The 113,373-nt window shown below is 64.9% G+C and carries 108 protein-coding genes, 1 tRNA gene and 1 pseudogene (2 of these 110 only partly in view); 53 read left to right on the forward strand and 57 right to left on the reverse strand.

The features are described from left to right. A protein-coding gene (locus J3E64_RS08565; RefSeq protein WP_253342069.1) for a TonB-dependent receptor crosses the window boundary here: on the reverse strand, positions 1–1,821 show its 5' portion. Its footprint begins 1,203 nt before the window's first position; the window shows 1,821 of its 3,024 coding nt (coding positions 1–1,821); its start codon is at positions 1,819–1,821; its stop codon lies off the left edge, out of view. Between the two features lie 393 nt (positions 1,822–2,214). Between J3E64_RS08565 and J3E64_RS08570 the strand changes: the two genes are divergently transcribed. Next, the gene (locus J3E64_RS08570; RefSeq protein WP_253342071.1) at positions 2,215–2,763 is read left to right on the forward strand and encodes a hypothetical protein; all 549 of its coding nucleotides are present in this window, start codon (positions 2,215–2,217) and stop codon (positions 2,761–2,763) included. Between the two features lie 7 nt (positions 2,764–2,770). On the opposite strand, the gene J3E64_RS08575 is transcribed toward J3E64_RS08570, so the two are convergent. The 3 genes from J3E64_RS08575 to xseA are packed head-to-tail and all read right to left on the reverse strand — an operon-like array spanning position 2,771 to position 5,356. Continuing rightward, the gene (locus J3E64_RS08575) at positions 2,771–3,622 is read right to left on the reverse strand and encodes a M23 family metallopeptidase (protein ID WP_253342073.1); all 852 of its coding nucleotides are present in this window, start codon (positions 3,620–3,622) and stop codon (positions 2,771–2,773) included. Continuing rightward, positions 3,619–3,831, reverse strand: coding sequence for a DUF2093 domain-containing protein (locus J3E64_RS08580; RefSeq protein ID WP_253342075.1), 213 nt, complete (start codon positions 3,829–3,831; stop codon positions 3,619–3,621). The genes J3E64_RS08575 and J3E64_RS08580 overlap by 4 nt, the downstream gene beginning before the upstream one ends. 25 nt (positions 3,832–3,856) lie before the next feature. After that, complete coding sequence (gene xseA / locus J3E64_RS08585) at positions 3,857–5,356, reverse strand: exodeoxyribonuclease VII large subunit (protein ID WP_253342077.1); 1,500 nt, start codon at positions 5,354–5,356, stop codon at positions 3,857–3,859. Between the two features lie 7 nt (positions 5,357–5,363). Between xseA and purD the strand changes: the two genes are divergently transcribed. Together purD and J3E64_RS08595 are read left to right on the forward strand one after the other, a co-directional pair. Continuing rightward, positions 5,364–6,641 carry a phosphoribosylamine--glycine ligase gene (gene purD, locus J3E64_RS08590; protein WP_253342079.1) on the forward strand — a complete coding sequence of 426 codons (1,278 nt, stop codon included), beginning with the start codon at positions 5,364–5,366 and terminating at the stop codon, positions 6,639–6,641. A 68-nt stretch (positions 6,642–6,709) separates the two neighbouring features. Beyond that, complete coding sequence (locus J3E64_RS08595; RefSeq protein ID WP_253342081.1) at positions 6,710–7,234, forward strand: hypothetical protein; 525 nt, start codon at positions 6,710–6,712, stop codon at positions 7,232–7,234. A gap of 15 nt (positions 7,235–7,249) precedes the next feature. Here the strand turns inward: J3E64_RS08595 and J3E64_RS08600 are convergent, their stop codons facing one another. From J3E64_RS08600 to J3E64_RS08615, 4 genes are read right to left on the reverse strand one after another with little or no spacing between them, the layout of a single operon-like run. Then, positions 7,250–8,026: an inositol monophosphatase family protein gene (locus J3E64_RS08600; RefSeq protein ID WP_253342084.1), complete on the reverse strand. Its 777-nt coding sequence runs from the start codon at positions 8,024–8,026 to the stop codon at positions 7,250–7,252. A 1-nt stretch (position 8,027) separates the two neighbouring features. After that, complete coding sequence (locus tag J3E64_RS08605) at positions 8,028–9,374, reverse strand: TldD/PmbA family protein (protein WP_253342086.1); 1,347 nt, start codon at positions 9,372–9,374, stop codon at positions 8,028–8,030. Between the two features lie 42 nt (positions 9,375–9,416). Further along, complete coding sequence (gene nudC / locus J3E64_RS08610) at positions 9,417–10,334, reverse strand: NAD(+) diphosphatase (protein ID WP_253342088.1); 918 nt, start codon at positions 10,332–10,334, stop codon at positions 9,417–9,419. After that, a complete protein-coding gene (locus J3E64_RS08615; protein WP_253342090.1) occupies positions 10,321–11,382 on the reverse strand; it encodes an A/G-specific adenine glycosylase in 1,062 nt (353 codons plus the stop codon). Before J3E64_RS08615 ends, nudC begins: the two co-directional genes overlap by 14 nt. 26 nt (positions 11,383–11,408) lie before the next feature. Between J3E64_RS08615 and J3E64_RS08620 the strand changes: the two genes are divergently transcribed. The 4 genes from J3E64_RS08620 to smc all read left to right on the forward strand — a co-directional run bounded on the left by J3E64_RS08620 (position 11,409) and on the right by smc (position 16,961). After that, positions 11,409–11,951, forward strand: a complete 543-nt coding sequence (locus J3E64_RS08620; RefSeq protein WP_253342092.1) for a DUF721 domain-containing protein — start codon at positions 11,409–11,411, stop codon at positions 11,949–11,951. 43 nt (positions 11,952–11,994) lie between these two features. Then, the gene (locus tag J3E64_RS08625; protein ID WP_253342094.1) at positions 11,995–12,663 is read left to right on the forward strand and encodes a thioredoxin domain-containing protein; all 669 of its coding nucleotides are present in this window, start codon (positions 11,995–11,997) and stop codon (positions 12,661–12,663) included. Positions 12,664–12,708: 45 nt separating this feature from the next. Further along, complete coding sequence (locus J3E64_RS08630; RefSeq protein ID WP_253342095.1) at positions 12,709–13,443, forward strand: thioredoxin domain-containing protein; 735 nt, start codon at positions 12,709–12,711, stop codon at positions 13,441–13,443. A gap of 74 nt (positions 13,444–13,517) precedes the next feature. Beyond that, entirely contained in the window at positions 13,518–16,961 is a 3,444-nt protein-coding gene (gene smc, locus J3E64_RS08635; RefSeq protein WP_253342097.1) for a chromosome segregation protein SMC, read from the forward strand. Between the two features lie 6 nt (positions 16,962–16,967). Here the strand turns inward: smc and J3E64_RS08640 are convergent, their stop codons facing one another. From J3E64_RS08640 to ubiA, 3 genes are all read right to left on the reverse strand, one after another. Continuing rightward, positions 16,968–18,428 (reverse strand): patatin-like phospholipase family protein, encoded by a 1,461-nt coding sequence (locus J3E64_RS08640; RefSeq protein ID WP_253342099.1) that lies wholly within the window; start codon positions 18,426–18,428, stop codon positions 16,968–16,970. A gap of 138 nt (positions 18,429–18,566) precedes the next feature. Continuing rightward, positions 18,567–20,030: a phospholipase D-like domain-containing protein gene (locus tag J3E64_RS08645; RefSeq protein WP_253342101.1), complete on the reverse strand. Its 1,464-nt coding sequence runs from the start codon at positions 20,028–20,030 to the stop codon at positions 18,567–18,569. Continuing rightward, on the reverse strand, positions 20,027–20,929 hold the full coding sequence (gene ubiA, locus J3E64_RS08650; protein ID WP_253342103.1) for a 4-hydroxybenzoate octaprenyltransferase: 903 nt from the start codon (positions 20,927–20,929) through the stop codon (positions 20,027–20,029). Before ubiA ends, J3E64_RS08645 begins: the two co-directional genes overlap by 4 nt. Before the next feature lie 83 nt (positions 20,930–21,012). Between ubiA and J3E64_RS08655 the strand changes: the two genes are divergently transcribed. Further along, the gene (locus J3E64_RS08655) at positions 21,013–21,759 is read left to right on the forward strand and encodes a 16S rRNA (uracil(1498)-N(3))-methyltransferase (protein WP_253342337.1); all 747 of its coding nucleotides are present in this window, start codon (positions 21,013–21,015) and stop codon (positions 21,757–21,759) included. A 102-nt stretch (positions 21,760–21,861) separates the two neighbouring features. Then, positions 21,862–23,235 (forward strand): glutamate--cysteine ligase, encoded by a 1,374-nt coding sequence (locus tag J3E64_RS08660; protein WP_253342105.1) that lies wholly within the window; start codon positions 21,862–21,864, stop codon positions 23,233–23,235. 3 nt (positions 23,236–23,238) lie between these two features. On the opposite strand, the gene J3E64_RS08665 is transcribed toward J3E64_RS08660, so the two are convergent. Next, complete coding sequence (locus J3E64_RS08665) at positions 23,239–24,546, reverse strand: isoprenylcysteine carboxylmethyltransferase family protein (protein WP_253342107.1); 1,308 nt, start codon at positions 24,544–24,546, stop codon at positions 23,239–23,241. Between the two features lie 48 nt (positions 24,547–24,594). Further along, positions 24,595–25,992: a short-chain fatty acyl-CoA regulator family protein gene (locus tag J3E64_RS08670; protein ID WP_253342109.1), complete on the reverse strand. Its 1,398-nt coding sequence runs from the start codon at positions 25,990–25,992 to the stop codon at positions 24,595–24,597. A 140-nt stretch (positions 25,993–26,132) separates the two neighbouring features. Here J3E64_RS08670 and J3E64_RS08675 point away from each other — a divergent pair, with 140 nt between their 5' ends. Then, on the forward strand, positions 26,133–27,725 hold the full coding sequence (locus J3E64_RS08675) for an isocitrate lyase (RefSeq protein ID WP_253342111.1): 1,593 nt from the start codon (positions 26,133–26,135) through the stop codon (positions 27,723–27,725). Positions 27,726–27,978: 253 nt separating this feature from the next. Here J3E64_RS08675 and J3E64_RS08680 read toward each other — a convergent pair whose 3' ends face one another. After that, on the reverse strand, positions 27,979–29,787 hold the full coding sequence (locus tag J3E64_RS08680) for a DUF885 family protein (protein ID WP_253342113.1): 1,809 nt from the start codon (positions 29,785–29,787) through the stop codon (positions 27,979–27,981). Positions 29,788–29,999: 212 nt separating this feature from the next. On the opposite strand from J3E64_RS08680, the gene J3E64_RS08685 reads away from it, so the two are divergent. From J3E64_RS08685 to grxD, 6 genes are all read left to right on the forward strand, one after another. Beyond that, complete coding sequence (locus J3E64_RS08685; protein ID WP_253342115.1) at positions 30,000–30,686, forward strand: glutathione S-transferase family protein; 687 nt, start codon at positions 30,000–30,002, stop codon at positions 30,684–30,686. A gap of 101 nt (positions 30,687–30,787) precedes the next feature. Then, positions 30,788–32,239, forward strand: a complete 1,452-nt coding sequence (gene leuC / locus J3E64_RS08690; RefSeq protein ID WP_253342117.1) for a 3-isopropylmalate dehydratase large subunit — start codon at positions 30,788–30,790, stop codon at positions 32,237–32,239. Between the two features lie 106 nt (positions 32,240–32,345). Next, a complete protein-coding gene (leuD, locus tag J3E64_RS08695) occupies positions 32,346–32,939 on the forward strand; it encodes a 3-isopropylmalate dehydratase small subunit (RefSeq protein ID WP_253342119.1) in 594 nt (197 codons plus the stop codon). 59 nt (positions 32,940–32,998) lie between these two features. Beyond that, positions 32,999–33,322 carry a DUF1476 domain-containing protein gene (locus tag J3E64_RS08700; protein ID WP_253342121.1) on the forward strand — a complete coding sequence of 108 codons (324 nt, stop codon included), beginning with the start codon at positions 32,999–33,001 and terminating at the stop codon, positions 33,320–33,322. A 10-nt stretch (positions 33,323–33,332) separates the two neighbouring features. Next, positions 33,333–33,566, forward strand: coding sequence for a BolA/IbaG family iron-sulfur metabolism protein (locus J3E64_RS08705; protein WP_253342123.1), 234 nt, complete (start codon positions 33,333–33,335; stop codon positions 33,564–33,566). Positions 33,567–33,622: 56 nt separating this feature from the next. Next, on the forward strand, positions 33,623–33,955 hold the full coding sequence (gene grxD / locus J3E64_RS08710; protein WP_253342125.1) for a Grx4 family monothiol glutaredoxin: 333 nt from the start codon (positions 33,623–33,625) through the stop codon (positions 33,953–33,955). A gap of 100 nt (positions 33,956–34,055) precedes the next feature. Here the strand turns inward: grxD and J3E64_RS20655 are convergent, their stop codons facing one another. From J3E64_RS20655 to J3E64_RS08730, 5 genes and pseudogenes are all read right to left on the reverse strand, one after another. Then, positions 34,056–34,190 (reverse strand): hypothetical protein, encoded by a 135-nt coding sequence (locus J3E64_RS20655; protein WP_301287187.1) that lies wholly within the window; start codon positions 34,188–34,190, stop codon positions 34,056–34,058. A 9-nt stretch (positions 34,191–34,199) separates the two neighbouring features. Next, a pseudogene (locus J3E64_RS08715) lies at positions 34,200–34,523 on the reverse strand (TonB-dependent receptor); the annotation flags it as partial. Positions 34,524–34,547: 24 nt separating this feature from the next. Then, positions 34,548–34,709 (reverse strand): hypothetical protein, encoded by a 162-nt coding sequence (locus tag J3E64_RS08720; protein ID WP_253342127.1) that lies wholly within the window; start codon positions 34,707–34,709, stop codon positions 34,548–34,550. A 38-nt stretch (positions 34,710–34,747) separates the two neighbouring features. Beyond that, positions 34,748–35,416 (reverse strand): hypothetical protein, encoded by a 669-nt coding sequence (locus tag J3E64_RS08725; RefSeq protein ID WP_253342129.1) that lies wholly within the window; start codon positions 35,414–35,416, stop codon positions 34,748–34,750. Between the two features lie 207 nt (positions 35,417–35,623). Continuing rightward, positions 35,624–35,715 (reverse strand) — tRNA-Ser (locus J3E64_RS08730). A 229-nt stretch (positions 35,716–35,944) separates the two neighbouring features. On the opposite strand from J3E64_RS08730, the gene J3E64_RS08735 reads away from it, so the two are divergent. Beyond that, positions 35,945–36,751 carry a DUF1134 domain-containing protein gene (locus J3E64_RS08735; protein WP_253342131.1) on the forward strand — a complete coding sequence of 269 codons (807 nt, stop codon included), beginning with the start codon at positions 35,945–35,947 and terminating at the stop codon, positions 36,749–36,751. 6 nt (positions 36,752–36,757) lie between these two features. Here J3E64_RS08735 and dinB read toward each other — a convergent pair whose 3' ends face one another. The 4 genes from dinB to J3E64_RS08755 are packed head-to-tail and all read right to left on the reverse strand — an operon-like array spanning position 36,758 to position 39,634. After that, positions 36,758–37,846 carry a DNA polymerase IV gene (dinB, locus tag J3E64_RS08740; protein ID WP_253342133.1) on the reverse strand — a complete coding sequence of 363 codons (1,089 nt, stop codon included), beginning with the start codon at positions 37,844–37,846 and terminating at the stop codon, positions 36,758–36,760. Between the two features lie 42 nt (positions 37,847–37,888). Next, a complete protein-coding gene (locus tag J3E64_RS08745; protein ID WP_253342136.1) occupies positions 37,889–38,542 on the reverse strand; it encodes a hypothetical protein in 654 nt (217 codons plus the stop codon). A gap of 37 nt (positions 38,543–38,579) precedes the next feature. Continuing rightward, a complete protein-coding gene (locus tag J3E64_RS08750) occupies positions 38,580–39,104 on the reverse strand; it encodes a DUF177 domain-containing protein (protein WP_253342138.1) in 525 nt (174 codons plus the stop codon). Continuing rightward, positions 39,101–39,634 (reverse strand): ubiquinol-cytochrome C chaperone family protein, encoded by a 534-nt coding sequence (locus J3E64_RS08755; protein ID WP_253342140.1) that lies wholly within the window; start codon positions 39,632–39,634, stop codon positions 39,101–39,103. Before J3E64_RS08755 ends, J3E64_RS08750 begins: the two co-directional genes overlap by 4 nt. 152 nt (positions 39,635–39,786) lie before the next feature. Here J3E64_RS08755 and J3E64_RS08760 point away from each other — a divergent pair, with 152 nt between their 5' ends. Together J3E64_RS08760 and J3E64_RS08765 are read left to right on the forward strand one after the other, a co-directional pair. Continuing rightward, positions 39,787–40,296: an outer membrane protein assembly factor BamE gene (locus J3E64_RS08760; protein ID WP_253342142.1), complete on the forward strand. Its 510-nt coding sequence runs from the start codon at positions 39,787–39,789 to the stop codon at positions 40,294–40,296. Positions 40,297–40,335: 39 nt separating this feature from the next. After that, on the forward strand, positions 40,336–40,887 hold the full coding sequence (locus J3E64_RS08765) for a phosphotyrosine protein phosphatase (protein ID WP_253342144.1): 552 nt from the start codon (positions 40,336–40,338) through the stop codon (positions 40,885–40,887). Here J3E64_RS08765 and J3E64_RS08770 read toward each other — a convergent pair. From J3E64_RS08770 to J3E64_RS08780, 3 genes are all read right to left on the reverse strand, one after another. After that, a complete protein-coding gene (locus J3E64_RS08770) occupies positions 40,856–42,070 on the reverse strand; it encodes a carboxylate--amine ligase (RefSeq protein ID WP_253342147.1) in 1,215 nt (404 codons plus the stop codon). The genes J3E64_RS08765 and J3E64_RS08770 overlap by 32 nt on opposite strands. Beyond that, a complete protein-coding gene (locus J3E64_RS08775) occupies positions 42,067–43,047 on the reverse strand; it encodes a hypothetical protein (RefSeq protein WP_253342149.1) in 981 nt (326 codons plus the stop codon). The genes J3E64_RS08770 and J3E64_RS08775 overlap by 4 nt, the downstream gene beginning before the upstream one ends. A 219-nt stretch (positions 43,048–43,266) precedes the next feature. Next, positions 43,267–45,528, reverse strand: a complete 2,262-nt coding sequence (locus tag J3E64_RS08780; RefSeq protein ID WP_253342151.1) for an NADP-dependent malic enzyme — start codon at positions 45,526–45,528, stop codon at positions 43,267–43,269. Positions 45,529–45,651: 123 nt separating this feature from the next. On the opposite strand from J3E64_RS08780, the gene mutS reads away from it, so the two are divergent. Further along, entirely contained in the window at positions 45,652–48,303 is a 2,652-nt protein-coding gene (gene mutS / locus J3E64_RS08785) for a DNA mismatch repair protein MutS (protein WP_253342153.1), read from the forward strand. 9 nt (positions 48,304–48,312) lie between these two features. Next, positions 48,313–51,075 (forward strand): [protein-PII] uridylyltransferase, encoded by a 2,763-nt coding sequence (locus tag J3E64_RS08790; RefSeq protein WP_253342155.1) that lies wholly within the window; start codon positions 48,313–48,315, stop codon positions 51,073–51,075. Positions 51,076–51,079: 4 nt separating this feature from the next. Here the strand turns inward: J3E64_RS08790 and J3E64_RS08795 are convergent, their stop codons facing one another. The 12 genes from J3E64_RS08795 to J3E64_RS08850 form a co-directional block, all read right to left on the reverse strand. Beyond that, entirely contained in the window at positions 51,080–51,589 is a 510-nt protein-coding gene (locus J3E64_RS08795; protein WP_253342157.1) for a L,D-transpeptidase family protein, read from the reverse strand. Next, positions 51,586–52,662: a GTP cyclohydrolase II gene (gene ribA, locus J3E64_RS08800; RefSeq protein ID WP_253342159.1), complete on the reverse strand. Its 1,077-nt coding sequence runs from the start codon at positions 52,660–52,662 to the stop codon at positions 51,586–51,588. Before ribA ends, J3E64_RS08795 begins: the two co-directional genes overlap by 4 nt. Beyond that, on the reverse strand, positions 52,662–53,459 hold the full coding sequence (locus J3E64_RS08805; protein WP_253342161.1) for an exodeoxyribonuclease III: 798 nt from the start codon (positions 53,457–53,459) through the stop codon (positions 52,662–52,664). The genes ribA and J3E64_RS08805 overlap by 1 nt, the downstream gene beginning before the upstream one ends. A gap of 255 nt (positions 53,460–53,714) precedes the next feature. Then, positions 53,715–54,353, reverse strand: a complete 639-nt coding sequence (locus J3E64_RS08810; RefSeq protein ID WP_253342163.1) for an outer membrane lipoprotein carrier protein LolA — start codon at positions 54,351–54,353, stop codon at positions 53,715–53,717. A gap of 91 nt (positions 54,354–54,444) precedes the next feature. Continuing rightward, positions 54,445–56,760 (reverse strand): DNA translocase FtsK, encoded by a 2,316-nt coding sequence (locus J3E64_RS08815; RefSeq protein ID WP_253342341.1) that lies wholly within the window; start codon positions 56,758–56,760, stop codon positions 54,445–54,447. Between the two features lie 255 nt (positions 56,761–57,015). Then, positions 57,016–57,498 (reverse strand): GNAT family N-acetyltransferase, encoded by a 483-nt coding sequence (locus J3E64_RS08820; protein ID WP_253342165.1) that lies wholly within the window; start codon positions 57,496–57,498, stop codon positions 57,016–57,018. Further along, positions 57,495–58,397 carry a DMT family transporter gene (locus J3E64_RS08825; RefSeq protein WP_253342167.1) on the reverse strand — a complete coding sequence of 301 codons (903 nt, stop codon included), beginning with the start codon at positions 58,395–58,397 and terminating at the stop codon, positions 57,495–57,497. Before J3E64_RS08825 ends, J3E64_RS08820 begins: the two co-directional genes overlap by 4 nt. 9 nt (positions 58,398–58,406) lie before the next feature. Then, a complete protein-coding gene (ispG, locus tag J3E64_RS08830) occupies positions 58,407–59,567 on the reverse strand; it encodes a flavodoxin-dependent (E)-4-hydroxy-3-methylbut-2-enyl-diphosphate synthase (RefSeq protein WP_253342169.1) in 1,161 nt (386 codons plus the stop codon). 50 nt (positions 59,568–59,617) lie between these two features. Continuing rightward, on the reverse strand, positions 59,618–60,916 hold the full coding sequence (locus tag J3E64_RS08835; RefSeq protein ID WP_253342172.1) for an OmpP1/FadL family transporter: 1,299 nt from the start codon (positions 60,914–60,916) through the stop codon (positions 59,618–59,620). 395 nt (positions 60,917–61,311) lie between these two features. After that, positions 61,312–62,688: a phosphoglucomutase/phosphomannomutase PgmG gene (gene pgmG, locus J3E64_RS08840; RefSeq protein ID WP_253342174.1), complete on the reverse strand. Its 1,377-nt coding sequence runs from the start codon at positions 62,686–62,688 to the stop codon at positions 61,312–61,314. A 9-nt stretch (positions 62,689–62,697) separates the two neighbouring features. Then, the gene (locus J3E64_RS08845) at positions 62,698–63,132 is read right to left on the reverse strand and encodes a DnaJ domain-containing protein (protein ID WP_253342176.1); all 435 of its coding nucleotides are present in this window, start codon (positions 63,130–63,132) and stop codon (positions 62,698–62,700) included. After that, positions 63,132–63,938, reverse strand: coding sequence for a division plane positioning ATPase MipZ (locus J3E64_RS08850; protein ID WP_253342178.1), 807 nt, complete (start codon positions 63,936–63,938; stop codon positions 63,132–63,134). The genes J3E64_RS08845 and J3E64_RS08850 overlap by 1 nt, the downstream gene beginning before the upstream one ends. Before the next feature lie 109 nt (positions 63,939–64,047). Here J3E64_RS08850 and panC point away from each other — a divergent pair, with 109 nt between their 5' ends. Beyond that, positions 64,048–64,893 carry a pantoate--beta-alanine ligase gene (gene panC / locus J3E64_RS08855; RefSeq protein ID WP_253342180.1) on the forward strand — a complete coding sequence of 282 codons (846 nt, stop codon included), beginning with the start codon at positions 64,048–64,050 and terminating at the stop codon, positions 64,891–64,893. Between the two features lie 45 nt (positions 64,894–64,938). On the opposite strand, the gene J3E64_RS08860 is transcribed toward panC, so the two are convergent. Then, positions 64,939–65,379, reverse strand: coding sequence for a CopD family protein (locus J3E64_RS08860; RefSeq protein WP_253342182.1), 441 nt, complete (start codon positions 65,377–65,379; stop codon positions 64,939–64,941). Next, on the reverse strand, positions 65,379–66,437 hold the full coding sequence (hemE, locus tag J3E64_RS08865; protein WP_253342184.1) for a uroporphyrinogen decarboxylase: 1,059 nt from the start codon (positions 66,435–66,437) through the stop codon (positions 65,379–65,381). Before hemE ends, J3E64_RS08860 begins: the two co-directional genes overlap by 1 nt. Positions 66,438–66,728: 291 nt before the next feature. Between hemE and J3E64_RS08870 the strand changes: the two genes are divergently transcribed. The 11 genes from J3E64_RS08870 to J3E64_RS08920 all read left to right on the forward strand — a co-directional run bounded on the left by J3E64_RS08870 (position 66,729) and on the right by J3E64_RS08920 (position 73,754). Next, positions 66,729–67,556 (forward strand): pyruvate, water dikinase regulatory protein, encoded by an 828-nt coding sequence (locus J3E64_RS08870; RefSeq protein WP_253342186.1) that lies wholly within the window; start codon positions 66,729–66,731, stop codon positions 67,554–67,556. Continuing rightward, complete coding sequence (locus J3E64_RS08875) at positions 67,553–68,146, forward strand: Maf family protein (RefSeq protein ID WP_253342188.1); 594 nt, start codon at positions 67,553–67,555, stop codon at positions 68,144–68,146. Before J3E64_RS08870 ends, J3E64_RS08875 begins: the two co-directional genes overlap by 4 nt. Continuing rightward, positions 68,143–68,967 (forward strand): shikimate dehydrogenase, encoded by an 825-nt coding sequence (locus J3E64_RS08880; RefSeq protein ID WP_253342189.1) that lies wholly within the window; start codon positions 68,143–68,145, stop codon positions 68,965–68,967. Before J3E64_RS08875 ends, J3E64_RS08880 begins: the two co-directional genes overlap by 4 nt. Beyond that, entirely contained in the window at positions 68,967–69,560 is a 594-nt protein-coding gene (gene coaE / locus J3E64_RS08885; RefSeq protein ID WP_253342191.1) for a dephospho-CoA kinase, read from the forward strand. Before J3E64_RS08880 ends, coaE begins: the two co-directional genes overlap by 1 nt. A 32-nt stretch (positions 69,561–69,592) precedes the next feature. After that, positions 69,593–70,294, forward strand: a complete 702-nt coding sequence (gene dnaQ, locus J3E64_RS08890) for a DNA polymerase III subunit epsilon (RefSeq protein WP_253342193.1) — start codon at positions 69,593–69,595, stop codon at positions 70,292–70,294. 68 nt (positions 70,295–70,362) lie between these two features. Beyond that, a complete protein-coding gene (raiA, locus tag J3E64_RS08895; protein ID WP_253342195.1) occupies positions 70,363–70,959 on the forward strand; it encodes a ribosome-associated translation inhibitor RaiA in 597 nt (198 codons plus the stop codon). A gap of 127 nt (positions 70,960–71,086) precedes the next feature. Further along, positions 71,087–71,554 (forward strand): PTS sugar transporter subunit IIA, encoded by a 468-nt coding sequence (locus tag J3E64_RS08900; RefSeq protein ID WP_253342197.1) that lies wholly within the window; start codon positions 71,087–71,089, stop codon positions 71,552–71,554. Further along, on the forward strand, positions 71,514–72,005 hold the full coding sequence (locus J3E64_RS08905) for a PaaI family thioesterase (RefSeq protein WP_253342199.1): 492 nt from the start codon (positions 71,514–71,516) through the stop codon (positions 72,003–72,005). The genes J3E64_RS08900 and J3E64_RS08905 overlap by 41 nt, the downstream gene beginning before the upstream one ends. Then, complete coding sequence (locus J3E64_RS08910; RefSeq protein ID WP_253342200.1) at positions 71,995–72,336, forward strand: DUF1491 family protein; 342 nt, start codon at positions 71,995–71,997, stop codon at positions 72,334–72,336. Before J3E64_RS08905 ends, J3E64_RS08910 begins: the two co-directional genes overlap by 11 nt. Positions 72,337–72,512: 176 nt before the next feature. Further along, positions 72,513–73,172 carry a cell wall hydrolase gene (locus J3E64_RS08915; protein ID WP_253342203.1) on the forward strand — a complete coding sequence of 220 codons (660 nt, stop codon included), beginning with the start codon at positions 72,513–72,515 and terminating at the stop codon, positions 73,170–73,172. Between the two features lie 87 nt (positions 73,173–73,259). Further along, positions 73,260–73,754 carry an MmcB family DNA repair protein gene (locus J3E64_RS08920; RefSeq protein ID WP_253342205.1) on the forward strand — a complete coding sequence of 165 codons (495 nt, stop codon included), beginning with the start codon at positions 73,260–73,262 and terminating at the stop codon, positions 73,752–73,754. 26 nt (positions 73,755–73,780) lie between these two features. Here J3E64_RS08920 and J3E64_RS08925 read toward each other — a convergent pair whose 3' ends face one another. Next, positions 73,781–74,341: a thiamine phosphate synthase gene (locus J3E64_RS08925; RefSeq protein WP_253342207.1), complete on the reverse strand. Its 561-nt coding sequence runs from the start codon at positions 74,339–74,341 to the stop codon at positions 73,781–73,783. Positions 74,342–74,364: 23 nt separating this feature from the next. On the opposite strand from J3E64_RS08925, the gene J3E64_RS08930 reads away from it, so the two are divergent. After that, a complete protein-coding gene (locus J3E64_RS08930) occupies positions 74,365–75,111 on the forward strand; it encodes a YggS family pyridoxal phosphate-dependent enzyme (protein WP_253342209.1) in 747 nt (248 codons plus the stop codon). Here J3E64_RS08930 and J3E64_RS08935 read toward each other — a convergent pair. Further along, a complete protein-coding gene (locus tag J3E64_RS08935; RefSeq protein WP_253342211.1) occupies positions 75,089–77,905 on the reverse strand; it encodes a TonB-dependent receptor in 2,817 nt (938 codons plus the stop codon). The two genes, J3E64_RS08930 and J3E64_RS08935, sit on opposite strands and share 23 nt — an antisense overlap. Before the next feature lie 190 nt (positions 77,906–78,095). After that, positions 78,096–78,755 (reverse strand): ligase-associated DNA damage response endonuclease PdeM, encoded by a 660-nt coding sequence (gene pdeM / locus J3E64_RS08940; protein WP_253342213.1) that lies wholly within the window; start codon positions 78,753–78,755, stop codon positions 78,096–78,098. A gap of 64 nt (positions 78,756–78,819) precedes the next feature. Between pdeM and J3E64_RS08945 the strand changes: the two genes are divergently transcribed. Then, positions 78,820–79,617 (forward strand): rhodanese-related sulfurtransferase, encoded by a 798-nt coding sequence (locus J3E64_RS08945; RefSeq protein WP_253342215.1) that lies wholly within the window; start codon positions 78,820–78,822, stop codon positions 79,615–79,617. A gap of 6 nt (positions 79,618–79,623) precedes the next feature. Here the strand turns inward: J3E64_RS08945 and J3E64_RS08950 are convergent, their stop codons facing one another. Genes J3E64_RS08950 through J3E64_RS08960 form a run of 3 tightly spaced genes read right to left on the reverse strand, consistent with a single transcriptional unit; the run spans position 79,624 to position 81,408 of the window. Next, positions 79,624–80,334 (reverse strand): M48 family metallopeptidase, encoded by a 711-nt coding sequence (locus tag J3E64_RS08950; RefSeq protein ID WP_253342217.1) that lies wholly within the window; start codon positions 80,332–80,334, stop codon positions 79,624–79,626. Continuing rightward, positions 80,315–80,752, reverse strand: a complete 438-nt coding sequence (locus tag J3E64_RS08955; RefSeq protein WP_253342219.1) for a YcgN family cysteine cluster protein — start codon at positions 80,750–80,752, stop codon at positions 80,315–80,317. The genes J3E64_RS08950 and J3E64_RS08955 overlap by 20 nt, the downstream gene beginning before the upstream one ends. After that, complete coding sequence (locus J3E64_RS08960; protein WP_253342221.1) at positions 80,740–81,408, reverse strand: SCO family protein; 669 nt, start codon at positions 81,406–81,408, stop codon at positions 80,740–80,742. The genes J3E64_RS08955 and J3E64_RS08960 overlap by 13 nt, the downstream gene beginning before the upstream one ends. 41 nt (positions 81,409–81,449) lie before the next feature. On the opposite strand from J3E64_RS08960, the gene J3E64_RS08965 reads away from it, so the two are divergent. Next, positions 81,450–82,064: an ankyrin repeat domain-containing protein gene (locus J3E64_RS08965; RefSeq protein ID WP_253342223.1), complete on the forward strand. Its 615-nt coding sequence runs from the start codon at positions 81,450–81,452 to the stop codon at positions 82,062–82,064. Positions 82,065–82,177: 113 nt separating this feature from the next. On the opposite strand, the gene J3E64_RS08970 is transcribed toward J3E64_RS08965, so the two are convergent. Continuing rightward, the gene (locus J3E64_RS08970; protein ID WP_253342225.1) at positions 82,178–82,900 is read right to left on the reverse strand and encodes a hypothetical protein; all 723 of its coding nucleotides are present in this window, start codon (positions 82,898–82,900) and stop codon (positions 82,178–82,180) included. A gap of 242 nt (positions 82,901–83,142) precedes the next feature. Between J3E64_RS08970 and J3E64_RS08975 the strand changes: the two genes are divergently transcribed. From J3E64_RS08975 to J3E64_RS09000, 6 genes are all read left to right on the forward strand, one after another. Then, positions 83,143–83,592, forward strand: a complete 450-nt coding sequence (locus J3E64_RS08975; protein ID WP_253342227.1) for a DUF3576 domain-containing protein — start codon at positions 83,143–83,145, stop codon at positions 83,590–83,592. A gap of 98 nt (positions 83,593–83,690) precedes the next feature. Further along, positions 83,691–86,204, forward strand: coding sequence for a leucine--tRNA ligase (gene leuS / locus J3E64_RS08980; RefSeq protein ID WP_253342229.1), 2,514 nt, complete (start codon positions 83,691–83,693; stop codon positions 86,202–86,204). A 49-nt stretch (positions 86,205–86,253) separates the two neighbouring features. Further along, positions 86,254–86,751, forward strand: a complete 498-nt coding sequence (gene lptE / locus J3E64_RS08985; protein ID WP_253342231.1) for an LPS assembly lipoprotein LptE — start codon at positions 86,254–86,256, stop codon at positions 86,749–86,751. Next, complete coding sequence (holA, locus tag J3E64_RS08990) at positions 86,748–87,776, forward strand: DNA polymerase III subunit delta (protein ID WP_253342233.1); 1,029 nt, start codon at positions 86,748–86,750, stop codon at positions 87,774–87,776. The genes lptE and holA overlap by 4 nt, the downstream gene beginning before the upstream one ends. Before the next feature lie 31 nt (positions 87,777–87,807). Next, on the forward strand, positions 87,808–88,212 hold the full coding sequence (gene msrB / locus J3E64_RS08995; RefSeq protein WP_253342235.1) for a peptide-methionine (R)-S-oxide reductase MsrB: 405 nt from the start codon (positions 87,808–87,810) through the stop codon (positions 88,210–88,212). A 118-nt stretch (positions 88,213–88,330) separates the two neighbouring features. Next, entirely contained in the window at positions 88,331–90,421 is a 2,091-nt protein-coding gene (locus J3E64_RS09000; RefSeq protein WP_253342237.1) for a transglycosylase domain-containing protein, read from the forward strand. Positions 90,422–90,451: 30 nt separating this feature from the next. Here J3E64_RS09000 and J3E64_RS09005 read toward each other — a convergent pair whose 3' ends face one another. Further along, positions 90,452–91,417 carry a retroviral-like aspartic protease family protein gene (locus J3E64_RS09005; protein WP_253342239.1) on the reverse strand — a complete coding sequence of 322 codons (966 nt, stop codon included), beginning with the start codon at positions 91,415–91,417 and terminating at the stop codon, positions 90,452–90,454. A gap of 262 nt (positions 91,418–91,679) precedes the next feature. Between J3E64_RS09005 and rho the strand changes: the two genes are divergently transcribed. Continuing rightward, positions 91,680–92,936, forward strand: coding sequence for a transcription termination factor Rho (gene rho / locus J3E64_RS09010; protein ID WP_253342241.1), 1,257 nt, complete (start codon positions 91,680–91,682; stop codon positions 92,934–92,936). A gap of 108 nt (positions 92,937–93,044) precedes the next feature. Continuing rightward, a complete protein-coding gene (locus tag J3E64_RS09015) occupies positions 93,045–93,764 on the forward strand; it encodes a YjbE family putative metal transport protein (RefSeq protein WP_253342243.1) in 720 nt (239 codons plus the stop codon). 80 nt (positions 93,765–93,844) lie between these two features. On the opposite strand, the gene J3E64_RS09020 is transcribed toward J3E64_RS09015, so the two are convergent. Both J3E64_RS09020 and J3E64_RS09025 read right to left on the reverse strand, forming a co-directional pair. Next, positions 93,845–94,795 (reverse strand): quinone oxidoreductase, encoded by a 951-nt coding sequence (locus J3E64_RS09020; RefSeq protein WP_253342245.1) that lies wholly within the window; start codon positions 94,793–94,795, stop codon positions 93,845–93,847. 17 nt (positions 94,796–94,812) lie between these two features. After that, positions 94,813–95,514, reverse strand: coding sequence for a dienelactone hydrolase family protein (locus J3E64_RS09025; protein ID WP_253342247.1), 702 nt, complete (start codon positions 95,512–95,514; stop codon positions 94,813–94,815). A gap of 155 nt (positions 95,515–95,669) precedes the next feature. Here J3E64_RS09025 and J3E64_RS09030 point away from each other — a divergent pair, with 155 nt between their 5' ends. The 7 genes from J3E64_RS09030 (at position 95,670) to pepN (ending at position 104,166) form a co-directional block, all read left to right on the forward strand. Beyond that, the gene (locus J3E64_RS09030) at positions 95,670–95,927 is read left to right on the forward strand and encodes a DUF6489 family protein (RefSeq protein ID WP_253342343.1); all 258 of its coding nucleotides are present in this window, start codon (positions 95,670–95,672) and stop codon (positions 95,925–95,927) included. A gap of 19 nt (positions 95,928–95,946) precedes the next feature. Then, entirely contained in the window at positions 95,947–97,230 is a 1,284-nt protein-coding gene (gene mnmE / locus J3E64_RS09035; protein WP_253342249.1) for a tRNA uridine-5-carboxymethylaminomethyl(34) synthesis GTPase MnmE, read from the forward strand. A 59-nt stretch (positions 97,231–97,289) separates the two neighbouring features. After that, positions 97,290–99,143, forward strand: coding sequence for a tRNA uridine-5-carboxymethylaminomethyl(34) synthesis enzyme MnmG (gene mnmG, locus J3E64_RS09040; RefSeq protein WP_253342251.1), 1,854 nt, complete (start codon positions 97,290–97,292; stop codon positions 99,141–99,143). Continuing rightward, positions 99,140–99,784 carry a 16S rRNA (guanine(527)-N(7))-methyltransferase RsmG gene (rsmG, locus tag J3E64_RS09045; protein WP_253342253.1) on the forward strand — a complete coding sequence of 215 codons (645 nt, stop codon included), beginning with the start codon at positions 99,140–99,142 and terminating at the stop codon, positions 99,782–99,784. The genes mnmG and rsmG overlap by 4 nt, the downstream gene beginning before the upstream one ends. Continuing rightward, entirely contained in the window at positions 99,781–100,563 is a 783-nt protein-coding gene (locus tag J3E64_RS09050; protein WP_301287188.1) for a ParA family protein, read from the forward strand. The genes rsmG and J3E64_RS09050 overlap by 4 nt, the downstream gene beginning before the upstream one ends. Next, positions 100,560–101,486 (forward strand): ParB/RepB/Spo0J family partition protein, encoded by a 927-nt coding sequence (locus J3E64_RS09055; RefSeq protein WP_253342257.1) that lies wholly within the window; start codon positions 100,560–100,562, stop codon positions 101,484–101,486. The genes J3E64_RS09050 and J3E64_RS09055 overlap by 4 nt, the downstream gene beginning before the upstream one ends. A gap of 79 nt (positions 101,487–101,565) precedes the next feature. After that, positions 101,566–104,166, forward strand: a complete 2,601-nt coding sequence (gene pepN / locus J3E64_RS09060) for an aminopeptidase N (protein ID WP_253342259.1) — start codon at positions 101,566–101,568, stop codon at positions 104,164–104,166. 9 nt (positions 104,167–104,175) lie between these two features. Here pepN and J3E64_RS09065 read toward each other — a convergent pair whose 3' ends face one another. From J3E64_RS09065 to J3E64_RS09080, 4 genes are read right to left on the reverse strand one after another with little or no spacing between them, the layout of a single operon-like run. Continuing rightward, positions 104,176–104,790 carry an ABC-type transport auxiliary lipoprotein family protein gene (locus tag J3E64_RS09065; protein ID WP_253342261.1) on the reverse strand — a complete coding sequence of 205 codons (615 nt, stop codon included), beginning with the start codon at positions 104,788–104,790 and terminating at the stop codon, positions 104,176–104,178. A gap of 20 nt (positions 104,791–104,810) precedes the next feature. Beyond that, on the reverse strand, positions 104,811–105,773 hold the full coding sequence (locus J3E64_RS09070) for an MlaD family protein (RefSeq protein WP_253342263.1): 963 nt from the start codon (positions 105,771–105,773) through the stop codon (positions 104,811–104,813). Positions 105,774–105,776: 3 nt separating this feature from the next. Further along, positions 105,777–106,655 (reverse strand): ABC transporter ATP-binding protein, encoded by an 879-nt coding sequence (locus tag J3E64_RS09075; protein ID WP_253342345.1) that lies wholly within the window; start codon positions 106,653–106,655, stop codon positions 105,777–105,779. Then, a complete protein-coding gene (locus J3E64_RS09080; RefSeq protein WP_253342265.1) occupies positions 106,652–107,761 on the reverse strand; it encodes an ABC transporter permease in 1,110 nt (369 codons plus the stop codon). Before J3E64_RS09080 ends, J3E64_RS09075 begins: the two co-directional genes overlap by 4 nt. Positions 107,762–107,859: 98 nt before the next feature. On the opposite strand from J3E64_RS09080, the gene J3E64_RS09085 reads away from it, so the two are divergent. Then, positions 107,860–108,534 (forward strand): HAD family phosphatase, encoded by a 675-nt coding sequence (locus J3E64_RS09085; protein ID WP_253342267.1) that lies wholly within the window; start codon positions 107,860–107,862, stop codon positions 108,532–108,534. Positions 108,535–108,537: 3 nt separating this feature from the next. Here J3E64_RS09085 and J3E64_RS09090 read toward each other — a convergent pair whose 3' ends face one another. From J3E64_RS09090 to J3E64_RS09100, 3 genes are all read right to left on the reverse strand, one after another. Then, positions 108,538–109,464 carry an NAD(P)-dependent oxidoreductase gene (locus J3E64_RS09090; RefSeq protein WP_253342269.1) on the reverse strand — a complete coding sequence of 309 codons (927 nt, stop codon included), beginning with the start codon at positions 109,462–109,464 and terminating at the stop codon, positions 108,538–108,540. Positions 109,465–109,467: 3 nt separating this feature from the next. Further along, positions 109,468–110,793, reverse strand: coding sequence for a cystathionine gamma-synthase family protein (locus J3E64_RS09095; protein WP_253342271.1), 1,326 nt, complete (start codon positions 110,791–110,793; stop codon positions 109,468–109,470). A gap of 139 nt (positions 110,794–110,932) precedes the next feature. Continuing rightward, positions 110,933–111,142 carry a hypothetical protein gene (locus tag J3E64_RS09100; protein WP_253342273.1) on the reverse strand — a complete coding sequence of 70 codons (210 nt, stop codon included), beginning with the start codon at positions 111,140–111,142 and terminating at the stop codon, positions 110,933–110,935. Between the two features lie 218 nt (positions 111,143–111,360). Between J3E64_RS09100 and J3E64_RS09105 the strand changes: the two genes are divergently transcribed. Further along, a protein-coding gene (locus J3E64_RS09105; protein WP_253342275.1) for a ligase-associated DNA damage response DEXH box helicase crosses the window boundary here: on the forward strand, positions 111,361–113,373 show its 5' portion. It continues 399 nt past the right edge of the window; only the first 2,013 of its 2,412 coding nucleotides appear in the window; its start codon is at positions 111,361–111,363; its stop codon lies beyond the right edge, outside the window.

The following is a 113,373-nucleotide window of genomic DNA, read 5'->3' on the forward strand; positions in this document are numbered from 1 at the left end:
ATAGCGAATGCCGGTTTCGAGTGTCAGATCCTGGAAGAAGGGCTTGTCCTGAACCAGCGGCAGAACGAGTTCGCCGAAGGCTTCATAGACATCGTAGCCACCATCGATGTTCGGTGCGGCACCACCGGCGCCACCCAAATCACCCGACTGCGACAGCAGGTCCGATTCTTGCGACGCGGTATATTTGCGATATTCGCCACCGATCGCGAAAGCCACCGCTTCGCTGGCCCACGGGACGGTCCAACCGAAGTCACCGTTGATCTGTCCGCGCGCCTGAGCCAGCGAGGTCTTGGTCACGACCTGGCTGTCCGCCGTCAGGAACGCGTTCATCGGGTCCGTGATCGAACCGTTCGCGCCAAAGGCGTTGAGCGGAACGCAGCCATTGGTATCGCTGAGGCAGGTAGCCGTGTTGGTCGCCAGCAGAGCCTGGCGAACGCGGCTGTTGAGCCAGTAACCCGACTGCGTCTGCGTCTGATCGCTCTCGCCATAGGCGCCCGACACGTCCCAGCTGATCGTGTCGGTGATGCCGCCACGGAAGCCGAGCTTGTAATCGAAGAAGGTGGTCGTGAATTCCGAGATGCGCGGCCCGAGTTCGACAGCACGACGCGAGAACGCGGTCGTGACTTCGCGGTAGTTCGGGTCGGTCGGGTCGGTCGCAAGCGCGGCCGCGTCGCATTCCGCCTGGGAATAGAGCGGCTGGTAGACGCCAGCGGCCGAGTTCATGTCGCGAGCGCAGAAGGCGTTACGCTGAGCGGTCGACAGATAGGGATTGCTCAGCGGGACCTGCACGGCGATGCCGAACGAACCCGACGGCGCGATGATGGTCTTGACCGTGTTCTTCGAGAAGATGCCACGGGTGTAGACTTCGACCGCGTCGCTCACTTCGTAACGCGCCGCACCGAACATGTTGAAGCGTTCGAACGGGGTCTGGAAGATGTTATAGGGGTTGAAGTTGAACGGATCGAACGCGCTGGTGGTGCGGAACGCCGTACCGTCAGGCGTGATCTGGCGCGTGCCGTTGCCGTTGTCGACGCCAAGGGCGTTGACGTTGGAGAAACGCGACGGAGTCGAGGTGCCCGATCCGCCGACCGAACCGCTGTAGGAGTCGACCTGGTCGATCGAGAAGCTCCGCTGGCCCTGATAAACGGGATCCGACTGCTGGTAGCCGATGGCGAAGACGGCGTTGCCGCGGCCGTCGTCGAAATTCGCACCGACGGTGACGTCAGCGCGGAAATAATTGCCGTCGCCTTCATCCGTGATCTGGTTGGAGATATTCGCTTCCAGGCCAGCAAAGTCGCTCTTCGTGACGAAGTTCACAACGCCCGAGATAGCATCTGCACCATAGGTCGTCGAAGCACCGCCGGTCAGCACGTCGACGCGCTCAACAAGCGCGACAGGCACGTTGTTAAGGTCGAAACGACCGTTCAGTTCGGCCGGAACCAGGCGATCGCCGTTCAGGAGCACAATGTTGCGGTTCGAACCCAGGCCACGCAGGTTGACGAAGGAAGCGCCGCCGTTGCCGTTATTGACCGCGGAACCGATGCTCGGAACGATGCCGGGAATTTCACGCAGAATATCTTCGGCGGTATTGTTCTGCTTCAGCTCGATCTGATCGGCCGTGGTGGCCAGAACCGGCGTGGCGCGTTCCAGGTTCGGATTGCGGATAAGCGACCCGGTAACGATGATGGTGTCGCCTTCAGCGGGCGCATCCGCCGCCTGCGGCGCGTTCTGCGCGAACGCCGCCGTCGCGATCAGCGACGCGCCGAGGATCGCCGGTGCGGCGCTGGCACGCAAAAGTGCCCTTTTCGAAAATGTTTTCACGGTCCAGTCCCTTGCTCTGGAGTATGGCAGAATGATTTGCCTCTGAATGGCCCGTATGGAAGGAGATAGGTGCCCGACAGCGATCCCCCCATATGGATCGTCCGAAATTGCGCGGGGTTCACTCCGCTGTAAAGCAGGTGAAGGTGACATGAACCGCTTTTGAGCGCAGTTGTATCATAATTGCAACACGCGGCGGCCGCGGATGTTTAACGTTCGTTTTGCAAGAAAATTATGTGCTGGACCAATCGTTTGAAGGAATGCTGCCAGACGGACGGTCACGAGACGTTCAATGTGACACGCGATGGCGCTCATCGTATCACCGGGATGATATTGACCTGCCCGCGGTGCAGTGCGAGCAGAAGCCATTATGACGGAATGAAAGAGGAACGCTCCATGAAACGCACGCATGGCTGGACGCTGGCCGTTTCCCTGGCGCTCGCAGCGAGTGTCGTTCAGGCAGCGCCGAAGACGCAGCAGCCGCGACCTGAAATCTTCACGAATCTGCTCCAGTGCCGTGGCGTCTCCGATGATGCTCAGCGGCTCGCCTGTTTCGACAGGCAGGTCGCGGAAATGGATGCAGCGGCGCAGCGCGATGAAGTGGTCGTGCTCGACAAGAGCGAGCTGAAAAAGACACGCAAGACGCTTTTCGGTTTTTCCTTCCCGAAACTGCCCTTCCTTGGCGGGGGCGACGATGCGGACGAGCGGGAAAAGGACGAAGAAGGCTTCAGCCATATTGAGGCAAAGATCGCCTCGCTTCGTAGCCTCGGCTACGGCAAGTGGCAGATCGGGCTGGACGACGGCGCGCTGTGGATGACCACGGAGGCGATCACCGGGCGCGACCCCAAGGTGGGACAATCGATCACGATCGAGCGCGCGGCGATGGGCAGCTTCATGGGGAAGGTCGTTGGCGGACGCGCGGTGCGGATGAAGCGGGTAAGCTGACCCCCCGTCATCCCGGCGGCATCGGCCCGGCGATCAGAAGCGGGTCGATGCGGGCGTCGTTCCATTTCATGCCCCAGTGCAGGTGCGGACCGGTTGCGCGACCGGTAGCGCCGACCGCGCCGATTCGCTGCCCCTGGCGGACATGATCGCCCATCCTCACGTCGATGCGCGACAGATGGAGGAAGGCGCTGTTGAGGCCATGGCCATGGTCGATCATCAGGAGATGGCCCTCCAGCGTGAAAGGCGCGTCACTTGCGGCCAGGATGACGACACCGTCGGCGGGCGCCACAACCGGTTCTCCGGTTGCGCCGGCAATGTCGACGCCGCCATGATAGGACCCGGGCTGCCCCTGATAGATGCGCTGCGCGCCGAACAGGCCGGAAATGCGGCCAGTGCGCGGCCAGATGAATTTTTGCCGCCATCCCTGCGCGTCGGTCACCATGGCCCGGGCCGCCGCGATCCGTTCCAGTTCGGGGCGGCGCAGCGCCAGAAACGCCTCGCTGTTCCTGGTGGGGCGCAACGGCGCGTTGACCCGTTCCAGTCGCCAGGCGCGCGGTGCCACGGTCAGCGCCTTGCGCACGACGGTACCGTCGGCCAGCCGGGCGGTGAGTTCGGCCGTCGGCGCGGCGTCGCGATCGAACGCGATCAGGAAACGGCCGTCGGCATCGACCGGCACGGGCTGATCGCCCAGCTTCACCGCCACGGCACCGGCCGGCGCGGTCCCGATCTGGGCACCGCCCTGCACCGGGTCGCCGGACAGGGAAAAGCCGCGCGTCCCGGCCGGCGATGGTGCCTGCGCCGCGACCGCGCCGGCAATCGCCAGGGCCAGGGCAGCGGCAACGACGATCCTGACCGTCACGCCGCTCCGCCCGGCTTCAACTCTGCCTGCGCCGAAGCCCGCGCATCGGCATAGGCCTCCTGCCGCGCGACACTCCAGTAGCGCAATTCGTCGAGCGCGATCTTCCGGCGGGTGACCGCGCACAGCACATGGTCACCCGCCTGCAGGACGCGGAAACTGTAAGGCAGATAATGCAACCGGGCGATCCGGTCGCGGTTGGACATCAACATGGGGCGCCCTTTCCAAATGGCGGCTTCATTGCGAAAACAGGTCCTGCTGGCGTGTCGCGTCCGGCGCGGCGGACTTGCGCGGCGAGCGCGGTGACGCGGACGGCACCGGATCCGCGCCGCCGTCCGCCTGATCAGCGGTCTGCCCGACCGTCGCGTCGACCGTTCCGTCGCGAAAGTGCATCACGACCTGCCCCGCCGCGCGCGCCGCGCCGACCGACTCTATCAGCCGTCCCTGCGCCATGATCCGCGCATAGCCGCGTTGCAGCGGCAGGTCCGGGTCAAGCGAAGCGAAATGGCGCGACACCCGGTCGAAGCCAGTCACCCTGTCGGACAGGGCGCGCGTCAAATAGTCCGGCCGCATCGCCAGCCTGTCGAGCCGCTCACGCGCCCGCACGACGTGCTGGCGCAGCAGGGCCGGCCGCAGCGCACCTCCCGCCTGCCCCAGATGCGCGCGAGCATCCGCGATGCGATGGCGCAGGCCGCCGACGAGCCCGTCCGCAAGCTGATCGAGCCGTTGCCGCTGTGGACTGAGCAGCATGTCCGGGGTCGGCATCAGCCGCGCCTGCATGTCGAGCCGCTCGCGCGCCTGGCCGACGCCGCGCCGCGCCGCCCGCCCCATGCGCAGCCCCATTTCGGAGAGGCCCGCCAGAAGTTCCGCGCGCACCGGAACGGCCATTTCCGCCGCGGCGGTGGGCGTGGGCGCGCGTCTGTCGGCGGCATAATCACAAAGCGTCGTGTCGGTTTCATGCCCGACCGCCGAGATGATCGGGATCGTGCAATCGGCCACGGCGCGCACGACGACCTCTTCGTTGAAGCTCCACAGATCCTCGATCGATCCGCCGCCCCGCGCCACGATCACCAGATCCGGACGGGGCAAGGGACCGCTGCCGTCCATCGCGGAAAAGCCGCGCACCGCACGCGCGACCTGTTCGGCCGCGCCCTGCCCCTGCACCAGCACCGGCCACAGCAGGACCTGCGTCGGGCAGCGGTCGGCAAGCCGGTGCAATATGTCGCGGATCACCGCGCCGGTGGGCGATGTCACCACACCGATCGTGCGCGGCAGAAAGGGCAGCGGCTTCTTGCGTTCGGGCGCGAACAGACCTTCGCCCGCCAGCTTCGCCTTCAGCTTTTCCAGCAACGCCATCAACGCGCCTTCGCCGGCCAGTTCCATCCGGTCGATCACGATCTGATATTTGGACCGTCCGGGATAGGTGGTAAGCTTGCCCGTGGCGATCACCTCCACGCCGTCCTGCGGCGCGAAGGCCAGGCGCTGCGCCCCGCCTTTCCACATCACACCGTCCAGCACGGCATTGTCGTCCTTGAGCGCGAGATAGAGATGCCCCGACGCCGCCCGCTTGAAGCCGGAAATCTCGCCGCGCAGCCGGACATGGCCGAAACGGTCCTCCACCGTGCGCTTGAGCATCCCCGACAATTCGCTGACGCTGAGCGGCGGCGCGTTGTCGCCCGCCCTTTCCTCCGCTAACAGGCGGCCCGAACTGTCATGGGCATCATATTCCGGGGACATGGGCGAGATGAACATCCTTCTGCTTGGCGGCGGCGGCCGCGAACATGCGCTGGCATGGAAGCTGGCGCAATCGCCGAGCCTCGAGACGCTGTATGCGGCGCCGGGCAATCCGGGCATAGCGCAGCATGCCACGCTGGTCGACCTCGATGCGGCGGATCACCGCGCGGTGCTGGATTTCTGCATCCGCCATTCGATCGGCCTGGTAGTGATAGGACCGGAAGCCCCACTGGTCGACGGGCTGGCCGACAATCTGCGCACAATGGGCGTGTCCGTGTTCGGTCCCAACAAGAAGCCTGCGCAGCTCGAAGGATCCAAGGGCTTCACCAAGGATCTTTGCCGACGCGCCAACATCCCCACCGCCGCCTATGTGCGCGTCACCAGCAAGGATGGCGCCGTCGCCGCACTCGATGACTTCGCGCTGCCGGTCGTCATCAAGGCGGATGGCCTGGCCGCCGGCAAGGGCGTGATCATCGCCGAAACCCGCGATGATGCGCTGGAGGCGCTCGACACCATGTTTTCGGGGGCGTTCGGGGCGGCCGGCGAGGAAGTGGTGCTGGAGGAATTCATGACGGGCGAGGAAGCGAGCTTCTTCGCACTGACCGACGGCAGCGCCATCCTGCCCTTCGGATCGGCGCAGGATCACAAGCGGGTGGGCGACGGCGATACCGGCCCCAACACCGGCGGCATGGGCGCATACAGCCCGGCCCGCGTGCTGACCCCCGACCTGGAGGCGCAGGTGATCGAGCGGATCGTCAAGCCGACGGTCGACACACTCGCTGCGGAGGGCATCCCCTATTCCGGGATACTCTATGCGGGGTTGATGCTGACGTCCGAAGGGCCGAAGCTGATCGAGTATAATGCGCGCTTCGGCGATCCCGAATGCCAGGTGCTGATGACCCGCTTCGACGGCGATCTGGTGGAACTGCTGCTGGCCGTGGCGCAGGGCAGGCTGGCGGAGCAGGGTCCGGTCACGCTGGCGGAACGCACCGCGCTTACCGTCGTGATGGCGGCCAACGGCTATCCCGGCACGCCCGAAAAGGGCGGCGCGATCACCGGCCTCGCCGCCGCCGAAGCGCAGGGTGCCAAGGTCTTCCACGCCGGCACGGCCGACAAGGACGGAACCCTGGTCGCCCATGGCGGACGCGTGCTCAATGTCACGGCCACGGGCGATAGCGTGCAGGCGGCGCAGGCCGCCGCCTATGCCGCCGTGGACGCGATCGACTTTCCCACCGGCTTCTGCCGCCGCGACATCGGCTGGCGCGAGATCGCGCGCGAAACCGCGTGACGCCCTTGCCCCGGCCACATAACCGCCCTTAAATAGCGGAACAGGAAGAAACAGGGAGGCGAGGCACGATGCAGGAATTCTTCATGGACTATGGCCTCTGGCTGCTGATCGCGCTGCTGGTCGTGATCGGCCTGGTCTTCCTGTTGTCGGGCAAGGGGAAGGCCGAGGAACCAGTCGCCCCACCTGCGCCGCCTGTCGCCGAAACGACGCCCCCCATCGCCGGCGCGGCGCCGGAACCCGAACCCGCACCCATTCCGGCCTCTCCTGCGGTAATCGAACGCAAGCCGGTGGAGGAACCCGCCCCCGCGCCCCAGCCCACGGCCATATCCCCGGCCGCGACGGTGCCGCCCGCCGAAACGGACGATCTTCTGAAGCTGAAGGGCGTCGGCCCCAAGCTGGGTGCGCTGCTGCTTGACCTGGGCGTGACCCGGTTCGCCCAGATCGCCGCCTGGACCGACGCCGACATCGCCGCGATCGATGCGAGACTGGGCAATTTCAGGGGTCGCCCGGTCCGCGACCAATGGGTCGACCAGGCGAAATATCTGGCATCGGGCGATATTGCCGGATTCGAAGCCAAATATGGCAAGCTCTGACGCGCATCGGCGCGATTAGCCCAGTATCTCCCGCGCGCGCGGCGCCAGCCGCTCCACCGCCGCGTCATGGATGCCCGGCGCGGTGCACAGAACGCCGAACGCGGTGGGCCTGGGCCGGTTGAAACGCAGCCCCGCGCCCAGCGCGTCGGTCACCGTAGCGCCCGCCTCCTGCGCGATCAGGGCAGCCGCCGCTATGTCCCATTCATTGCCCCAGCGTACCGTCGCAACCAGATCGGCCTCGTCGGCGGCGACCATCGCCATGCGCAGGGCGATGCTGTTCGGCTTGCCGACCGCGGTCAGGTCAGCGTCAGCGCGCGGCAACTGGTCGGCCGGAACCCGCGCGCCCGACAGGGACGTGCGGTCGCCCGCGCGCAGCGGCCGTCCGTTACGCGTCGCCCCGCCACCCGCGCGCGCCAGCCACAATTCGTTGCGGGCCGGTGCCGCCAATATGCCGATCCGCACCGCGCCATCCTCCACCAGGGCGACCGAAACGGCCCATCCCGCGCGCCCGCGCAGATAGTCGCGTGTCCCGTCGATCGGGTCTACTACCCATATGCGCGGCGCGGACAGTCGATCGGCGGTGTCCGCCGTTTCCTCCGAAAGCCATCCAGCCGACGGGTCGATTCTGGACAGCCGTTCGCGCAGCATCGCGTCAACCGCCAGATCGGCTTCGCAAACCGGCTGGCCGGGCGTTTTTTCCCATTGTTTGACGCGGGTCTGCCCGCCGGCCCACAGGGCAAGCGCATGGTCGGCCGCATCGGCCACGGCCGACACCAGCGCCCGTTCGTCCATATCAGCCGCCAGCGACGGTCATTCCGTCGATCCGCAGCGTGGGGACGTTCATGGCATAGCGGAAATGCAGATCCTTGGCGGGCATGAGCGCGCGGAACATCTCATTGAGATTGCCGGCAATGGTGATTTCCGACACCGCATGGGCAACCCCGCCATTCTCGATCAGGAAACCCGCGGCACCGCGGCTGTAATCGCCGGTCACCCCGTTGACCCCCATGCCGATCAGTTCAGTGACATAGAGGCCGCGCGTCACGTCCGCCATCAGATCCCCCGGCGAAACCGTGCCCGGTTCCATATGCACATTGGTAATCCCTGCACCGGGGGCGCCCCCGCCGCCGCGGCTGGCATGACCGGTCGGTTCCATGCCGAGTTGCCGCGCCGAGGCGCTGTCGAGCAGCCAGCCGGTCAGCACCCCCGCGTCGATCAGCGCGCGACGCTCCACCGGCAGACCTTCGCCGTCGAAGGGACGCGACCGCAGGCCCCGCGCGCGGAGCGGATCGTCGATGATGGTTACGCCGGCGTCGAATATGGCCTCGCCCAGCCGGTCCAGCAGAAAGCTGGAGCGGCGCGTGATCGCCGGTCCGACCATGCCGCTCACGAGATGGCCGACCAGACTGGAGCCGATGCGCGGATCGAAGATGATCGGCATCACCCCGCTTTCGATCTTCACGGGGTTGAGCCGCGCCACGGCCCGCTGCCCCGCCCGCACGCCGACCGCCTCGGGATGGTCCAGATCCTCCACATGGCGCGCCGAATGGCTGGCATGGTCGCGCTGCATCGCCGCGCCGGTGCCGGCGAGCACGCTGGCCCAGGTCGAATGGCTGGTGCCGGCATAGCTGCCCGCGAAACCGTGACTGGTCGCGAGCGCCACCTGGCTGCGGCCACTCGCCGCGCCGCCGCCCTCGCTGTTGGTAACGCCGGGCACCGATCGCGCCGCTTCCTCGACGATCAGCGCCCGGTCGCGCAGCGCGGCGGGCTCGGGCTCCTCCTCGTCGGTCAGGTCCAGCGACGGCAGACGCTTTCTGAGCAGCCGGTCTTCGGGCGCCAGTCCGGCATAGGGGTCCTCCGGCGCCTCGCGCGCCATCGCGATGCAGCGATCGACCAGCGTCGCGAGCGTTTCGCGGTTCATGTCCGACGCCGAAATGCTCGCCGAACGCTGGCCGATGAAGACGCGCAAGCCGATCTCCTCTCCCTCCGAGCGTTCGACATCCTCCAGCGCGCCGAGCCGAACCGACACATTGGTCGACGCGTTGCAGGCATAGACGGCGTCGGCCGCGTCGGCCCCCGCCCGGCGCGCGGCATCCACCAAATCCTGCGCGCGGGTCTGGGCTTCTTCTAGGCTGAGCATGGAGCGGGGATTGTCCTGGATCGAAAAAGGGAGTGTCGGGCCTTACGCGCTTGCGTCGGCAGGGGCAACGTCCGCCAGCCAATGCGCCAGCAGATGGCGCGCGACAGCCATCGGGGGCGGGGCGATGAAGGGCGCGCCCTCCTCTTCGGCCAGCGCGGCGCGGACGCCCTGCGCGTCGCACCAGAAGGCGTGGTCGATCTCGGTCGCGTCGAGCGTCAGTGTGTCATCGTCCGCCTGCGCGATGCAGGCGATCATCAGCGAGGAAGGAAAGGGCCAGGGCTGGCTCATCACATAGCGGACGGAATGGACCAGCACGCCCGCTTCCTCGAACATCTCGCGCGCCACCGCTTCCTCGATCGTCTCGCCCGGCTCGACGAAACCGGCCAGTGCCGAATAGCGGCCTTCGGGCCAGCCATGCTGACGCCCCATCAGCACCCGGCCCCGATGTTCCGCCAGCATGATCACGACCGGGTCGGTGCGGGGGAAATGTTCGGCGCCACAATCGCCGCATTTGCGGGACCACCCGGCCTTGACCGGCACCGTGCCCGCGCCGCAGACCGAACAGAAGCGATGCCGGGCGTGCCAGTGGACCAGGCTGCGCGCGGTGCCGTACAGCGCGACTTCGTCGGCCGGAACCAGATCGGCAATGGAACGGCTGCGCGCCGTCGGTAAGAGGCCGGGGCCAAGGTCGGTCACCAGCCGGGCGAAGATCGGCCGCTCCGCCGGATCGATGCCCAGCAGGACATGATCGTCGACCCGCGCGTCTGGCGCCAGCGGCTCCAATACCAGATGCCCGTCCCGCTCGACCGGCTCCAGCCCGTCCAGCAGCAGCAGGCGTGCGGCCGGATCGGCAAAGCTTGCCGCCAGCAGATCGGGATTGGTGCGGACATGATCGACCCGGTCGATCCGGCTTCCGGCGAAAGCGGGGATCGCCTCCGGGCGTCTGTCAGTTCCGTGCATCCTGTTCTCTCCTTACCGCCTGCGCCGCGCGCGCGAAAAGCGTCGGCAGCCCTGCATCGCCGATCCGCGCCACGGGCCACCACTCGCCGGCGCCATCCGGCGTCACGTCGTCGCCTACATGGGCATGGTGCATGGTTAGCGACAGCGAGAAATGGGTGAAGACATGGCGGACCGGGTCCGCCAGCGTCCGCCAGTCGGCAGCGACAGGAGGCGTGGCATCCGGCGCGTCGCCCCAGTCGGAACTGGGCAGGCCCCGCATGCCGCCCAGCAACCCGGTGTCGGGCCGGCGGACGAGCCACACATGTCCGTCCCGCTCGATCCACCAGCCATGTCCCGTTCTGTGCGGCTTCGCCCTTTTCGCGGGCCTGACGGGGAAGATGGCGGGATCGGCCGTCGCGAAGGCGGCACAGTCACTCCGCAGCGGACAGATGCCGCAGGCCGGATTGCGCGGCGTGCAGACGGTCGCACCCAGATCCATCATCGCCTGGGCGAAATCGCCCGCCCGCGCGTCCGGCGTGATACGATCGGCCGCATCCCGAATGGCCGGGCGGGCGGCAGGCAGAGGCGTCGCGATCGCGAACAGGCGGGCCACCACCCGCTCTACATTGGCATCCACCACGACCGCGCGGCGGCCAAAGGCGATGGCGGCGACCGCCGCGGCGGTATAGGCGCCCACGCCCGGCAACGCCCGCAGCCCGGCCTCCGTATCGGGGAATCGCCCGCCATGGTCGCGGGCGACGGCGCGGGCGCACGCCAGAAGATTCCGGGCGCGCGCATAATAGCCAAGACCGGCCCAGGCAGCCATCAGGTCCGCATCGTCCGCCGCAGCGAGCGCCGCCACATCGGGCCAGCGTTCGGTAAAGCGCGCGAAATAGGGGCCGACCGCCGCCACCGTCGTCTGTTGCAGCATCACTTCGGACAACCAAACGCGATAGGGGTCGGCCGCGTTGGTGCCCGGGGGCGCCCGCCACGGCAGACGACGGGCATGCACGTCGTAGTGCGCGAGCAGGTCGCGCGCGATTTTCGTTTCTGGACCCTCGACGCGCATGGCGGCCCTATGCCATTAAGCAGGGCATGACGGAACGCCCCGCAGTGCCGAAAGCCAAAAGCCGCAAGATGCCGGCCGAGGAACGGCCGCGCGTGGGCGCGCCGCGCCGGATCGCCGACCTGATGCCGGACATCGGCCGCGCGGCATTCCGCAAGTTCGGCTTCGTCCAATCCAGCATTGTCACGCGCTGGGCCGAGATCGTCGGCCCGCATTATGCAGGCTTGACCGCGCCCGAATCGATCCGGTTCCCGGTAGGGAAAAAGGCAGGCGGCACCCTGCAACTGACCGTCGCGAGCGGCTATGGCCCGATGATCCAGCATGGGTTGCCCGACATCGTCGAGCGGGTGAACCGGTTTTTCGGCTATGCGGCCGTGGCCAAGGTGGCGATCCGGCAGGGGGAGATCGCGCCGGCCGCGCCCGAACGCGCGCCCCCGCCCCGCAACCTGAAACCCATACCGGTCGAGCTTGGCGATTCGCTGCGCGACATCGGCGATCCCGAACTGCGCGCGGTGCTGGAATCTCTGGCGCAGGGGCTTGCCAACAGCAGCGGACTGCCCAAGATCGGCTGACATTCGGCTCCGGTTCAGCCGGAGCGCACTACGGACCCGCACCATGAAGAAATTGCTGCTGCCGCTCGCTCTCCTGTCCATCCCCGCCGCACTTGTCGCCGCTCCTGCCGCCAACTGGGTCAAGCGGGTCGTCCTGTCGCCGATCGGCGGCCATGTCACGGGCAATCCGGCGGCAGCGACGAAGCTGGTCGAATATGTCAGTTACACCTGTTCGCATTGCGCGCATTTCGTGGCCGAGGCGAGCGAGCCGCTGCGGGCGCAATATATCAGCACCGGCAAAGTCAGCGCGGAGGTTCGCAACGCCGTCCGCGACAAATATGACCTGACGGCGGCACTGCTGGCGCGCTGCGGCGGCGCGGCCCGTTTCACGGGCAATCACGAGGCCCTCTTCGCCAACCAGAGCGCGTGGATGGACCGGCTGATCGCGTATGACCGCGACGCGGAAAAGCCGACCGACCAGATCCCCGCGCTTCAGGACATCGGCCGGAAGACCGGCCTTTACGCGCTGATGAACAAGCGCGGCTTTACCAATGCGCAACTCGACGCCTGCATCGCCAACCCGGCGTCGATGAAGCAGATCATGGCGATGACCGACGAAGCCTGGAACAAGATCAAGATCAGCGGCACGCCCGGCTTCACCGTCAACGGCACGCGCGTGGAGGGGGCGACCTGGGCCGCGGTCCAGGCCGCATTGCCCCCTGCCGCGCGCTGATCTAGAAGCCTTCCTGAACCGCCCATCATCGGAGCCCAGCCCGTCGTGAAATTCCTGCCCGGACTCGCCCTCGTCGCCCTCAGCCTGACCCTCGCCGCGTGCGGCAAGACCGACGATGGCGCCAAGCCCAGCGGCGATCCGATCGCCGCCGTCGCCCCGCCGGCGGGGACGAGCTGGTCGGAAACCGTCGCGCAGACGCCGGACGGCTATTATCTGATGGGCAATCCGTCGGCCAAGCTGAAGCTGGTGGAATATGGCAGCTACACCTGCTCTCACTGCCGCGATTTTTCGACCGAGGCGTCGGCGGAAATCCGAAAGATCGTCGATAGCGGCAAGATGAGCTACGAATTCCGCAGCTTCGTGCGCGATCCGATCGACATCACCACGTCTCTGCTCGCAGCCTGTGGCGGCAAGGATGTATTCTACCCGCTGACCGAACAGTTTTTCGAGAATCAGGGCGCGATGTTCGACAAGGCGCAGGCATTGGGCGACGATCGGTACAAGGCACTGATGAGCGCCCCGCCCGCGCAGCGTTTCGGCCAGCTGGCCCAAGCGCTCGGCCTGGTCGACTTCGCCAAGCAGCGCGGCATTTCGGAGGATCAGGCCAAGCAGTGCCTGGCCGACACCGCTGCTGCCGAAAAGCTGGCCAAGGGCGTCGAGGATGCGACGACCCAATATCAGATCGAAGGCACGCCGACCTTTATCCTGAACGGATCGGTCGTCCCCGACACGGCGAACTGGGCCAAGCTGCAACCCCAGCTCAAGGCCGCGGGCATCTGATTGACCGCCGGGGGGCCGACATCGACGCTCGGGCGTGACGGGACCCGGACGGCATGCCGCTCCGGACATCACGCATGCAGATAAAGCGGCTCAAGCTTTCCGGCTTCAAGAGCTTCGTCGACGCGACCGAGTTGCGGATCGAGCCGGGGCTGACGGGTATCGTCGGCCCCAATGGCTGCGGCAAATCGAACCTGCTGGAGGCGATCCGCTGGGTGATGGGCGAATCAAGCGCCAAATCGATGCGCGGCGCCGGCATGGAGGATGTGATCTTCGCCGGCACCGCTACCCGGCCGCAACGCGATTTCGCCGAGGTGTCGCTGCTGACGGTGCAGGAACAGGGGGAGCTGTTTCCTTCCGTCGAGGCTGGCGCGGACGGTGAACTGGAGGTCACGCGGCGCATCGAGCGGGGCGCGGGCAGCGCCTATCGCGCCAACGGGCGGGACGTGCGCGCCAAGGATGTTGCGCTGATTTTCGCCGATGCCGCGACCGGCGCGCACAGCCCCGCGCTCGTGAGCCAGGGGCGCATCGCCGCCGTCATCGCCGCCCGGCCGCAGGAACGGCGCGCCATGCTGGAGGAAGCAGCCGGGATCGCGGGCCTGCATGTCCGGCGCAAGGATGCCGAGCAGAAGCTGCGCGCGGCCGAGGCCAATCTTGCCCGGCTGGACGAGATATTGCTCGACATGGACGCACGCGCCAATGCGCTGCGCCGGCAGGCCCGGGCCGCCGAACGCTATATCCGCCTGTCCGACCAGATACGCGTGGCGGAGGGCCGCACCCTCTTCGCCCGCTGGCGCGAGGCCCATGCCAGCGCCGAAGCCGCCCGTGCCGAAGCACGACAGGCCGAGGCCGGCGTCGCCGCCGCACAGGAGGCGCAACTCGCCGCCGGCGCCCATGTGCAGGCCGGCGTGGCGATCCTTGCCGAACGCCGTGCCGCCGCGCAGACCGCGCGCGACGCAGCCAGCGAAGCAGGCCACCGCCTTGGTTCGTTGCGCACCGAGCGCGATGCGGTGGTGCGCCGCCTTGCCGATCTTGTGCAACAGGCGGTCAGGCTGGAGGAGGATCGCACCCGCGAAGGCACGCTGGCCAACGACGCTGCGGACGCCATCGCTCGTCTGACGGCCGAAACCGCGACGCTGAAGTCGCGGATCGCGGAGACCGAGACATTACGCCCGAACTTCGCCGCGCGCATCGCCGCCGCCGAGGACGGCGCGCGCGATGCCGAACTGGATCTGGCGAAGGCCATGGCCCGCCAGGCGGCGGAACAGGCCGAATTGCGCGTCGCGGAGGCAGCGCTGGCCGCCGCGCGCACCCGGCTGGACCGCACCACGCGGGATGTTGCGCGGCTGGAGGCCGAGGCGGCCGCCCTGCCCGACGCTGCACCGCTGGAGGCGCGCCGTGCGGAGGCCCAGGCCGCGCAGGCCCAGGCCAGCGCCGATCGCCAGGATGCAGAGACGATCATCGCCGCGGCCGAAAACGACCGCCAGGCAGCGGCGGAAGCCCGCGCCGCGGCCGAATCGGCGCTGGCGGCCGCACGCGCGGCGCTCGCCGCGCTCGACAGCGAAGCTTCGGCCCTCCGGCGCGCGGTGGACAGCGGCAGCGGCAAGCAGGCGCGCGCGCTCGACCGGCTCAAGGCCGCGCCGGGATATGAGCGCGCGCTGGCCGCCGCTCTGGGCGACGATCTGGAAGCGCCGGTGGGTGCAGAGGGCGCGCGCCGCTGGGGCGGTGCCGACGTCCTGGCCCAGGACCCCGCGCTGCCCGGCGGCACGACCCCGCTGGCCGATCATGTCACCGCCCCGCCCGAACTCGCGCGGCGCCTGTCCCAGATCGCCGTGGCCGACAGTGATCTGGGACAGGCGCTCGCCGTGGGTCAGCGGCTGGTGACGCGCGACGGCCTCCTCCGCCGATGGGACGGCTATGTCGCGCTCGAGGGTGGCGCCGCAGCCGCGGAACGGCTCATTCGCCTCAACCGGCTGGATGCCATTGCCGCCGCGCGCCCGTCGGCTGAGGCGGCAGTCGCCGCAGCCATCGACGCGCAGGACGAATCGCGCGCCCGCGAGCAGGCCGCCACGCAGGCGCTGGCGTCCGGCCGGGCTGGACTGTCCGACGCCGACCACAGGCTGCGTTCCGCGTTGCGCGCCGCCGACGAAGCCACCACGGCGATCGAGCGGCTGGCGGGAAGACGCGAAGGCATCGAGGAAAGACTGGCCGAGGCGCTCCGGGACAGCCAGGGCGCCCGGATCGATGCCGACAAGGCGCAAGCGGCCCGCGCGAGCCTGTCCGACGGCGGGGAAACCGGCACGGTCGTCGCTGCCCTGACCCAGGCGAGCGAAAAGGCCCGCGCCGCCGTCAGCCAGTTGCAGGCCGATCAGGCACTGGCCGATCGCGCACTGGCCAGCGACCGCGAACGCCAGACCGCAGCCGATGCGGAGATCAAAGGGTGGCGCGCGCGTGCGGGCGAAGCGGCGAAGCGCATCGCCGCCATGGTAACCCGTGCGGACGAAATCGCGACCGAACGCCAGGCCATGGAGGCGCAGCCCGACGCCCTTGCCGGGGCGATCGCCGACCTTGCCGACCGGGGTTCCGGCCTAGCAGAGGCTGCGGATCAGGCCCGTCATGCCGAACAGGAAGCGGAATCCCTGCTACGCGCGGCGGAAGCGCGCGCGACCCAGGCCGGCGAGGCGCTGGCAACGGCCCGGGAAGCCCGCGCCACTGCCGTCGCCCGGGCCGAGGCCGCCGACGAACGGCGGATCGAAACAAATCGCCTGTCGGGCGAAAGGTTCGAATGCCCGCCGCCGCTGCTGCCGGAGAAACTGGGCTTTGCGAGCGCCGACATCCGCATCGCCCAGACCGAGCAGGCCGCGCATGACCAATTCGTGACGGAGCGGGAGCGGATCGGTCCCGTCAACCTGGTCGCGGCGCAGGAACTGGAGGAACTGGAGGCGACGCAAGCCACCAGCCGCGCCGAGAGCGAGGAACTGACGCAGGCCATCAATCGGCTGCGCGGGTCGATCGGCAGCCTGAACCGCGAGGGCCGGCAGCGGCTGCTGGCGGCGTTCGAAGCGGTGGACGGCCATTTCCGTCGCCTCTTCACGACCCTGTTCAATGGCGGGCAGGCACATCTGGAACTGATCGACAGCGACGATCCGCTGGAGGCGGGGCTTGAGATCATGGCCCAGCCGCCCGGCAAGAAGCTGGCCGCGCTGACATTGCTTTCGGGCGGGGAGCAGGCTTTGACCGCCGTGGCACTCATCTTCGGCCTCTTCCTGACGAACCCCGCGCCGATCTGCGTACTGGACGAGGTCGACGCCCCGCTGGACGATGCGAATGTCGAGCGCTTCTGCGACCTGCTCGACGCGATGGTGGCGCAGACCCGGACGCGCTACCTGATCGTCACCCACAATGCGGTCAGCATGGCGCGCATGCACCGCCTGTTCGGCGTCACGATGGTGGAACGCGGCGTCAGCCGGCTGGTGTCGGTCAACCTGGAAAGCGCGGAAGCGATGCTGGCGGCGGAATAGGCGCCATCATTCCAGCGCCGCCGCTATTTCGTCCCGGTGCATCCGCACGCTGAGCTGGCCCAGTTGCCACAGCGTCGTGAAGAGATCTGCATCGAACTTGTAGCTGGTCTTGGCGGCATTGCCCACGCGGTAGAAATTATTGGCGACGCAATCGGACCCCAAGGTGCGCAGGTGGGCAAAGCTGGCGGCCCAGTCCGGCAAAGCACCCCGCGGGCGCGATCCGCCTGTGTCCAGCCGGTTTCCTGGCTGAAAACATCGGACGTCATAGGCCGCGGCGGCGGCCAGATGATCCAGCCCCTTGAGCAGGTCTTGCGCCTTCGCCTCGGGGAAATGTGCCGTGCTGTAGAAGTCCAGCAGCACGGGGCTGTCGACGCCGACGGCCCGGAACATCGGGCGATACAGCCGTTCGAAACTGGAATCCTGCACCGCGAAGATGCCGTTGCTCGCGGTGGTCATCAGGAAACTGGCATTGGTCTTCTTCCTGGCGATGCTTTTCTGATCCATCGACGCGGCCGAGTTGATCAGGATCATCGCACGTCTGGTGCCAATGGTGGCCGGCTGAGATTCCATGACTTCAAAGGCGGTCTTGTAGCCGATATTGTCGTAGAGTCCGCCGTCCGCCAGCCGCAGATAGGACAGGCGCCGGCCCTTGCGCTTCCCATGGCAGAAGGACGCTGCGGGGATCGGACCATCGTCGTCGCACAGGGCAGTGCGGGCGAAGCTGGCATAAAAGCCGGGGACGGCCCCGCTCGACGCCGCTGCATAGGCGATCGGCAGGTCCGCCAGCCTGGTGCCGGCGACGGTCAGGCGCGCCTTGCATGCGCCGAATTGCCTGACTGCATAGTGACGCAGAAAAGCATCGGTGAAGACGAAGGGCGCATGGGCCGGCAACAGCGAGGCATTGAAGAATACGCGCGGAAGGGGCTCGGTCCGTTCCGGCGCATAAATCTGTCCGAAGGTGGCCGCGCCCGGTATCCCGGCCTGCATCGCCTGGGCCCAGCATGGCACGCGGCCTTCGCTCATGGCCACGAAACGGGCGCGCAGCGCGGGCATGTTCGCGGCCAGGCTGTATCCGGCGCCCCGATGGTCCGCGCGGTCGACCAGATAGGCAGCCACGGCCCAACTGCCGCCGGAATTGGTCGACAGGAAATCGATTCGGTCGAGCGCCGTCCGATGGTCTGCAAAGCCAATCGTCTGCAATTCGGCCAGAATGCCCAGGGTGAAGGCCGTGGCGCGCGCGCCGCCGCCGGACACCGAAAGGCCGATAAGGCGGGAATCGTCGAGCATCGGCTTTGCCGCCAGCCCTTTCCCCAGTTCGTCGTCGACCTTCTGCACGGTACGGAGGAAATCAGCGGCAGTGCTGTCGTATATCGGGCTGTAGGTCGGCCAGGGCAGCGACTTTATCCCCAGTTCCGCGCACCCCTGCAACAAGAGAAGGCAGGCGAACAGGATTGATACATGCTTCATCGATCCCCCCTCAGGCATGATTTGGCCGTCGGGCATGGTACGCGCTCGCCACTCTAATTCAAATCAACTACCGCATGAATGGAACGGTTATGGTTCTATTCGTCCATGACTGGATGAAGGGCCGGGAAGAGTGGCCGATCAGTTCCGGCCAAACCACCCCTTCATCCGGCGAAACAGGCCACGCTCGCTGATCGGCTCGAACATCTCTTCGGGTCCTTCCGGATCCAGCACTTCATGATCGGCGATATATTGCTGTACCGCGTTGAGTTCTGGGGTCTCGTATGGCCTGAGCGTTCGACCTGATTTTCGGCGCAGTTCCTCGACTGCCGCCACCAGTCCGCGCTCCCCTATGACCGCGGCCACGCGCTCCTCGGGAAGGTTGAGATGTTCGGCGATCAGGCCGTCGCGAATGGCCAGGATATGTTTGCCCTGCCCGTCATTGGCCGGCAGGGCGATGTCGATCGTCACGTCGCATTCCGTATCCAGGCGCAGCGATCGATTGTTCATGTTGGACGAGCCGACGCGGATGATCCGGTCGTCCACGATCATCACCTTCGCATGGACGTAGATCGGCGTGCCACGCTGGGTGAAGGGATGGTACAAGCGAAAACGCCCATGCGGATCGCGGGCCTTGAGCGCCTCGAACAGGCGCGCCCGCGCGGTATCCATCGCCTGCTGTTCCAGCCAGCCGTCGGCCTGCTGCGGATTGACGATGACGAATTCCGGCCCGTCGGGTTCGGCAAGCCGCAGCGCGATCGCTTCGGCAATGCGGCGCGAAGCGAAATACTGGCTTTCGGCATAGACGCATCGTTTCGCGGCCGCGATCTGGTTGAGGTAAAGCCGCTCGATCTCGACCAGTTCGTCCTGGTCGTCCATTTTCGGCGCGGTGCGGGCGATGGCCACGTCCACCTGTTCGAACTGGACAGGCAAGGTTTCGGGCCAGCAGTCGCTCACGCCTTCCACCGGTTCAAGCCGATCGCCGCCGGCGCTTGCCCAGCGCGCGCGCCCATGCTCGCCCAAAGCGACGGCCACAGGACCAGCGAGCGCCGTGGTCGCGTCGTGCCATGGACCGTAGGGCGTGCCATCGGGGTGCCGCCGTGCCGGTTCCTCGTCACGGTGATGGCGAGTATCCCAACGGTCGGCGGTCATGTCGATCCCGCCGCAGAAGGCGAAACAATCGTCGATCACGACGATTTTCTGATGGTGCGACGCGGCGGGCGGATGATGGCTGTCCAGCTTCACGGTGATGCGCGGATGCGCCATCCATTTGAGCGTGGTGGCGAGGTTGGCCGGCCGGCTCATCGCCTTCATCGCGCCTACGTCCCAGCGCAGCAGGAAGATTTCCAGTTCCGGCGTCCGGTCCACCAGCCAGGTGATGAAGTCGCCGATCACCACCGGCGCCCCGTCCTTCGCCTCATCTTCGCGAATCAGGCTTATGCCGGAATCGAAATCCCATCCGATCAGCATGATCCGCCGCTTCGCCTTGATCATCGCGAGGCGGACGTGCCGGAAATAGGCTTCTGCGTCGATCACGACACTGGCCCGCACGGCGCGCTCGATCCGCCAGCAATCTTCGCCAGCGACGGGTGGCGAGTCGCTCATGCGCTTCCCACCACGAGACAGCCGAGAAACATCAGCAGGCCGGCGAACCGGTTGGACCGGAATTTGACAAGCGGATCGAGCCCGTCCTGCCGGAGGGTCGTCACCTGCCAGGCGAGATGGCACGCCATCGGCCCCAGAGCGGCGAGCGCCAGCGCCTGCGGCCGCACATGCCAGATCGCGCCGGCCCACAGCGCCAGCGCCAACCCGTAGCAGATACCCACACCCAACCGTACATGCCGCCCCATGGACAGCGCACTCGATCCGATCCCGATCAGCGCATCATCCTCCCGATCCTGCAACGCGTAGATGGTGTCATAGCCCACGATCCAGAAAATGGTTCCCGCATAGAGCAGCCCCGCCGGGACGGTCAGCCCCCCCATGACCTCGCTCCAGCCGACCAGCGCCGCCCAGGAAAAGACCAGGCCCAGCCACAATTGCGGCCACCCGGTTATCCGCTTCATGAAGGGATAGGCGGCCACGAGCGCCAGGCTGGCAAGCGCGACGATCTGGGCGCTCAGCCGCAATTGCAGCAGCACGCCAAGACCGATCAGGCACAACGCCAGCAGCCAGACCCAGGCAGCCTTGACGGACAGCGCCCCGCTGGCCAGCGGACGCGCCGCCGTGCGCGCGACGCGCGCGTCCAGGTCGCGATCGACTATATCGTTGAACACGCATCCCGCGCCGCGCATGGCGACGCTGCCCAGCAGCAGCCAGCCCAGCAGCGGCCAGCGGATGAAGGCCCCGCCCGCGAGCGCCACCGCCCAGGCCCCCGGCCAGAACAGCAGCCACCAACCGATCGGCCGGTCCAGCCGCGCCAGTTGCACCAGCATGCGCGCCGTTTCCGGCAAACGGGCCAGCAAACCGTGCGCTTCGCTGTCGGGGACGATTCCGCTCTTCACACACACTCCGTTCGGGCCAGCCTTGTCGAACCCCCGTGCTTCTCTTTAGGGAAGAAAGATTGCAGAACAAGCCGCGAGACATCATGACCGCCACGCCAGCCTGGCCGCCGCACAGTGCGCCGCGCCTTCACGTCGAAACTGCCCTGGGTGAGGGCGTGGCCGTGGCGGTGGACGGCAATCCGGCCCATTATCTGATCTCGGTCATGCGCATAAAGCCCGACGACATCGTGCTGCTGTTCGACGGCCGGTCCGGCGAATGGGCGGCGCGCGCGCGCGACATCCGCAAGCGCGACCTGGTGCTGCAATGCGTTGCGCGGACACGGCCGCTGGAGGCGACACCCGATTTCTGGCTGTGCTGCGCGCCGATCCGCAAGGGCCGCATCGACCTGATCGCGGAAAAGGCGTGCGAGCTGGGGGTTGCGCGGCTTCAGCCCGTCCTCACGCGCCGTGCCGTCGTCGACAAGCTCAATCTGGACCGGTTGCATGCCCATCTGGTCGAAGCCGCCGAACAATGCGGCCGCACCGCGCTGCCCGACCTGTCGCCCATGGTGAAGCTGGATGCGTTGCTGCGCGACTGGCCGGACGACCGCTGGCTGTTCTTCGCCGACGAAAGCGGCGGCGCGCCCCTGGCCGAAACGCTGCCGGGCCATCCCGGCCCCGCCGGCATGCTGATCGGCCCGGAAGGCGGTTTCGATCCGGACGAACGCGCCGCCATCCGGGCACATCCGCGCGCTGTTGCGCTGTCGCTCGGTCCGCGCATCCTGCGGGCGGAAACCGCCGCCCTGGCCGCGACGGCGGCATGGATGACCATTAATGGCGACTGGTCATAAGCGTTTCATTACGCAATGGGATTGAAGCCATCATAGGCGTCGCTTATCTGGCAATCGCACGTCCTGATTTGACGTGCCGAGGGGAAGGATTAAGGGCGGGGCATGAGCACCAGAACCGACACCGGGGGGAATGATCCCGTCATCGAAAGCCGCGACCAGCTGATCGCGGCTTTTGCCAAGGGCGAAAAGCCCAAGGATCGCTGGCGCATCGGCACCGAGCATGAGAAGTTCGTCTATCGCCGCGACGATCACCGCGCTCCTTCCTACGACGAACCGGGTGGCATCCACGCGCTGTTGACCGGGCTGACCCGCTACGACTGGAAACCGGTCGAGGAAAACGGCCACATCATCGCGCTGTCCGGACGCGACGGGACGATCAGCCTGGAACCGGCGGGGCAGCTGGAACTGTCTGGCGCGCCGTTGGACAATCTGCACGAAACCTGCGCCGAAACCGGCCGGCATCTGGAGCAGGTCAAATATGTCGGCGACCGGCTGGGCCTCGGGTTCCTGGGCTTGGGCATGTGGCCCGACAAGAGCCGCGAAGAATTGCCGGTCATGCCCAAGGGCCGCTATGCGATCATGCTGCGGCACATGCCGCGCGTGGGGTCGATGGGCCTCGACATGATGTTGCGCACCTGCACGATCCAGACCAATCTCGATTATGCCAGCGAAGCGGACATGGCGCAGAAATTCCGCGTCAGCCTGGCCTTGCAGCCGCTTGCGACCGCGCTGTTCGCCAATTCGCCGTTCACCGACGGCAAGCCCAACGGCTATCTTTCCTATCGCAGCCATATCTGGTCCGACACCGACCCCGCGCGCACGGGAATGCTTCCCTTCGTGTTCGAGGACGGCTTCGGATATGAACGCTATGCCGACTATGCGCTGGACGTGCCGATGTATTTCGTGTTCCGCGACGGCAAATATATCGACGCAGCGGGCCAGAGCTTCCGCGATTTCCTGGACGGGCGCCTGCCCGCCCTGCCCGGTGAAAAGCCGACGGAAAAGGATTGGGAGGATCATCTGTCCACCGCCTTCCCCGAAGTGCGGATGAAGAGCTTTCTGGAAATGCGCGGTGCCGATGGCGGTCCGTGGGGCCGGATCTGCGCGTTGCCGGCGCTGTGGGTCGGGCTGCTCTACGACCAGGGGGCGCTCGACGCGGCCTGGGACCTGGTCAAGGACTGGACCATGGACGAACGGCAGGCGCTGCGCGATTCGGTACCAAGGTTGGGCCTCGACGCGCCGATTGGCGCAGGACGCAAATTGCGCGACATCGCCGGCGAGGCGCTGGCCATCGCCCGGTCGGGCCTTGCCGCCCGCGCTCGACTCAACAGCGTGGGCGACAATGAAACCGGCTATCTCGCCGCGTTGGAAGAGGTGGTCGCATCAGGCCGCACCCATGCCGAACGGCTGCTGGAACGCTATCATGGCGAATGGCATGGCGACCTCGGCCATGTCTATGCGGAGGAAAGTTTCTAAAGCCTATTCCGCCGGCTGCATCTGCGGCGCCGACGCCGTCACGCGCTTCCTGCCGGTCAGCCAGGCAAAGAAGCGCGGCACCGGTGCATGGCGTTCCATCCAGTCGCTATAGGCGCGATAGTCGGGATCGGCGGACAAATGCTGCTCCTCCGTCCGGGCGCGCCAGTAATAGACCGCATTTGTGAGGCCCAGCATCACGCAGTTGCGGACCATGTCGGTGATGGAGCCGCTGACGGCCAGGAAGGGCAGCGAGGCGAACCACCAGAAGAGATTCTTGGCGAGATAGGCCGGATGCCGGGTCCAGCGATAGGGACCGTGGGTCAATATGCCGCGATGGGTCAGGTTGGAAAAGCGGATGCCGAACGCCACCGTCGCCCAGGCGTAGACGCCGGTCAGCAGCACCAGCCAGCCGCCCATCGCCCATTGCAGCGCAACCGATCCCTGCGTCCAATAATCCCATTCGGCGCCGCCGGCATGATAATCGAGCGGACCGCCGCCACCCATCAGGACGAAGGGCGGGTAGCACATCAGCGCCGCCAGCCAGCCCGACAGATAGGGATTGGCGGTCCGGATATGGGAATCGAGCGGCTTGAAGGTGAGGATATAGCCGACCGTCGCCATGCAGACGTCGATCATGAACATGACCGCGATCAGGAAGCCTGCAAGCGTCACCGGATGGGCCAGCGCGTCCTCGACCCGCCAGTCGACCACGCTGGCAAAATTGCCCGGCACGATCGACACCATGAAGGCGAGGAAGAAGCCCTTGACCGCCCAGGCGCGCGCATGGTTGGCGACCTGCCGCATGTCCGGCGCTCCGGCCGCGCCGCCGATCACCCACTGGCCGAAACTGTAGGATGCATCCCTGGGATCGACCAGCCGCCGGTCGATCCAGAGGATATAGGGAATGGATGCGACCAGCAGCCAGGGGGCAGCGCCGACGAACAGGTCCATGGAATAACGATAATTGCCGCTCCAGTACCAACGGGCGACGCAATAGAAGATCGCAATGGCAAGCCAGGTCGCCCACAGGCCGGCAATCTTGACCAGCGCAGTGTCGAACGCCTCCCGCACGGTGCGCGGCGGCATCGCCCAGTCGATGCCGGTCGACCGCCTGCGATGCACGCGATCAACCACGAGCGACCAAAGGATCATCGGCAGGCCGCAGGCGACCACGGCGGCAAAGCCGGCATTGGGGCCGTTCATGCCATAATGGCGCGCGATCAGCGTCCATAGCGCCAGCCCGGCCAGCCCGGCCAGGCCGACACCATGGCTGACGGCGGATGGGGGGCAGGGATCGGCGGCCTTTGTCATGGCGGCATGCCTAACGGAAAATGGTAAGCAAGGGGTGAAGGGGCGCGGTCACCCGTCGGCAAAGCCGAACGGGGCGTGCGTCCGTCGGAAATCGTCGGGCAGCACGTCGCGCCCGATCGGCGGCGCGGACCGGGCCATGCAGGCGGGTCGGTGACACAGTCGGCAGGTGACCCCGATGGGCGTGGGATCGGACGGCGGCATGTCCTGCGTGTAGACAAGCCGGTGCGCGTGCTCCGCCGCGCAGCACAGGGCGATGGCGCGCTCCACCTTCGGCGCGTTCCAGCCGCCGCCGCCGGCCGTTACCGTGCGCGCGATCGAGAAGAAGCGTTGGCCGTCCGGCAGTTCCAGCCACTGCGTCACGACAGTGCGGGGCGTGGCGAACACGCGGTGCACCGACCAGAGCGGGCAGGAGCCGCCATGGCGCGCAAAGGGGAAACCCGCCCCGTCCAGCCGCTTGGACACGTTGCCAGCCGGATCCACACGCAGGAAGAAGAAGGGGACCCGTTCCTGCCCCGGCTTTTGCAACGTCGTCAGCCGATGCGCGGTCTGTTCGAAACTGGTGCCGAACTGCCGGGCGATCGCCTCGACGTCATAGCGCCGCGCCTCGACCGCCTTGGCGAAGGCGGTATAGGGCATGAGGATCGCCGCCGCGCCATAGCTGGCGAGTGCACGCCGGGCGAGGCGCCGGGCGCTCTCGCCGCTGAACTGGCCGTCCTTCAGCACCGCGTCGAATCCCTTGCGCATTTCCAGATAGGCGACCTGGAGCGCCAGCTGGAATTGCGCGCTGGCCCCGTCCAGCGCGTCGTCCAGCAGCACCGCATCGCGATGCCGGTCCAGCCGCCGCATCGATCCGGCCATCACGTCCGACGGCAGCCGCCGCACGCGCAGATTGTGCCGCACCCTGAGCCAGTCGGCCAGTCCCCCCTCGGCCTCCGCCTCGATCGCAAGCTTTTCCGCCAGCTCGTCCAGCGATGGAAAGCTGTTGCGCCGCGCGGCCAGAAAGCGCCGCGATTCGGCCACCGGATCGACCACATCCGCCTGCGGCTCCAGCCCCGCGCCGCGATCCGCCAGCGCCAGATGCTCCTCGCGATAGCTGGTATAGAGTCGCAGCAACGCTTCGGTGATGCCGGGATAATTGACCGCCACGTCGCCGGTCGCGAGCGCCGGCAGGTCGATGTCGGCGAACATCGGGTCTTTCAGCACCGCATGGAGTCGGGCCGTCTGCTCCGCGCCGCCGTCGCCCGCCACCTCGGCCATGTCCAGCTTGTAGGTGCGCGCAAGACGCAGCAGCATGTCGGCGGTCAGGGGGCGCTGGTTGCGCTCCAGCAATGCGACATAGGAAGCGCTGATCTCAAGATCGGCCGCCATGTCCGCCTGCGTCAGCCCCATTTCGCGCCGCAACCGCCGCAGGCGCGGCCCCATGTAGACCGGGCGATCCTTGGCCATCGACTCACATCCCTGTATGTACTTCACAACTTTACAGCAGATTTTTGTAAAGATCGACAACTGGACTTCGGCGTGGGTGCGCACGGCCGCAACATCTATCTATTTCGCCGTCCATTCCCGCTCACCCAAGGATGGACGACATGACCTATCAAAGTGAAATCGCGAAGGCCGACACGCTGATCGGCGGCCAGGGGCATTGGGACGGCATCGCCCCCGAATCCGTCGCCCGGATGCGGGTGCAGAACCGTTTCAACACGGGCCTCGACATCGCGCGCTACACTGCGAAGATCATGCGCGCAGACATGGCCGCCTATGACGCCGACCCGGCCAACTACACCCAGTCGCTGGGCTGCTGGCACGGCTTCATCGGCCAGCAGAAGATGATTTCCATCAAGAAGCATTTCGGCACGACCAAGGGCCGCTATCTCTACCTGTCCGGCTGGATGGTCGCGGCGCTGCGCAGCGAATTCGGTCCGCTCCCCGACCAGTCGATGCACGAAAAGACCAGCGTTCCCGCGCTGATCGAGGAACTTTACACCTTCCTGCGTCAGGCCGACGCCCGCGAACTGGGCATGATCTTCCGCGATCTCGACACGGCGCGCGAGGAAGGCGACGAGGTCAAGGCTGCCAAGCTCCAGCAGCAGGTCGACGCTTATGAAACCCATGTGGTCCCGATCATCGCCGACATCGACGCGGGATTCGGCAATGCCGAGGCGACCTATCTGCTCGCCAAGAAGTTCATCGAGGCCGGCGCCTGCTGCATCCAGATCGAAAACCAGGTCTCTGACGAAAAGCAGTGCGGCCACCAGGACGGCAAGGTCACGGTCCCGCACGAGGACTTCCTCGCGAAGATCCGTGCCGTCCGCTACGCCTTCCTCGAACTGGGCGTCGACGATGGCGTGATCGTCGCGCGCACCGACTCGCTGGGCGCGGGCCTGACCAAGCAGATCGCCTTCACCCGCGAAGCGGGCGACATCGGCGATCTCTATAACGGCTTCCTCGATTGCGAGGCGGTCGACGCCGACGCGATCGGCCACGGCGACGTCCTCATCAGCCGCAACGGACAGCTGATGAAGCCCAGGCGCCTGCCATCCAATCTCTACCAGTTCCGTCCCGGCACCGGCGAGGATCGCTGCGTGCTCGACTGCATCACCGCGCTCCAGAACGGCGCCGACCTGCTGTGGATCGAGACGGAAAAGCCGCATATCGGCCAGATCGGCGGGATGGTCAGCCGCATCCGCGAGGTGATCCCCGACGCCAAGCTGGTGTATAATAATTCGCCCAGCTTCAACTGGACGCTGAACTTCCGCCAGCAGGTGTTTGATGCGTGGGAAGCAGCGGGCAGGGACGTCAGCGCCTATGACCGGGCGAAGCTGATGAGCGTGGATTATGACAGCACCGACCTCGGCATCGAGGCGGACGAGCGCATCCGCACCTTCCAGAAGGACGCGGCGCGCGAGGCCGGCATATTCCACCACCTCATCACCCTGCCGACCTATCACACGGCGGCGCTCAGCACCGACAATCTGGCCAAGGAATATTTCGGCAAGGCCGGGATGCTGGGTTACGTCAAGGGCGTGCAGCGGCAGGAAATCCGCCAGGGCATCGCCTGCGTGAAGCATCAGAACATGGCCGGTTCCGACATCGGCGACGACCATAAGGAATATTTCGCCGGAGACGCCGCGCTGAAGGCCGGCGGCGCTCACAATACGATGAATCAGTTCGCGGCATAGTTACCCGGTCCCTCGTCCCGCTCTGGGGGGAATGACGAAGGCTTGCGACATTCTGGCCGCAAGCGTTCCCTTTCCCCGGCGGGAACCCGGTGCCGGCAGGGAAGAGGGGCAGACGCGTTTCGTGGCGAAAGCCGCGAAGACAACCAGCTCGCGGAGGAGGTCGACACGTCTTTCGCGATTTGGGTGGAAGGAACTGGACGGCCCGGTGGCGCACCACCGGGCCGTTTTTTTGCCTGTTATCAATAATATGGTTTCAGGCGAGCCCTGTCCGCTGCCGCACCGTCTGCTTCAGTATATCGAGCGGCATCGCGCCCAGCGTCAGCACCTCATGGAACTGCTTGAGGTCGAACGCCGCGCCCTGCGTCCGCTTCACCTGCGCGCGCAGGTCGTTCCACACCGTATGGCCGATCTTGTAGCTGCACGCCTGACCCGGCCAGACGGTGTAGCGGTCGATCTCGCCCTGGCTGCGGCCGCGCGCGATGCCGGTGGTCGCGATCAGATAGTCGGTCGCCTTCTCGCGGCTCCAGCGCCTGGCGTGCATGCCGCTGTCGACCACGAGCCGGGTGGCACGGAACAGCAGCGACTGAAGATAGCCGACCCGGCCGAGCGGATCGCCTTCATACATGCCCATCTCGTCGGCCAGTTGCTCGGAATAGAGCGCCCAGCCCTCCGAATAGCCGCTGTAGAAGCCGCGCCGCCGGATCATCGGGATGGAATCCGATTCCAGCGCCACCGACACCTGGAGATGATGGCCCGGCACCGCCTCATGATGGGTCAGCGTGGCCAGGCCGAATTTGGGCCGGTCGAACGTGTCGCGCAGATTGATGAAGTAGATGGCGGGCCGCGACCCGTCGAGCGAGGCGTTCTGATAATAGCCGCCGGGCGCCCCTGCCTGGATCGTTACCGGCACGCGGCGCACCTCGACCGGTGCCCGGGGCACGGTGTGAAACGCCTCGCCGAGCCGGTTCTGCATCGCGATGATCTGGCTGTTGAGCTGCGCCAACAGGGCCTCGCGACCCGGATCGGTGTTCGGGTAAAGCTGGTCGGGCCGCTTGTTGAGTTCCACCAGCCGGTCGCCGACAGTGCCCCGGCTCATCCCCTCGCCTTTCAGGATCGTGTCGATCCGGGCGGATATGTCGGCGACCTGATCGAGGCCCAGTTGATGAATCTCCTCCCCGGTCAGCTTGGTCGTGGTCGCTGCCTCGGCGGCTGCGGCGTAAAAGGCCTCGCCGTCGGGCAAACGCCAGCAGCCCGCATCATGCACAGCCCTGGCGCGCAGCTGCTGCACCAGTGTGCGCTGGCGGTCGACGGCCGGAAATATCTTCTCCACGACGATCTTCCCGGCCTGCGCCGCGCGCTCCGGCGGCAGACCGGCAGCAGCCAGCTTCTTGACGAAGGAAGCGACCAGCACCGTCTGCGCCGGCGGCTGGTCGCGCAGCGCCGCCTGCATCTTCATTGTCGTATCGAGAATATAGTCGGGCGCGAACACGCCCTTGGCGGCATCCGCTTTCTGCCGGTCCAGTTCGCCGTCCATCGCGGCAGGAAAGGCTTCCAGGCGCGAAAGATAGGCGTCGGCGTCCGCTGCATCTTTCACCCGGTGCTGCGAATCGAGGAAGTCGGGCACTTCGCGATAGCTGCCGGTCAGCTGGCTGAGGATATAGGGCGCATAGCGGCCCGCCGTCTCGCCATAGCCGAACCGTTCGCCCCCGACCGCGCGGTCGAGCTGATAGGCGACGACATCATGGTCGAGCCGGCTCGCCGCGCTCAGCTTGTCGCGGTCGATGCTCGCCAACTGCTTCGCCTGCGCCTTGCTTCGGGCAAGGTCGCGGGCGGCCCCTGCGGCGCTGGTATCGGACAGCTTGCCACGCAACGGCGCGCGCGGACCGGTGTCGAGGCCAAGGCGCGTCGCGCTTTCGGGCGCATCCTCCAGCCGTTCGTAGAAAAAGCCGTCCAGCATCGCCCGCAGGCGTGCGTCGGCGTCCCCGGGCTGGGCGAAGGCACGTGAACCGGCGGCGGCGATGGCGGTGGCGCCGCCGGTGGCAAGAAACTGGCGTCGGTGCACGGCAAGGGGACTCCATGGATGGCAAAGGGCGGCAAGGGGAAAGCCGGCCCGAAACACCCTCTTTTGACGCGCGTTCAACAATTTGGCTAGGGCCGGCACGACGGACCGGGCGGCCGTTCATAAGCCCAGCTTGTCAGCGCGTAGATCGTTGCCGCTGTCGCATCCCCGTCCGATGCGATATGCCGCGCATGCCCGGGAAAGGGAGGGAGTCCATGTCCTACACGCTCATCACCGCCAATCGAAACTACAGCAGCTGGTCGCTACGCCCGTGGCTGCTGATGAAGGCGCTGCATATCCCGTTCGAGGACCGGATAGAATTTTTCACCGCCGCCACCAACTACGCCGCGTTCCGCAGCTTCTCGCCCACCGGGCAGGTGCCGGCGCTGGTCGATGGGACGCGTACCGTCTGGGATTCGCTGGGCATCACCCTCTATCTCGCGGATCGCCATCCCGGTGTCTGGCCCGCGGACGAGGCCGCGCGCGCATTCGCCCAGTGCGCGGCCGCCGAAATGCACAGCGGCTTTTCCGCCCTGCGGAACGACTGCACCATGAATGTCGGCGTCCGCGTCGAACCGCACATGCCGTCGCCCGCGCTCAACAGGGACATCGCCCGGTTGCGCGAATTGTGGGAGCAGGGACTGGACCGCTTCGGCGGACCGTTCCTTGCAGGCAGGGTCCTTACCGCGGTCGACGCCTTTTACGCACCCGTAGCGTTCCGCGTCCGCACCTACGGACTGGACGTCGGGCAAAAGGGGCAGGCCTGGGTCGATCATATGCTGTCCCATCCGGCCATGCTGCAATGGGAGGAGGAAGCGCTGGCCGAGACCTGGCGCGAGGAAAGCCACGAGGCGGAGATCGGCGCTGCCGGCCGCATCGTCGAGGATTATCGCGCCCGCTGATCCTCGCTGTAACATTCTTGCCGATAGTGCGGCAAAATCGTCTGTTTAGGTACGCCTTTCCCCTTTTCCCGTCGCCCTTCCGGGTCTAGGGGAGGGCCATCATGGTTAAGCCCCGCACCCTCTACGAAAAGATATGGGACGCGCACGTCGTCGAACGGCGTCCCGATGGCACCTGCCTCATCTATATCGACCGCCATCTCGTCCACGAAGTGACCAGTCCGCAGGCGTTCGAGGGGCTTCGCCTTGCCGGGCGCAAGGTGCGCCGGCCCGATCTCACGCTGGCGGTGCCCGATCACAACCTGCCCACCACGCCGCGCCGCGATGCGCAGGGCAACCGCATCCCCATCGCCGACCCCGAAAGCGCGCAGCAGCTTGCCGCGCTGGAACGCAACGCGCCCGAATTCGGGGTGCGCCTGATCGGCGACGCCGATGCGGAACAGGGCATCGTCCATGTCGTGGGCCCGGAACAGGGTTTCACCCTGCCCGGCACCACGCTGGTCTGCGGCGACAGCCATACCAGTTCGCACGGTGCGCTGGGCGCCCTGGCCTTCGGTATCGGCACGTCCGAAGTGGAACATGTGCTCGCCACCCAGACGCTGCTGCTCAAACAGTCGAAGACCATGGCGGTCGTCGTGGACGGCGAACTCGCCCCGGGCGTCACGCCCAAGGATGTGGCTCTGGCGATCTGCGGCACGATCGGCACCGCGGGCGGCACCGGCTACGTCATGGAATATCGCGGTTCCGTTTTCCGCGACATGTCGATCGAAGGTCGCCTGACCGTCGCCAACATGTCGATAGAGGCGGGCGCGCGGTCCGGCCTGTTCGCCCCGGACGACAAGACGTTCGCCTATCTGAAAGGCCGCCCGATGGCCCCGCAGGGCGCGGATTTCGACGCCGCCGTCGCATGGTGGAGGACGCTCGTTACCGATGAGGGGGCCGTTTTCGACAAGACGGTCGTCATCGACGCGGCCGATATCGTGCCCACCGTCACCTGGGGTACCAGCCCGGAGGATGTGGTGCCCGTGACTGGCGTGGTCCCCGATCCGCAAAGCTTCGCCGATCCTTCCAAGCAGGCCGCCGCGCAGAAGTCGCTGGACTATATGGGCCTCACCGCCGGCCAGCGTATGGAGGAGGTCGCGATAGAGCATATATTCATCGGCAGCTGCACCAACAGCCGGATCGAGGACCTGCGCGCTGCCGCCGCGCTGCTGAAGGGCCGCCATATCGCCAGCGGGATCAAGCTGGCCATGGTCGTGCCGGGTTCCGGACTGGTCAAGCGGCAGGCCGAGGCGGAGGGTCTGGATCGCATCTTTCTGGATGCCGGCTTCGAATGGCGCGAGCCGGGCTGTTCGGCATGTCTGGGCATGAATCCGGACAAAGTCCCGGCGGGGGAACGCTGCGCATCGACCAGCAACCGCAATTTCATGGGGCGACAGGGGCCGGGGTCGCGGACGCATCTGGTCTCGCCCGCCATGGCGGCGGCGGCGGCGGTGACCGGGTATCTTACCGACGTTCGCGCGTTGATGACCGATAAAGAGGGGATGGTCGCATGAAGAAGATTTTCTGGCTGCTGACGCTGGGCGCGCTTGCCAGCGCGGCGATGGCTGCATCGCTGGGCCGCGCCGAGGACGCACCCGTCGAGGTGCAGCAGGTCCGCTGATGGAAAAACTGACGACCGTCGACGGACGGGCCTATCCGTTCGGGATGAAGAATGTCGATACCGACATCGTCATCCCGGCACATTGGCTCAAGACGATTTCCCGTTCGGGCCTGGGCAAGGGCGCGTTCGAGGTCCTGCGCAAGGAACCCGGCAACGTCTTTGACGACCCCGACTATGCGGGCAGCCCGATCCTGATCGCAGGCGACAATTTCGGATGTGGCTCCAGCCGCGAACACGCGGCCTGGGCACTGGGCGACCTGGGCATCAAGGTAGTGATCGCACCCAGTTTCTCGGACATTTTTTCGGGTAACGCCTTCAAGAACGGCATCCTGACCGTCGTTTTGCCGCAGGCGGCCGTCGATCGCTTGCTGGAGGTCGCGAAGACCGATCCCATCCATGTCGATCTGGAGACCCAGACCGTTACCACCCAGTTCCAGGATCGCTTTCATTTCGAGATCGACCCGTTTCGCAAGCATTGCCTGCTCGGTGGACTGGACGAGATCGGATTGACGCTGGACGATGTCGACGCGATCGACAGTTATGAAGCGAAAATCGCCGTCGAACGCCCCTGGACCGTTCCGGCCGTTGCCTAATTCCCCGCTTGTTCCTATCAGCATGGGAAAGACGGCATGAAGATGAGGCTGACCAAGGCATGACCACTTTCGACGATCGCGAACGGGCGTTCGAAAACATGTTCGCCCACGACCAGGAGATGCAGTTCCGCATCCAGGCACGGCGCAACCGCCTGCTGGGCGAATGGGCCGCGGCAAGGATGGGGCTGACCCCGGAAGAGACCGATGCCTATGCCAAGGCGGTGGTGCAGGCCGATTTCGAGGAAGCGGGCGACGAAGACGTCATCCGCAAGCTGTTGGGCGACATGACATCGGCCGGTATCGACATTGACGAGGCCGGGGTGCGCGCTGCACTCGATGAACAGGCGGTCATCGCGCGCCGCATGTTCATCGAAGCCCAGTAGGACGACGCCCATGCCGATGGCCGCCGAAGAGATTGCGGACATGATAAGGGCCGCGATTCCCGATGCCGCGGTGGAAATCACCGATTTGGCCGGAGATGGCGACCATTATGCCGCGCGCGTGGTGTCGGAAAGCTTCCGGGGGATGAATCGCGTGGCGCAGCAACGTGCCGTGTACGCCGCTCTCGGCGGGCGGATGGGCGGCGTGCTGCATGCCTTGCAACTGACCACTGCGGTTCCCAACTAACGGACCATGGACAAGCGCGCCATGGATCGGCGCCAGACAGAATTGGAAGATTGGACATGACCGACGCCGTGCAGCAACGGATCGCCGATATTGTGGGTGGCCATGACGTGGTGCTTTTCATGAAGGGCACGCCGCTTTTTCCGCAATGCGGCTTTTCCAGCCGCGCGATCGCCATCCTGGAACATCTGGGCGTCGCCTATGATACGGTCGACGTGTTGCAGGACCAGGCCGTGCGTCAGGGTATAAAGGCCTTTTCCGACTGGCCGACCATTCCCCAGCTTTATGTAAAGGGCGAATTTGTCGGCGGCAGCGACATCATGATGGAAATGTACGAAGCCGGCGAATTGCAGCAGCTGATGACCGATCAGGGTGTCGCTGCGGCCGGTTAAAGCGCTGCGGTATCCTGCTTCACGCAAGGGGCTCGCGATGCGGGCCCTTTTTTATTTGGCTGCATCGCACGATTGTCGCAACCGCCCGCCCCGGTCCGATTTAGAAGTCTTTCTGCAAGCGCAGGGTGAGCGTTCGGGGCTGCATGGGCGTGCGCTGGTCAATCAGGCGCAGTGTGAAGGGATTGCCGTAACCAAAACTGTCTTCGCGCTGGTCCAGAAGATTGGCAACCGTCAACCCTGCCTTTCAATCGCCACGCGACAGTTCGGCGCCGATGTTGCGCGCCCGCCCGGCGTTGATGGTCCTGACGAGGCTGTCCGTTCCCAGCGTATCGCTCTGGACATTCTCCCAGCGGAGGCCGAACAGGCTGCCGTTCAACAGGAGGTGACCGCTGGCCAATGTCAGACGCCAGCCCAGTTCCAGGCTCTCAAGCTCGTCCGACTGGAAGGACCGGGCGCCCGGATCACCATCCGTGTTGATGCCGCCGGGCCGCACCGCGCTCGCATACCGCAGCCGGACGACGCCCCGATCGAGCGGATGCCAGGACAGGGTCAGGCTTGGCGTGACCCCATTTTTGCGTGCCCGCCGCCTGGCCTAGCCAACCTGCTCATTATCGACGCGAGCAAGATATGCCCGCGCGCCGATGGTTGCCGACCAGCTTTTCCCCAGATGCTGCGTCAGTTCGCCGAACAAGGCCGCCTCAAGGCTGCCGTCATGCTGTGAAAGGAGCGGGATGTCGGGCGATGCCGCCGGCAAGAAGCTATCCTCCAGCGTGTTTTCTGCATGCAGGACATTCAGCCCGCGACCCACGGCCGGCGCGATGCCGGGTCGCTCAACCGTATCTCCTGGGTCGCGAGGCGTAGGAGACGACGTTCTTCGAAGCCCAAATGGATCGCAAGGCCGAGGGCACTTGCGCGCGCTGTCGCATCATAGATGCTGCGCAACTCGTGCGTCACATAGGCACTCGCGGACGTGAGATCGAGTTCTCCCAGCTTGCCACGAACGGCCACCGTCGCGGCCAGGAAGTCGTTGTCGTGCGGCTCGGCCCGTGTCGTGCTGCGCTGAAGGCCGCGAAACGCATATTGGCTGTCGCGGACGTTGAGCCATTGGGTGGTGAGGCCGAAATCGGCGCGCCAACTCTCAGCGATCTGCCATCCCAGCATCGCGCGCTGGCCGGAACGCCGGCTTCGGCTCACATTCGACGCCCGGCGCGCTGGATCGTCGACAAGCTGGCGCACAAGCGCCGCGCCAGCGTAGTAGCGACCGCTACCCACAAGGTCGGCGCAACCCGATACAATTTCGCTGCCAATGCGTAGCAGCATCGAAACGGCCACCACGGCATCGTCGCCATGCCCAAACGGCGAAACGCCGTCGCGTCGGTCGGTTCCAAGGACATGGCCGCAAACGAACAGCTTTTCGCCCAGGTCCTTGAAAGTTTCGGCGGTAAATTTTGCGAAGTCCATTCGTGCGGCAATACCCACAGGATCAACCGCAGCTTGCCCAATGGCATCGCGATGTAGGCCGAAGGCATTGTCGTTCATGCGGACGCTATGTCGTAGCGATCATCGCGAATCACGCTTTCCCTATTGCCCGTCTCGTGTGGGACAAAATGTGGGATGGCAAATGCGCTTCCCAAATTACGATTTTTTTCAGCTACTTAGGAAGGAAATTGGCGGAGACGGAGGGATTCGAACCCTCGGTAGCCCCTTAAGGCTACGACGGTTTAGCAAACCGCTGGTTTCAGCCACTCACCCACGTCTCCGCACGAATTTGCCCGCCGGAGAGACGGGCAGTGGCATGAGGCGCGCTATAGCGGTGCGTTTGCGGCATGGCAACGGTCCTGTGCAGCGAAATTTTCGTGGCTTTCGACAGGCCGGCATTTCGTTCCGCCCCGGAATCGACTCATGTCGCCGTTCGTTCATTGGCCTTTCAGCTTGAAGGGGGATAATCAGGATTTCGGGTAAAAGAGCTATGTTCGGGGAGCTATCGCCATGATCGGCTATCTGAGGCAAAATGCCTCTCGTTGGACGCGTGCAGGTGCGCTGTTCGTCGCTCTGGGGAGCTTGGCGTTCGGGCCGGTTCCGGTCGAGGCGCAGGTGCGCACGATCGATCCCAATACGGCCATCGACGCCGATCTCGCACCGCCGCCGCCGGCGAACAGCACCCCGACCGACCCGGGCGTGGACCCCAGCGTTTCGACCGACAGCAGCGTCTATGGCGGGGCGCAGACGGACAGCCAGGTCACGACCAGCGGCACCACGGCGACCGGCGCGCCGGTGACGGAAAATTCGCCGCCCGCCGCGATCGCACCGAGCGATTCCTATCAGGAGGACGATCTGATCGGCGCCGCCGAAGGCGTATTCGGAAAAGGCGCCGAGGGGCTGGCCGGCATCATCGAGAAAATCCTGAAGGACCAAGGCCGTCCCAATGCCTATATTGCCGGGCGCGAGGCGTCGGGCGCGTTTGTGGTCGGTTTGCGCTACGGATCGGGCACGCTGACCCACAAGATCGAGGGCAAGCGGGAGGTCTACTGGACGGGCCCGTCGATCGGCTTCGACGTCGGCGGCAATGCGTCCAATACCTTTGTGCTGGTCTATAATCTCTACGACACACAGGACCTCTACCACCGTTTTCCGGCGGCCGAAGGCACGGCCTATCTCGTCGGCGGGTTCACCGCATCCTATCTGCGCTGGGGCAATGTGGTGCTGATCCCGATCCGGCTTGGCGTCGGCTACCGGCTGGGGGTGAACGCAGGCTATATGAAGTTCAGCGAAAAACGGAACTGGCTGCCGTTCTGATAGCCGTCACAGCGACAGGGCGAGTTGCTCGTCTTGATCGCCCTCGCCATCCGGCTCCAGATTGTGCACGCCCAGCCCCAGCAATCGTGCACCCATCCTCAGCGGTAGTTGGGCCACCAGCAGGTCGCGCCCGGCCTGGGTCAGCTGGTCGGGCGAGCGCACCGGCGCGGAAAAGCTGCGCGAACGGGTGATGATGCGGAAATCGGCGAACTTCACCTTCAACGCGATCGTGCGTCCCCACGCCTGCGCCTTTTCGATGCGGGTCCACAGATTGGCCGCGATCCGGTCCAGTTCGGTCAGCAGCGCTTCCTTTTCGACCAGATCGTCAAAAAACGTATCCTCAACGCTGACGGACTTGCGTTCCTGCCGTTCGCGCACGGGACGGTCGTCCTGGCCGCGGGCGGCGCGGTAGTAGAAATCCGCCGCGCTGCCGAACTGCATCTGGAGGAAGGGGAGATCACGCGCCCGCAGGTCGGCACCGGTTTCTATCCCCAGTGCCTGCATGCGCCGCGCCGTAACCGGCCCGACGCCGTGGATGCGGCGCACCGGCATCGCCGCCATGAACGCCGCGCCTTCGGACGGACGGACGATGCAGATTCCGTCCGGCTTGTTCTGGTCCGATGCGAGCTTAGCGATCAGCTTGTTGTAGGACACGCCGGCGGAGGCGGTGAGGCCGGTTTCTTCGCGGATCATGCGCCGAATCTCCTGCGCCACCTGGGTGGCGGAGGTGATGCCGGGCTTGTTCACCGTCACGTCGAGATAGGCTTCGTCCAGCGATAGCGGCTGGACGATGTCGGTGAAGCGGGCAAAGATGGCCCTTATCTGCGCGGATACGGATCGATAAACCTCGAACCGCGGCCTGACGAAGACAAGATCGGGGCAAAGGCGCCGCGCGCGCGCGCCAGGCATCGCCGAGCGCACCCCGAATTTTCGCGCCTCATAGGAGCAGGTCGCGACCACCCCGCGCGGACCGCCGCCGCCCACGGCGATCGCCCTGCCGCGCAGGTCGGGATCGTCGCGCTGTTCAACCGACGCGTAAAAGGCGTCCATGTCGATATGGATGATCTTGCGCGGTGAGGCGGGCGGCGAGTCCATGACGTCAGCCGCTATGCCACGGCGGGCAACCGCACGACAATATCAGTGCAGGACGCGCAGATTTTCCAGCAACGCCTCAAGATGCGCGCGGCTTATATGGCTCCAGACGTTATAGGTGCAGGTCTGCCCGCCTATGCGCACATAAGCGAGCGACTGCATCCCCTGCCCTTCCGGATTGTCGGGCGGATACGGCTCGGCACCCATCAGCCCATAGCCCGCAAAGGCCGGTTGCGGCAGCGCCGACAGGTCCCGCATCAGCGGCCATTGCGCGTTGAGCCGCCGACGCTGCGCGGCCGGGTCTTCCCTGTCCACGTCCAATATGGCTGTTCCCGCGAAACCATAGGCACTGCGCAAACCGGGCATGTCGAACGCGACCGCCCAGCCGCCTGCGAAGGATGCCGAGCGCGGCGTGCCGTCTGCACCCGCAGCGGACAGGAGAGCGAGCGGCGCACAGTCAGCATGATTCCTCGCGCGCTTCCATTGCGCCCGCGCGATCGCTTCGCCCGCCAGTTGCGAAGCCGACGCAGGCGCAGGCCGGGCATGGCCAGGATCGGCTGCGGGTTCGGCCGGCTGCGGCGAAGGCACGGCCGAATCATCCGGCCGGGTCGGAACCGGTTGCGGGTTTCGGGACTGTTCCGGCGTCCGGCTGTCGCAGCCCATGACCGTCAAGCCGGCAAGCGCAATCCACATCTTCATGCTGCAAAGACGTGCAGGAGCGCGCGCCGGTTCCAGGCTAGTCCTTGCCCTTGAGCGCCGCGAGCGCCGCAAATGGCCCGGCCTGGTCTTCGCTCAACACGCCGGCGTCGTGCAGAAAGGCATCGGCGTCGGCGCTGCGGGGATAGGGATCCATCGCCAGGGCCACGGTTTCGGCGACGGCTTCGCCCATGTCGATCTGCTGTCCGTCAAACTCGATCGTGTCGCAGTCGTCGGCGTCCAGTTCCAGCTCTTCCTCCTCGGCATGCGGATCACGTTCCGGAATGAATCGCAGGACGAAATCGGTATCGACCGTTTCGGCCACAGGATTGCCGGTCGCGACGCAGGGCTGGGCCAGCGCGGCGCGCACCCGGCCCCGCGCCATGATCGCGCCGTCCTCCTCGCTCAGGCCATAGTCCGCTTCGAGCCGGTCGAGCGCCAGCAGACCGAACCGGCGCATCAGCGCGCCACGCTCTGCCGCGTCCGCCTCGATATGGGTGTCGCCGCCAAGGCGCCGTATCTGGTCAACTTTCACCGGGCGGGAAAATTCGGGCCTGTCGCTCATCCCAGATCCCCCGCCATCAGCGCTTCCTGGCCCAGACATCCCAGCCGGGTCCATCGTTGGCGCAGCGCGGCCTCGACATGGTCGACGGCCTCGTCAGCGACGCTTTCCCCCCGGTAGAGATTGCGCCGAAGCGCCTCCCGAAGGTCCGCGCCATCCACCAGAGCGGCGCGATAAGCCCCAGTCCGACCACCAAGCGCGCTCATCATCCGGCCGATATGCTTGCCGACCACGACATCGCCTATGCCTTCCTGCCGCAACTGGCCGTCCATGTCATTAACGAACAGTTCGGTGAGCCAGACCGCTTCCTGCCGGGCGCCGACCTGTTCCAGACGGACAAGCAGCAACGACAGGATGGCGACGATCATGTCGAACCGACCGTCTAGCGTGTCGGGCACCGCGCCCTCCACATACCAGTGCGGCCGTCGCCCCTCGGCGATCACGGCGTCGTAGAGCAGCCGCATCGTGTCCCGGGGGTCAGCACGGCCAAACAGGCGTTGGAGGAAGGAAGGTGCGGTGGACACGGGACTCATGCTTTTCATACGGATGGACGCGACGGCCTGTCGCGGGTCGCGCATGCGCCCTTGCCGGAGCCCGCGCAATTCCATATTGATCGCTGCGCCGCCCAATGCAATGGCGGCGCCCATCTTTTAGGTTCGCGGGTTCGCCCCCGCAGGAGAAGTCCATGCCCCAGTTCCGCCGACAGTCCGCAAGTGGGCGCATCCTGCTTGCCATCGGCCTTGGCGCGCTGGTGATCGGGGCGTCGGGCTGCACCCGCATCCGTACCCATCAGGGCTATCAGGTCGACAAGCTGCTGGTCGATTCGGTTCAGCCGGGTATCGACAACCGCGCCTCGGTTGAAGGGACGCTGGGCCGCCCCAGTTTCGTGTCGCAGTTCGGCGAGCAGGACTGGTATTATGTGTCGCGCAACATGCGTCAGCTGGCCTTTTCCACGCCCAAGCCCGTGGATCAGACCGTATTGCGGGTGCGCTTCGACCAGGCCGGAAATGTTGTCGCGGTCGACCGCACCGGGCTGGAGCAGGTCGCCAAGATTTCGCCCACGGGCGACAAGACTCCGACGCTGGGTCGTCACCGCAGCCTGTTCAACGAGATTTTCGGCAATATCGGTGCGGTCGGCGCCGGCGGCATGGGGAGCGGCAGCGCCCCGTCGGGCAGCGGCCCGAACGGTAGCTGATTTCCGGATGCGGCCAGGGTCTCTGACAAGGCCGCGACCATGATTCGAAAGGCGTTCGGCACGGTGCGGGGCCTGGTCCGGCTCGCCATATCCTATCCGCAAGTGGCATTGGGGCTGGCCGCCGTTCGCCGGCCCGACCCGGCACAGGTCAGGCGACTGGTCTTCATATGCCAGGGCAATATCTGCCGCAGCGCCTATGCCGAAGTCGCGGCGCGGCGCGCCGGAATGCGAACGGCCTCACTCGGCCTGTCGACGACCACCGGTCGCGCCGCCCATGGTCCCGCGATTGCCGCGGCCACATCCCTGGGGCTGGATCTGTCCGCACATCGGGCCATCGATCTGGCCGACCATGTTCCGCAGGACGGCGATCTGCTGCTGGCAATGGAGGTGCGGCAATTGCATCGGTTGGCGGCGCATCCCCGGCTTGGCGGCTTGCCCCGGATGTTGCTGGGGCAGTGGCATCGGCCGCCGCTGCCGCACCTGCATGATCCCTATGGGCTGGATGACCGCTATATGGCGACCTGCCTGAAAAGGATCGACCGCGCGGTCGCGCGGCTGGTCAGCGCCTTCCCCGGCGCGCGGCTTTCCTGACGATCTGCATCATGTCGCGCAGGAAGGGCCGGGGGTCCGACCAGCTGAATACATAATAGCGGGCGCGGGGGTTAAGGAATCCGCCTACGAAGCCCAGCAGGTCAGGAAATGGCCGACGCCGGAAAAATGGATCGGCGATCCGTTGCGGCGCGAACAGGATGCGCAGCAATCGCTTCGTTTCGGGGACGATGTAGCGCGCGCAAATATCCTGTCGCGGCGACGGCGGCGCATCTTTCTGGTCCAGCACCGCGCGGCGATAGGCTTCCCATGCGAAATGCGCGCCGCAATGCCAGGCCAGCGGCAGACTGCCCCAGAAGCGGCCGTTGACTTCCATCAGCCAATATTCTCCGCTTTCCCTGTCGTGGCGATATTCGACCATGGCCTGACCCTGCCAGCCGAGCGCGCGCAACAGGTCTTCCGACAGCGCCATCTGCGCCTGATGATCGCCAAGCGGTTCGGCCCGGCACAGCGTGGACACACCACCTTCGGGAGGCCATTCGTGCAGGCGACGGTGCTGGAACCGCAATGTCGCGACGCCATTGTCCATATACAGCATCTGCCCCAGACCCACGCCCCGGCAATATTGCTGAATCAGCGGCCAATGGCCGATCGGCGCGTAGCGCGCGAGCAGCGCGACCAGTTCTTCGGGACCATGAACATATTCCGTCTTGAGCCATTCCAGCTCGCCCTGTTCCAACAAGGGCATCACGCGTGGCGGATTGGCCCATTTGGCGACCAGCGGATAGCGCAGACTGGCCGCGCGCGCGGCAAAATCCTCGCCGGCTCTGGGTTGCCATGTCTGGGGAACGCTCAATCCCAAACCGGCCGCAACTTCCAGCGTGCTCAGTTTGTCGATGACTTTCGCCAGTGTCTCGGCACGCGGCACGAGCAGATGGCATTCCCCGATAATCGGCGGCAGGGCGGAAAGTTCGATCAGATCGGTTTCACCGATCGCCAGAATTGCGCGCGCGCCCGTCTCCGCGATCAGGCCGGGCAACCAGCCTGCCGCCGGTCCGGACGGACGGATCGACCAGGTTCTGCAATGGCGCGACGCGATGGCGATCGCCGAGGGCGACCGTGCGATCCCGTGGACGGGAACGCCCCTTTCCCCCAGTTCACGGACGACCGTGAGGCCGATCGCATTTTCCAGCCCGAGAATGATGACGCCGGGAAGGTCGCTCACGCAGGGATCAGCCGATGCTCGTAGCGCCAGGTCGCCCACGCCTGCTCCGCCACGCGCATCATGGTCCGCATACGGTCGGGCGCAGCGCGGGTCAGGTGGCGTGGCGGACGGTCGGCCACATCGCACGACAGATCGTGAAAGCCCGCGCCTCGCACCTGGGGTAAATCCGCCGCCGTTCTGCACAAGGCCTCGAACCGCGCCTTTACCGTCCCATTGGGCCGACACCGGTCGCGCGAAAGCATTTCGAAACTATGGGTTACGGCGACATAGGCGTCCTGTTCCTCGGCCACCGCATGGCGCAGGCCGGCGCGCATTTCGGCCGCCGACATCGCGCAGATCTGGGCCGGACGAAAACCGCCGGGACGATCCGAAATGCCCGACACCGGCAGTTCCGCGACACCGTGGCGCCACTCCGCGCCGATCTGGCCGGGACTCGCCTTGATGCGACAGTCGCGTCCGAGCCAGGCGGCGTTGACGCTGCTGTCCCAGGCAATTCCTATCTTCGCCAGCGCGCGCAACGTGTCTTCATTGGCCCCGAAATTGCCCGCTCGAAACGCGTTGATCGCAGGTGCGCCGGCTCTTTCCAGAAGGTCGCGCGCAAGCCCGAGCAGAATGATCTGGTCGGCCAGGCTGAAATCGCCGATATTGCGTCCCTGCCGCCCGTCGACCGGCGACTGTCCGGCCCAGGCCAGCCACTCGGTATGAATATGCATCTGCACTTCATGACCGCGCCCGGCAATGTCGTGAACGATCGGGGCCAGAAAATCCGGCCCGTGCACCAGGGCGGGCATTGGGTCGACGAAGAAGACCCCCTTCAGCCCGAAACGGTCCAGCACGTCCATCTGCCAGCCGATGCCATGCATGCCATCCCGCGTCCTGCCCCATATCGATCGATCGATATTGTCCGCGATCGACAGGCCGCGTTGCTGAAACGAAGCCGATAATTCTGTATCGACGGTGATGAGCAACGCAGTCATGGGCGATCCGTTCAGGCAACAGTTCCACATAGGTCGTGGACGTTAATGAGCGGTAAGTTCTACGCCCTGTCCCGGCCGCGAATCCGGTTCCTTTGCGACAATATCGATATAAACGTCACGGTAGCGAAAAAGCCGCCGGCCTTTCGCATATTAATCGGCCATTGGCGGCACCAGCTGTCCAAATGGACATGATCCGGCGCATCATGCACCGGATCCGGGTCAAAGTGCGATACCGCCCGCCGCCAGGACCGCCAACGTCAACAGTTCGGACGCGTTCGACGCCATGGTCGCGATCTGGACGGATTTCTCCATGCCGACAAGCAGGGGCCCGATCATCGATGTCCCGCCCAGTTCGCGCAGCAGCTTGGCTGAAATGTTGGCCGATTGCAGGCCCGGCATCACCAGCACGTTGGCCGGACCGGACAGGCGGCTGAACGGATAGCTCTTCATGACGGTCGGATTGAGCGCCACGTCGGCAGCCATTTCGCCTTCATATTCGAAGTCGACCGCCCGTTCGTCGAGCAGCTTCACCGCACCGCGCACATTGTCCAGAAAAGCGCCCGAAGGGTTGCCGAACGTCGAGTAGGACAGGAAGGCTACGCGCGGATCATGCCCCATGCGCCGGGCGACGGCGACGGTTCCTTCCGCGATGTCCGCCAGTTCGGCGGCACTGGGCCGCTCGTTCACCGTGGTGTCGGCCAGGAACACGGTCTTGTCCTTCGACACCATCACATGAATGCCGAAGGGGGTGCGCCCCGCGGCGGGATCCAGGACGCGCTTCACTTCCCGCATCGTCTGCGCATAGGGGCGGGTCATGCCGGTCAGCATCGCGTCGGCGACATTCATCCGTACCAGCAGGGCGCCGAAGATGTTGCGATCCCGATTCACCATCCGCTCGCAATCGCGACGCAGATAGCCCCGCCGCTGGAGCCGGGCGTAGAGCAGGTCGACCATTTGCGGCACCAGCGGGGAATTGACGCTGTTGTGGAGTTCGAAGCTGTCGGGGTCGTTGACGCCCAGCGCCTTCAGCTTGTCGACGACCTCGCCCCGCCCGACCAGCACCGGAATGCCATAGCCCAGTTCGCGGAACTGGATTGCGGCGCGCAGCACCACTTCCTCTTCCGCCTCGGCAAAGACGACGCGCTTGGGATTGGCCTTGGCGGCTTCATAGGCGGATGCGAGGACCGACGTGGTGGGATTGAGGCGCGCCTTGAGAGACTGGCGATAGGCCGCCATGTCGGCGATCGGCTTTTGCGCGACGCCGGTTTCCATCGCGGCCTGGGCGACGGCGGCGGGCACGACCTCCATCAGGCGCGGGTCGAAGGGTGCGGGAATGATGTAGTCCGGGCCGAAACTATGGGACCGGCCATAGGCCTTGGCCACTTCCTCCGGTACGCGCTCACGCGCCAGTTCGGCGATGGCCTTGGCCGCCGCCAGCTTCATCGCTTCGTTGATACCGGTCGCCCGCACGTCCAGAGCGCCGCGGAAGATGAAGGGGAAGCCCAGGACGTTGTTGACCTGATTGGGATAATCCGACCGGCCGGTCGCGACGATGGCATCGGGCCGCACGGCCTTGGCGTCGGGGGGCGCGATTTCGGGATCGGGATTGGCCATGGCGAAAATGATCGGCTTGTCGGCCATCGACTTCACCATGTCCTGCGACATCGCGCCCGCGACCGACAGGCCCAGAAACACGTCGGCGCCCTTCACCGCTTCGCCCAGCGTCCGGGCATCGGTTCTTACGGCATGGGCGGATTTCCACTGGTTCATGCCCTCGGTGCGGCCCTGATAGATGACGCCCTTGCTGTCGCACATAGTGACATTATCATGCTGCACGCCCAGCGCCTTGATCAGTTCGGTGCAGGAAATCGAAGCGGCGCCCGCGCCGTTCACCACCACCTTCATGTCCTTCATGTCGCGGCCGGTCAGCAGCGCCGCGTTCAGCACGCCGGCAGCGGCGATGATGGCGGTGCCGTGCTGGTCGTCATGAAAGACCGGGATGTTCATCCGCTCCTTCAGCGTCTGTTCGATGATGAAGCATTCGGGCGCCTTGATGTCCTCAAGGTTGATGCCGCCGAAGGTCGGCTCCATCAGTTCCACCGCCTCGATGAACCGGTCGACATCCTCCGTCTTGAGTTCGATGTCGATGGAATCAACATCGGCGAAGCGCTTGAAGAGGACGGCCTTGCCCTCCATCACCGGCTTGGACGCCAACGCGCCGAGATTGCCGAGCCCCAGGATGGCGGTGCCGTTGGAAATGACCGCGACCAGGTTGCCCTTGGCGGTATAATCGTATGCCGTGGCAGGATCGGCAGCGATCGCCCGCACCGGAACGGCTACACCCGGCGAATAGGCGAGCGACAGATCGCGCTGCGTCGCCATCGGCTTGGACGCGATGATCTCGATCTTGCCGGGTCGCATGGTGGAATGGAAGAACAGCGCCTCGCGCTCGGAAAATTCCACACTCGACTTGTCCGTCATCAGCTTCTCGCTCTCCTGGCCACCTCGCGCGGCACTAGCGGCAAGCGCACCTTGTGGGCAAGTGCGAGAAGGCCGCTTTTTCCGCCTCTTTCCCGCAGGCGCCCGAGCCGCTAATCGATCGACATGCCCAGCGCCGCAGACAGCAAGACATCCCAGCCCACGCCGATGATGGCTCAATATCTGGCGCTCAAGGCGCAGGCGCGCGACTGCCTGCTCTTTTACCGCATGGGCGACTTTTTCGAACTGTTTTTCGATGACGCCAAGGCGGCGGCCGCGACGCTGGACATCGCACTGACCAGCCGGGGCGAACATGAAGGGCTGCCCATCCCCATGTGCGGGGTACCGGTCCACAGCGCCGAATCCTATCTCGCGCGACTGATCCGGGCCGGGCATCGCGTCGCCATCGCCGAACAGACCGAGACCCCGGCCGAAGCCAAGGCGCGCGGCGGCAAGGCGCTGGTCGCGCGCGACATCGTCCGCTACGTGACCGCAGGCACCCTGACCGAGGAAACCCTGCTCGACGCGCGGCACGACAATATGCTCGTCGCGCTGGCACAAACGGGCGGAGACGCGGCCGCCGACATCGGCATTGCCGCCGCCGACATATCCACGGGCCGGTTCGAAACCATGGCCTGTCTCCGCGCTGACCTGCCCGCGGAACTGGCACGATTGCGGCCCAGCGAGATACTGGTGGCCGAAGGCACGGCAATGGACATCGCGGGTGCCCATGAATTCGACCGCGCGGCCTTTTCCAGCGGCCGGGCGGAAGACGCGCTCAAGCGCCTGTTCGGCGTTGCCACGCTGGATGGCTATGGCCAGTTCGGGCGGGCCGAACTGGCGGCGATGGGGGGGCTGGTCGCCTATCTGGATCATGCCGGCAAGGGCACCCTTCCCTTCCTCGCGCCGCCGGTCCGCAAGGCGGGCGGTGGCCATGTCGCTATCGATGCAGCAACGCGCGAAAGCCTGGAGATCGTCGCGACAACAGGCGGAACACGGGCCGGCAGCCTGCTGGGGGCGATCGACCGGACCGTGACGGGCGCGGGCGCGCGGCTGCTGGCGCAGGATCTGTCGGCGCCGCTGATGGATATGGACGCGATCGAGGCGCGCCTGGGTCTCGTCACCCTGTTCCACGACGACGCGCTGCTGCGCGAGCAGGTGCGGGCGACATTGCGGTCCTTGCCCGACATCGGTCGCGCCCTGGGACGGATCGCCGTCGGGCGGGGATCGCCGCGCGACCTGGGACAGCTGCGCGACGGCCTTGGCGAAGCGCGGCTGCTGCGCGAGCGGATGGGACGCCAGCCCGATCCGCCGCGGCTGCTCCGCCAGTTGCTTCCCGCCCTGGACGGCCACGGCGCGCTGGTCGACTTGCTCGCCCGCGCACTCGTCCCCGCGCCCCCGACCGAAACCGGCAATGGCGGCTACATCGCCGACGGCTATGACGCGGCGCTGGACGAATTGCGCCGGATGGCCGGCGACGGCCGCCGCGCCATCGCCGCGCTGGAAGCGAAATATCGCGAGCAGACGGGTATTTCGACCCTGAAGATCAGGCATAACGGCGTGCTGGGCTATCATGTCGAGGTGCCGGCGCGCGCCGCAGACCCGTTGATGCGGCCCGACAGCGGCTTCACCCACCGGCAGACGCTGGCCGGGGTGGTGCGTTTCAATTCGGTCGACCTGCATGAGGAGGCGGGCCGCGTGGCGCAGGCGGGCGGTCATGCGCTGCTGGCCGAAGCCGCGCATCTGGAAGAGCTGATCGCCGCCATACTGGGACGCAAGGCCGATATCGCCCGGGCAGGCCAGGCGCTCGCCCGCCTGGATGTCGCCGCCGCACTGGCCGAGCGCGGCGCGGAAGGGGGATGGCAGCGGCCGCACTTCGTCGCGGGTGACGGCGCCGGGCCCTGTCTCGACATCATCGGCGGGCGCCATCCCGTCGTCGAGGACGCGTTGCGACGCGAAGGCCAGCCTTTCGTGGCAAATGATTGCCGCCTGTCGGCCGACGACCGCCTCTGGCTGGTGACCGGCCCCAATATGGGCGGCAAGTCGACCTTCCTGCGGCAAAATGCGCTGATCGTCATTCTGGCGCAGGCCGGCGCCTTCGTGCCGGCCCAATCGGCCACGCTGACCCTGGTCGATCGCCTGTTCAGCCGGGTCGGCGCATCCGACAATCTGGCGAAGGGGCGATCCACCTTCATGGTGGAGATGGTGGAGACGGCGGCGATCCTGGCGCAGGCGACGGCACGAAGCTTCGTCATACTGGACGAGGTCGGACGCGGCACGTCGACCTATGACGGCCTGGCGCTGGCCTGGTCCGTGGTGGAGGCGGTGCACGAGGTCAATCGATGCCGCTGCCTGTTCGCGACCCATTATCACGAACTGACGCGACTGGCCGAAACGCTGCCGGCCCTGTCGCTTCACCATGTCCGCGCGCGGGAATGGAAGGGCGAACTCGTCCTGTTGCATGAACTGGCACGCGGTCCCGCCGACCGCAGCTATGGCCTGGCGGTCGCGCGGCTGGCAGGATTGCCGCCATTGGTCCTGAAACGGGCGAAGGACGTGTTGGCGCGACTGGAAGCGGGAAAGGCGAAAACCGGCGGCATCGCCGCCGGCCTAGACGACCTGCCGCTGTTCGCCGCCGTCGCCGCCGAGGCGGAGCAGCGCATCGATCTGCTGCGCGCCGCGCTGGAGGCCATCGACGCCGACGCGCTCAGTCCGCGCGAGGCGCTCGATCACCTCTATCGACTGAAACAACTGGCCGCAGACGCCGCACATGACTAGATAGGCCGCATGGTCATGCAATTTCCCGCGCTCGGGTCGCGCCGCGCCATCATCGACCGGCGCGGCATTTCCGACAGCATCCACGCCCTGGCACAGGCGCATAGCGGCGACCCGATGCAGCTGCGCGGCCTGATCGTGAAGGAACTCAAGGCCGCACTCGACGAAGGCCGCGCAGAAGTCGCGCGCCGGCTCGAAGCCCGGCCGATGCGAGGCCGCGAAGCCGTCAGCGCCTTCGCCTTCCTGATCGACCAGATACTGCGCCTGCTCTATGACGCGACGACCCATCATCTCTACCCGGCAGGCAATCGCAGCACCGGCGAGCGCATCGTGCTGATCGCGGTCGGTGGTTATGGCCGAGGCGAAATGGCACCGCACAGCGATGTCGACATCGGCTTCATCACGCCCTGGAAGCCGACGGGCTGGACCGAGCAGGTCATCGAATCCATGCTCTATTCGCTGTGGGATTTGGGTCTGAAGGTCGGCCACAGCAGCCGGTCGGTCGACGAGACGATCCGCATGGCCAAGGCCGATCTGACCGTGCGCACCGCGCTGCTGGAGGCGCGCTATATCTGGGGCGACCGCGCGCTGTACGAGGAAGCGTCCGTCCGGTTCGATGCGGAGGTGATGCAGGGCACGGCCCGTACATTCGTCACCGAAAAGCTGGAGGAGCGCGACGAACGGCATAAGCGCATGGGCGACAGCCGTTACGTCGTGGAGCCCAATGTCAAGGAGGGCAAGGGCGGCCTGCGCGACCTGCACACGCTTTTCTGGATCGGCAAATATGTGAACCGCGTGCGATCGGTCTCCGAACTGGTCGATGTCGGCCTGCTGACCCAGGCCGAGTTGCGCCAGTTCCAGAAGGCGGAGGATTTCCTGTGGGCGGTGCGATGTCATCTGCACATGATCACCGGACGCGCCGAGGACCGGCTGACCTTCGACCTGCAACTGGAAACCGCGACGCGAATGCGTTTCACCGGCCGCGCGGGCCGGTCCGGCGTCGAGCGCTTCATGCGCTATTATTTCCTGAATGCGAAAACGGTCGGTGATCTGACCGCGGTGTTCTTGGCCCATCTGGACGACCAGCTGGCGGCCAAGGGAAGACGCTATATCCCGTCGCTCTTCCGCCGGCCCAAGAAGCTGGACGGATTCGTGCTGGATCGCGGGCGGCTCGCGCTGCCGAGCGATGATTTCTTTCGGAACGATCCCGTCAAGCTGCTGGAGATTTTCGCCCTGGCCGACCGCCATGGCCTTGCCATCCATCCCAGCGCGATGCGGGCGGCCAGCAGGGATGCAGGGCTCATCACCGCGCGTGTGCGGAAGGATCCCCGCGCCAATGCCGCCTTCATGGACGTGCTGACGTCGCCGCGCGATCCCGAAACGGTGTTGCGATGGATGAATGAATCGACCGTTTTCGGCCGCTTCATTCCCGATTTCCGGCGTGTCGTCGCGCAGATGCAGTTCGACATGTATCATCATTATACGGTCGACGAGCACACCATTCGCGCCGTTGGGCTGCTGTCTCGCATCGAAAAGGGCGAACTGGGCACCGATCATCCGCTGGTGACCGAATTGATGGACAAGATGCTTTCGCGCCGCGTCCTCTATGTTTCGGTGCTGTTACACGACATCGCCAAGGGACGTGGCGGCGACCACAGCATATTGGGCGCGGAGGTGGCCGATAAACTGTGCCCGCGCCTGGGCCTGACCGCCGCCGAGACAGAAACGGTGTCGTGGCTGGTCCGCTATCACCTGCTGATGTCCGCAACCGCCTTCAAGCGCGATCTGGCGGACTACAAGACCATATTGGACTTCGTCGACGTCGTGCAGAGCGCAGAGCGACTGCGCCTGCTGCTCTGCCTGACCGTGGTTGACATACGCGCGGTCGGCCCCGGCGTCTGGAACAGCTGGAAAAGGCAATTGCTTGGCGACCTATACGAGAGTTCCGAGGAAGTTCTGCGGCTGGGTCACAAGCAGAAGGGGCGCGGCGAACGCGTGGCCGCCAAGCAGCGCGCCTTGCAGGACGCACTGGGCATGGACGACGAGGCTTTCGCGGCGTTCTGCGCCCGTTTGCCCGAATCATACTGGATCGCCGAACCCGAGGACATACTGATCCAGAATGCCCGGCACATAGTGGCGGCGGGCGATTCCCCCCTGTCGATCGAAGCGCATTATTATCCACAGCGCGGGGCGACGCTGGTCACGGTCTATGCCACCGACCATCCCGGTCTGTTCTATCGCATCGCCGGCGCCATTCACCTGGCCGGCGGCAACATCATCGACGCGCGCATCCATACCACGCGCGATGGCGTCGCCATCGACAATTTCCTGGTTCAGGACCCTTTCGGGGGGGCCTTTCATGATCCGGGACAATTGAAGCGCATCCGCAGCGCGATCGAGGATTCGCTGTCGAACCGGCACCGGCTTATCACCAAATTGTCGGCTCGCCCCCTGCCCCGCACCCGGGCCGAGGCGTTTCGCATCGAACCCAATGTGCTGATCGACAACAAGGCGTCGAACCGCTTCACCGTGGTCGAGGTGAACGCCCGGGACCGGCCCGCGCTGCTGTTCAGCCTGGCGAACGGGCTGTTCCAGTCGAAGGTCACGGTGCACAGCGCCCATGTCGCCACCTATGGCGAGCGGGCGGTCGACACTTTCTACATCACCGACCTGCTGGGCGGGAAAATCGAGAGCAAGGCCCGGTTGCAGACACTGGAACGACGCCTGCTGGAGGCGGCCGGCGGCGAAGTGGGCGACGCGCTGGAACGCGCCTGAAGGCTCATTCGCCGACGACGATATCCATCGCATCCCCGGGCGCGAGCAACGGCACAAGCCGGAGCATGTCGGCGCGTTCGATGGCGATGCATCCGGCGGTTGGCCGGCCTTCGGACAGGTGAAGGAAGATGGCGCTGCCCTTTCCCGGCACCGGCGGCGCATCGTTGTGGCCGAGCACGACGATCACGTCATAGGCATCATCCTTGCGGATGAGGGTTTCGGCCGATGTCACGCGCGGTAGGCGCACGGGACGATTATAGGCCGGATCGGACGGGTCGTCGGACCAGCCGTCGCTGGCACCGATCCAGCGCCATGGCAGCCTGATTCCCGTCGCCGCGACCTTCCCCGGACGCAGCAGCACCGCGCGGATCGGCCAGCGGCCAAGCGGCGTGCAACCGTCGCCTTCCGCCTTGTCCGCCGCCGCACAGGCTCCACCCCGGCCGATGGTGCACGCCATCTCCAGATCGCCGAACCGCAGGATTCCGGTTCTGCAATCGACCCGGGCGATGGTCACAACTGATGGCCGGTGCGATCCCGCTTCGTCGCGAGATACTGCTCGTTATGCGGATTGGCGGGCAGGATGATCGGCAGGCGCTCGATGACGGTAATGCCTGCGGCCTCCAGCCCCGCCACCTTCTGCGGATTGTTGGTGAGCAACCGCACCGATCCGACGCCCAGCAGGTCCAGCATCCGCGCCGCGACCGAAAAATCGCGTGCGTCGATGGCAAAGCCCAACCGGACATTGGCGTCCACCGTATCGAAGCCCTGATCCTGAAGCGCATAGGCCCGCAGCTTGTTGACAAGCCCGATGCCGCGCCCTTCCTGCCGCAGATACAGCAGAATGCCCCAGGGCGCGTCGGCGATCTGATGCAGCGCCTGATGCAATTGCGGGCCGCAATCGCATTTCAGGCTGCCCAGCACATCCCCGGTCAGGCATTCGCTGTGGATGCGAATGACGGGCGGAGAGGAATCGCGCCGGCCCACGATCAGCGCGACATGCTCGCGCGGTTCGTCGGGACTGCGGAAGGCGATGATTTCCGCGCTCTCGCTTGCCGACACGGGCAACCGCGCACGCGTGGCGATGGCCAGATGAACGGCGTCGTCATAAGCGGCGATCTCGTCCGCCGTCACCTCCGCCTCGTACGCGCCGTCCGCGTCCGCCGCGACGAAATAGGCCGGCAATATGCCCGCCAGGCGTCCCAGGCGCAGCGCTGCCTTGGCCGCAGCGCGCGCGGCGAGCGGCGTCGCCCGGAACGGACCCTTCAGCGGCGTGGCAAGATCGCGCACCGGATCGGCAATGCTCGTCGCGACATCCGCGTCGATCCAGGGTGCCCGCTCGATCAGGACCGGCAGGTCGGGGTCGGCGGCGGCGAGCTGGTTGGCGAGCTTGAGCGTGTCGGCGCGCGCGGCGGAAATGAGAATGTCGGCGCGACCGGCCGCGTCGAATGCGGCCAGCGTGACTGCATCCGCCCCCTCGATCGCCATCAGCCGGATCGCGCCGTCGGCGGCCGCGACCCGCACGGGCCAGCCGCGCCGCAACGCGTCGATGGCACGGGCTGCGGCCCGCCCCTGCGCGGCCACCGCCATCAGAAGGCGAACTCGGTTATGAGGGGGATATGGTCGGACGGCTTGCCCCAGTCGCGCGCCGGTTCAACCACGCGATGGCCGACCGCCTTTGCCGCGACGTCCTTCGTCGTCCACATATGATCGAGCCGGCGACCCCGGTCGGAAGCAGCCCAGTCCTTCGCCCGGTAGCTCCACCAGGTGTAGAGGCGCGCCGGCGCCGGATGAAAATGCCGTCCGATATCGACCCAATCGTTCGACGCCTGCAACCGCGCCAATATCTCGCACTCGACCGGAGTGTGGCTGACCACGTCCAGCAATTGCTTGTGGCTCCAGACGTCGCATTCCAGCGGTGCGATGTTGAAATCCCCGGTCAGGATGGTCGGCTGGTCGGCCAGATCGGCGGACCACCGGATCATCCGCTCAAGGAAATCGAGCTTTTGTCCGAACTTGGGATTGACGGCACGATCCGGCACATCGCCGCCCGCGGGAACATAGACATTCTCGATCCGCACGCCGTTTTCCAGCCGCACGCCGACGTGCCGCGCCTCACCATTGGCCTGCCAGTCGAGCCGGTCATCCTCATGCATCGGCACCCGGCTCATGATCGCGACGCCATGGTGCATGCGTTGTCCGTTCAGCACCTGATGCACATAGCCCAGCCGCCTGAACATGTCGGTGGGGAAAATCTCGTTCACCACCTTGGTTTCCTGAAGACAGAGGATGTCAGGCGACTCTTCGGTCAGGAAACGCTCGACGATGTCGAGCCGGGCGCGGACGCTGTTGATGTTCCAGGAGGCGATGCTGAGTGTGCCGGTCATGGCCCATCGCTCTAGGAGGGCGCGGACGCGCGCGCAAGCATGGGTCACCAGAGAAGGAAAGACCCCCGCTCCGGGGGCGTGGAACGGGGGTCTCGATCGCGCCCTTGAAGCGCTTCGCGACGGGAGCGGTGCCGGGTAACAGGGGGGAAATCCCGGAGACCATCTCGCGTCGTGAATTGTTGATTAGCGTCCTCGATATGAGCGGCAGATGAACGGACGGAAAAGTTTTTCCGTCCGTCGCACCCGCTGCTCCGGTCAGCCGCCGGAAGGACGGCCAAGCCGCCGCGGATCGGTCCAGCGGAAAGCGGAATCGGGCACGGTAACGCCGTAGCGCTGATTGGTGAGCCGCACCGCCGTGCGGTTATTCTGCGAATCGAGCGCGACCCAGCCATAGAGTTGCAGGCCGGCCGGGCTGGCGGCGTCGCGTTTGAAGATCATGGTGATGGTCCCGAATTCGGGACGCTTGGGATCGCGCGCCTGAACGGACAGGATGGACGGATCGCCGCTTGGTACGACCGATCCGAATTTCGAGAGATCCTTGGACGGATCGATCAGGGCGGCGAGCGGCGAATTGCCGATCGGCCAGCGCTGCACCTGCCGCACCTCATAATCGATCATGGTCAACGCCTTGCCGTCGCCGACGATCAGCAGGGGCACGCCCTTCTGATACTGGAAACGGATCTTGCCCGGCTGCTTCAGGGTCAGCTTGCCCGTCAGCGTCTGGCCGTTGCGGTCCGTCTGGCTGAAGTCGGCCGTCATGGTGGAAACGGCACGAATATAGGCGTTGACCCTGGCCAGTTCGCCCTGATCTCGCTGCTGCGCCTCGACCGGGGCGGCGAGCGGAAGGGCAAGGGCGACCGGCGTCGCGGCCAGCGCGAGGATGATGCGCTTCATGAAAATTCACTCCGGTTGTTACGGATGCGGTGTAGGTTGGGGCGATTGAACTCCCCGTGAACCCGGCCGTTCCCTTGCGTTCAGCAAGATGTCAGAGCGGATTGCCATTCTCGTCGCGCAGTACTTCACGGCGGCCGACATGATTGGGCGGGCCGACCAGCCCCTCATCCTCCATCCGTTCGATCAACCGGGCGGCGGAATTATAGCCCACGCGCAGCTGCCGCTGGAGCCAGCTGGTCGACGCCTTCTGGTTCTCGAATACCAGCTGGCACGCCTTGCGGAACAACTGTGCATCGGGACTGTCGTCGCCCAGGTCGACGCCGTCGAGCGCAAAGCTGCCTTCCTCCGGCTCCTCGGTCACGGCGGAGATATAGTCGGGCTGGCCCTGCGCGCGCCAGTGATCGGCGACCACGCGCACTTCGTCGTCGGACACGAAGGGACCGTGAACGCGGGTCAGCCCCTTGCCGCCATGCATGTAGAGCATGTCGCCCTTCCCCAGCAGCTGCTCGGCACCCTGTTCCCCCAATATGGTGCGGCTGTCGATCTTGGACGTCACGAAAAAGCTGATGCGGGTGGGCAGGTTCGCCTTGATCACGCCGGTGATGACGTCGACGGACGGGCGCTGGGTTGCCAGGATCAAATGGATGCCGGCGGCGCGCGCCTTCTGCGCCAGCCGCTGGATCAGGAATTCGACCTCCTTGCCCGCGGTCATCATCAGGTCGGCCAGTTCGTCAACCACCACCACGATCTGCGGCAACGGCTGGAAATCCAACTGCTCTTCCTCATAGATTGGCTTGCCGGTTTCCGGATCATAGCCCGTCTGGACGCGGCGGCCGAGCGGCTTGCCCTTGGCCTTTGCGGCGCGGACCTTCTCGTTATAGTTGGCAAGATTGCGGACGGAGATCGACGCCATCATGCGATAGCGGTCCTCCATCTGCTCCACCGCCCATTTCAGGGCGCGGATCGCCTTGGCCGGTTCCGTGACCACCGGCGAGAGCAGATGCGGGATGTCGTCATAGGTCGACAGTTCCAGCATCTTGGGGTCGATCATGATCAGGCGCAGCTGGTCCGGCGTCATCCGGTAGAGCAGCGACAGGATCATGGCATTGAGACCCACCGACTTGCCCGAACCGGTGGTGCCGGCGATCAACAGGTGCGGCATCGGCGCCAGGTCCGCGATGATCGGTTCGCCCGAGATATTCTTTCCCAGGATGATCGGCAGGGTCGCTTCCTGCCCGAACTGCTCGCTGGTGATGAGTTCGCGGAATGACACGCCCTCGCGGTTTGCATTGGGCAGTTCGATGCCGATGACGGTGCGGCCGGGTATCGTCGCGACGCGGGCCGACAGCGCCGACATGTTGCGGGCGATGTCGTCGGCCAGCGCGATAACGCGGCTGGCCTTGATGCCCGGCGCCGGTTCCAGTTCGTACATTGTGACGACCGGGCCGGGCCGCACTTCAACGATGTTGCCCTTCACATGAAAGTCGTCGAGCACCGATTCCAGAAGCCTGGCATTGCGTTCCAGCGCCGCCTTGTCGATCTTCCCGCCCTGGCTCGCGGGGATCGGGTTCAGCAGGTCGGCCGAAGGCAGCGAACTGTGCCCGAACAGATCGTCCTGGCTGACCGGCGCCATTTGCCGCTGGGCGGGCGCAGGCTTGGGCGACTGGATGGTGATCGGCGGCTTGGGTTCGGTGGAGACGGCCTTGCGCGGCGCGATGACGCGTTCGGCCTCCTCCTCCTCAGCATCCTCGACCGCCGGTGCCCCGGCAAGGGCCAGCGAGGGCCTGGGCAGGCTGAAACGGGGCAGGCGCGGCCGGCGCATGGTGAAGATCGGCTTTTCCAGCGCGAGACTGGCATAGCAGGCATAGAGGCCGACGATGAGCAGCACCACGATCAGCCCCCCGCTGATCCACGGCGCAGCCGCAGGGCTTTGCGCGGTCAGGCTGGCGACGCCACGCGCCGTGACCAGGCCGATGACGCCGCCCCATCCCGCCGGCAGGCCGACCAGCGGATCGCTCTGGAACAGCGCAAGTGCGATACCGACAAGGGCGATTCCCAGCAGGCATTTGCCGAACTGCCCCTTCCATCCGACCATGTCCTGATCGCCCCACAGGCGTCGCGCGGTCACCGCCATCAGCGGCAGGAGCAGGGCCACCGGTACGCCCAGCAGCCACAGCAGGAAATCCGCCGTCCACGCGCCGGGTGTCTGCATCATGTTGGCGACATGATCGCCAGCCACGGTGTTCATCGACGGGTCGCTGGGCGTGTAGCTGAGCAAGGCGAGCGCCAGGAATCCGGTCGCCAGGAACAGGCCTAGCGCGCCGATCAGCGCGCCACTCCGAAGCAGGCTGCGCTTGAGCATTTCGCGCCATTCCGGCGTGCGCTTAACGGTGCGGCCGACGGCCATGTCGTTCAATGTCCCCCAAATGTTCCGTTTCGGCACAATGCGACGGAGCAGGAGTCCGCGTCAAGCCCGGGCAGGATCGGCTCGTCGCGGCCCATCCGTAACACTCCTTATGGCGACCGGCCGCACCGCAGGCGCAGAAGGAGGGAAAGGAGATACGCCAATGATCGCCAGCTTCTATCCCGCCCTTGTTGTTGTCTCGCTCGGCCTCTTCGCGGTCGCGCTGCTGTTCGCCAGCATCGAGGACGGGCTGAGGCGCTAACCGCGCGCCAGCGTGCGCAACGCGTCGCCATCGACCCGCTGCACTGTCCATTCGTCCATCGGCCGCGCGCCCAGTGCGCGGTAGAAGGCAATGGAGGGCGCGTTCCAGTCCAGCACCGACCATTCGAGCCGCGCGCAATCGCGTTCGATCGCCATCGCCGCGAGCCGGACGAGCAGCGCCTTGCCCGCGCCCTTGCCGCGCGCGGCGGGCAGGACGAACAGATCCTCCAGATAGAGGCCGGGCTTGCCCTCGAAGGTCGAGAAATTGTGGAAGAAAAGGGCGAAGCCCACGGGCGTGTCGTCCATCTGCGCGATCAGCACCTCGGCCATGGGGCGCGGGCCGAACAGATAATGCGCCAGCGTCGTCGGATCCGCCTTCACCTCATGAGCCAGCCGCTCATAATCCGCCAGCGCGCGGATGAATCCAAGAATGGTATCGATGTCGTCGGCCCGCGCCGTGCGGATGCTGATCTCGCTCATGCCGTCCCCGGTTCCACATGGGCCAGTTCCGCCCGCTTCGAGCGCGCCGCGATAAGGCAGCCGGCGACGATCAGCAAGGCGCCCGCAAGCGTTGTCAGGGTCAGACGTTCGCCAAAGGCGAGCCAGCCGATGATCGCCGCCCACAGAAAGGCGGTATATTCGACCGGGATCAGCCGCTGGGCCTCCGCCCGGGCATAGGCCCAGGCCAGCGCCGCGAGCGAGGTAAAGGCCAGCGTCGCGGCCAGCGCTATGAGCGGCACAGCCGCAAGGCCGGGCGGAACGGCCAAGACCGGCGCGGCCAGGGCGAAGACCGCCAACATGACCAGGTGCTGGAAGAAGGCGACCTCGATCGGCGATGCCAGTTGCGCCTGCTGTCGCTGGATGATCAGGTTCCAGGCGAACAGGACCGCCGAACACAGCATGGCGGCGACCCCGAGCAGCGCCTCGGGCTCGTATCGCCCCTGCATCCGTCCGGCCAGTATGACCGCCACGCCCACCAGCCCGAGAAGCGAGGCTCCTATGGCCTGCCGCCCTACCCGCTCCTTCAGCAGCAAGGCGGCGAGATATAGCGCGATCAGGGGCGCGATAAAGGACAGGGCGATGGCTTCGGCCAGCGGCATCCGCATGATCGCCCAGAAAAACAGCAGTGCCATCAACGCGACGACCACGCCGCGCAGCAGGTGAATGCGCAGCACCGCCCGCGTCGGCCAGCGCTGCCGCGTCGCCAGCATCAGCGCCAGCCCCAGCACTGTTCCGCTGACCGCGCGCCAGAACAGGGCATTGTAAAGCCCGATGGAGAGGCTCAGTCCCTTCATGGTCGCATCCATGATCGAAAAGAGCGCGACGCCTGCGCAGCAGACGATGAAGGGGATCGCAAATCCCCCCGAAGTACGGTTCATCCTGCCGATTTATTCCGCCGCTTCGGCATTGCCGACATCGGTGGTGTCCGATTCCAGCTGCGCGGCCTCGATTTCGGCAGCCTTGGCTTCCACCAATTTCACGATATGATCGACCATGTCGGCGTCCTGCACCGTATGGTCGGTAAGCCCCGACAGGTAAACCATATGCTTGCCCGCGCCGCCGCCGGTCAGGCCGATGTCGGTCTCGCGCGCTTCGCCCGGTCCGTTGACGACGCAGCCCAGGACCGAGAGCGACAGGGGCGTGTGGATATGCTGGAGCCTCTCCTCCAGCGCCTGCACGGTGCGGATCACGTCGAAGCCCTGCCGCGCGCAGGAGGGGCAGGAGATGACCTTCACCCCGCGGGTGCGGATGCCGAGCGACTTCAAAATCTCGTAGCCGACCCGCACCTCTTCTTCCGGTTCGGCCGACAGGGAAACTCGGATCGTGTCGCCGATGCCGGCCCAGAGCAGGTTGCCGATGCCGATCGCGCTTTTCACCGTGCCGCCGATCAGGCCGCCGGCTTCGGTGATGCCGAGGTGCAGCGGGCAGTCAACGGCCTCGGCAAGCTGCATATAGGCCGCGACCGCCAGGAACACGTCGCTCGCCTTCACCGCGACCTTATAGTCGTGGAAATCCTGGTCCTGGAGCAGCTTGATATGGTCGAGGGCACTCTCGACCAGCGCCTCGGGGCAGGGCTCGCCATATTTTTCGAGCAGGTCTTTTTCGAGGGAGCCGGCGTTGACCCCGATGCGGATCGAGCAGCCGTTCGCCTTGGCCGCGTCCACCACTTCCTTGACGCGCGCCTCGCTGCCGATGTTGCCGGGGTTGATGCGCAGGCAGGCCGCGCCCGCATCGGCGGCTTCCAGCGCGCGCTTGTAGTGAAAATGAATGTCGGCGACGATAGGCACGCGTGCGGCCCGGACGATCTGCCTCAACGCAGCGGTGGACGCTTCGTCCGGGCACGATACGCGGATGATGTCGACCCCGACTTCTTCGCAGCGGCGGATCTGGTCGACCGTCGCCTTGACGTCGTGGGTGGGCGTGTTGGTCATGGTCTGGACCGTGACCGGCGCGCCGCCCCCCACGGGCACATTGCCGACCATGATCTGCCGGCTGGGGCGGCGGGCGATGTCGCGCCAGGGACGCAGGCCGGGATTATGGTCGGACATGAAAAGGGGCTCCGTAGCTACGGAGCCCCTATAGGGATTTCTGCGGCGGATTAGAAGCGCAGGGTCACCGATGCGGCAAGCTGGTCCGCATTGCCGCTGGTCTCTGCCAGGGTCGTGGCGGTAACGGTCGCAGGTGCCGGATAATAGCTGTCGGGGCGGATGATGTTGGCCTTTTCCACGAACGTATGGGCGTAGCTGAGGTTCAGCGCCGCCGCCGGCGAAATGTTGAAGGTCGCGCCCCCCGTCAGCCACACGCGGTCGCCATCGGGCACGCGCGTCGTCAGATGCCGGGGATTGGTGGGCGTGCGATCGAACATCGTGCCTGCGCGCAGAGTCAGAGCGGGGCTGACGTCATATTCGCCGCCGGCGCTGAAGGAATAGCTGTCATGATAGTCCAGTTCCTTGTTCGTCGTGCCGGCCGCCGACGTGACGGCGATGCCCTTGAACCTCGACCAGTTATACCATTTGCCGGTCAGCATCGCCCGCAGCTTCGGGGTCAGGCTGTGGGTCATGCTGACCGTCACGATATCCGGCAGCGCGAGCGGCGCAGTCGCCGCGAAGTCGCCATTGCCCGCCGCGATCGGACCAAGCAGCCCCGAAACGGTCTGGGTGCCCGCCAGCTTGTGGCGAATGCCTTTGCGGAAATGGACACCGAAATTGGTGTCGCCTGTGGTGTAGAACAGGCCTGCATTCCAGCCGACCGACCAGTCGTCGCCCTTCAGCCGGGCGAAGCCGTCGGACGGGGCTAGCGGCGAAAGCTGCGGCAGCGCGTTGGTCAACGTCGCCTTCACATATTGCACGTCGACGCCGCCGCCGATGGAGAGGCGATCGGTCAGCTTGTAGGCGACCGACGGCTGGATATTATATGTTTTGAGGTCGGTGTAGAGGGAATCATATCGCCCGAAGAAGCCGTCATCATATTCCAGCTTCAGCCCGAACGGCGCGTTGACCCCCAAGCCTACCCACAACCGGTCGTTCAGCTGGGCGCTCGCATAGAAGCTGGGCACCGGAATGACTTTTTCGAACGGATTGCCACCGTCATTGCCCGCGACCGGGACACGCAGCGCCGTCCCCGGAACCGAGCGATAGGTGCCGCGGTTGGTTTGATGCGCCGACGCCATCAGTGCCGATGCACCGATCGAGGTCTGAATGCCCGACAGCTGGGTCATGCCCGCGGGATTGAAATAGATGGTCGAGGGATCGTCCGCCGACGCCGCACCGCCGGACAGTGCGCGACCCGTTTCCTTCGGCGACTGCTCCTGAAGATAGAAGCCTCCGGCCAGCGCGGGCAGCGGCGCGCCGAGCATGGCTCCGGCAAGAAGGAAGCGAGGGAAAGAGCGGCTCAACATTGTGGCAGATCCTCTTCTACGAGCGACTTTTGTGACCCCGACGGACATGAATGTGACACGCCGCCGGGCATTATCCTCCGCGTCGATTATCAATTATACCGGTAATTTCCAGTGCAAAGCGCCGGTTTCCGGCCGCTTTGGCAGAGGAACTGGCAATGTCTGTAAAAGTGCCGTTACGGCGCCCCGGCCTTGGCACCGCCTGCGGGAAACAAAAAAAAAGCCGCCCCGAAAGGCGGCTGGAAAGTTTTAGGAGAGGATGCCTGAAAGGCCCATTCCTTCTGCCGGTTCACCCGCGCTGCTGCAAATGCGAAAGAAACATGCATGATTGCATTTTCTGCAACTGCTTTGAAAGACACGATTTCCGTAGCGGCACTGTATATGCAAAGGTAGAATATTTACGAAAATTCCCAGGGCAGGCCTGCTTGCGCGAGCTGAAATTCCATTTCCGACAATAGTCGGCGCAGGCCTTTTGAATCGGATGATTCGGCGCGCGCGACCAGTGCAGCCTGGGTATTGGAGGCACGCAGAAGCCACCACCCGTCCCGCGATCGGACCCTGACGCCATCCAGTTCCGTCATGGTTGCGCCGGTCGTTCGAAGCCGGGCGCGAATCTCGTCCACCAGCAAAAATTTGCGATCTTCCGCCACCGGAATTCGCAGTTCCGGTGTGCTGGGGAGCCGGGGCATGGTGTCGTGCAGGTCCGCAACGCTCCGCCCAAGCCGCCCGACCGCGCCGATCAGCCTTACGGCGGCGTAGAGCCCGTCATCATAGCCGAAATAATCGTCGGCAAAGAAGAGATGGCCGGTCATCTCGCCGCCCAGAGAGGCGCCAATCTGCTTCATTCTGGACTTTATGTGACTGTGCCCGGTCTTCCACATGTCGGGCCGGCCGCCCAGCGTCCCAATCAGGTCGAAAACCGCCTGACTGGTCTTTACATCCGCCACGATCGCCGCTCCCGGTCGTCTTTGCAGCACGTCGCGTGCGAACAGGCCGAGCAACTGGTCGCCCCAGATCGTCCTCCCCTGCCCGTCCACCACGCCGATGCGGTCGGCGTCTCCATCGAAAGCCACTCCGAAGTCGAGCTGCTTGTCGAGGACGAGCGCCCGCAACGCGCCCAGATTGGTTTCTATGGAAGGATCGGGATGATGGTTGGGAAAGTGACCGTCCACCTGGGTGAAAAGCAGGTGATGCTCACCCGGCAAGCGTTGCGTGAGCGCTTCGATCACGGGACCCGCGACACCATTGCCCGCGTCCCATCCGATACGGCAGGCAGGACCGTCGAACCCGTCCAGCAGCCGGGCGACATAGCGGTCCATGATGTCGATAGTGTCGACCCTGCCGGTTCCCCACTCCCAATCGCCCGCCGCCGCCATCTTCCCCAGATCCTGGATCGCCTCGCCGAAATAGGGCGCGTGGCGATGCACCAGCTTGAAGCCGTTCTGATCGCCGGGATTATGGCTGCCGGTTACTTCTATGGCACCGTCCACCTGCTCGACCGCCTCGGCGTAATAGAGCATCGGCGTGCAGGCCAGGCCGATGCGCAGGACGCCGACGCCGGCCTGCGCCAACCCATCCACCAGCGCGGATTCCAGCATCGGTGAACTCAGGCGCCCGTCATGGCCGACCGCGACGCGCGATCCGCCCTTCCGCCTGATGACCGTCCCGAAACTGCGTCCCAGCGCATGCGCATCGGCCCCGTTCAGGTTCTGCCCGACAGTGCCGCGCAGGTCATAGTCGCGCAGCAGGGTCGGATCGAAACGATGCGCTTTCATAAGGTCCGCCTAATCGCCGCGGTCCACTGTCCGCTGCTGCGCCAGAAGCAGGTCGCGCGCGGCATTGATCTGGGCTGCCAACGCTTCGGTCCCACCGCGGTCGGGGTGGACCGATGCGATCAGCCGGCGATGGGCGGCGCGTATTGCCTGCGCGTCCGCGTCCGGCGAAAGGCCGAGCAGGGCCCGGGCCTGGGCGACATCCTGCGCGCCGGGTTGCCGGACCCGCGCGGCACGCTTGCGGCGCGTCCGGCCTTGTCGCGCGAAAAACAGAGCCGCGCCCATCAACAAGGGTGCGCCGATCACGGGCTTTCCCTTGGCCGCCAATATGGCGCCGACCAGTGCCGCGCCCAGGGCCATCCCGTCCTTTGCCGTCATGCGTTGCAGCCTCCCCGTCCAGATAAGCCAGCCGGCCAGTCCGATCAGCAGGAGCGCCAGCCATCCCATCAGGCCGCGCCGATCATGTCCATCGACACGGTTCCCTCCCGCGTCGGGAGCGCCAGGCCCGATATCATTTCTCGCAATTCCTGCCGCGCGGCGATGTGGCTGACGCCCAGTTCGCCCAGATGCCCCTTGTCCAGCAACGTCAGGCCCGAGGGAAAGAGTTCGCGGAAGATCACGCGCTCCGACAGGCCGGGGATAACCCGGAATCCGACCCGGCGGGACAATTCCGTCAGGGCGTCGCCGACGCGCTTCTTGTTCCTGGCATCATGATGCTGGACCCGGTTGCGCAGCACCACCCAGTCGATCGAGACGCCATCGACCTTGGCCCGCGCCTTGCGCGTTTCAAAGATCAGTTCCGAATAGAAGGACAGTCGACGGACCTTGAACGTTTCCGGATCGACCTGCCCGATCAGGTCGAAGTCGACGAAGCTGTCATTCATCGGCGTTACCAGCGTGTTGGCGTGCGGCGCCAGATGGCGGGCAAATTCATCGTCTCGACCGGGCGTGTCGATGACCAGGAAATCCTTGCCCTGGGCTATCGTGACCACCTGATCGTCCAGAGCGGCAATGCTGTCGCCGACGAACACCTCGAAATCGGGCGTAGGCAGGTCGATACCGCGTCGACGCGCTGTGTCGCGGCGATTTTCCATATAGCGGGTCACGGTCCGCTGGCGTGGATCAAGGTCGATCATGCCCACCGCATGACCCAGCGCGCTCAGCGCGATCGCAGTATGCACAGCCGTGGTGGATTTGCCGGTTCCACCCTTTTCATTGGCGAAAACGATCAGATGCGGCTGCCTGTTCGCCATTGGACCTTGATAACCCCGTTGATTGTCGCAATGATTCTTGACGGTCGCGCAGACACAAGCCTAGCAGGACCTCCCTTGTCGGCCTGCCCATATCGGAGCCCTTCCTCCCGTGCAAATCCTGCGTGACATTCCCGCTTTGCGTACCGCAATCGCCGCCCTGCGGGCCGACGGAAAGCCGCTCGCCCTGGTGCCCACCATGGGTGCCCTGCATGAGGGCCATATGGCCCTGGTCGACGAAGCGCGGCGGCACGGACGCCATGTCGTCGTCTCGATCTTCGTCAATCCCAAACAGTTCGCACCAACCGAGGATCTGGACGCCTACCCCCGACGCGAGGCAAAGGACGCGGCGATGCTGACGGCGGCGGGCGTGAACCTGCTCTGGGCGCCCGGCGTCGACATCATGTATCCGGCCGGCTTTGCCAGCACCATCAGCGTGTCGGGGGTAAGCGACGGGTTGGACGGCGCGGCCCGGCCCGGCCATTTCGACGGTGTGGCGACGGTCGTGACAAAGCTGTTCAACCAGGTGTGTCCCGATGTCGCCATTTTCGGCGAGAAGGATTATCAGCAACTGGCCGTCATCCGTCGGATGGTTGCCGATCTTGATATGCCGATCGACATTGTGGGCGTGCCCACGCAACGGGCCGAGGACGGGCTGGCCCTCTCCTCGCGCAACGCCTATCTCAACGAAGCGGAACGCAAGGCGGCGCTCGCCCTGCCCCGTGCGCTGGGCGAAGCCAAGCGGCAGATGGAGAAGGGCGAAGCGGTCGAGGGCGCGCTCGCCAAAGCCATCGCCATACTGACGACTCATGGATTCGACCCGGTCGATTATGTCACCTTGTGCGACGCGGCGACGCTGGAACCCATCACCGTGCTGGACCGGCCGGCGCGATTGCTGGGCGCGGCGCGGCTGGGGCGGACCCGCCTGATCGACAATGTCGCGGTCCATCCAGCCTGACCGGCGTGTTCGTCGATCCGGCGGCCCGCCGCCAGCGGGATCTTGTCAGAAGGGTTTGACGATCACCGCGATGACGATCACTGCCGCGGCAATGCCGGGCACTTCGTTCAGCAACCGCAATTGCCGGTCGGTCAGCGGTCGCTGACCCCGGCCGAGCTTCTTCACATATGCTGCGATCCACCCGTGATAGCCCGACAGGCCGAGCACGAAGAGCAGTTTCAGGTGAAACCAGCCGAAATGCCAGGCGCCGATCTCCACCATGAGCATCAGGCCGAAAATCCATACCAGGATGAGCGAAGGGTTGAGGATGATCCTGAGCAGCCGCGTTTCCCGTTCGATCCATCGCCGATCCTCCGGCGAACCGGGCACGGTTTCCTGATGATAGACGAAAAACCGCGGCATCATGAACAGTCCCGCCATCAGGAAGATGACGAAGATCACGTGGGCGGCCTTCACCCATGGGTAGGCTGCGCCGAGATAGGCCATCAGTTGCGGTCTCCTTCCTGCCGCACATAGCTAAGCAGTGCATCGACATGATCAATGGGGGTGTCGGGCAAAATGCCATGGCCCAGGTTGAAGATGTGCGGCCGGTCGCTAAAACCGGCGCGGATATTGTCCACCGCCTGCTCTACCGCCTTCCCGCCCGCGATCAGCGCCAGCGGATCGAGATTGCCCTGCACGGGCAAACCTGCGGGCAGCGCCGCATTTGCCCAGTGGGGATCGACCGTTTCGTCGACGCCGACCGCGTCCACGCCCGTACCGCGTGCATAATCGGGAAGTTTTGCGCCCGCGCCCTTGGGGAAGCCGATAATCGGAATATCCGGATGCCGCGCCTTGAGCCCCTTCACGATCGCGCGGTTCGGGGCGATCACCCAGCGTTCGAACTGAAGCGGAGACAGGCTGCCCGCCCAGCTGTCGAACAGCTGCACCGCTTCCACGCCCGCTTCGATCTGGCCGGACAGATAGACGATGGTCGCGTCGACTATGGCGTCGATCAGCGCGGCGAAGCGATCCGGTTCCTGATAGGCCATGCGTCGCGCCGGGCCTTGGTCCTTGCTGCCCTGTCCCGCGACCATATAGGTTGCAATGGTCCAGGGGCTACCGGCGAAACCGAGGAAGGTCACGGACGGGTCGAGCGCCGCCTTCACACGCCGCACCGTTTCGTAGACCGCATCGAACCGACCGAAATCCGGAGTCAGCGCGGACAGGTCCGCTTCCGCCAGGATCGGCGCAAGCCTGGGACCTTCCCCCGCCTCGAACCACAAATCTTGTCCCATCGCGTAAGGGACGATCAATATGTCGGAAAACAGGATGGCGCCGTCAAAGCCGAACCGCCGCAGCGGCTGGAGCGTCACTTCGGCCGCCGCGCCACTGTCATAGACCAGTTCGAGGAAACCGCCCTTCTGCGCACGCAATTCGCGATATTCGGGCAGATAGCGACCGGCCTGGCGCATCAGCCAGATGGGCGGCACGGTGGGCCGTTCACCCTTGAGCACGCCGAGCAGCGGTTTTTCGGCGGTGACCGCCGGGGCGTCGAAGCGCATCAGACTCTCTCTATAATTTAGATTCAATAAGGATGCTGGAGATATAGGGGCGTTGGTAGCGGGGTTTATGCGCTGTGCCCGCTTTTGCCAACAGATTGACTCGTCATCGACGTCCGATGGGTGCCCGAGTCCATGACATTATCCCCGTTATCCACAGACTGTGGATGAAAAACGGTGCCTGTTGGCGGCCTGTGGATGAAATTTAGCAAGGCGGGGAGGAGAAAAACCGGGTTGCTTCATCCGCAACTCGTTCCTTGCTTTATCCACAACCACCCCACAGAGATATGCGGCATGGCGCGCATCCATCTTCACCTCCTGTCCGATTCCACCGGCGAGACGCTGGAGAATATCGCCAAGGCGGCGATCGGCCTGTTCGAGAATGTGGAGGCGATCCGGCATTTCTGGCCGATGGTGCGGTCGGAAATCCATCTCGACCGGATCATGGAGGAAATTTCCGCCAATCCCGGTCTCGTTCTCTTCACCCTCACCAATCACCCGCTGCGCAAGCGGCTGGAGACGCGCTGCCGTGCGCTGGGCCTGCCCCATGTCGCGGCGCTGGACAGCGTGGCCGATGCCCTGTCCAACATATTGGGTCAGGAAACCCGGACGCGACCGGGCCGAAAACATATTTTGGACGAGGCCTATTTCGCGCGGATCGAGGCCATCCAGTTCACCATCGCCCATGACGACGGGGTAGGACATGAAAATTGGGAGGAAGCCGACATCGTGCTTGCGGGCGTGTCCCGTGCGTCGAAGACGCCGACCTCCATCTATCTTGCCAACCGCGGGTACAAGACGGCCAATATTCCCCTGGTTCCCGAATCCCCGCCGCCGCGCAGCCTGTTCGCCCTGCGGCATCCGATGGTGGTGGGGCTGACGGTCAGTCCGGAACGACTGATCCAGATTCGCCGGAATCGGCTGCTGTCGCTCAATCAGACGCCGGAAACCGCCTATGTCGACATGGAGAAGGTGCAGGATGAGCTGGCCTTCGCCCGGCGCATGTTCGCGGACAATGGCTGGCCGGTGATCGACATGACGCGCCGGTCGATAGAGGAGGCTGCGGCCGCCATCATCAACCTGTTCAATGACCGCGTGCTGGCGGACGGAGAAGAGGCATGATCGTGCTGGCGTCGCAGAGCGCGAGCCGCCGGGCCCTGCTGGCGGCCGCGCAGGTGCCGTTCGAGGCAATGTCGCCCGGTGTCGACGAGGAGGCGGCGAAGGAGGCGTTGCGGGCCGACGGACTGGACGCGCGCGCGCTGGCGGATGCGCTGGCCGAGCTAAAGGCGTTGCGGATTTCCCGCCGGCTTCCCGGCGCGCTGGTCCTGGGATGCGATCAGACGCTGAGCCTGGACGATGGCACCATGATCGACAAGGCGGTGGACCGGGATGATGCGGGCCGTATCCTGCGGCTGCTGTCGAAAAGAGTGCATCATCTGCACAGCGCGGCGGTCGTCGCGCTCAATGGCGAGGCGATATGGCGCCATGTCGAACGGGTGCGGATGACCGTGCGCCGGTTGTCGGACGACTTCATCGACTCCTATCTCGACAGCGACTGGGACGCGTGTCGCTGGTGCGTGGGATGTTACCGGATCGAAGGACCGGGCGCGCAGCTGTTCAGCCGGGTGGAAGGAAGCCAGTTCGCGATTCAGGGTCTGCCGTTGCTGCCCCTGCTTGACTTTCTGCGCGCGCGTGGCGTTCTGGCGGCATGACCGACACGCTTCCCTATGCCGAGGTGATTGGTGACCCGATCGCGCACAGCAAATCCCCGCTGATTCATAATTTCTGGCTAAGGGCGCTGAATATCGAAGCGGAATATCGCAAGACCCATGTGACGAGCGAGGGGCTGGCGGCCTATTTCCTGCAACGGCGTGCCGATCCGGACTGGCTGGGCTGCAACGTGACCATTCCGCACAAGATAGCGGTGATGGACTATACCGACGACCCGGGCGGAGTCCGGTCGCGGATCGGGGCGATGAACACGATCGCGAGTGAAACAGGCGGTCCGCTTATCGGCACCAATACCGATGCGGGCGGGTTTCTTCAGCCCTTGCTTCGCGATCAATGGCGCGGGCAGAGCGCGGTTCTGGTGGGTGCCGGCGGTGCAGCGCGCGCCGTCCTGTTCGCGCTGGGCAGCCTGGGCGTGCCCGATATCAGCATCATGGTGCGCGACATTGCAAAGGGACAGGCGCTGCTGGACCGGGCGGGCGTGAAGGGGCGTGTGATCGGCATCGACGACGCGGTTCCGGCGGCCGACCTGCTCGTCAACTCGACCTCGCTCGGCATGGTGGGCCAGCCCCGGTTCGAACCCGACCTGTCACCCTTGCCCGACGATGCGACGGTCTACGACATCGTCTATGCACCGTTGGAAACCGGCCTGTTGAAGGCGGCGCGGGGCAGGGGACTGAGAACGCTGGACGGACTGGAAATGCTCATCGGCCAGGCGGCGCTGGCGTTCGACATTTTTTTCGACGCGCAGGCGCCGCGCGACCTGGACGAAGAACTGCGCGCCCGTCTGCTCGCAGCGGCCTGATGGACATTTATGGCCTGACCGGCTCGATCGGCATGGGAAAGTCTGCCGTTGCCGCCATGTTGCGCCGGCAAGGCGTGCCGTTGTTCGATGCCGATGCGGCGGTTCATCGGTTGCAGGGACCGGGCGGCATGCTCCTGCCCGCGATCGAAGCGCGCTTTCCCGGCACGACAGGGTCGGCCGGGGTCGATCGGCAGAAGCTGGGCGCGGCGGTGTTCGGCAACCCGCAGGATCGAAGGGCGCTTGAAGCCATCGTGCATCCTGCTGTGAAGAGGGAGCGAAATCGCTTTCTGCGGCGCTATCGTTCGCGCCGCTTCGTGATTCTCGACATTCCCTTATTGTTCGAGACCGGCGGGCAGGCATGGCTTGACGGAGTCATCGTGGTAACCGCACCCGCCTGGAAACAGCGAAAGCGGGTGCTGGCCCGTCCCGGCATGACCGCAGCAAAATTTCGCCAGATCCTCGATTTGCAGACCCCCGATGCCGAAAAGCGGCGCCGGGCGGACCATATGATCGATACGGGCACGACATTCGACGCGACCCGGGCACAGGTCAGGCGTCTGGTCGCTTGCCTTGGCGCAAAGACAGGCAGATAAGGGTTAGCCCACGGAGTCGAATGAAGAGGGCAATGCGCGAGGTCATTTTCGATACCGAAACGACGGGATTCGATCCCGCTTCCGGCGACCGCATGGTCGAAATCGGCTGTATCGAGCTTATCAACCGCGTGCCTACGGGCCGGACGTTCCACGCCTATTACAATCCCCAAAGGGACATGCCGGCGGCTGCTGAGGCGATCCACGGCCTTTCGTCCCAATTTCTTTCCGATAAGCCGCTCTTCGCCCACGGCGTGGAGGACCTTCTGGCCTTTCTCGAGGACAGCCCTCTGGTTGCACATAATGCCCGGTTCGATTTCGGCTTTCTGAATCACGAATTAGGGCTGTGCGCGAAAATGGCGATCTCGATGGACCGGATGATCGATACCGTCGCCATCGCCCGTCAACTGCATCCGGGGGCTAAACATAGTCTGGACGCGCTCTGCACGCGCTATGGCATCGACCGCAGCCATCGCGTGAAACATGGTGCGTTGCTGGACGCCGAGTTGCTGGCGCAACTCTATATCGAACTGACCGGAGGCCGTCAGATCGGCCTGGGTCTGGCACAGGAGGAAGCGAAAGAGAGTGCCAGGGCGGAACTCAACGCACCCGTTGCGGTTCGCCCTGTTCGTCCCGCGCGAGTCTTTGCGGCCAGCGCGGCGGAGCTGGAACGGCATGCAGCGTTCGTCGCGACGCTGGAAAAGCCGCTCTGGCTGGAGGGGGCGCAACCGGGCTGATCCCGGCATCGTGCCCCCACGTCAACCGGGCTGCGTTCCGCAGCTCGGCAAGAACAAGGAGAAGGCATATGGATATTCGTGTTTCCGGACATCAGGTCGATACGGGCGACGCGCTGAAGCAGCATGTCACGGATCGGCTGGAGGCGATGGCCGAGAAATATTTTTCCCGCACAATCTCCGCCCATGTCACTTTTCGGCCGGCACCACATGGCGCGTTCCATTGCGACATAATTTGCCATGTCATGACCGGCCTGATCCTGAAGGGTGCGGGCGAGGCGCAGGATGCGCATCCTGCCTTCGACATCGCGGCCGACCGCATCGACAAGCAACTGCGTCGCTACATGCGTCGCCTGAAGGATCGCAGCCAGCAGGCCGCGGCCGCGGAGGCCCAGCGCGCCAACGGCTTTTCCATCGATGAGATTGGCGGCGCAGCCTACACGATTTTTGCGGGGTCGGCCGATGAGGAGGAAGAGCCGAGCGACGCACCGGCCATCGTGGCGGAAACCCGCGTCGACATTCCCGAAGCCAGCGTGTCGGACGCGGTGATGATGCTGGATCTGCGCAACACCAATGCGCTGTTGTTCGTCAACGCAGGGACGTCGGCCTATAACATGGTCTATCGGCGTCATGACGGTACGATCGGATGGGTCGAACCGCGCGTCTGATACACCGCTGCTTGGGCCGCCTGTTGACCTTGGGACGCAGGCGGCCTATGGGGCCGGGCTTTACAGTCTCCGAGCATTCGCGCATTTTTCAACTGGCTGAGCGCGGCTCGGCTGGTTCGGAATTGTCATGGTGCATTTCAACGATCTTGTTTCGCCGGACGCGCTCGCAACGGGCATGACCGCGAACGGCAAGAAGCAACTTTTCCAGAAGATCGCGGCGCTCGCGACTCCGGCCTACGGGCTGGAGGCCGATACGGTGGCGGAATCCCTGCTGGAGCGCGAGCGTCTGGGATCTACCGGTTTCGGGGGAGGTGTTGCCATTCCCCATGCCAAGATTCCCGGCCTGGAAAAAATGTGCGGCATCGTCGTGCTGCTTGATCCGCCGGCGCCGTTCGATGCCGTCGATGATGCGCCGGTCGACATCGTTTTTGCGCTTCTCTCTCCGGTGGACAGCGGTGCCGAACATCTCAAGACCCTGGCGCGTGTATCCCGGTTCCTGCGGGACGAGGGCCAGGTGACGCGCCTGCGCGGAGCCAAGTCCACGGGCGCCCTTCATGCGCTGCTGGCCGGCGGCGAGGCGCGTGACGCAGCCTGAAGCGCCATCGAGCGGCGAGACTGCGCATTTTCGAGCGCTTGAGTCGCTTTACCGCTCCGCGCCGATCAACCGGTTGTTCCGGTCGGAGTTGCAGATTCCCGAGGCGGGACGATCGGTCATCGAATTCGATGTCGACGAGACTCAGTTCCATGCCGCCGGCGCTGTGCACGGAACCGTCTATTTCAAGATGCTGGACGATGCGGCCTTTTATGCCGCCAACAGCCTGGTGAGCGATCGCTTTCTGTTGACCACCGCCTTCAACCTGCTTTTTACCCGGCCCGTCAGTCCGGGCCGGATCCGGGCGGAAGGACGCTGGATCAGCGGCAGGCGCCGCGTCTATGTCGCCGAAGCCACCCTTATCGACGCGGACGGAGAGGAAGTCGGCCGCGGCACGGGCACCTTCATGCGGTCGCAATTCCCGCTGTCCTCGCTGCCCGGCTATGGCACCTGACGCGCGACTGACCAGCGCCATGCTGGTCGGCGCGTTGCGACGGCGCGTCACGGCGGAAGGCGGCTTTGCCACCGTCCTGGTCAAGGGCGATGAAATCAGCGGCATGATCCTGGTCCAAACCCTTGAAAAAGGACAGGAATGCGGGCTTTTTGAGCGCGTGCCCGATTTCACGGGCGGTTATCGGCTGCTGCCGTGCGGACCACGGCCGGATGAGGGGCGCGAGGCTTTGGCGGATTATGTCGCCCGCCGCCGTCGGTCAGACCCCGACTTGTGGATCGTCGAACTCGATGTCCCGCAGGCAGAACGATTCGCCGCAGAAACGATCTGCTGATCGTTGACAGAATGTCCGGGCATGTGCACAGGCCCGCGCACGCCAACGCGCAGGTTGCCGCATTCGCTCATTGGGGGGCGGAGTCGGTGAACACGCAGACGGGGGGCGGCCGGTCGTCGGAAATAAGTGTTGAAGAGCGACGATCAGGGCCAAGAACCGCACTTGAATGAGTCGTAATGAGTTTTCGTCTGAAGGCCGCTATCTTTGCGGCGTTCGCCCTGTCCGCAGCTGCTGCGGCCACGGCTTCCGACATGTCGATCGCCGCAGAGTCGATCGCGTCGGTGACATCACTACCAGGCGCGCTGCCCGCAGCGCCTTCGGCCGGATCTCAATCCGCCGTTATTTTCGCCCCGCCGCGTGAAATTACGCAGCCGCTGGCTTCGGCGCATACCGCCGATTCATCCTTTTCCACCGACCCCAGTGCGAGCAGTCTTGCCGCGCTCGTCGATGCACATGGCGCGCCGGAAGACCTGAGCGGCGACATGCAGTGCCTGGCCGGGGCGGTCTATTTCGAATCCAAGGGCGAAAGCCTGGAAGGCCAGCTGGCCGTTGCCCGTGTCGTTATCAACCGTGCGCGCTCGGGAAGGTTCCCCGACAGCCTGTGCGGCGTCGTGTATCAGCGCAGCCAGTTCAGCTTCGTGCGCGGCAACAGCATGCCGCCGATTCGCATGAACGGCCGCAGCTGGCGCGAAGCCGTCGCCATTGCCCAGATCGCGATGGACGACAGCTGGGACAGCCGGGCCGAAGGAGCGCTGTTCTTCCATGCGCGCCGCGTGTCGCCGGGCTGGGGCAAGAAGCAGCTGGCCGCGATCGACAATCATATCTTCTATCGCTGAGGCGAAAGAGCCCATTGCGGAGGCCGATTCGACATCGTGTCGAATCGGCCTTTTCTTTTGTTCGCTTAATGTTCTAGGATCGGGTCCATGAACGAAGTTGCCGTCGAATCCTGTGCGCCTTTGACGGATGGCACGGCGCTGGCCGTCGCACGCGGTACTTTGCGACTCTTCTTCCGGCATGACATGAGCGGGATATTGGAAGTTCCGCTGCCCAACGGCAGGCGCGCTGACATCATGGCTATCGATGGCGCCGGGCGGCTGACGATCGTGGAGATAAAGTGCAGCCGCGCCGACCTTTTGGGCGACATGAAATGGCCCGATTATTTCGACTATTGCGATCGCTTCTACTGGGCGGTGCCGTCCGGGTTCGACCTTGGGCTTTTTGACAGCGAGGCGCTATGGCCGGCGCGCACGGGCCTGATTGTTGCGGACCAATATGACGCGGAACTGGTCCGGCCAGCGCCGGTCGAACCGCTGGCCGCGGCCCGGCGCAAGGCGGAGACGCTCCGCTTCGCCCGTCGCGCCGCGCGACGGCTGACGGCGCTCAGTGATCCGGAGCATGCGGCGGAACTGGGCCGGTAGGTCGGGCACCAAAGTCGATTCAAGGGTCAGGATTGTCCGGTAAGACCGTCGATCGCGGCCCATCCGGCAGCGCCCAGGCGTCGAAGCATGGGCCGGTGATTGCCGCCCACGCCGCCCAGCGCCATGACCGGAACGCCGGCCTGATGCGCCAATGCGGCGAAGCGGACCCGTCCTAGCGTGGGTCCGTCGGGGTGGGACAGCGTCGGGAAGAGCGGCGACAGGAAGACGAAGTCGGCCCCTGCCGCAACGGCGCGATGAAGCTGTGGAGCATTGTGGACAGGTGCGCTGCGCAGCAGCAGCCGGCAGGCGTGTCCGGCACCATGTCCGTGCCAGCCATCGGCGCGCCAGGCCATGGCCTGGCGCGCGGTTCCCGCCAGCATCAGCACCAGCCGCCGCCGTCGCGCGATGGCGCGCAACGTGTCGAAAAGGTGCCGGCGGGCGGGCGCAGCCGTCCGATAATGGCGAAAGACGATGCCGGCCCGCCCTTTGGGCAGCCTTCGCGCTGCCTTGACCAGCAGGTCGGGCGCCACGCGCTCGTCCGTCATCAGCCAGAGGCCGGGCAGCTTTTTGCGGTGGCGGGGCGTCATGCGCCTGTCCTATAGCAACGCGCATGACGACCGCCAGCACCGCAAGCAGCTCTCCTGTCGCGCAGCGCCTCGACGCCGTGCGCGACGCTATCGATCGCGCCGCCCGCCTGACGGACCGGGCGGGCACGGACATCAACCTGATCGCCATTTCCAAGACGCATGATACCGATGCCATTCGTCCGTTGATCGATGCCGGGCAGCGCGTTTTCGGCGAAAATCGTGTGCAGGAAAGCCAGGCGAAATGGCCCGCGCTGCGTGAGGAATTCCCCGATGTCGCGCTGCATCTGGTCGGCCAGCTGCAATCCAACAAGGCAGCCGACGCAGTGGCCCTGTTCGACGTGATCCAAGGCCTCGACCGGCTGTCGCTGCTGACGGCGCTCGTCAAGGCCATGGATGTCGCGGGGAAACGCATTCCCTGCTTCATTCAGGTCAATATCGGAGCGGAGGAGCAGAAGGGCGGGGCCGCCATTTCGGACACGCCCGCGCTGATCGCAGCCGCGCGCGGGGCCGACATTCCGCTGCTCGGCCTGATGTGCGTGCCCCCGGCCGACGTCGAGCCGGCGCCCTATTTCGCGCTGTTGGCGAAAATGGCGCAGGAAGAGGGATTGCAACGCCTGTCCATGGGCATGTCGGCCGATTATGAAACCGCGATCATGCTGGGCGCGACCGATGTCCGCGTCGGTTCCGCCCTGTTCGGTGATCGAGCCCCGGCCGGCCGCCCCGTTCCCCGGAGCGGCCAGGGGATGATCAGAAACTCCCTCTCAGGGTAATGCCCCAGGTGCGCGGTTCCGCCAGATAGGCGGAGATGAGCTGGTTCGCCATGGTCACGGGAGCGGCCGGCCGGCCGCATAGCGTCCCGAACTGGCCGGTGGTCGACGTGCACGGACTGCTGGACTGGAGCGGGCTGGAGAAGGCGACCTGGGTGTAATCCTGGTTGAAAATATTCTGGCCCCACAGTTCGATGGCCCAGCGCTGGTCCGGCCCGCGCAGGCCGATGCGTGCGTTGACGACGGCGTAGCCATCCTGCGCTTTTTCCGGGAAAAGGTCCGAGCCCGTATTATAATCTCCGGTCATGCGCCCATCCACGTAGAATAGCGCCGACAGGCCGCTGGAGCCGATCTCCGGCGTCCAGGCGAAGCTGGCGGTGGTCACGACCTGCGGCGCGTTGCTGTTGATCGAACCGGGCAGCAGGAACAGGGCGGGATCGAGCGGCACGCGCCCGTCGCTGCTGCCGACCAGCCGGTTGGCGAACTTGGCCCGGGCATAGGTCAGGCCGCCGGTGACGCGGATGTTGCGCGCGGGCGTCGCCACAAGCTCGAGTTCGACGCCCTGGCTGATCAGACCGGGTCCGACGTCACCGCTGTCGCAGGTACCGGCGCTGAGCGCGGAATCGCAGCCATTGATATTCTGCACCACGAAACTGGTGCCGTTGAAGGTGTTGAGCTGGAAATTCTTGAATTCCTGCCGGAAGGCAGCGACATTCGCGCTCCATTTGGGCTGGCTGTATTTCAGCCCGATTTCGAAGGCGTCGACCTTTTCGGCGGCGAAGCGCAGGCTGGCGGCGTCGGCATTGGTGCGGGGCGAAAAGACGGCGGGAACGGGATTGAGGCCGGTCGATCCGAGCTGGAAGCGGTCGAGATTATAGCCGCCCGCCTTGTAGCCCTTAGAATAGCTGCCATACAGCAGCAGCTCGTCGATCGGCTTCCAAGACAGGACGGCAGTCCCGGAAAATTCGCCGTCGCTTATCCGGTCGTTGAGGTCGAGCGCGTTGAGACTGGTCGATCCATTGCCCAGGCAACCCAGAGTGAGGATGCCCCCCGCGAGCGCAGCGGCGCTGCCCAGCGCCGGGTTGGTCGCCAGAGTCGGCAGCGACGAGGCCTGAAGCGCCGCGCAGGTCGCGTTATTGTTGTTCAGGTCTGCGGAAAATCTTTTGCTTTCATGCGTGTAACGCAGGCCCAGGGTCAGGTCGAGACGCTTCGTCAGATGGACGATATTATGGGTGAACAGCGCCCAGTTCTCGCTCTTCTGATAATAGCGCGATGCGACGTCGCCGGTTCCTGCGGGGATCGCGGCAAGCGCGCGCAGCCCGTTGCCAAGGCCGGTGGAGATCGCACCGGCCTGTGCCGCCGCGACCGCCGGCGGCAGGCCGGCATTGAGGAAGGCCGCGGTCAGGCCCGCATTCAGGTTCGCCTGCGTCCCGGTGATCAGCGGTTGCGTGGCCAGCCCGCTGCCACAGGCGGCCAGTTGTTGCGCGGTGAAGTTGCTGCTGGTGCCCGCACCAGCCATCAGCCGACAGGCGGCAAACCGGCCATAGTCCGCGCCGAAGCGGATATTGTCCTGAAGCGTCAGCTTTTCATGGGCGTAATAGCCGCCGACCAACCAGTCGAGCCGGTCGGCGAAGGCGGTTCCCTGCATCCGCAATTCCTGCGTGAAGGTCCGGAACTGGCGATAGGTGTTGGGATCGCGGTAGAGCAGGTCGGCGCGATTATAGTCATAGTCGCCATAGTCGCGCGACTTGTAGTCGCGCCAGGCGGTGATGCTGGTCAGCTTGGCCCCGCCCAGATCATAGTTGATCTCGCCGGAAACGCCCCAATCCTTGAGCTTGCTGACATAGTCGCGGCCCGGCGTGATGACGAGGTTCCGGTCATAGGGATCGGCGGCGATCACGCTGCCCTGTCCGGCGAGTATGGCCGCGATGCGGTTGAAGGGCGCGTCGGTATAGCTGCCGCCCGTCGCCGGCCGCCGCTCGCGCGTTTCGATATAGGCCGCGCCGCAGCAACTCTCGTCGCGATTGGTATAATCGCCGATCAGACGTATGGAGAGCGCGTCATTGGGTTCGATCAGTGCCTGACCGCGCAGGAAATAGCGGTTGCGGTCATTGGTGTCGCCGACCTTGTTTCCCGCCGTGTCGCGCAGGGTGAAAAACCCGTCGCGCTTGCTCCATACGCCATCCAGCGACAAGGCAACGCCGTTCGCCACCGGACCGGTGACGCGGCCGGACAGACGCCAGTAATCATAATTGCCGTAGGTGATCTCGCCTTTGGCATGAAAGCTGTTTTCCGGTGCCTTGCTGACGATGTTGATCAGGCCGGCCGACGCGTTGCGGCCGAACAGCGTACCTTGCGGGCCGCGCAGCACCTCGACACGTTCGATTTCGCCCAGTTCGTTCAGGCCCGCGCCCGTCCGGGATCGATAGACGCCGTCAATGAACACCGCGACGGAACTTTCCAGGCCTGGATTGTCGCCGACCGTACCGATGCCGCGGATCCGCGCCGACGCATTGGCTTCGGACCCGGTGGAGGAAACGAGCAGGGACGGCGCAAGCTGATTCAGGGTGCGTATGTCGCTCGCGCCGCTATTCTGCATGGCCTGTGCGCCGACGGCCGAAACGGCGATCGGAACGTCGGACAGGGGACTCGCGCGCCGGGTCGCGGTGACGATGATGTCGGCGCCAGGTTCCTCGGCGCTGGAAGGGGGAGCGGCGCTCCCCTGCGCCAGGGCGGGGGCGGCCGTGGCCAGCGCGATGGCGCCGGCACCGGACAACCAGAGACTCCGGTAGGTCATGATGCTTCTGTCCTCTCCTGGCCCGCACGGCTTTTTGCCACGTCGGGACTGCGGGTGATTATGCTGCCACAGAGCCGACAAGGCAATAGATGCAGTGATTCCGCGGGTCTTGCTGCATGTGCGCTGTATTGCTGGCATATGTCTGTTGCTTAAAGGCAACGCATTAATTTCGAGTTTCCGTAACGTCGCCCTAAGCCAGCGGAAAGCGCAGGATCCGGTCGGCCAACGGTACCAGCGCGGTCGCACCCGGCCCGACCGTCCGACGAATCGCCTCATGACCCGCATCCAGCCCCCCCGCCAGCGTCCCGAGCGCGGGCAGGATCAGCTTGGTCGCCGACCCCACGAAGCACCGGCGCGACACATGCCGTCCGCGTAGCGCCAGCCGGAATTTGGGATGGAAATGGCCCGATATTTCCGGCCGGGGATCATCCCGGGCCGCTTCGTGCCGCAACCAGATTCCCTCTATCTCGGCTTCCGCCACCCTCTGGCCCCCCGGCATGTCCCCGATGCCGGCATCATGATTGCCCGTTACCCACGTCCAGTCCAGACGGCGCGTCAGGACGCCCAGACGTCTGCGAACGTCGGGGTCGAGCCGGGCCACGCCATTGGCGTCATGAAAGCTGTCGCCGAGCGAATAGACTGCGCGTGCGCCGGTTCGCGCCGCCAGCGCCTCGATCAGGTCGATGGTCGCCGCGCTGTCATGGGGTGGCAGAAACTGACCGAAACGGGCGTACCAGCTTGCCTTTTCGAAATGCAGATCGGCGACCAGCAGGGCCCGCCGGGCCGGCCAGTAGAGCGCTGCATCAGGGCAGGCGAGAAATTCTTGACCCGCGAACGAAAGGGGAACCATGGGTCGCCTATGCGCGTTCGCACGCCCGCTTTCAAGAGCCCGGGCAAATCCCTATAGGCAGGCCATGTCCGCCTTCACCATCGCTGCCCTTTACCGGTTTGCCTCCTTTCCCGACCCGCAAGCGCTGGCCGGCCGACTACGGGCATTGACCGCTGACCTCGGCCTGTGCGGCACGCTGATCCTGGCGACCGAGGGGATCAACGGCACCGTTGCCGGATCGGCCGACGCAATCGCGACGCTGGTCGCGCATATCCGGACATTGCCCGGCTGTGCCGACCTGGACGTCAAATATGCCACGGCTGAACAGGCGCCCTTCGCGCGTATGAAAATCAAGGTGAAGCGGGAGATCGTGACGCTGGGGGCGGGGGACCTGGACCCGGCGAATGCCGCGGGGACCCATCTCGATCCGGCCGACTGGAACGCGCTGATCGCCGATCCCGACACCATCGTGATCGACACGCGCAACGGCTATGAGGTCGCGTGCGGCACGTTTGAACGCGCCATCGATCCGAAAACCGGTTCCTTTCGCGATTTTCCCGCCTGGTTCGATGCGTTCGCTGCGCAATTGCCGGACCGGGGCCGCACGCGCCGGATCGCCATGTTCTGCACCGGCGGCATACGCTGCGAGAAGTCGACCGCGCTGGTCAGGGCGCGGGGCTTTGGCGAGGTCTACCACCTCAAGGGCGGCATATTGCGCTATCTGGAGGAGGTGCCGGAAGCCGACAGCCTGTGGCGGGGCGATTGCTATGTGTTCGACGAGCGCGTGGCGGTCGGCCATGGCCTGCGACCGGGCGAACATCGCCTGTGCAAAGCCTGCGGCCTGGCGCATCGCGGCGATGAATGCCACGCTTGTCCGGCCTGATTCACGTCATGCCCGATAACGGTGCAGACCGGTTCCGTGCGCGCGCAGCCACGCGCGGGCCGGTTTCGGATCGGCGCCATGGATGCGCATATGGGCGGCATGAAAGGCCGCGCTATGGTCCATGTGCAGCAGGTGGGCCAGTTCATGCGCGACGGTGGCGCGCCGTATCTCAGGCGGACAGAGGATCAGGCGCCAGCTGTAACGGATCGTGCCCGATGCCGTGCAACTGCCCCAGCGGGTGCGGGGATCGCCGATGCCGACCGCCGTCACGATCAGGCCATGGTCGCGGGCCAATGCCATCGTCTCGTTTTCCAGAACGGCCTTCGCCCGGTTCCGCAGCCAGCGTTCCACACGTCTGCCTACCGATTCGATCGCGCCGCCAAGGACCAGCCGATCCCGTTCCAGCCGGATGGTGCGGGTTGCACCCGTGATCCAGCATATCCGCGTCTCGCGTCCTTCCAGAGGAAACACGGCGCCATGTGCCAGCCGGGTAATGGCGGGCTGTTCCGCCAGTTGCGCGCGGACCCAGCCTTCATGTCCCTGCGCCCAGCCCAGCGCCTTGCGCAGGTTCGCACGTGCGGGCAGCGAAAGGCGCAATTCGCCGCGCGTGCCATCGAAGCTCAGCCGATAGGTCTTTGCCCGGGGCGACCGGCGCACAAGCACCGGCATTGCCACGCCATCGATGAGGATCGCCGCGTCACAATTCCCGGTCGACAAGATGATTCTCCCAGTCGCCGGCGTCCGCTTCGGCGATGGTCCAGCCGCGAACCGATTCGCCGGCGCGATGCACTGCCTCCCGGTCGCCGCAGACCAGATAGTGCCAGTCGGGCAGCGGCAGTCCCTCTTCGCGCAGGCGATAGGCGCAGGTACGGGGAAGCCAGCCGATCTGCCGGACCTTCGCTGGCGTCAGCCGCACGCAATCGGGCACGAATTGCCGGCGATTTTTATAGTTGCTGCATTGCCCGCTCTGTCGATCGAGCAGGCGGCAAGCGATGTTGGTGGGGTAGATGCGCCCGGTGTCGGAATCCTCCGCCTTGTGCAGGCAGCATTTGCCGCAGCCATCGCACAGGGCTTCCCATTCGGCCCGGTCGAGCTGGTCGAGCGGCTTTTCCCAGAAGGGCGTCACTTCACCCATTGGTCCAGAAAGGCCGCGACCTTGTCGGGCGCGCCTTCGTCCTCGTCCGCGGTAGCGGGATTGTCGACCGGCACCAGCGCGATCGGCTTGCCGGCCGGATCGAACAGATAGGGCGTGCGGCTATGGCTCACCAGATAGTCGCTGGCGCCGCCGGCATCCTCCCGACCATAGACGACGGCAAAATCCTTCGCGACCGCGGCGATCTGTTCGGGGCTGCCGGTCAGGCCGATCAGCCGCGGGTGGAACGCGGCGACATAGGTTTTGAGCACTGCGGGCGTATCGCGGACGGGATCTACGCTGATCAGCATCGGCTGGACCTTCGCCGCCCGCTCCGGCGCGCGCTTTTCGAATCGGGCAAAGCCCTGCATGATCTTCTGCAGGTCCACCGGGCAGACGTCCGGGCAATAGGTATAGCCGAAATAGACCAGTCGATAACGGCCCTTGAAATCGTCCCAGGCGGCAGGCTTGCCATCTTGGTCGGTCAGGGTGAAGGCGCCGCCGATGCGGGCGCCGGCCAGATCGCCCTGCAGGCTGGCACTTGATGCGTTGTCGCCGCTGCCCATATCGCAGGCGGCAAGCAGGGCAAGCAGGGCAAGCAGGGCAAGTGCGGGCAGAACGGCAAGGATGAAGGCTTTGTTCATGACATGGCCAGCCATGCCCTGCTAGAGAATGATTTGCAAATCCAACGGGGCGCGCGATGACCAGGTTCAGATTTTCTGCAATAGGGGGGCCGGTGGCACTGGCACTGCTGACCCCCGTGGCCGCCCAGGCCCAGTTTTCCGACAATTATAATTTCCTGAAGGCGGTGAAGGACCGGGACGGGCAGAAGGTTACCGACCTGATCCAGAAACCGGGATCGACCGTGATCAACAGCCGGGACGTCACAACCGGCGAAAATGCGCTGCATCTCGTCGTTGCCCGGCGGGACGACACCTGGTTGACGTTCCTGCTGTCCAAGGGCGGCAATCCCAATCTGACCGACAATGCCGGCAACACGCCGCTGATGGATGCGGTGCAGGGACGGTTCGAGGAAGGCGTGCGGACGTTGCTGGCCTATCGGGCGCAGGTGGACAAGCCCAATGACAGCGGTGAGACGCCGCTGATCCGGGCGGTGCAGTTGCGCGACGTGGGACTTGTCCGGCTGCTCGTGGCGCAGGGCGCCGATTCCGACAAGCGCGATGCCATCGCTGGCATGTCCGCCCGCGACTATGCGGCGCGCGATAGTCGCACGCCCGGTCTTTCCGAGGCGCTGGACGCGGCCAAGAGCAATGCCGGCAAGCCGTCGGGGCCGGTTCAAGGTCCGGTTTTCTGAAATGATCCGGTGGTGGAGAGCGGAGTTTGCCTGCCGCTCCCTCACTTTGCGGGTAAGCGGTGAGCCAAAGCCTGGCCCATTGTCATCCAGCGATCATGAGCGGCTGGGAAACGTCAGAATTTGAATATCGTGCCCAGATAGACAGCCTGGCTGTCCTGCCGGTCGTCGGTCATCGGGGTCAGGCGGCCCGCGACATTGTTATTGTAGCGCACGCCGGCCGTGACGTTGAGATTCTTGGTGAGCGAATAGGAACTCGCCAGATCGAGCGAATAATCCTTCTCGGCCGACGGGTTGCGCACGGTTGCGGTTGGTTCGCGACGCGTCTCCAGCAGAACCTTGGTGCTGAACCGGTCCTTCCTTTCGTCGTCCAGCGAGAAATTCTTCGCATCGATGGAGGCCACCGGCACCGGATCCAGCGTCTTGCGACCGGCCGATTCGGGCAGGGCGAACTTGCGCCAGTTCTGCGCGCCGTTCAGGCTGAATGCCACCGGCTTGATGTCGACCGGGTCGATCGTATGCGTCACCGTGTCACGATCGCTGCTGGCGCGGACCATGATCGTGATGGATCGCTGACCGCTCATCGAACCGCTGGTCGGCGTGAAACGGAAACCCTGGTTGCTCGCCTTGGCCGCAATCTTCGCATAAGCTGCGGCAAGGCGCGAGTCCTGGGTGGAGGGCGTGAAGGACGAGATGCTGCCAAGCGCGCCGAGCGATACCGGCATGTCCGGCCCCATCCTCACGAAATCGGTGGCGGCGCCAAGCGCGGGCGACAGCAGAAAGCCGGCCGCGGCAACCGCCGAACCCGCCAATGCCAGATGTGCCCTCTTAACGCGCATGACCCGAATCTCATCCCCGACGTTCTATATTTCAAGACGCATTACACCTGCAAAGCCGCTACTGGCTAGGGGGCGACGCCCTTTTTATCCAAGCTGTTGCACCGAACACACAGGCAATACGCGTCTGGAATGGCGTTTGAAGCGAACCGATCGACGGCGCCGGCGCGGTGCCCCTTGCCCATTGGCGCATCGGCACTATAGAAGCGGGCTGATTTTCGTCTTTACAGCTAGGACATGCCCTGATGGTCCGCCGCCTTCCCGCATCCGTTTCCGCCGGCTTCCTGCTGGTCGCGTTTCTGCCGCTCGCCGCGTGCGGCGGCGGGTCCAAGGAGCGGCCCAAGGCCGATATGGCGGCGTCCCGCGTGACCACGATCGGCGTCAACGCCTATCTGTGGCGCGCGACGCTGGACACCTTGTCCTTCATGCCCATGGCGCAGACCGATTCGAACGGCGGCGTCGTGGTGACCGACTGGTACACCAACCCCAATACGCCGACCGAGCGGATGAAGCTGACCGTGTCGATCCTGGACCAGGATCTGCGCGCCGACGCCCTGCGGGTAGCGGCCAGCCGGCAGGTCAGCCAGAATGGCGTCTGGGTCGATGCGCCGGTCAAGGCCGCGACGGTGCAGAAGCTGGAGGAGATCATCCTCACCAAGGCACGCGACCTGCGCCGCATGGCGATTGCCGGCTGAGCCTTCCCCCCCCTATCGGGCGTGCCACGCCCTGTTTTCAAACATATGGGGCTGGGCTTGAGAGAAGCCCAGCCCGATTGCATTTGTAAGGACTGACGATGCAAAGGCGCTTCAACCCGCTGGAGGCCGATAGCCGCTGGCAGGCGATCTGGGACGAGCGGCAAAGCTTCAGGGCGGACGACGCCTCGACCAGGCCGCGCTCCTACGTGCTGGAGATGTTCCCCTATCCCTCGGGGCGCATTCATATCGGCCATGTCCGCAATTATTCGATGGGCGACGTGCTGGCGCGGTTTCGCCGGATGACGGGGCATGAAGTGCTCCATCCGATGGGCTGGGACGCCTTCGGCATGCCGGCCGAGAACGCCGCGATGGAGAAGAAAGTCCATCCGGGGTCCTGGACTCGCGACAATATCGCCAACATGCGCGCGCAGTTGAAGAAACTGGGCTTCGCGATCGACTGGAGCCGCGAGCTCGCAACCTGCGAGCCGGACTATTATGGCCAGGAACAGGCACTTTTCCTGGACATGCTGGAAGCGGGCCTGGTCTATCGCAAGGAAAGCGCGGTCAACTGGGACCCGGTCGACATGACCGTGCTGGCCAACGAACAGGTGATAGACGGGCGCGGCTGGCGTTCGGGTGCGCTGGTCGAGAAGCGCAAGCTAAGCCAGTGGTTCCTCAAGATCACCCAGTTCGCCGACGACTTGCTGGAGGGGTTGAAGCACCTCGACCAATGGCCCGACAAGGTGCGAACGATGCAGGAAAACTGGATCGGCAAGTCGGTCGGCCTGCAATTCGCCTTTAAGCCCGTGGCCCCCTTCGATAGTGCGATAGAGGTCTATTCGACCCGGCCAGACACCATCTTCGGCGCCAGTTTCGTGGCGATCGCGGCCGACCATCCGGTGGCGCAGGCGGTGGCGGCGAACAACCCCGACGCGGCTGCCTTCATCGAGAAGTGCAGGGAAGGCGGCACGACCGCGGCCGAGCTGGAAACGGCCGAGAAGATGGGCTTCGACACCGGACTGACGGTCGCGCATCCGTTCGACCCCGATTGGCACCTCCCGGTGTTCATCGCCAATTTCGTGTTGATGGACTATGGCACCGGCGCGGTGATGGGCGTGCCGGCGCATGACCAGCGCGACCTGGATTTCGCGCGCAAATATATGCTGCCGGTCGAGCGCGTCGTCGCTGCCCAGGGCGACGAGCAGGCGCCGATCCACAATGAAGCCTATACCGGCCCGGGCCGCGTGGTGAACAGCCGCTTCCTGGACGGCATGGCGGTCGAGGAGGCGAAGGCCGCCGTCATCGCACGTGCCGAGGCCGAAGGCTGGGGCGCGGGGAAGACCGTGTTCCGCCTGCGCGACTGGGGCGTGTCGCGCCAGCGTTACTGGGGCACGCCGATCCCGGTCATCCATTGCGAGGATTGCGGGGCCGTGGGCGTGCCCAAGGACCAGCTGCCGGTGGTGCTGCCGGAGGATGTCAGTTTCGACATTCCGGGCAATCCGCTGGATCGCCATCCGACCTGGAAACATGTCGACTGCCCGTCCTGTGGGCGTCGGGCGGTGCGCGAGACCGATACTCTCGACACCTTTGCCGATTCGAGCTGGTATTTCATCCGTTTCGCCAGCCAGCCCAAGGACAGGCCGTTCGATCGTGCCACGGTCGAACAATGGTTGCCGGTCGGTCAATATATCGGCGGCGTGGAACATGCGATCCTGCATCTGCTCTATGCCCGTTTCTGGACCCGCGCGCTCCAGCATATGGGGCAGCTGGGCTTTGCCGAGCCGTTCACCGGCCTGTTCACGCAGGGCATGGTGACGCATGAAACTTATAAATCGCCCGAAGGCACCTGGCTTGCGCCGCAGGATGTGGTTCGCCAGAGCGACGGGCTGGTCATGGCCGAAGGCGGCGCGCCGGTGACGGTGGGGCGCGTCGAGAAAATGTCCAAGTCCAAGAAGAATGTCGTCGATCCCGACGACATCATCGCCCAATATGGGGCGGACGCGGTGCGCTGGTTCATGTTGTCGGACAGCCCGCCCGAGCGCGATCTGCCGTGGACGGAAGCCGGCATCGAAGGCAGCTGGCGCTTCGTCAACCGGGTCTGGCGCCTGTTTGGCGAACATGATGCCGGGGCGGAGGGCGATGACAAGGCCCTGGACCGCAAGCTGCACCAGACCATCGACGGCGTGGCGAAGGATGTCGAGGCGCTGGGCTTCAACAAGGCGGTCGCCAAGATTTACGAGCTGGTCAACGCGATCGAGAAGGCGAAACCGTCGGCCAGCCGCACCGCCGCGATCCGGGCGCTCGCCCTGCTGGTGGCGCCGATGACGCCGCATCTGGCCGAAGAAGGCTGGGCGGAGATGGGCGGGCAGGGGCTGATCGCCGACGCGGCCTGGCCGGAGGTCGACCCGGCGCTGCTGGTGGATGACGAGGTGACCATCGCCTGCCAGGTGATGGGCAAGTTGCGCGACACCATCACCGTGCCGAAGGGCACGGCGAAGGACGAACTGGAGAGGCTGGCACTTGCCGCGCCCAATGTCGCGCGCATCCTGGATGGCGCCACGCCCAAGAAGGTCATCGTGGTGCCGGATCGTCTGGTCAATCTGGTCGTCTGACCGGCCCTTGCCCTTCGACAAGCCCGAAGCGAACGGTTAGAGAGGCGTCATGAAGCACATCCTTCCCGTCCTGGCTCTCGCGACCCTTACCGCCTGCGGGCTACGGCCGGTCTATGGCGGCGGCGGGAACGGACCCGTGGCGCAGGCGCTGGGCAATGTGGAGGTCGCCCCGATCGAGGGGAAGGGGGGCTGGCTGATGCGCAACGCCCTCAACGACCGCCTGTCCGCCATGCGCAGCGGCGCGGGGCAGCGTTATCGGCTGGTGGTGAAGCTGGATGACCAGATCACCGGGTTCGGGCTTCGCGCCGACGCCGCCATCACGCGCGAACGGCGGACATTGCGTGCGCGCTATCAGTTGATCGACATAACTACCGGCGCCCAGATCCTGGACGATACCGCCGGGTCGGATGCAGGCATCGACGTCACATCGAGCGAATATGCGACCATCGCGGGGGAGGATACCGCCCTGGAACGGCTGTCGCAGACCGTGGCGGATCAGATCGTGACGCGCCTGGCATTGTTTGCGCGCAAGGCGGGCAACCCTTGAAAGCCAGTCGCGGCCAGATCGAAAAGGCTCTGGACGCCCCGCCCGCGGACATTCGCTTCTTCCTGCTCTACGGTCCCGACGAGGCCGGCAGTGCCGCGCTCGCCAAGCGGTTGGAGCGCGCCATGGGGCCGGCGGCGGAGCGGATCGACCTCGATGCGCCGACCTTGCGGGAGGACCCGGCGCGACTGGCCGACGAGGCGGCGTCCTTTTCCATGTTCGGCGACCGGCGGTGGATTCGCCTGCACGGCATCGGCGAGGATTCAACGCCGGCGGTCACCGCCCTGCTGGAAGCGCAAGCGGCCGGCAATCCGGTCATCGCGGTCGCCGGCGCGCTGAAGCAGACCGCGAAGCTGGTCAAGCTGGCACTCGACCACAAGCAGGCGATGGTCTTCATTTCCTACCAGCCGGACGCGCGCGAAGCCGAGCAGATCGCCATCGGCATCGCCCGTGACGGCGGGTTGCGCCTGTCGACCGAGATTGCGCGGAGGATCGTATCGCTGGCGAACAATGATCGCGCGCTGATGAACGGCGAAATAGAGAAGCTGATCCTCTATCTCGATGCCGCGCCGGATCGCCCGCGCGAGGCGACGATGGAGGCCCTGGAGGCGCTGTCGGCCGACCATCCCGATACGGAAGTCGCGCCGCTGGTCAATGCGGTGCTGGGCGGCGACCTCAAGGTCATGCACCGCGAATTGCTGCGCCTTGCGGAAACCGGTGCGGCCATGGCGTCAGTGATACGACCGTTGCTGGCGCGAGCATTGCTGATTGCCCATATCCGCGCGGACCTCGATGCGCATGGTCGCCTTGAAACCGCCATGGAGAGCGCGGGCAAGGCGGTGTTCTGGAAGGAAAAGGGCGCGGTGTCGCGGCAGGTACGGCTGTGGGATGCAGGCGGTATCGCGCGCGTCGCCCAGCGGTTGCTGGAAGCTGAACGGGCGAGCCGCGGCGGCCGCGGAACGGGCGACCTGATGGTGCGGCACGAATTGCTTGCCATCGCCCGCCAGGCGGCGCGCGAGCGAGCTTGATCGGCCGGGACGCCGGGACCATATTGGGGGCATGGACAAGATGACGCTCACCGACGCGCAATGGCGCGACCGCCTGTCGCCCGAACAATATCATGTGTTGCGGGAAGCCGGCACCGAACGGGCCTTTACCGGCAAATATAACGCGAACAAGGCCGACGGCGTCTATTATTGCGCCGGTTGCGGCACCGAATTGTTCGACGCCGACGAAAAATATGACAGCGGATCGGGCTGGCCCAGCTTTACCGCGCCTGTCGACATCGACGCGGTCGAGGAGATTCGCGACACCAGCCACGGCATGGTGCGCACCGAGGTGCGTTGTGCCAAATGCGAGGGGCATCTGGGCCATGTTTTTCCCGACGGCCCCGGGGTCAATGGCCTGCGGTATTGCATGAACAGCGCCAGCCTGGACTTCAAGCCGCGCGATAGCGGCGACTGACCCGTTCAGCCTCTGTAAAGCGCGCATCGGCATGGCAAAAGCCAACGGTCTTTTCCGGCATTTGCGCATGATTTGCGCTGGTCGGAACGGGCAATAGCGCGTATCCGGGGCGGCACAGATGGCAGGATCAGGCAAGAGCAGAGGCGCGCCCGGCCGCGTAAGGACATGGCTGGTGCGCGCGTTGAAGATCGGCGTGGCGGCGGGTGTAGCGGGATTGCTGGCGGTGGTGATCGCGGTGGTGATCGCGATGCAGTCCCTTCCCGATTATCAAAGCCTCAAATCCTCCCCCAACGGCCAGATGATCCGCGTCCATGCCGCCGACGGCAGTGTCATCGTGTCATTAGGGCCCAGCTTCGGGCGATGGATGCGCTACGACCAGATTCCCCAGGTCATGGTCGATGCGATGATCTCTACCGAGGACAAGCGTTTCTATCACCATCCCGGCGTCGATCCCGTCGGCATGGCACGCGCCGGGTGGGTGGCGCTGGAACGGCGGGGGTCCGGCCGCCGCTGGCAGGGCGCATCGACCATCACCCAGCAGGTGACGCGCAACATCTTCCTCAACAACAGCTACAGCTGGGGCCGCAAGGTACGCGAAATCGTCCTGGCTCTTGCCATGGAACGCAAATTTTCCAAGCGCCAGATACTCGAACTCTATCTCAACAAGGTATATTTCGGCGGGGGCGCCTATGGCATCGACGCGGCCAGCCGCAAATTCTTCGGCCATTCCGCGACCAGCCTGAACCTGCCGGAAGCGGCGATCATCGCCGGGCTGGTCAAGGCGCCATCCAGCTATTCTCCCACCGCCGACGCGGACGCCGCCATCGGCCGCGCCGGCGTGGTGCTGGGCCTGATGCAGGACAATGGCGTCATCAGCGCGTCCGAGCGGGCGGATGTAGATCTGCGCGACGTCAAGATGGCACCCGAACCGCCGCAGAACAGCGTCCGATACTTCACGGACTGGGTGCTGCCCCAGCTCGACGTGCTGATCGATGAGTCCAGCGAGCCGCTGGAAGTCTATACGACAATCGACCTCGGCATGCAGCGGGCCGCAACCGCGGCGATCCAGTCGAACGTGCCGTCGGGCACCCAGGGCGCGCTGGTCAGCCTGGACCGGGATGGTGCGGTGCGCGCCATGGTGGGTGGACTGGACTATGTGACGTCCAACTATAATCGCGCCACCACAGCGACCCGGCAACCGGGTTCGGCCTGGAAGATCTTCGTCTACATGGCCGCGCTGGAAGCCGGCTACACGCCCGATACCAGCATCACGGACGAGCCTGTGACGATCAACGGCTGGAGCCCGCGCAACAGCAATGGCCGGTTCGCCGGGGCGATCGACATCCGCACCGCCTTTGCCTATTCGATCAACACGGTGGCGGCAAAGCTGGGCGTCGAGGTCGGCTTTCCCACGGTGGCGGACATGGCGCGGCGCTTCGGCATTTCGACGCCCATCAATACGCATCCCTCCATGGTGCTGGGCACGTCGGATGTGCATCTGATCGACATGACCCGCGCCTTCGCGTCGATCGCGCGCAAAGGGGTGGCCGTGACCCCCTATGGCATTACGAAGGTCACGACGGCCGACGGCCGGATGTTGTACCAGCATCAGGACGATACCAGCCGGGTTCTGGTGGCGCCCTGGGTCGCGGCCGGCATGACCGACCTCATGCAGACGGCGGTATCGACCGGGACCGGCAGGGCCGCGCAGATCGGCAGACCTGTGGCGGGCAAGACCGGGACCACCAGCAGCAACAAGGACGGCTGGTTCCTGGGTTTTTCGAGCGGGATCACGACCGGTGTGTGGATGGGGCGGGACGATGCCAAGGCCGTGGGCGGGCTTCAGGGCGGCCGCGCGCCTGCCCGCGCGTTCGCGGACTATATGAAGGCGGCGGTTGCCAAGCGACCCGTGGAGCAGTTCGACACGCAGGTCACCTTGCCTGAGTGGCAGCTCGAGCCGGACGAGGAAGCCTATTATAACAGTCCTGACGACGGGATGATGGTCGACGAGAACGGCCTGCCGATCGAGCGGCCGCAGGCGGAACCGGACATTCGCGACGATGAGCCGGCGATGGAGGTCGATCCGGAAGATCGTCCCGCAGCGCCGCCGAAACTCGACCAGCAATGGATCGACAATGTCCTTGGCCGCAACCGGCAACGCCAGCCGCCGCCGCAGCCAGTTCCGAATCGGCCAGCGCCCAATCCCTGATCGCGCCGTGGCTCCTTCAGGCCCGAAACCTTATCGCGCCGGGGGACCGTTCGCCGCGAAGCGGGTATGACTGAGCGCGCTTGCATCGGGCAGCAGGAAATCGACCTTGCCCCGGGCGAAGTCGATCGCGACCCGGTCGAAAATCCTCAGTGCGCTGATGCCCAGCAACAGGGCGGGTTTTTCCTGCAAGCCCAGTTCCGCGAAGGGGCTGGCGTCGGCGAACAGCACGGGCACCTGCGTCAGGTTGACACGGCCCATGCGCACCGACTTGATCATGCCGACCGCGCCCGTCAGCTCCCCGCCCGTGACGCTGGTCAGCGTGGCGACCATCAGGTCGGGAGCGCGCTTTTTCGACAAGAGCCGGTCGCGCAGCGCCAGATTGCCGATGCTGTAATTGCTGCCCGTGTCGAGCATGATGTTGACGCGCATGCCGTTGACGTCGGAATCGAGCAGGATCAACTGGCCGCGTTTGCGCCTGGCCTCCACCACGATCGTATCGGGTTCCGAAGCCGCGCGGCTGGCCCGGCGGCTGTCGCTGATCGCCATCTGGCCAGTGCGGAAATTCAGTATGACACGTTTGGCATGCAGGCTGTCGAGCCCCAGCAAGCCCGGCGCGCCCAGATGTTCGCCTTCCAGTACGGGTGCCTCGATGTCCTGGATCTCGCCCCCCGCGAAGTTCAGGTGAGGAACTGCTACCGTGGTCGTTTCCGCGCGTCCGGTCATGCTGAGGATAGTCACATTGTTGCGCGGCGGGAGCGCCAGCCGTTGCGCCAGGTCGCGGGCGATGACCGTGCGCTGCGACCCGGTGTCGATGATGAAGTTCCACGGCCCCTTGCCGTCGATATGTATGGGGATGCTGACCCGGTTGTCGGGCGCCGTCTGGGTTCGCACCACCGCCGGCGGCTGATCCGGATCGAGCGGGGGGGCATCGCGGGCAGACAGGGGCGACGATGACAGCGCCAGTCCGACGCCCATCAGCACGCGCAGCCGAACCATATCCTCTTCCTTTCTTTTGCCCCGCCATTCTAGCACAAAAGCCGATGATCGCCCAGCGGCACTACCGGTCGTATCAAGCCGGAAATGCGGGCGCCCCTTGCGGCACTTCCGTTTCCCGCCTTGACTTGGTGGCGGGCGGATCGCTAAGTGCGGAACTGCCCAACCTCGCCCGTCCGGAGCGAAGGGCCGCTGGCTATATCGGCCGGCCATTCCTCCCCATTTCCGGTCATTTTCATCTTCTCCTCATCGGACTGAATCGCCAATGCATCTCAAGGACCTCAAGAAAAAAGCGCCCGCCGACCTGGTCACCATGGCCGAAGATCTGGGCGTGGAGGGTGCATCCACCCTGCGGAAGCAGGATTTGATGTTCGCGATTCTGAAGGCCGAGGCCGAAAATGGCGAGCAGATCATGGGCGAAGGCACGATCGAGGTGCTGCCCGACGGTTTCGGTTTCCTCCGCTCGCCCGAGGCGAATTTCCTCGCTGGTCCCGACGACATTTATGTGTCGCCCAATCAGGTGCGCAAGTTCGGCCTGCGCACCGGCGATACGGTGGAAGGCGAGATTCGCGCGCCCAAGGATGGCGAACGCTATTTCGCGCTGACCAAGCTGCTCTCGGTCAATTTCGACGATCCCGACGCCGTGCGTCACCGCGTCAATTTCGATAATCTGACGCCGCTCTATCCCGATGAGAAGCTGCGCCTCGACACGCTCGACCCGACCGTGAAGGACAAATCGGCCCGCGTCATCGACATCGTGTCCCCGCAAGGCAAGGGCCAGCGTACCCTGATCGTGGCGCCGCCGCGCGTCGGCAAGACGGTGATGCTCCAGAATATCGCCAAGGCGATCACCGACAATCATCCCGAGGTGTTCCTGATCGTCCTTCTGATCGACGAGCGCCCGGAAGAAGTCACAGACATGCAGCGCAGCGTGAAGGGTGAGGTTGTTTCGTCGACCTTCGACGAGCCTGCGACCCGCCACGTCCAGGTCGCGGAAATGGTGATCGAAAAGGCCAAGCGTCTGGTCGAGCACAAGAAGGATGTCGTCATCCTGCTCGATTCGATCACGCGTCTTGGCCGCGCCTACAACACCGTCGTGCCGAGTTCAGGCAAGGTGCTGACCGGTGGCGTCGACGCCAATGCGCTCCAGCGGCCCAAGCGCTTTTTCGGTGCCGCGCGCAACATCGAGGAAGGCGGTTCGCTCTCGATCATCGCCACCGCGCTGATCGACACCGGCAGCCGCATGGACGAGGTGATCTTCGAAGAGTTCAAGGGCACCGGTAACTCGGAAATCGTGCTGGATCGCAAAGTTGCGGACAAGCGGATCTTCCCGGCGCTGGACGTCGGCAAGTCGGGGACGCGCAAGGAAGAATTGCTGGTCGACAAGCCGACGCTCAGCAAGATGTGGGTCCTGCGTCGCATCCTGATGCAGATGGGAACGATCGACGCGATGGAATTCCTGCTCGACAAGATGAAGGATTCCAAGACCAACGAGGATTTCTTCGCCACAATGAACCAGTAAGGGTGCGGCCGGGTTAATCCCCGGAACCCGGACTTCATATTGTATCGCGACGCCGGGCCATGCATGGTCCGGCGTTCTTCTTGACAACCGAAGGGACGTCAGGCCGCCATGTTCGACCTTTTCACCGCCGCTGCCGCCGCCGTTCAGAGCGTCGGATCACCCGCTGAAATCTGGCAACATATCGTCAATGATTTCAGTAATATCACCTCTCCTTCGGCACTTTCCGCCTTCCTTCAGGTACTGATGATCGACGTGCTGCTGGCGGGGGACAACGCCATCGTGGTGGGTGCATTGGCGGCGGGATTGCCGGCCGATCAGCGCAAGAAGGTCATCCTGATCGGCATTCTTGCCGCGCTGGTATTGCGCATCGCCTTCGCGCTGGTGGTCAGTCAGTTGATGCAGATCGTGGGCCTGATCCTGGCCGGCGGCCTGTTGTTGCTGTGGGTCAGTTGGAAGATGTGGCGCGAACTGCATCCGCACCGCGGTGCGGATACGCCCGACGATCCGAGCGACGACGACATATCCGGGCTGCGTCCGGCCAAGAGCTTTGTCGGCGCCGCTTGGGCCGTTGCTGTAGCGGATGTATCCATGAGCCTGGACAATGTCCTGGCGGTTGCCGGCGCTGCGCGAGACCATCCCGGAATCTTGATGATCGGTCTGGTTCTTTCGGTCGCGCTGATGGGCATCGCCGCCAATGTCATCGCCCATTATATCGAGCGCTTTCGCTGGATCGCCTATCTGGGCCTGGCGGTCATCGTCTATGTCGCGGTGAAGATGATTTATGAAGGCTTTGTCGATCATCAGGTGGGAATATTGACCCTGTTCTGATCGCGCATGCTCGAAAGGCAGGAAAGAGGGGCGGTGCCTTCGGGCGCTGCCCCCTTTTCTTGAGAAAATTCAGCTATCTGTCACGGGATAAGTACGGTCGCACCAGTAGTCTGTCGCGCTTCGAGGGCCCGGTGCGCATTGGCTGCATCGTCCAGCCCATAACGCTGTCCGATCCGCGCCTTCACCACGCCGCGCTGCATCCGGTCGAACAGGCGGGCGGCCGTGTGCTGCAATTCGGGTGCCGTTGCGATATAGTCGAACAGGGTAGGGCGCGTCACATAGAGAGATCCGCCGCGGCTGAGATCGAGCAGGTTTACCGGCGGCACGGCGCCCGACGCGTTGCCAAAACTGACCATCAGGCCCCTTCGCTTGAGGCTGGCGAGGGAGGCGGACCAGCTGTCCTTGCCTACGCCGTCGTAGACGATGTCAACGCCGGTACCATCGGTCAGATTGCGCACTGCCATGGCCAGACCGTCGAACGGCCCATGCAGGCTATGGTCGGCATCGATCGTGTGCGCTTTGTCCGCCGATCCGCAATGCGCGATGACCGTCACGCCCTTGTCCCGTAGCCAGGGCACAAGAATCGATCCGACACCACCCGCCGCCGCGTGGACCAGCGCGACCTGACCGGCGCGAAGTCCGATGCAATCTTCAGCGAGGTAACAGGCGGTCATGCCTTTCAGCATCGTCGCCGCCGCATCCTCGCTTGATATACCGTCAGGGATCGGGACGACCTGCGCCGCCGGGACGATGCGATGTGTAGCGTAGGCGCCCAGACCCTGCACGCAGACCACATGATCTCCCTCGGAAAGGTTCGTTACGCCCGGCCCCACAGCCACGATACGCCCCGCTGCCTCGGATCCCAAGGCAGCGGGCAAAGGGGCGGGATAAAGGCCCGAGCGGTAATAGGTGTCGATGAAGTTCAGGCCGACCGCATCCTGCGCGATCAGGACTTCGCCTTCTGCCGGCTGGCCGGGGTCGAAATCCTCCCGCACGATCACGTCCGGTCCGCCATGGCAACGGACCACCATGCGCCATGGCCGATGCATCAGGCGAGGTGCTCGGCGAAGAAATCGGCAGTGCGCCCATCCGCCAGCTGTGCGGCATCCTCGACGCGGCGCTTGCCCATTTCGGCGGCGAAACCATGATCCAGCCCGTCATAATCATGCAGCGTCACATGCCGATTTCCGGACAATCCGTCATGCATCGCCTTTTGCACCTTGGGCGGGACGAAGCCGTCGGCGGTGGGAATGTGCAGCAACGTCGGCTTCCCGATGGCATGTTGTTCGCCAAGAAGGCCATCGATTCCCACGCCATAATAGCCGACAAATGCGTCGCCATCGGTCCGGCAGGCCGACATGAAGACCATGCGCCCGCCTAGGCAATAGCCGACCAGTCCGACCTTGCCGTTCCCGCCCAGGTCGGTACGGGCCGCCTTGATGGTGGCCTCGATATCGCGAATGCCCTGATCCTGGTTGAAATCCGTAATGTAAGCGAGGGCGCGATCCATCTCCTCGGCGATGTCGGCATCCAGTTCGATGTGCGGCGACAGCCGCCAGAACAGGTCGGGCGCGTAGGCGAGATAGCCGGCCTTTGCCCAATTGTCGCATTTGCGGCGGATGCCTTCATTGACGCCGAAAATCTCCTGAACAACGATGATCGCCGCCTTCGGTGTGCCTTCGGGGCGCGCCACATATACGTCGAACTGAGCGTCGCCTTCCAATGTGGAGATGGGGGTGAAGCCTGACATGTTCGCACTCCTCTGCTTTTTTCGGGTTGATGGCATATTGGCTGAATGCCCGGCGGGTGCAACCGTCTTGGGATACTCAAAAAAATTGCCACGATGTGACTATTTGCGGCATGACAGCACATGATACAGCCGCAGCAACCAAGGAGGCGTGCGAAATGAAGGTGACGGTCGATGTGGATTGCAGCCCGGCCGAGGCGCGCGCCTTTCTGGGACTGCCGGATGTCAGCCCCATTCACGACAAATATGTAAAGACCGTCCTCGACAGTCTGGAGGGCACGATCAATGTCGAACAGATGGAAACGCTGTTCAAAAGTTTCTCGCCGCTCGGGGATGCTGGCATGCGCTTGTTTCAGCAGATGATGAACATCGGCCTCTCCGGCATGGGCGGCGGCAGCAAGGACGGAAAGAAGTAAGCGGGCTCCGCCGCATGTCATGAGCGATACGATCTACGCCTTGTCGAGCGGCGCGCCGCCCGCCGGGGTGGCCGTTATCCGCGTGAGCGGTCCGGGAGCCCGAAACGCCTTGCAGCAACTCGCGGGACGGGTGCCGGCCGAACGGCGCGCCAGTCTTGCCCTGCTGAAGGATCCGCGCGGCGGCGGGCTGCTTGACCGTGCACTGGTGCTATGGCTGCCCGCGCCCCAAACCGTCACCGGGGAGGATATGGCCGAATTTCATTGTCATGGTGGCCGTGCCGTCGTGGCGGCCGTCGAGACGGCGCTCGGCACTTTGCCGGGATTGCGGCGGGCGATAGCGGGAGAGTTCACCCGCCGGGCCTTCGAGCAGGGACGCATGGACCTGAATGCCGTCGAAGGTCTGTCCGACCTGCTGGCGGCGGAAACGGACCAGCAGCGCCGTGCCGCACTCCTGATGGCCGAGGGGCATTTCTCACGGCATGTCGAGCGGTGGCGAAGCGACCTGTTGACGCTATCGGCGATGGCCGAGGCTGCGCTGGATTTTTCCGACGAAGATGACGTGCCCGATCAGGGCATTGAGACGCATATCGTCAACGGCGTTAGGGTGCTAGGCGAAGATGTCGGGCGCGCGCTTGAAGCACCGTCGGCCGAGCGCTTGCGTGACGGCATACGCGTGGTTCTGGCTGGACCGCCCAACGCCGGAAAGTCCACGTTGCTGAACGCATTGGTGGGCCGGGATGCGGCGATCGTGTCGCCCCTGGCAGGTACGACTCGCGATCGGATAGAGGTCCCCGTCGCAATCGGCGGCACTGCCTTTTTGTTCACCGATACTGCCGGCCTGCGCGAGGAGGCCGGGGACGCCGTGGAAGCGATAGGCATGGACCGTACACGGGCGGCACTGGATGGTGCCGACATCATCCTTTGGCTGGGGGGCGGTAACGACCTGCCCCGGGATGATGCCGTGCTGATCGCGGCCCAGTGCGATCGCGACCCGGCGACGGCGCGACCCGGGCTTGCCCTGTCGGCGGTGACAGGAGCGGGCCTGGACCAGTTGGTCGCCCTGCTGCTCGAACGCGCCGCCACGCTGCTTCCCGGGGATGGGGAGGTCGCGCTTCATGTTCGGCAGCGCGATGCGACAGGGATGCTGCACCATCATCTCACCATGGCTGCCGGGACGGATGACCTCCTGGTCTTGGCCGAAGAGTTGCGGCAAGCACGCCGCGCGATCGATGCCCTGACGGGGAGAGCCGGCACCGAGGACATGCTCGACCGCCTCTTTTCGGGATTTTGCATCGGCAAATAGCTATTGTTCCACGTGAAACGCTTTTGACCGTTGCCGGGCGAATCTGGTAAGGACGCTTCATGCGGACAAGCTATGATGTGATCGTGGTCGGAGGAGGCCATGCCGGGTGCGAAGCGGCAGCAGCGGCAGCGCGAAAGGGCGCACATGTGGCCCTTATCACCTTCGACAGGCACACGGTGGGCGCAATGTCCTGCAATCCGGCGATCGGAGGTCTGGGCAAAGGGCATCTCGTTCGTGAAGTCGATGCACTCGACGGACTGATCGGACGCGGTGCGGACGCCGCTGCCATACATTATCGCATGCTCAATAGCAGCAAGGGTGCCGCCGTTCAGGGGCCGCGGGTGCAGGCCGATCGCAAAAGATATCGCGACGCCGTTCAGGCGATGTTGGCGGACCAGGACGGCCTCGAAATTCTCGCGGCGGATGTCCGGGCCTTGTCGTTGACCCCCAATGGGGCCGTGAGCGGCGTGGAGATTTCTGACGGGACTGTCATTGCTGCACGATCCGTCGTGCTGTCGACGGGTACCTTTCTGGGCGGGCGCCTCTTTCGCGGCAACGAGCGTCTGACCGGTGGCCGGATCGGGGAGCGTGCCGCCACCGCGCTTGGCGTGCAATTGCGGGAAATCGGCCTGCCGACAGGGCGGCTCAAGACGGGCACGCCGCCCCGTATTGACGGGCGTACCATTGACTGGGCAAGGCTCGATACGCAGCCTTCGGACGAAAGCGGCTGGACCATGTCCCCGCTGTCGCCGGGGCGTGCGCTGCCGCAGCTCGCTTGCGCCATCACCCGGACCAATGAACGGACGCACCAGATCATACGCGACGGCCTTGGCCGGTCGCCCTTGTTCAGCGGTGCGATAGAAGGGCGGGGTCCACGCTATTGCCCGTCGATCGAGGACAAGATCCAGCGCTTCGGCGACCGGGATGGACATCAGATTTTTCTGGAGCCGGAGGGCCTGGACGATCCGTTGGTTTATCCCAATGGTATAAGCACCTCGCTACCCACCGACGTTCAAGTGGCGATGGTTCGGTCCATGGTCGGATTGGAGCGGGCGGAAATCTCTGTTCCGGGCTATGCGGTCGAATATGATCATATCGATCCCCGCGCGCTGGACATCAGTCTGGAAGTTCGCGCCATCCCCGGCTTGTTTTGTGCGGGCCAGATCAATGGTACGACCGGGTATGAGGAAGCCGCAGCACAGGGACTGGTGGCCGGGACGAACGCCGCGGCCCGGGCCCGGGGCGAAGATACCATGATCCTCGACCGGGCAAGCAGCTATATCGGCGTGATGATCGACGATCTCGTGCTTCAGGGTGTTACCGAACCCTATCGCATGCTCACGGCGCGGGCGGAATATCGACTTCGTCTGCGCGCGGACAATGCGTCGACGCGGCTCACGTCCATCGGCATGACCCACGCCATTATCGGCGACACGCGACGCCGCTGGATGGAGCACCGTCTGACGCTGCGGGCACAGGCCGAAACCGGCCTAGGTAGAATGATGACCGCTACAGAAATGGCGCGCGCCGGTGCGGCAGTGCGGCAGGATGGCGCGCGGCGATCCCTGTTCGATTGGGCACGCTTCCCGGAGGTCGACAGGAATATACTCGCTGCTCTGGCCCCAGCGATGAATGATCTGCCTGCCGACCTGCGGGACGAAATATGGGAAGATGCCCACTACGCGCCTTATCTGGAGCGGCAGGATGCCGAAGTCGCCGACCTGCGGCGCAATGAGCGGGTATTCATTCCTGGCGATTTCGATTTCCGGACCATTGGTGGCTTGTCTAGTGAGATGGTCGAACGGCTGACCGCCGCGCAGCCGGACACGCTGGCGGCGGCGGGGCGGATACGCGGCATAACGCCGGCGGCGCTAGCGGCGATACTCGTTCATGTCCGACGGATGGCCGCATGACGGAAGATGAAGCGCGGTCTTGGATCGACGCGCAGTTTAATGTTTCACGTGAAACATGGAGGCGGCTGGAGCGGTATGTGACGCTGCTTCTTGCCGGGATGACCGAACAAAATCTTATCGCTGAATCGACCCGTGACCAAGTGTGGGCGCGGCACATCACGGACTCCGCGCAATTGTTGCGCCACGCGACTAATGCGAAAGACGGCATCTGGATCGATCTGGGCTCGGGCGCCGGGCTGCCCGGCATCGTGCTTGCCTGCCTCAGCGACCGGCCACTGATGATGGTCGAATCCCGTCGCAAACGGATCGACTTTCTCAACAACGTGCTGCGTGATCTCGACCTGCGGCACGCGTCGGTTTTCGGGGGACGGGTGGAAACGGTGCCTGCTGCGAGCGCCGCCATATTGTCGGCGCGTGCATATGCGCCGTTGCCGCGTCTATTCTCGTCGGCGCAGCATTTATCCGATAAAAACACCGTCTGGGTGCTGCCCAAAGGGCGAAATGCGGAAAATGAACTGGAGGCTACGCGCGGGACATGGCAAGCTGTGTTTCACGTGGAACCAAGCGTGACAGATGAAGCAAGCGCCATCATCGTCGCGCAAGCCGTCAAGCCCGTCGCTGGAAGGAACAAATGCGCATGATCCGCATAGCTATTGCCAACCAGAAGGGCGGGGTCGGGAAAACGACAACGGCGATCAATCTTGCCACTGGCCTGGCCGCTACTGGGCTGCGCGTGCTTTTGGTCGATCTGGATCCGCAAGGGAATGCGTCGACTGGGCTTGGCGTCGGGCATGCTGACCGGGCGCAGTCGAGCTATGACCTGCTCGTGGGGAATTGCGCTCTCGAAGACGCGGTTGTGACGACGCGCGTTCCGAAGCTGGACCTTGTCCCCGCCACGCAGGATTTGTCGGGTGCCGAAATAGAGTTGATCGAATATCAGGAAAGGACTCACCGGCTGGAGCAGGTGTTGGCCGAGGCGCCTTCCGGACGATGGGATATTTGTCTGATCGACTGCCCGCCCTCGCTAGGCCTGCTCACGATCAACGCCATGGTGGCCGCCCAATCGCTGCTGGTTCCGCTCCAATGCGAATTTTTCGCCCTGGAAGGCTTGTCCCAGTTGCTCCAGACGGTGGAGCGGATTCGCGGCCGGTTCAATCCGGTCCTGTCGATCATGGGGGTTGCGCTGACCATGTATGACAAGCGAAACCGGCTGACCGACCAGGTGGCGGACGACGTTCGGGCGTGCCTAGGCGATCTGGTCTTTTCGACCGTGATTCCGCGCAATGTGCGTTTGTCCGAAGCGCCAAGTCACGGCGTGCCCGCCCTTATATATGACTTTCGATGTGCGGGTTCGGAAGCATATATGCGTCTGGCGCGCGAATTGATCGCGCGTCTGCCTGCTCTGGAGGTTGCCGCTTGAGCGACGAGATTTCCGACAAGCCGAAGAATGTGAAGCGTCCGCACGGGCTGGGCAGGGGGTTGTCCGCCCTGCTTGGCGATGCCGTGCGTGAGGAGCCGGTAGCACCGAGCGGCGCACCCTCCGGCAAAGCCGTCCAGAATATCGAGGTGGCGCTGATCCAGCCTCACCCGGAACAGCCACGGCGGCATTTCGACAGCGATGCGTTGCAGGAGCTGGCAGACAGTATCGCCAAGCGCGGTGTCATTCAGCCCATCATCGTGCGTCCCCATGGTGGCGGCTTCCAGATCGTGGCGGGCGAACGCCGTTGGCGTGCGGCGCAGCGTGCGCAACTGCATCGCATTCCCGCGATCGTGCGGGAGTTTGACGAACAGGAGACGCTGGAAATAGCGCTGGTGGAAAATATCCAGCGTGAAGACCTTAATCCGATCGAAGAGGCCGAGGCTTATCGCAAGCTGATCGCCGAATTCCATCATAGCCAGGAGGCGCTCGGGCGGATTGTCGGCAAATCGCGCAGCCATATCGCGAACCTCATGCGACTACTGGACCTGCCTGTCTCGGTGCAGCAGCAAGTACAGGAAAACCGCATCAGCATGGGCCATGCGCGCGCCTTGATCGGCGTGCCTGAATGTGAGGCGCTGGCAGTCCAGGTGGAAGCCAAGGGTTTGTCGGTGCGTGAGACGGAACAATGGGTTCGGCGCGTAAAGGCCGGTAAGGAAGGGTCCGCGACCCGGCAGGCGGCGACGAATATGCCGGGTCACAAAGATCCCGACATCGCCGCGCTGGAGCAGCATCTCGCCGACATGCTTGGATTGAAAGTAGATATCCGGCATGAGGGGCCGAACGGCGGCAATCTGACGCTGCGCTATTCGACCCTGGATCAGCTCGATATGTTGTGCCAGCGCCTTTCGGGCGAGCGTATCTAAGGCATTCCGCCCAAAAAGGCTGCGAAAAAGGCCATCCGGCCCACTGGTCTTTTAACAGGATGGTGCCTAATTTGCGCCTATGGCCGACATGCAATCTACCCAAGCCGCCGCCCCCATGATCATCCGCCGTACAGATTATCGTCCGCCCGACTGGCTGGTGCCCGACATCGCGCTGGATTTCGATCTCGACCCCGCGCTTACCCGCGTGCGCGCGCGCCTTTCGGTGGCGCGCAATGGCGATCATGACCGTCCGCTTCGCCTTGACGGCGACGGGTTGGTACCGCTGGAAATAGCGGTTGATGGCGTTCCCCTGGCGCAGACCGACTGGCATATGGAAGCCGGCGCGATGATCATCGCGCTAAGTGGTGACATCCATGTCGTCGAAACGCTGGTCGAGTTGGTGCCGGAGAGCAACAGCAAGCTCATGGGCCTTTATGCGAGCGGTGGCCTGCTCTGTACCCAGTGCGAGGCGGAGGGGTTTCGCCGCATTACGTTCTTCCCCGACCGGCCCGACATCCTTTCGCGCTATGATGTGCGGATGATTGCGGACAAGGCGCGATTTCCGGTCCTGTTGGCCAATGGAGACCCGGTGGAAAACGGCGATCTGGACGATGGTCGTCACTGGGCGCGGTGGACCGACCCCTATCCCAAGCCATGCTATCTCTTCGCGCTCGTTGCGGCCGATCTGGCCTGTAACGAAGATCGCTTCGTCACGATGAGCGGGCGTGAGGTGCGGTTGGGCATATGGGTCAAGGAACCCGACCTGCCACGCACCGGCCATGCCATGGAGGCGCTGAAAAATTCCATGGCCTGGGACGAGCGCGTTTATGGCCGTGAATATGATCTGGACGTGTTCAACATCGTCGCCGTCGCCGACTTCAATTTCGGCGCGATGGAGAATAAGGGCCTCAACATATTCAATTCCCGTTATATTCTTGCCGACCCCGAAACTGCGACCGACATTGATTATGACGGCGTCGAAGGGGTGGTCGCCCACGAATATTTCCACAACTGGTCCGGCAACCGGGTCACTTGTCGCGACTGGTTCCAGCTTTCGCTGAAGGAAGGGTTCACCGTCTTTCGCGACCAGAATTTTTCTGCTGACATGGGAAGCCATGCGGTGAAGCGGATCGAGGATGTCCGCATCTTGCGCGCAGCCCAGTTCCAGGAGGACTCAGGACCGCTGGCACATCCGGTTCGTCCCGAATCCTATATGGAAATCAGTAACTTCTACACAGCGACCATCTACAATAAGGGCGCTGAACTGATCCGGATGATGGCACTTATGCTGGGTCCGGAACGGTTTCGTGCGGGTACCGACCTATATTTCGATCGCCATGACGGACAAGCCGCGACCTGCGAGGATTTCGTGCGTGCGATGGAGGAGGGCGGGAACGTCGATCTGACCCAGTTCCGTCGCTGGTACGAACAGGCGGGCACGCCGCGGGTCCGTGCGCTGATGACCCATGACCCGGCATCGGGTCAGGTTGAACTGACGCTGGAACAGCATGTCCCGCCCACGCCCGGACAGCCCGACAAAAAGCCGATGGCGATCCCGCTGCGGACGGCTCTGTTCGATCCCGCCACCGGCACGCACCATGGTGACCAGTTGCTGATGCTGACCGAAGCGCGACAGAGCTTCCGGTTCGAAGGTCATGTTGCGGCGCCGGTCCTGTCGATCAATCGCGGCTTTTCCGCGCCCGTGATCATGGAGACCAACGGTAGCCAGGCGGACCTTGCGTTTCTCTCCGCGCACGACGACGACGCGTTCGGGCGCTATGAAGCGATGCAGCAACTGATGGTCAACGTGCTGGTCGCGCAGGTGGCGGGCCGGCTGGCGGATGACGATGCGGTGGTGGCAGCGATTCGCCATACCATAACCGATCCGGGGCTCGATGCCGCCTTTGTCGCGGAAACGATCCGCCTGCCGAGCGAAGCCTATCTGGGTGACCAGATGACGCTGGTCGATCCCGACGCGATCCATGCCGCGCGCGATGCCCTTCAGCACAAGATCGGCGCGGCGCTGGAACCGATATGGCGCGACATTCATGCCCGGACCAAGGCCGGGGGCTTTGCCCTTTCGCCTGCGGCCAAGAGCGCGCGGAAGTTGCGCAATACCGCGCTGCTTTATCTGGTTGCTTCGGGAACGGAAGACGGCGCGCAGATCGCTTTTTCCCAGTTCCATGAGGCCGACAACATGACGGAGCGTCAGGCCGCGTTGGGCACGCTGGTGAACGGCACCAGTCCTGAACGCGATGCGGCGCTGGACATTTTCTATCACCGTTATTCGGGCGATGCATTGACGCTGGACAAATGGTTTCAGACCCAGGCATTCGGCTTTCATCCCGACACGGTGGAGCTGGTCGAGGAACTGGGGCGGCACAAGGATTTCACCCTGTCGAACCCCAATCGCGTCCGCTCCCTTTATGGGGCGTTCGCGGGCAATCAATGGGCATTCCACCATCGGTCCGGCAAGGGCTACCGGCTGGTCGCCGACTGCATCCTCGCGCTGGACCGGCTCAATCCGCAGACTGCCGCGCGGCTGGTGCCGCCCATGGGACGCTGGAAGCGGTTCGATGCCGATCGGGCGGCGATGATGCGCGCCGAACTGGAACGCATATTGGCGCAGCCGGGCCTGTCGAAGGATGTGACCGAGCAGGCCGGCAAGAGCCTGGACTGACGATGAGCCTTACTGCTCCTTAACCGCCGCGACCCAGGCGGCGACGTCTTTCGCGACCATGTTTGCGGCCGTGTTGAGTGGGACGCCGACGCTGGTTGCGTCAATCTTGCCGCCCACCGGCGTGCGCGCGGTAAAGCGTTGTCGCGCGATCGCCAGACCATTGGGCGTCGTCAGCATCGCGTCATAGGTCACGACCGCCTGACCGGACGGTTCATCGATCCCGAAATCGACCAGTTCGCCGGTCAGGCGCTGACCGCCATCGCCCGAAAACTGTCCCGAATCCAGCACGACGCGACTGGTCGTGGCCGAAATCGTCTCAGCCAGAAGGCGGCGAAACAAATGACGCGGCGTGTCGGCCCACTGGACCTTGGTCACGTAAGCGACCGAAGTCGCGGCGGTTCGGACAGGTACGCGCACCGTGTCCAGCATCTTGGACGCATCGGGGTCAGTGACGATCAGCGTGCGGCCGTCGCCCGCGACGCGGGCCGCTCCTGCCGGTACTTTTTGCGCAGCGTCGAGCGTCAGCAGCCTCTCGGGCACCTTGCCGCCGAAGGACACGCACCCCGACAACAGCATGCCGACGGTCAGCGCGGCTGCGGCACTCCGGATTTTTGCGTGGAACATGCGGCTCATCCTTCCCGTCATCATGGCTTATAGTCCGGCAATTTGGGTGATCCGACCAGCGAACCGGCGCCCTGCTGATCGAGCTTTTCCGCGACGCCGCGGAACGCGCGGGACATTTCGCGCAGGTCCCGAACCAACTGGTTGACCTCCGGCATGGTCTGGTTGCTGAAGGCGCGCACGCCCGGCTGCGCTTCGCTGATCGTCTTGTCGAGCGTGTCGATGCTGCGGGTCGCGGACTGGACCGTTTTGCGCAGATCGCTCATCAGCGGCTTGCCTTCGTCATTCAACAATGAGTCGGTGGTTGCCGCCAGCTTGCCTATCTGTTCGACAGCGACGCCGGTCCGTTGCACCGCGATACGCGCTTCGGCCAGTGTGGCGGCGATTTCCGGACTGCGATCGGCCAGAGATCCGGAAATGCGTTCGACATTGGCCAATATGCCGGCGATCGACCGCTGGTTCTTGTCGTCCAGCAATTCGGTCAGCCGCTCGGTAAGGGTCGAAATCCGTTCCAGCAGCTGCGGCGCGTTGTTGAGCAATTCGCCCAGGGCACCCGGCTTGGTCGGGATAACGGGCACGCCATCGGGGCAAACCGCCAACGGATTGTCTTGCGGGCAATTGATCGGCGGCGCGCCCTTGACCGCGCCGTCCAGCACGATTTCGCTCACGCCCGTGAAACCCACGCCCTGGATCGTCGCGGTCGTGCCTTGCAGCACGGGGGTTCCTTCGCGGACGGAAATGCGCACCTTCACGAAGCTGGGGTCGCGCTTCCACAGTTCGATCTTCTCGACCTGCCCGGACGGCACGCCCGCATAGTTGACGCCGGATCCCTTGGCGAGGCCGTTTACCGACTGCTTGAAGAAAATGTCATATTCCTTGTTGTCCCCCTGTGACAGGCGGGAAAACCAGAAGGCGGTGGCCATGATGGCCGCCAGCAGCAGCAAGGTGACTGCGCCCACCAGCACGTGGTTGGAACGGGTTTCCATATCCTATTGCCTTCCATCCGGGGCGTGCGGGGCCCCCTGCTGTTGCCGGCCCTTTTCGCGCGTCACCGCCGCTGTCGCGGCCCGGCCGCGCGGACCGTTGAAATATTCCTGGATCCAGGGATGGTCGGTGGCCAGCAATTCATCGATCGTGCCGACCGCGATCACGCGCTTGTCCGCCAGCACCGCCACCCGGTCGCAGATCGAATAAAGCGTATCGAGATCATGGGTGATGAGAAAGACGGTGAGGCCCAGCGTCCGTTGCAGGCTGCGCGTCTGGTCGTCGAATGCCGCCGCGCCGATGGGATCGAGGCCCGCTGTGGGCTCGTCGAGAAACAGCAGGTCCGGGTCCAGTGCGAGCGCGCGGGCGAGGCCGGCGCGCTTCTTCATCCCCCCCGACAGTTCGGCCGGATATTTGGGGGCCGCCTCGGCCGGCAGACCGGTCATGCGAATCTTGTAGGCGGCGATTTCGTCCCGCAGCCGGGGGTTGATATTCGGATAATATTCGCGGATCGGCACTTCGACATTTTCTGCCACGGTCAGCGTGGAAAACAGCGCACCACCCTGGAACAGAACGCCCCAGCGTTTGCGAACCGCCAGCGCTTCGTCATCCAGCCGGCCTATCATGGACTCGCCGAACACATGGATTTCGCCCTGTTCGGGCGTTTGCAGTCCGATGATCGAGCGCATCAGCACCGACTTGCCCGTGCCCGATCCACCGACGACGCCCAGAATTTCGCCCTTGCGCACATCCAGATCCAGATCGTCGTGCACCGTCTGGCTGCCGAAACTGTTGCGCAGGCCGCGCACCCGGATGGCGACGTCGCTGGTTTCGACCGCCACGTCTACCCGTTCTTCCTCCCGGATTTCTTCGTCGCTCATCAGTTCCACCCCACCCAGGTGAAAAAGACGGCGAAAAAGGCATCGAGCACGATGACGAGGAAGATGGCCTGAACGACCGCCGCCGTGGTGCGCAGGCCGACTTCTTCCGCATTGGCTTCGACCTGCATGCCCTGGAAGCAGCCGGCCAGCGCGATGATCACGCCGAAGACGGGCGCCTTGATCAAACCCACCCAAAGGTCGGTGATGGGCACCACTTCGCGCAGGCGCTGGAAGAAGGTGATGGGCGGAATGTCCAGCGAGACGGCGCACAGGAAACCCCCGCCGATCACGGCGACGATGGACGAATAGAAGCCGAGCAGCGGCATCATGATGACCACCGCCATGGTCCTGGGCAACACAAGCGCTTCCATCGGCGATACGCCGATGGTCCGCATCGCATCGACTTCCTCCGTCAGCTTCATCGTGCCGAGTTGCGCGGCGAAGGCGGAGCCGGAACGGCCCGCGACCATGATGGCGGTCATGAGCACGCCCAGTTCGCGGAAGGTCAGGCGCCCGACCAGGTTGATCGTTAGCATCTCCATGCCGAATTGCCGCAACTGGACCGACCCCTGTTGCGCGATCACGATCCCGATCAGGAAGCTCATCAGGCCGATAATGCCCAGCGCGGATACGCCCACCACTTCGAACCGCTGCACCACGGCATTGATGCGAAAACGGCGGGGATTGCGAATCAGCGACCAGCTGGCGACGAGCGTTCCGCCGAAAAAGCCGAGCAGGCCGAGCAGGGTCGATCCGGCGGTGGTCACCGCTTCGCCGATCTGGCCGACCACGCGTGTGAGCGGGGAGACATGATCGGGCCGTATGGACACCGGTTCGTCCAGCGTGCTGAGCATATCGACCAGGCGCCGGGAATCCTCGTCCCCGCCTTCCACGACACAATCCAGCCGACGCGCTGTGCGGTGAACGGTCCAGGCACCGATCGTATCGATATGCGTGACGCCGGAAATATCGATGGCGCCAACGGGCCCTTCGATGGTTTCCAGCCGGTCGGGCAGGTCATGAAGGCAGGCGACGGAGAGGGACCCGGAAAGCCGGATCACCTTGCCGCCGTCGCGCATCTCTTCGGCAAGATCAGCGGCTTGGTTCATGCGTTGGGATTAGTGGTCCATTATCGGTTGCACGGCAAGCCGAAACGGCCCATCCGCAAGTCAGAACGAAGGCGGCGGGCAAAAGTTTCGAGAACGGCATGACTCACAGGCTGGCGATCTACGACATGGACCGCACGGTGACGTTCAGCGGCACCTATACGGGGTTCCTGATTCATGTGGCGCAACGCATGGCGCCCTGGCGATTGCTGTTCCTGCCGGTCGTGCTCATGCTCATGCTCGCCTACATGTTCAGATGGATCAGCCGGCAAAGGCTGAAGGAACTGAACCAGGCGCTGATGATCGGACCCAATGTGGAGAGGGCTCGGCTGATGCCGCATGTCGAAAGCTACGCCGCCAAGGTGGTGGCGACCAATGTCCGGCAGGGGGCACTGGCGCAGATCGCGCAGGACCGTGCGGACGGCTATCGCCTCATTCTCGCCACGGCATCCTACCGCCTTTATGTCGAACCGATTGCGCGGCGGCTGGGATTCGACGCGGTTATCGCTACCGATCATCTGAGCCAGGACCTGCGCTATGTGCGCGCCAAGATCGCCGGCGAGAATTGCTACGACACGGGCAAGTTGCGCATGATCAAGGCATGGATGGCGGCCGAGGCGATCGATCGCGCCCATGCCCATATTCGTGCCTATTCGGACCATGTGTCCGACGCGCCCATGCTGGAATATGCCGACATTGCCTTTGCGTCCAACCCCTCCCGCCGGCTCGCCCTGCTGTCGGCGGCGCGGGGATGGACCCGGGTCGACTGGAACTGAACCTCAGGCGACCGGGCAGGGCAGGGGACGGCCGGCGAAATGCGCCGACAGGTTGGCCATCAGCATTTGCGCCATCCGGCCGACCGCTTCATGTGTGGCCCCGCCCGTGTGGGGTGTCAGCACGACGTTGGGCACGTCGCGCCAACGCATGGGATCAGCCGGTTCGGGGTCGAACACGTCGAGCGCGGCGCCGCCCAGCCGTCCGGATCGCAACGCATCGATCAGGGCGATTTCGTTCACGAACTGGCCGCGGGCGACGTTGACCAGCAATCCGTCCGTCCCCAGCGCATCCATGACGTTACCGGCGATCAGCCCGCGATTGGTGTCGTCGGCCCGGCAGGCGACGAGTAATATATCGCTCTGCTGCGCCAGCGTTTCCAGACTCCAGGTGCGGGGCCAGGGCAGGCCGGGCTTCTCGCGCGGTCCCCACCAGCCGACGGCCATCTTCATGACCTGCGCGCGCTCCGCCACCGCCAGGCCGATCGCGCCCATTCCCACGATGCCCAGCCGCGCGCCGGCCATGGATCGCGTGCGGGTCTTCGACTGGATCGTCCATCGGCCCGACCGGATGTCGCGATCCCCGGTTACGATGCCCCGACGATGGGCGATCATCAGGCCGATGGCGTGGTCGGCGACATCTTCCGCATTGGCGTTCCCGGCATGGGTCACGGCAATGCCGCGATCCCGCGCCAGCGCCAGGTCGACGCCGTCATAGCCGACGGTGAAGCAGGCGATGAGCGACAGTCGCGGCAAAAGGTCGAGAAGGTCCGGGCCGAGAGGAAATTCGCCAGCCCAGACCAGCGCGTCGACGGCCATCAGTTCCCCGACTGACGGTGCTTCCCACAGGGCTATGACGTCATGATCGGCGCGCAGCAGCGGCAGCAGCGGAGCCAGCAAGGGCTGGCCCATCAGCAACATGGGGCGGGCCATGGATCAGCCGACCCGCCGCAGCGCCTGGGCGAAATCGGCGATCAGATCATCGGCATCCTCACATCCGATCGAAATGCGCACCATATTGTCGCCGATGGCCAGCGCCTTCTTGCGCTCAGTCGGGACCGACAGATGGGTCATCGCCGCCGGATGGCTGGCCAGCGTCTCGGTGCCGCCCAGGCTGACGGCCAGCTTGGCGATTTTGAGCGCGTCGAGAAAGGCGAAGGCTTCGGCCTCGCCGCCTTTCAGGTACAGCGAGAAGGTGGATCCCGCCCCGGTGCAATGGCGCCGATAGATGTCGGCCTGTCGTTCCGTTTCCGGGAAGCCTAGATAGACGACCTTGTCCACCTGCGGCTGGTCGCGGAGCCAGGCGCAGACCCTGGCGGCATTTTCCCCCGCGCGGCTCATGCGCAATTCCAGCGTCTCCAGGCTGCGCAGCAGCATCCATGCGCTGTGCGGATCGAGGATCGTGCCGATGGTGTTGCGCATCAGGCGGATGGGGTTGATCAGCGCATCGGACCCCAGCACGCCGCCCGCCACCAGATCGCTGTGCCCACCGGCATATTTGGTAAGGCTGTAGATGACGAGGTCGGCGCCATGGGCCAGCGGCTTGTGCCAGAGCGGGCCGAGAAAAGTGTTGTCGATCGCGATCGGCGGTACATGCTCGGCACCGGCGAACAGGGAGTCGCGCCGCGCAACTACAGCCTCCAGGTCGACCAGCACGTTGGTGGGGTTGGCGGGACTTTCGAGGTAGAGGAGCGCCACGCGGCCCAATGCCTGCGCTTTCTCGATCACCGCGCCTATCTCCTCCGGCGTCGCGCCGGCCGGAAAATCCAACCATCGCACGCCGAACTTGCCGAGAATCCGGCCTATGAGCGATTCGGTTGCGGCGTAGAGCGGGGCCGAATGGACGATCACGTCGCCCGGCTGCACCAGCGCCAGCAGGGTGGTGGCGATCGCCGACATGCCGCTGGAAAAGAGCAGCGCGTCCTCCGCTTCCTCCCACACCGACAGCCGATCCTCGCAGATTTCCTGGTTGGGACCGTTGAAGCGGGAATAGACGAGGCCCTCGGCGCCACCCGGGCGCAGGCCGGTCACGCCTTCGAAATGGCGCTTGCCCGCCGCCGCGCTTTCGAAGGCGAAAGTGGAGGTCAGGAAGATGGGGGGTTTTAGCGATCCTTCAGACAGGGTGGGATCATAGCCATGCCCCATCATCAAGGTGGCGGGCTTAAGGGGCCTTCCGTCGATTTCCATCACCGGTGGCTTTGGACGGCGACGGTTGCGGGTCGGTTCGGCGCCGGTCAGGTCGGCTTCGGTTTCGCCGGTCATCATCATCTCCTGCATGGTTGGCGGCGTCTGGCGCGCCGCTCGGTGTCATGCCGGGAACTTAGCGCGGGACCGCCGGGCGCGCGAGAGGAGCAAGCAAGATTATTTCTCTTTCTTATTCGATTATTCCCAGCGCGTTCGATCAGGCGACCAGCCCCTCCTCCACCTCCACATCGACCGGCGCCTCATTCTCGGGCCCTGTTCGCGGCGGGGTCTTTCGCGCGACATGCAATGACTGGGCGCAAAAGCTCCACCAGTTGGCCCAGAAGGCGAATGGCTGGAACCACATGTCGAAAAACGGCGCCAGGTAGGTTTCTGCGGGATCGCTTGAATGACGGGGGGATGCGGCCATGATCCTTCCTCCATGCTGCAATTGCTGTTCCAAGATTCGGCCCGGCCAGCCCGGAGAAAAAGGGTAACGGGTCGGCGGGCCGCCTGTTCCGCCGGGTGCCGTGGCGTCCCGGCGTCCCGAAAGGGACAGGCGCGACTATAGCATGGGCGACGCGCGCCCACCATCTGCACGAACGTCGGCCTGATGACAGGGGGCGGAGCGTTCCCTACATCCAGTGCATGTCCGACCTCTTGCCAGCGATCATCGAAAACTGGTTCGCCGGGCGAGGCTGGCGGCCGCGAAGGCACCAGCTGGAGATGCTGGATGCGGCGGACCGGGGGGACCATGCTCTGCTGGTTGCGGCGACGGGGGCCGGCAAGACCCTGGCCGGGTTCTTGCCGACCCTGTCCGACCTGATAGCCGCACCGACCGACGGGCTCCACACGCTCTACGTCTCTCCGCTCAAGGCCCTGGCGGTGGACGTGCGGCGCAACCTTCTGGCACCGATCGAGGAGATGGGGCTGCCGATCAGGGTCGAAACGCGTACCGGGGACACGCCTTCAGACCGAAAGGCGCGCCAGCGGGTCCGGCCGCCGCAGATATTGCTGACCACGCCCGAATCGCTTTCGTTGCTGCTCAGCTATCCGGACGCGATGCTGATGTTCGCGGATCTGAGGACCATCATCGTCGATGAGGTCCATGCGTTCGCGACGCAGAAGCGCGGCGACCTGCTCAATCTCTCGATGGCGCGTTTGCAGGCGATCCATCCGCGGCTGCGCAGGGTGGCGCTTTCGGCTACGGTCGCCGACATCGACGCCTATCGCGCGTGGATCGCTCCTGATGGCGATATCGACCGGGTAACGCCGGTCCTGGGCGAGCAGGGGGCCGACCCCGATGTCGCCATCCTGATTCCGGAAGGGCGCGTGCCCTGGTCCGGCCATTCGGGCAAATATGCCGCAAAACAGGTGATGGCAGAGATAGAATCGCGCCGCACGACTTTGGTCTTTTGCAATACGCGCGGCTTGGCCGAACTGATCTTTCAGGAACTCTGGTCGGTCAACGATGCGAATCTGCCTATCGCGATCCACCATGGCAGCCTGTCGATCGAGGCGCGACGCAAGGTCGAAAGTGCGATGGCGGCGGGCAGGCTGCGCGCGCTGGTCGCGACGGCATCGCTCGACCTGGGCGTCGACTGGGGTAATGTCGATTGCGTGATCCAGATGGGGGCGCCGAAGGGGAGTTCTCGTCTGTTGCAGCGGATAGGCCGGGCCAATCACCGGCTCGACATGGCGTCGGAGGCGATCCTGATCCCCGGCAACCGCTTCGAATATCTGGAGGCGCGCGCCGCGCTCGACGCGGTGGAGGCGGGCGAGCGCGATGCCGACGACTTCCGCTCAGGCAGTCTGGACGTGCTGGCCCAGCACATCATGGCGCTCGCCTGCGCTGGCCCGTTTCGCGCCGCGGAGATGCTGGAGGAGGTCCGTTCGGCCACCCCCTACAGCGCCTTGAGCGCCGAAACGTTCGATAATGTCCTCTCCTTCATCGAAGGTGGCGGCTATGCACTGCGCGCCTATGACAGGTTTAAGCGGCTGACGCGCGATGCCGACGGCCTGTGGCGCGTTTCGCACCCGCGATTCGTCCAGCAGCACCGCATGAATGCCGGCATCATCGTGGACCAGCCCGCGCTCGCGGTGCGCTTCGCCAACGGCCGCAAGCTGGGTACCGTGGAAGAGGGCTTCGCCGCTTCGCTGCGACCGGGCGACAGTTTCTTCTTCTCCGGCATGGCGCTGGAGGTGGTGCGCATGGACACGAGCGATCTGGTCGTGCGGGCGACATCGAAACAGGCGCGCATCCCCAGTTGGGGCGGGACGCGCATGGCCATGTCCACACGCCTGGCCGATCGGGTGCGCCATTTCCTGGCCGAACCGGGCGAATGGCATCGCTTTCCCGATGATGTGCGCGAATGGCTGGAAATGCAGAAACTGCGGTCCGCGCTGCCCCAGCCGGGGCAATTGCTGATCGAGACATTTCCGCATGAAGGGCGGCATTACCTCGTCTGCTACAGTTTCGAAGGCTGGAACGCGCATCAGTCGCTGGGCATGTTGCTGACCCGGCGGATGGACGCGCAGGGGCTGATGCCGATGGGGTTCGTATCGAACGACTATGCGCTGGCGGTTTATGGACTGAAACCCGTCACCGATCCGAAGAGCCTTTTTTCCGCCGATATTCTCGATCACGAATTTGTCGACTGG

Source organism: Sphingobium sp. OAS761, from assembly GCF_024168485.1.
Classification (GTDB): domain Bacteria; phylum Pseudomonadota; class Alphaproteobacteria; order Sphingomonadales; family Sphingomonadaceae; genus Sphingobium.

Coding starts and splice junctions, on each gene's coding strand:
- J3E64_RS08775 (WP_253342149.1), bottom strand. CDS start 43,047: ATGACTGCGTTGCTCATCACCGTCGATACAGAATTATCGGCTTCGTTT.
- J3E64_RS08925 (WP_253342207.1), bottom strand. CDS start 74,341: ATGACGCCCCGCCACCGCAAAAAGCTGCCCGGCCTCTGGCTGATGACG.
- J3E64_RS08910 (WP_253342200.1), top strand. CDS start 71,995: ATGGCACCTGACGCGCGACTGACCAGCGCCATGCTGGTCGGCGCGTTG.
- J3E64_RS08580 (WP_253342075.1), bottom strand. CDS start 3,831: ATGTTGATGTCCAACCGCGACCGGATCGCCCGGTTGCATTATCTGCCT.
- hemE (WP_253342184.1), bottom strand. CDS start 66,437: ATGCGCTTCGACGCCCCGGCGGTCACCGCCGAAAAACCGCTGCTCGGC.
- J3E64_RS08600 (WP_253342084.1), bottom strand. CDS start 8,026: ATGGACGAACGGGCGCTGGTGTCGGCCGTGGCCGATGCGGCCGACCAT.
- J3E64_RS08645 (WP_253342101.1), bottom strand. CDS start 20,030: ATGAGCGACTCGCCACCCGTCGCTGGCGAAGATTGCTGGCGGATCGAG.
- J3E64_RS08945 (WP_253342215.1), top strand. CDS start 78,820: ATGTCCGCCTTCACCATCGCTGCCCTTTACCGGTTTGCCTCCTTTCCC.
- J3E64_RS08935 (WP_253342211.1), bottom strand. CDS start 77,905: ATGACCTACCGGAGTCTCTGGTTGTCCGGTGCCGGCGCCATCGCGCTG.
- J3E64_RS08815 (WP_253342341.1), bottom strand. CDS start 56,760: ATGGCCGTCGGCCGCACCGTTAAGCGCACGCCGGAATGGCGCGAAATG.
- J3E64_RS08665 (WP_253342107.1), bottom strand. CDS start 24,546: ATGACAAAGGCCGCCGATCCCTGCCCCCCATCCGCCGTCAGCCATGGT.
- grxD (WP_253342125.1), top strand. CDS start 33,623: ATGACCGACGCCGTGCAGCAACGGATCGCCGATATTGTGGGTGGCCAT.
- coaE (WP_253342191.1), top strand. CDS start 68,967: ATGGACATTTATGGCCTGACCGGCTCGATCGGCATGGGAAAGTCTGCC.
- nudC (WP_253342088.1), bottom strand. CDS start 10,334: ATGCACGGAACTGACAGACGCCCGGAGGCGATCCCCGCTTTCGCCGGA.
- J3E64_RS09025 (WP_253342247.1), bottom strand. CDS start 95,514: ATGTCAGGCTTCACCCCCATCTCCACATTGGAAGGCGACGCTCAGTTC.
- J3E64_RS08970 (WP_253342225.1), bottom strand. CDS start 82,900: ATGCGCGTTAAGAGGGCACATCTGGCATTGGCGGGTTCGGCGGTTGCC.
- J3E64_RS08825 (WP_253342167.1), bottom strand. CDS start 58,397: ATGAACCGTACTTCGGGGGGATTTGCGATCCCCTTCATCGTCTGCTGC.
- J3E64_RS08900 (WP_253342197.1), top strand. CDS start 71,087: ATGGTGCATTTCAACGATCTTGTTTCGCCGGACGCGCTCGCAACGGGC.
- rho (WP_253342241.1), top strand. CDS start 91,680: ATGCATCTCAAGGACCTCAAGAAAAAAGCGCCCGCCGACCTGGTCACC.
- J3E64_RS09095 (WP_253342271.1), bottom strand. CDS start 110,793: ATGACCGGCGAAACCGAAGCCGACCTGACCGGCGCCGAACCGACCCGC.
- J3E64_RS08790 (WP_253342155.1), top strand. CDS start 48,313: ATGGTCATGCAATTTCCCGCGCTCGGGTCGCGCCGCGCCATCATCGAC.
- J3E64_RS08570 (WP_253342071.1), top strand. CDS start 2,215: ATGAAACGCACGCATGGCTGGACGCTGGCCGTTTCCCTGGCGCTCGCA.
- J3E64_RS08725 (WP_253342129.1), bottom strand. CDS start 35,416: ATGGACTTCGCAAAATTTACCGCCGAAACTTTCAAGGACCTGGGCGAA.
- msrB (WP_253342235.1), top strand. CDS start 87,808: ATGGACAAGATGACGCTCACCGACGCGCAATGGCGCGACCGCCTGTCG.
- pgmG (WP_253342174.1), bottom strand. CDS start 62,688: ATGAAAGCGCATCGTTTCGATCCGACCCTGCTGCGCGACTATGACCTG.
- J3E64_RS08975 (WP_253342227.1), top strand. CDS start 83,143: ATGGTCCGCCGCCTTCCCGCATCCGTTTCCGCCGGCTTCCTGCTGGTC.
- J3E64_RS09085 (WP_253342267.1), top strand. CDS start 107,860: ATGACTCACAGGCTGGCGATCTACGACATGGACCGCACGGTGACGTTC.
- J3E64_RS08615 (WP_253342090.1), bottom strand. CDS start 11,382: ATGCGCGTCGAGGGTCCAGAAACGAAAATCGCGCGCGACCTGCTCGCG.
- J3E64_RS08965 (WP_253342223.1), top strand. CDS start 81,450: ATGACCAGGTTCAGATTTTCTGCAATAGGGGGGCCGGTGGCACTGGCA.
- J3E64_RS08620 (WP_253342092.1), top strand. CDS start 11,409: ATGACGGAACGCCCCGCAGTGCCGAAAGCCAAAAGCCGCAAGATGCCG.
- J3E64_RS09000 (WP_253342237.1), top strand. CDS start 88,331: ATGGCAGGATCAGGCAAGAGCAGAGGCGCGCCCGGCCGCGTAAGGACA.
- J3E64_RS08750 (WP_253342138.1), bottom strand. CDS start 39,104: ATGAGCGACAGGCCCGAATTTTCCCGCCCGGTGAAAGTTGACCAGATA.
- pepN (WP_253342259.1), top strand. CDS start 101,566: ATGGCCGACATGCAATCTACCCAAGCCGCCGCCCCCATGATCATCCGC.
- J3E64_RS08660 (WP_253342105.1), top strand. CDS start 21,862: ATGAGCACCAGAACCGACACCGGGGGGAATGATCCCGTCATCGAAAGC.
- J3E64_RS08880 (WP_253342189.1), top strand. CDS start 68,143: ATGACCGACACGCTTCCCTATGCCGAGGTGATTGGTGACCCGATCGCG.
- J3E64_RS08765 (WP_253342144.1), top strand. CDS start 40,336: ATGATTCGAAAGGCGTTCGGCACGGTGCGGGGCCTGGTCCGGCTCGCC.
- J3E64_RS09070 (WP_253342263.1), bottom strand. CDS start 105,773: ATGGAAACCCGTTCCAACCACGTGCTGGTGGGCGCAGTCACCTTGCTG.
- J3E64_RS08820 (WP_253342165.1), bottom strand. CDS start 57,498: ATGAGCGAGATCAGCATCCGCACGGCGCGGGCCGACGACATCGATACC.
- dinB (WP_253342133.1), bottom strand. CDS start 37,846: ATGGACTCGCCGCCCGCCTCACCGCGCAAGATCATCCATATCGACATG.
- J3E64_RS08605 (WP_253342086.1), bottom strand. CDS start 9,374: ATGCTCAGCCTAGAAGAAGCCCAGACCCGCGCGCAGGATTTGGTGGAT.
- ribA (WP_253342159.1), bottom strand. CDS start 52,662: ATGGCGGTGGCCGCGCAGGGGCGGGCCGCAGCCCGTGCCATCGACGCG.
- J3E64_RS09020 (WP_253342245.1), bottom strand. CDS start 94,795: ATGGTGGTCCGTTGCCATGGCGGACCGGACGTGATCGTGCGGGAGGAT.
- J3E64_RS09100 (WP_253342273.1), bottom strand. CDS start 111,142: ATGGCCGCATCCCCCCGTCATTCAAGCGATCCCGCAGAAACCTACCTG.
- rsmG (WP_253342253.1), top strand. CDS start 99,140: ATGACGGAAGATGAAGCGCGGTCTTGGATCGACGCGCAGTTTAATGTT.
- leuC (WP_253342117.1), top strand. CDS start 30,788: ATGGTTAAGCCCCGCACCCTCTACGAAAAGATATGGGACGCGCACGTC.
- mnmE (WP_253342249.1), top strand. CDS start 95,947: ATGAGCGATACGATCTACGCCTTGTCGAGCGGCGCGCCGCCCGCCGGG.
- leuS (WP_253342229.1), top strand. CDS start 83,691: ATGCAAAGGCGCTTCAACCCGCTGGAGGCCGATAGCCGCTGGCAGGCG.
- raiA (WP_253342195.1), top strand. CDS start 70,363: ATGGATATTCGTGTTTCCGGACATCAGGTCGATACGGGCGACGCGCTG.
- smc (WP_253342097.1), top strand. CDS start 13,518: ATGCAGATAAAGCGGCTCAAGCTTTCCGGCTTCAAGAGCTTCGTCGAC.
- J3E64_RS08850 (WP_253342178.1), bottom strand. CDS start 63,938: ATGGCGAACAGGCAGCCGCATCTGATCGTTTTCGCCAATGAAAAGGGT.
- J3E64_RS08835 (WP_253342172.1), bottom strand. CDS start 60,916: ATGTTGAGCCGCTCTTTCCCTCGCTTCCTTCTTGCCGGAGCCATGCTC.
- J3E64_RS08780 (WP_253342151.1), bottom strand. CDS start 45,528: ATGACGGACAAGTCGAGTGTGGAATTTTCCGAGCGCGAGGCGCTGTTC.
- J3E64_RS08920 (WP_253342205.1), top strand. CDS start 73,260: ATGAACGAAGTTGCCGTCGAATCCTGTGCGCCTTTGACGGATGGCACG.
- J3E64_RS09065 (WP_253342261.1), bottom strand. CDS start 104,790: ATGTTCCACGCAAAAATCCGGAGTGCCGCAGCCGCGCTGACCGTCGGC.
- J3E64_RS08845 (WP_253342176.1), bottom strand. CDS start 63,132: ATGGGATGGCTGGCGCTCCTGCTGATCGGACTGGCCGGCTGGCTTATC.
- J3E64_RS08870 (WP_253342186.1), top strand. CDS start 66,729: ATGGCGCGCATCCATCTTCACCTCCTGTCCGATTCCACCGGCGAGACG.
- J3E64_RS08960 (WP_253342221.1), bottom strand. CDS start 81,408: ATGGCTGGCCATGTCATGAACAAAGCCTTCATCCTTGCCGTTCTGCCC.
- J3E64_RS08755 (WP_253342140.1), bottom strand. CDS start 39,634: ATGAGTCCCGTGTCCACCGCACCTTCCTTCCTCCAACGCCTGTTTGGC.
- ispG (WP_253342169.1), bottom strand. CDS start 59,567: ATGTCCGACCATAATCCCGGCCTGCGTCCCTGGCGCGACATCGCCCGC.
- J3E64_RS08595 (WP_253342081.1), top strand. CDS start 6,710: ATGCAGGAATTCTTCATGGACTATGGCCTCTGGCTGCTGATCGCGCTG.
- J3E64_RS09005 (WP_253342239.1), bottom strand. CDS start 91,417: ATGGTTCGGCTGCGCGTGCTGATGGGCGTCGGACTGGCGCTGTCATCG.
- purD (WP_253342079.1), top strand. CDS start 5,364: ATGAACATCCTTCTGCTTGGCGGCGGCGGCCGCGAACATGCGCTGGCA.
- J3E64_RS08955 (WP_253342219.1), bottom strand. CDS start 80,752: ATGGGTGAAGTGACGCCCTTCTGGGAAAAGCCGCTCGACCAGCTCGAC.
- J3E64_RS09015 (WP_253342243.1), top strand. CDS start 93,045: ATGTTCGACCTTTTCACCGCCGCTGCCGCCGCCGTTCAGAGCGTCGGA.
- J3E64_RS08810 (WP_253342163.1), bottom strand. CDS start 54,353: ATGAAGCGCATCATCCTCGCGCTGGCCGCGACGCCGGTCGCCCTTGCC.
- J3E64_RS08640 (WP_253342099.1), bottom strand. CDS start 18,428: ATGAAGCATGTATCAATCCTGTTCGCCTGCCTTCTCTTGTTGCAGGGG.
- J3E64_RS08760 (WP_253342142.1), top strand. CDS start 39,787: ATGCCCCAGTTCCGCCGACAGTCCGCAAGTGGGCGCATCCTGCTTGCC.
- J3E64_RS08705 (WP_253342123.1), top strand. CDS start 33,333: ATGCCGATGGCCGCCGAAGAGATTGCGGACATGATAAGGGCCGCGATT.
- J3E64_RS08670 (WP_253342109.1), bottom strand. CDS start 25,992: ATGGCCAAGGATCGCCCGGTCTACATGGGGCCGCGCCTGCGGCGGTTG.
- pdeM (WP_253342213.1), bottom strand. CDS start 78,755: ATGGTTCCCCTTTCGTTCGCGGGTCAAGAATTTCTCGCCTGCCCTGAT.
- J3E64_RS08930 (WP_253342209.1), top strand. CDS start 74,365: ATGACGACCGCCAGCACCGCAAGCAGCTCTCCTGTCGCGCAGCGCCTC.
- xseA (WP_253342077.1), bottom strand. CDS start 5,356: ATGTCCCCGGAATATGATGCCCATGACAGTTCGGGCCGCCTGTTAGCG.
- J3E64_RS08860 (WP_253342182.1), bottom strand. CDS start 65,379: ATGGCCTATCTCGGCGCAGCCTACCCATGGGTGAAGGCCGCCCACGTG.
- J3E64_RS09090 (WP_253342269.1), bottom strand. CDS start 109,464: ATGGCCCGCCCCATGTTGCTGATGGGCCAGCCCTTGCTGGCTCCGCTG.
- J3E64_RS08745 (WP_253342136.1), bottom strand. CDS start 38,542: ATGAAGATGTGGATTGCGCTTGCCGGCTTGACGGTCATGGGCTGCGAC.
- J3E64_RS08875 (WP_253342188.1), top strand. CDS start 67,553: ATGATCGTGCTGGCGTCGCAGAGCGCGAGCCGCCGGGCCCTGCTGGCG.
- J3E64_RS08675 (WP_253342111.1), top strand. CDS start 26,133: ATGACCTATCAAAGTGAAATCGCGAAGGCCGACACGCTGATCGGCGGC.
- J3E64_RS09050 (WP_301287188.1), top strand. CDS start 99,781: ATGATCCGCATAGCTATTGCCAACCAGAAGGGCGGGGTCGGGAAAACG.
- mutS (WP_253342153.1), top strand. CDS start 45,652: ATGCCCAGCGCCGCAGACAGCAAGACATCCCAGCCCACGCCGATGATG.
- J3E64_RS08625 (WP_253342094.1), top strand. CDS start 11,995: ATGAAGAAATTGCTGCTGCCGCTCGCTCTCCTGTCCATCCCCGCCGCA.
- J3E64_RS08735 (WP_253342131.1), top strand. CDS start 35,945: ATGATCGGCTATCTGAGGCAAAATGCCTCTCGTTGGACGCGTGCAGGT.
- mnmG (WP_253342251.1), top strand. CDS start 97,290: ATGCGGACAAGCTATGATGTGATCGTGGTCGGAGGAGGCCATGCCGGG.
- J3E64_RS08700 (WP_253342121.1), top strand. CDS start 32,999: ATGACCACTTTCGACGATCGCGAACGGGCGTTCGAAAACATGTTCGCC.
- dnaQ (WP_253342193.1), top strand. CDS start 69,593: ATGCGCGAGGTCATTTTCGATACCGAAACGACGGGATTCGATCCCGCT.
- J3E64_RS08915 (WP_253342203.1), top strand. CDS start 72,513: ATGAGTTTTCGTCTGAAGGCCGCTATCTTTGCGGCGTTCGCCCTGTCC.
- J3E64_RS08905 (WP_253342199.1), top strand. CDS start 71,514: ATGCGCTGCTGGCCGGCGGCGAGGCGCGTGACGCAGCCTGAAGCGCCA.
- J3E64_RS09030 (WP_253342343.1), top strand. CDS start 95,670: ATGAAGGTGACGGTCGATGTGGATTGCAGCCCGGCCGAGGCGCGCGCC.
- J3E64_RS08685 (WP_253342115.1), top strand. CDS start 30,000: ATGTCCTACACGCTCATCACCGCCAATCGAAACTACAGCAGCTGGTCG.
- J3E64_RS08655 (WP_253342337.1), top strand. CDS start 21,013: ATGACCGCCACGCCAGCCTGGCCGCCGCACAGTGCGCCGCGCCTTCAC.
- leuD (WP_253342119.1), top strand. CDS start 32,346: ATGGAAAAACTGACGACCGTCGACGGACGGGCCTATCCGTTCGGGATG.
- J3E64_RS09080 (WP_253342265.1), bottom strand. CDS start 107,761: ATGAACCAAGCCGCTGATCTTGCCGAAGAGATGCGCGACGGCGGCAAG.
- J3E64_RS08805 (WP_253342161.1), bottom strand. CDS start 53,459: ATGACCGGCACACTCAGCATCGCCTCCTGGAACATCAACAGCGTCCGC.
- lptE (WP_253342231.1), top strand. CDS start 86,254: ATGAAGCACATCCTTCCCGTCCTGGCTCTCGCGACCCTTACCGCCTGC.